This window comes from Pseudidiomarina sp., assembly GCF_048268165.1.
Classification (GTDB): domain Bacteria; phylum Pseudomonadota; class Gammaproteobacteria; order Enterobacterales; family Alteromonadaceae; genus Pseudidiomarina.
In genome coordinates this window covers 229,919-338,885 of sequence record NZ_JBLWWA010000002.1, presented here as the reverse complement: position 1 = coordinate 338,885, position 108,967 = coordinate 229,919, and the positions used below count along the sequence as shown (strand labels likewise).

The 108,967-nt window shown below is 49.0% G+C and carries 107 protein-coding genes and 4 tRNA genes (1 of these 111 only partly in view); 47 read left to right on the top strand and 64 right to left on the bottom strand.

The window, feature by feature from the left end; genetic code table 11:
* The 16 genes from ACN0UY_RS08315 to ACN0UY_RS08240 form a co-directional block, all read right to left on the bottom strand.
* On the bottom strand, nucleotides 1-136 hold a 136-nt coding region (locus ACN0UY_RS08315), incomplete at its 3' end, for a GTP-binding protein (RefSeq protein ID WP_417666218.1).
* A 110-nt stretch (nucleotides 137-246) separates the two neighbouring features.
* A tRNA-Thr gene (locus ACN0UY_RS08310) sits at nucleotides 247-322 on the bottom strand.
* A 15-nt stretch (nucleotides 323-337) separates the two neighbouring features.
* A tRNA-Gly gene (locus tag ACN0UY_RS08305) sits at nucleotides 338-412 on the bottom strand.
* 64 nt (nucleotides 413-476) lie between these two features.
* A tRNA-Tyr gene (locus ACN0UY_RS08300) sits at nucleotides 477-561 on the bottom strand.
* A gap of 17 nt (nucleotides 562-578) precedes the next feature.
* Nucleotides 579-654 (bottom strand) — tRNA-Thr (locus tag ACN0UY_RS08295).
* An 89-nt stretch (nucleotides 655-743) separates the two neighbouring features.
* Nucleotides 744-2,042, bottom strand: coding sequence for an adenylosuccinate synthase (locus ACN0UY_RS08290; protein WP_417666209.1), 1,299 nt, complete (start codon nucleotides 2,040-2,042; stop codon nucleotides 744-746).
* Nucleotides 2,043-2,118: 76 nt separating this feature from the next.
* Entirely contained in the window at nucleotides 2,119-3,285 is a 1,167-nt protein-coding gene (locus tag ACN0UY_RS08285) for a selenocysteine lyase (RefSeq protein WP_417666208.1), read from the bottom strand.
* A 92-nt stretch (nucleotides 3,286-3,377) separates the two neighbouring features.
* A complete protein-coding gene (hflC, locus tag ACN0UY_RS08280; RefSeq protein WP_128352229.1) occupies nucleotides 3,378-4,265 on the bottom strand; it encodes a protease modulator HflC in 888 nt (295 codons plus the stop codon).
* A 3-nt stretch (nucleotides 4,266-4,268) separates the two neighbouring features.
* Complete coding sequence (hflK, locus tag ACN0UY_RS08275; RefSeq protein WP_417666207.1) at nucleotides 4,269-5,465, bottom strand: FtsH protease activity modulator HflK; 1,197 nt, start codon at nucleotides 5,463-5,465, stop codon at nucleotides 4,269-4,271.
* A 54-nt stretch (nucleotides 5,466-5,519) separates the two neighbouring features.
* On the bottom strand, nucleotides 5,520-6,815 hold the full coding sequence (gene hflX / locus ACN0UY_RS08270) for a ribosome rescue GTPase HflX (protein WP_417666206.1): 1,296 nt from the start codon (nucleotides 6,813-6,815) through the stop codon (nucleotides 5,520-5,522).
* 26 nt (nucleotides 6,816-6,841) lie between these two features.
* On the bottom strand, nucleotides 6,842-7,093 hold the full coding sequence (hfq, locus tag ACN0UY_RS08265) for an RNA chaperone Hfq (RefSeq protein ID WP_128352232.1): 252 nt from the start codon (nucleotides 7,091-7,093) through the stop codon (nucleotides 6,842-6,844).
* A 147-nt stretch (nucleotides 7,094-7,240) separates the two neighbouring features.
* A complete protein-coding gene (gene miaA / locus ACN0UY_RS08260) occupies nucleotides 7,241-8,197 on the bottom strand; it encodes a tRNA (adenosine(37)-N6)-dimethylallyltransferase MiaA (protein WP_417666205.1) in 957 nt (318 codons plus the stop codon).
* The gene (gene mutL, locus ACN0UY_RS08255) at nucleotides 8,194-9,858 is read right to left on the bottom strand and encodes a DNA mismatch repair endonuclease MutL (protein ID WP_417666204.1); all 1,665 of its coding nucleotides are present in this window, start codon (nucleotides 9,856-9,858) and stop codon (nucleotides 8,194-8,196) included. Before mutL ends, miaA begins: the two co-directional genes overlap by 4 nt.
* A gap of 13 nt (nucleotides 9,859-9,871) precedes the next feature.
* Entirely contained in the window at nucleotides 9,872-11,185 is a 1,314-nt protein-coding gene (locus ACN0UY_RS08250; protein ID WP_417666203.1) for an N-acetylmuramoyl-L-alanine amidase, read from the bottom strand.
* A complete protein-coding gene (gene tsaE / locus ACN0UY_RS08245) occupies nucleotides 11,185-11,664 on the bottom strand; it encodes a tRNA (adenosine(37)-N6)-threonylcarbamoyltransferase complex ATPase subunit type 1 TsaE (protein WP_417666202.1) in 480 nt (159 codons plus the stop codon). The genes ACN0UY_RS08250 and tsaE overlap by 1 nt, the downstream gene beginning before the upstream one ends.
* Nucleotides 11,665-11,702: 38 nt before the next feature.
* Nucleotides 11,703-13,208, bottom strand: coding sequence for an NAD(P)H-hydrate dehydratase (locus tag ACN0UY_RS08240; RefSeq protein WP_417666201.1), 1,506 nt, complete (start codon nucleotides 13,206-13,208; stop codon nucleotides 11,703-11,705).
* A gap of 68 nt (nucleotides 13,209-13,276) precedes the next feature.
* On the opposite strand from ACN0UY_RS08240, the gene queG reads away from it, so the two are divergent.
* Nucleotides 13,277-14,392 (top strand): tRNA epoxyqueuosine(34) reductase QueG, encoded by a 1,116-nt coding sequence (queG, locus tag ACN0UY_RS08235; protein ID WP_417666200.1) that lies wholly within the window; start codon nucleotides 13,277-13,279, stop codon nucleotides 14,390-14,392.
* A gap of 234 nt (nucleotides 14,393-14,626) precedes the next feature.
* On the opposite strand, the gene ACN0UY_RS08230 is transcribed toward queG, so the two are convergent.
* The 7 genes from ACN0UY_RS08230 to ACN0UY_RS08200 all read right to left on the bottom strand — a co-directional run bounded on the left by ACN0UY_RS08230 (nucleotide 14,627) and on the right by ACN0UY_RS08200 (nucleotide 20,433).
* Entirely contained in the window at nucleotides 14,627-17,305 is a 2,679-nt protein-coding gene (locus tag ACN0UY_RS08230) for a cation-transporting P-type ATPase (RefSeq protein WP_417666199.1), read from the bottom strand.
* Nucleotides 17,306-17,339: 34 nt separating this feature from the next.
* The gene (locus tag ACN0UY_RS08225) at nucleotides 17,340-17,897 is read right to left on the bottom strand and encodes a DUF1415 domain-containing protein (protein ID WP_417666198.1); all 558 of its coding nucleotides are present in this window, start codon (nucleotides 17,895-17,897) and stop codon (nucleotides 17,340-17,342) included.
* Nucleotides 17,894-18,304 (bottom strand): VOC family protein, encoded by a 411-nt coding sequence (locus ACN0UY_RS08220; protein ID WP_417666197.1) that lies wholly within the window; start codon nucleotides 18,302-18,304, stop codon nucleotides 17,894-17,896. The genes ACN0UY_RS08225 and ACN0UY_RS08220 overlap by 4 nt, the downstream gene beginning before the upstream one ends.
* 3 nt (nucleotides 18,305-18,307) lie before the next feature.
* Nucleotides 18,308-18,670 (bottom strand): DUF805 domain-containing protein, encoded by a 363-nt coding sequence (locus tag ACN0UY_RS08215; protein WP_417666196.1) that lies wholly within the window; start codon nucleotides 18,668-18,670, stop codon nucleotides 18,308-18,310.
* A 102-nt stretch (nucleotides 18,671-18,772) separates the two neighbouring features.
* Entirely contained in the window at nucleotides 18,773-19,690 is a 918-nt protein-coding gene (locus tag ACN0UY_RS08210) for a M14 family metallocarboxypeptidase (RefSeq protein ID WP_417666195.1), read from the bottom strand.
* 30 nt (nucleotides 19,691-19,720) lie between these two features.
* On the bottom strand, nucleotides 19,721-20,131 hold the full coding sequence (locus ACN0UY_RS08205) for an MAPEG family protein (RefSeq protein WP_417666194.1): 411 nt from the start codon (nucleotides 20,129-20,131) through the stop codon (nucleotides 19,721-19,723).
* Nucleotides 20,132-20,199: 68 nt separating this feature from the next.
* On the bottom strand, nucleotides 20,200-20,433 hold the full coding sequence (locus ACN0UY_RS08200; protein WP_417666193.1) for a YheV family putative zinc ribbon protein: 234 nt from the start codon (nucleotides 20,431-20,433) through the stop codon (nucleotides 20,200-20,202).
* Nucleotides 20,434-20,501: 68 nt separating this feature from the next.
* Here ACN0UY_RS08200 and ACN0UY_RS08195 point away from each other — a divergent pair, with 68 nt between their 5' ends.
* Together ACN0UY_RS08195 and ACN0UY_RS08190 are read left to right on the top strand one after the other, a co-directional pair.
* On the top strand, nucleotides 20,502-22,400 hold the full coding sequence (locus ACN0UY_RS08195) for an ATP-binding cassette domain-containing protein (protein WP_417666192.1): 1,899 nt from the start codon (nucleotides 20,502-20,504) through the stop codon (nucleotides 22,398-22,400).
* Nucleotides 22,400-22,624 carry a YheU family protein gene (locus ACN0UY_RS08190; protein WP_417666191.1) on the top strand — a complete coding sequence of 75 codons (225 nt, stop codon included), beginning with the start codon at nucleotides 22,400-22,402 and terminating at the stop codon, nucleotides 22,622-22,624. The genes ACN0UY_RS08195 and ACN0UY_RS08190 overlap by 1 nt, the downstream gene beginning before the upstream one ends.
* Here the strand turns inward: ACN0UY_RS08190 and cysQ are convergent.
* Together cysQ and nudE are read right to left on the bottom strand one after the other, a co-directional pair.
* Nucleotides 22,599-23,444 carry a 3'(2'),5'-bisphosphate nucleotidase CysQ gene (cysQ, locus tag ACN0UY_RS08185; RefSeq protein ID WP_417666190.1) on the bottom strand — a complete coding sequence of 282 codons (846 nt, stop codon included), beginning with the start codon at nucleotides 23,442-23,444 and terminating at the stop codon, nucleotides 22,599-22,601. The genes ACN0UY_RS08190 and cysQ overlap by 26 nt on opposite strands.
* On the bottom strand, nucleotides 23,441-23,989 hold the full coding sequence (gene nudE, locus ACN0UY_RS08180; RefSeq protein ID WP_417666189.1) for an ADP compounds hydrolase NudE: 549 nt from the start codon (nucleotides 23,987-23,989) through the stop codon (nucleotides 23,441-23,443). The genes cysQ and nudE overlap by 4 nt, the downstream gene beginning before the upstream one ends.
* Before the next feature lie 87 nt (nucleotides 23,990-24,076).
* On the opposite strand from nudE, the gene sthA reads away from it, so the two are divergent.
* Entirely contained in the window at nucleotides 24,077-25,483 is a 1,407-nt protein-coding gene (gene sthA, locus ACN0UY_RS08175) for a Si-specific NAD(P)(+) transhydrogenase (protein ID WP_417666188.1), read from the top strand.
* On the opposite strand, the gene envZ is transcribed toward sthA, so the two are convergent.
* The 4 genes from envZ to ACN0UY_RS08155 form a co-directional block, all read right to left on the bottom strand.
* Nucleotides 25,480-26,820 carry a two-component system sensor histidine kinase EnvZ gene (envZ, locus tag ACN0UY_RS08170; protein ID WP_417666187.1) on the bottom strand — a complete coding sequence of 447 codons (1,341 nt, stop codon included), beginning with the start codon at nucleotides 26,818-26,820 and terminating at the stop codon, nucleotides 25,480-25,482. The genes sthA and envZ overlap by 4 nt on opposite strands.
* Nucleotide 26,821: 1 nt before the next feature.
* Nucleotides 26,822-27,559 (bottom strand): two-component system response regulator OmpR, encoded by a 738-nt coding sequence (gene ompR / locus ACN0UY_RS08165; protein WP_417666186.1) that lies wholly within the window; start codon nucleotides 27,557-27,559, stop codon nucleotides 26,822-26,824.
* Nucleotides 27,560-27,640: 81 nt separating this feature from the next.
* Entirely contained in the window at nucleotides 27,641-28,615 is a 975-nt protein-coding gene (locus ACN0UY_RS08160) for a diguanylate cyclase (protein WP_417666185.1), read from the bottom strand.
* Complete coding sequence (locus ACN0UY_RS08155; RefSeq protein ID WP_417666184.1) at nucleotides 28,612-29,409, bottom strand: alpha/beta fold hydrolase; 798 nt, start codon at nucleotides 29,407-29,409, stop codon at nucleotides 28,612-28,614. Before ACN0UY_RS08155 ends, ACN0UY_RS08160 begins: the two co-directional genes overlap by 4 nt.
* 152 nt (nucleotides 29,410-29,561) lie before the next feature.
* Here ACN0UY_RS08155 and greB point away from each other — a divergent pair, with 152 nt between their 5' ends.
* Both greB and ACN0UY_RS08145 read left to right on the top strand, forming a co-directional pair.
* Complete coding sequence (greB, locus tag ACN0UY_RS08150; RefSeq protein ID WP_417666183.1) at nucleotides 29,562-30,041, top strand: transcription elongation factor GreB; 480 nt, start codon at nucleotides 29,562-29,564, stop codon at nucleotides 30,039-30,041.
* Nucleotides 30,042-30,125: 84 nt separating this feature from the next.
* Nucleotides 30,126-32,450 (top strand): Tex family protein, encoded by a 2,325-nt coding sequence (locus ACN0UY_RS08145; protein WP_417666182.1) that lies wholly within the window; start codon nucleotides 30,126-30,128, stop codon nucleotides 32,448-32,450.
* Nucleotides 32,451-32,514: 64 nt separating this feature from the next.
* On the opposite strand, the gene ACN0UY_RS08140 is transcribed toward ACN0UY_RS08145, so the two are convergent.
* Nucleotides 32,515-33,693 carry an acyl-CoA desaturase gene (locus ACN0UY_RS08140; protein ID WP_417666181.1) on the bottom strand — a complete coding sequence of 393 codons (1,179 nt, stop codon included), beginning with the start codon at nucleotides 33,691-33,693 and terminating at the stop codon, nucleotides 32,515-32,517.
* Between the two features lie 186 nt (nucleotides 33,694-33,879).
* Between ACN0UY_RS08140 and fabR the strand changes: the two genes are divergently transcribed.
* Nucleotides 33,880-34,500 carry an HTH-type transcriptional repressor FabR gene (gene fabR, locus ACN0UY_RS08135; RefSeq protein WP_417666180.1) on the top strand — a complete coding sequence of 207 codons (621 nt, stop codon included), beginning with the start codon at nucleotides 33,880-33,882 and terminating at the stop codon, nucleotides 34,498-34,500.
* Here the strand turns inward: fabR and ACN0UY_RS08130 are convergent.
* On the bottom strand, nucleotides 34,469-36,247 hold the full coding sequence (locus ACN0UY_RS08130; RefSeq protein WP_417666179.1) for an SLC13 family permease: 1,779 nt from the start codon (nucleotides 36,245-36,247) through the stop codon (nucleotides 34,469-34,471). The genes fabR and ACN0UY_RS08130 overlap by 32 nt on opposite strands.
* A gap of 128 nt (nucleotides 36,248-36,375) precedes the next feature.
* Between ACN0UY_RS08130 and ACN0UY_RS08125 the strand changes: the two genes are divergently transcribed.
* From ACN0UY_RS08125 to ACN0UY_RS08115, 3 genes are all read left to right on the top strand, one after another.
* A complete protein-coding gene (locus tag ACN0UY_RS08125) occupies nucleotides 36,376-38,385 on the top strand; it encodes a prolyl oligopeptidase family serine peptidase (protein ID WP_417666178.1) in 2,010 nt (669 codons plus the stop codon).
* Nucleotides 38,386-38,404: 19 nt separating this feature from the next.
* On the top strand, nucleotides 38,405-39,505 hold the full coding sequence (locus ACN0UY_RS08120; protein WP_417666177.1) for a GGDEF domain-containing protein: 1,101 nt from the start codon (nucleotides 38,405-38,407) through the stop codon (nucleotides 39,503-39,505).
* 116 nt (nucleotides 39,506-39,621) lie between these two features.
* Nucleotides 39,622-41,346 carry a putative bifunctional diguanylate cyclase/phosphodiesterase gene (locus ACN0UY_RS08115; protein ID WP_417666176.1) on the top strand — a complete coding sequence of 575 codons (1,725 nt, stop codon included), beginning with the start codon at nucleotides 39,622-39,624 and terminating at the stop codon, nucleotides 41,344-41,346.
* Between the two features lie 13 nt (nucleotides 41,347-41,359).
* Here ACN0UY_RS08115 and pckA read toward each other — a convergent pair whose 3' ends face one another.
* Nucleotides 41,360-42,961 (bottom strand): phosphoenolpyruvate carboxykinase (ATP), encoded by a 1,602-nt coding sequence (gene pckA, locus ACN0UY_RS08110; RefSeq protein WP_417666175.1) that lies wholly within the window; start codon nucleotides 42,959-42,961, stop codon nucleotides 41,360-41,362.
* 150 nt (nucleotides 42,962-43,111) lie between these two features.
* Between pckA and ACN0UY_RS08105 the strand changes: the two genes are divergently transcribed.
* The gene (locus tag ACN0UY_RS08105; protein WP_417666174.1) at nucleotides 43,112-44,437 is read left to right on the top strand and encodes a sodium-dependent transporter; all 1,326 of its coding nucleotides are present in this window, start codon (nucleotides 43,112-43,114) and stop codon (nucleotides 44,435-44,437) included.
* Nucleotides 44,438-44,445: 8 nt separating this feature from the next.
* Here ACN0UY_RS08105 and coaD read toward each other — a convergent pair whose 3' ends face one another.
* Entirely contained in the window at nucleotides 44,446-44,934 is a 489-nt protein-coding gene (coaD, locus tag ACN0UY_RS08100; RefSeq protein WP_417666173.1) for a pantetheine-phosphate adenylyltransferase, read from the bottom strand.
* A 127-nt stretch (nucleotides 44,935-45,061) separates the two neighbouring features.
* On the opposite strand from coaD, the gene ACN0UY_RS08095 reads away from it, so the two are divergent.
* From ACN0UY_RS08095 to ubiA, 6 genes are read left to right on the top strand one after another with little or no spacing between them, the layout of a single operon-like run.
* Complete coding sequence (locus ACN0UY_RS08095; protein ID WP_128352266.1) at nucleotides 45,062-46,255, top strand: glycine C-acetyltransferase; 1,194 nt, start codon at nucleotides 45,062-45,064, stop codon at nucleotides 46,253-46,255.
* 24 nt (nucleotides 46,256-46,279) lie between these two features.
* Nucleotides 46,280-47,305, top strand: a complete 1,026-nt coding sequence (gene tdh / locus ACN0UY_RS08090) for an L-threonine 3-dehydrogenase (protein WP_128352267.1) — start codon at nucleotides 46,280-46,282, stop codon at nucleotides 47,303-47,305.
* Nucleotides 47,306-47,333: 28 nt separating this feature from the next.
* Nucleotides 47,334-47,657 carry a thiosulfate sulfurtransferase GlpE gene (glpE, locus tag ACN0UY_RS08085; protein ID WP_417666172.1) on the top strand — a complete coding sequence of 108 codons (324 nt, stop codon included), beginning with the start codon at nucleotides 47,334-47,336 and terminating at the stop codon, nucleotides 47,655-47,657.
* A complete protein-coding gene (locus tag ACN0UY_RS08080; RefSeq protein WP_417666171.1) occupies nucleotides 47,658-48,494 on the top strand; it encodes a rhomboid family intramembrane serine protease in 837 nt (278 codons plus the stop codon).
* A gap of 9 nt (nucleotides 48,495-48,503) precedes the next feature.
* On the top strand, nucleotides 48,504-49,109 hold the full coding sequence (locus ACN0UY_RS08075; RefSeq protein WP_417666170.1) for a chorismate--pyruvate lyase family protein: 606 nt from the start codon (nucleotides 48,504-48,506) through the stop codon (nucleotides 49,107-49,109).
* Complete coding sequence (ubiA, locus tag ACN0UY_RS08070) at nucleotides 49,106-49,969, top strand: 4-hydroxybenzoate octaprenyltransferase (RefSeq protein WP_417666169.1); 864 nt, start codon at nucleotides 49,106-49,108, stop codon at nucleotides 49,967-49,969. Before ACN0UY_RS08075 ends, ubiA begins: the two co-directional genes overlap by 4 nt.
* A 12-nt stretch (nucleotides 49,970-49,981) precedes the next feature.
* Here the strand turns inward: ubiA and plsB are convergent, their stop codons facing one another.
* Entirely contained in the window at nucleotides 49,982-52,429 is a 2,448-nt protein-coding gene (gene plsB, locus ACN0UY_RS08065; protein ID WP_417666168.1) for a glycerol-3-phosphate 1-O-acyltransferase PlsB, read from the bottom strand.
* 146 nt (nucleotides 52,430-52,575) lie between these two features.
* On the opposite strand from plsB, the gene lexA reads away from it, so the two are divergent.
* From lexA to ACN0UY_RS08035, 6 genes are all read left to right on the top strand, one after another.
* Nucleotides 52,576-53,196, top strand: a complete 621-nt coding sequence (gene lexA / locus ACN0UY_RS08060; protein ID WP_128352273.1) for a transcriptional repressor LexA — start codon at nucleotides 52,576-52,578, stop codon at nucleotides 53,194-53,196.
* Nucleotides 53,193-53,606 carry an SOS-response cell division inhibitor gene (locus tag ACN0UY_RS08055; RefSeq protein ID WP_417666167.1) on the top strand — a complete coding sequence of 138 codons (414 nt, stop codon included), beginning with the start codon at nucleotides 53,193-53,195 and terminating at the stop codon, nucleotides 53,604-53,606. The genes lexA and ACN0UY_RS08055 overlap by 4 nt, the downstream gene beginning before the upstream one ends.
* Before the next feature lie 303 nt (nucleotides 53,607-53,909).
* Nucleotides 53,910-55,025 (top strand): cytochrome c oxidase subunit II, encoded by a 1,116-nt coding sequence (gene coxB, locus ACN0UY_RS08050; RefSeq protein ID WP_417666217.1) that lies wholly within the window; start codon nucleotides 53,910-53,912, stop codon nucleotides 55,023-55,025.
* A gap of 12 nt (nucleotides 55,026-55,037) precedes the next feature.
* Nucleotides 55,038-56,624: a cytochrome c oxidase subunit I gene (gene ctaD / locus ACN0UY_RS08045; RefSeq protein WP_417666166.1), complete on the top strand. Its 1,587-nt coding sequence runs from the start codon at nucleotides 55,038-55,040 to the stop codon at nucleotides 56,622-56,624.
* 2 nt (nucleotides 56,625-56,626) lie between these two features.
* The gene (locus tag ACN0UY_RS08040; protein WP_128352277.1) at nucleotides 56,627-57,220 is read left to right on the top strand and encodes a cytochrome c oxidase assembly protein; all 594 of its coding nucleotides are present in this window, start codon (nucleotides 56,627-56,629) and stop codon (nucleotides 57,218-57,220) included.
* Nucleotides 57,221-57,231: 11 nt separating this feature from the next.
* Nucleotides 57,232-58,113: a cytochrome c oxidase subunit 3 gene (locus tag ACN0UY_RS08035; RefSeq protein ID WP_417666165.1), complete on the top strand. Its 882-nt coding sequence runs from the start codon at nucleotides 57,232-57,234 to the stop codon at nucleotides 58,111-58,113.
* Nucleotides 58,114-58,153: 40 nt separating this feature from the next.
* On the opposite strand, the gene ACN0UY_RS08030 is transcribed toward ACN0UY_RS08035, so the two are convergent.
* Entirely contained in the window at nucleotides 58,154-58,369 is a 216-nt protein-coding gene (locus tag ACN0UY_RS08030) for a DUF2909 domain-containing protein (RefSeq protein WP_417659437.1), read from the bottom strand.
* A 38-nt stretch (nucleotides 58,370-58,407) separates the two neighbouring features.
* Between ACN0UY_RS08030 and ACN0UY_RS08025 the strand changes: the two genes are divergently transcribed.
* The 5 genes from ACN0UY_RS08025 (at nucleotide 58,408) to ACN0UY_RS08005 (ending at nucleotide 62,293) form a co-directional block, all read left to right on the top strand.
* On the top strand, nucleotides 58,408-59,133 hold the full coding sequence (locus ACN0UY_RS08025; protein ID WP_417666164.1) for an SURF1 family protein: 726 nt from the start codon (nucleotides 58,408-58,410) through the stop codon (nucleotides 59,131-59,133).
* A gap of 2 nt (nucleotides 59,134-59,135) precedes the next feature.
* Complete coding sequence (locus ACN0UY_RS08020; RefSeq protein WP_417666163.1) at nucleotides 59,136-59,678, top strand: hypothetical protein; 543 nt, start codon at nucleotides 59,136-59,138, stop codon at nucleotides 59,676-59,678.
* Nucleotides 59,679-59,682: 4 nt separating this feature from the next.
* A complete protein-coding gene (locus tag ACN0UY_RS08015; RefSeq protein WP_417666162.1) occupies nucleotides 59,683-60,657 on the top strand; it encodes a COX15/CtaA family protein in 975 nt (324 codons plus the stop codon).
* A 68-nt stretch (nucleotides 60,658-60,725) separates the two neighbouring features.
* Nucleotides 60,726-61,649, top strand: a complete 924-nt coding sequence (gene cyoE, locus ACN0UY_RS08010) for a heme o synthase (protein WP_417666216.1) — start codon at nucleotides 60,726-60,728, stop codon at nucleotides 61,647-61,649.
* Nucleotides 61,650-61,669: 20 nt separating this feature from the next.
* Nucleotides 61,670-62,293: an SCO family protein gene (locus ACN0UY_RS08005; RefSeq protein ID WP_417666161.1), complete on the top strand. Its 624-nt coding sequence runs from the start codon at nucleotides 61,670-61,672 to the stop codon at nucleotides 62,291-62,293.
* Between the two features lie 3 nt (nucleotides 62,294-62,296).
* Here the strand turns inward: ACN0UY_RS08005 and ACN0UY_RS08000 are convergent, their stop codons facing one another.
* The gene (locus ACN0UY_RS08000; protein WP_417666160.1) at nucleotides 62,297-63,346 is read right to left on the bottom strand and encodes a polysaccharide deacetylase family protein; all 1,050 of its coding nucleotides are present in this window, start codon (nucleotides 63,344-63,346) and stop codon (nucleotides 62,297-62,299) included.
* Here ACN0UY_RS08000 and ACN0UY_RS07995 point away from each other — a divergent pair.
* Nucleotides 63,336-64,697: an MATE family efflux transporter gene (locus ACN0UY_RS07995; RefSeq protein ID WP_417666159.1), complete on the top strand. Its 1,362-nt coding sequence runs from the start codon at nucleotides 63,336-63,338 to the stop codon at nucleotides 64,695-64,697. The two genes, ACN0UY_RS08000 and ACN0UY_RS07995, sit on opposite strands and share 11 nt — an antisense overlap.
* On the opposite strand, the gene ACN0UY_RS07990 is transcribed toward ACN0UY_RS07995, so the two are convergent.
* Both ACN0UY_RS07990 and nfuA read right to left on the bottom strand, forming a co-directional pair.
* Nucleotides 64,663-66,063 carry a DUF4397 domain-containing protein gene (locus tag ACN0UY_RS07990; RefSeq protein ID WP_417666158.1) on the bottom strand — a complete coding sequence of 467 codons (1,401 nt, stop codon included), beginning with the start codon at nucleotides 66,061-66,063 and terminating at the stop codon, nucleotides 64,663-64,665. The genes ACN0UY_RS07995 and ACN0UY_RS07990 overlap by 35 nt on opposite strands.
* 100 nt (nucleotides 66,064-66,163) lie before the next feature.
* On the bottom strand, nucleotides 66,164-66,742 hold the full coding sequence (gene nfuA / locus ACN0UY_RS07985) for a Fe-S biogenesis protein NfuA (RefSeq protein ID WP_417666157.1): 579 nt from the start codon (nucleotides 66,740-66,742) through the stop codon (nucleotides 66,164-66,166).
* Nucleotides 66,743-66,893: 151 nt separating this feature from the next.
* On the opposite strand from nfuA, the gene ACN0UY_RS07980 reads away from it, so the two are divergent.
* Entirely contained in the window at nucleotides 66,894-69,518 is a 2,625-nt protein-coding gene (locus tag ACN0UY_RS07980; RefSeq protein ID WP_417666156.1) for a M14 family zinc carboxypeptidase, read from the top strand.
* Here the strand turns inward: ACN0UY_RS07980 and ACN0UY_RS07975 are convergent.
* Complete coding sequence (locus ACN0UY_RS07975; RefSeq protein WP_417666155.1) at nucleotides 69,515-70,186, bottom strand: ComF family protein; 672 nt, start codon at nucleotides 70,184-70,186, stop codon at nucleotides 69,515-69,517. The genes ACN0UY_RS07980 and ACN0UY_RS07975 overlap by 4 nt on opposite strands.
* A 34-nt stretch (nucleotides 70,187-70,220) precedes the next feature.
* On the opposite strand from ACN0UY_RS07975, the gene bioH reads away from it, so the two are divergent.
* Nucleotides 70,221-71,003 carry a pimeloyl-ACP methyl ester esterase BioH gene (bioH, locus tag ACN0UY_RS07970; protein WP_417666154.1) on the top strand — a complete coding sequence of 261 codons (783 nt, stop codon included), beginning with the start codon at nucleotides 70,221-70,223 and terminating at the stop codon, nucleotides 71,001-71,003.
* Here the strand turns inward: bioH and mutM are convergent.
* Nucleotides 71,000-71,815: a bifunctional DNA-formamidopyrimidine glycosylase/DNA-(apurinic or apyrimidinic site) lyase gene (gene mutM / locus ACN0UY_RS07965; protein WP_417666153.1), complete on the bottom strand. Its 816-nt coding sequence runs from the start codon at nucleotides 71,813-71,815 to the stop codon at nucleotides 71,000-71,002. The two genes, bioH and mutM, sit on opposite strands and share 4 nt — an antisense overlap.
* Before the next feature lie 44 nt (nucleotides 71,816-71,859).
* Between mutM and ACN0UY_RS07960 the strand changes: the two genes are divergently transcribed.
* Nucleotides 71,860-72,615, top strand: a complete 756-nt coding sequence (locus tag ACN0UY_RS07960; RefSeq protein WP_417666152.1) for a 2OG-Fe(II) oxygenase — start codon at nucleotides 71,860-71,862, stop codon at nucleotides 72,613-72,615.
* 73 nt (nucleotides 72,616-72,688) lie between these two features.
* Here ACN0UY_RS07960 and rpmG read toward each other — a convergent pair whose 3' ends face one another.
* From rpmG to radC, 3 genes are all read right to left on the bottom strand, one after another.
* Nucleotides 72,689-72,844: a 50S ribosomal protein L33 gene (gene rpmG, locus ACN0UY_RS07955; RefSeq protein WP_092857736.1), complete on the bottom strand. Its 156-nt coding sequence runs from the start codon at nucleotides 72,842-72,844 to the stop codon at nucleotides 72,689-72,691.
* A gap of 11 nt (nucleotides 72,845-72,855) precedes the next feature.
* Nucleotides 72,856-73,092 (bottom strand): 50S ribosomal protein L28, encoded by a 237-nt coding sequence (rpmB, locus tag ACN0UY_RS07950; protein WP_128352293.1) that lies wholly within the window; start codon nucleotides 73,090-73,092, stop codon nucleotides 72,856-72,858.
* Between the two features lie 158 nt (nucleotides 73,093-73,250).
* Nucleotides 73,251-73,928, bottom strand: coding sequence for a RadC family protein (radC, locus tag ACN0UY_RS07945; protein ID WP_417666151.1), 678 nt, complete (start codon nucleotides 73,926-73,928; stop codon nucleotides 73,251-73,253).
* Between the two features lie 189 nt (nucleotides 73,929-74,117).
* On the opposite strand from radC, the gene coaBC reads away from it, so the two are divergent.
* Nucleotides 74,118-75,356 (top strand): bifunctional phosphopantothenoylcysteine decarboxylase/phosphopantothenate--cysteine ligase CoaBC, encoded by a 1,239-nt coding sequence (gene coaBC, locus ACN0UY_RS07940; RefSeq protein WP_417666150.1) that lies wholly within the window; start codon nucleotides 74,118-74,120, stop codon nucleotides 75,354-75,356.
* A gap of 29 nt (nucleotides 75,357-75,385) precedes the next feature.
* Nucleotides 75,386-75,970, top strand: a complete 585-nt coding sequence (slmA, locus tag ACN0UY_RS07935; protein ID WP_417666149.1) for a nucleoid occlusion factor SlmA — start codon at nucleotides 75,386-75,388, stop codon at nucleotides 75,968-75,970.
* A gap of 3 nt (nucleotides 75,971-75,973) precedes the next feature.
* On the opposite strand, the gene gpsA is transcribed toward slmA, so the two are convergent.
* Genes gpsA through ACN0UY_RS07920 form a run of 3 tightly spaced genes read right to left on the bottom strand, consistent with a single transcriptional unit; the run spans nucleotide 75,974 to nucleotide 77,948 of the window.
* Nucleotides 75,974-76,975: an NAD(P)H-dependent glycerol-3-phosphate dehydrogenase gene (gpsA, locus tag ACN0UY_RS07930; RefSeq protein ID WP_417666148.1), complete on the bottom strand. Its 1,002-nt coding sequence runs from the start codon at nucleotides 76,973-76,975 to the stop codon at nucleotides 75,974-75,976.
* 14 nt (nucleotides 76,976-76,989) lie between these two features.
* The gene (secB, locus tag ACN0UY_RS07925; RefSeq protein ID WP_417659451.1) at nucleotides 76,990-77,490 is read right to left on the bottom strand and encodes a protein-export chaperone SecB; all 501 of its coding nucleotides are present in this window, start codon (nucleotides 77,488-77,490) and stop codon (nucleotides 76,990-76,992) included.
* Nucleotides 77,491-77,519: 29 nt separating this feature from the next.
* Nucleotides 77,520-77,948, bottom strand: a complete 429-nt coding sequence (locus ACN0UY_RS07920; protein ID WP_128352299.1) for a rhodanese-like domain-containing protein — start codon at nucleotides 77,946-77,948, stop codon at nucleotides 77,520-77,522.
* A gap of 171 nt (nucleotides 77,949-78,119) precedes the next feature.
* Between ACN0UY_RS07920 and gpmI the strand changes: the two genes are divergently transcribed.
* Genes gpmI through ACN0UY_RS07905 form a run of 3 tightly spaced genes read left to right on the top strand, consistent with a single transcriptional unit; the run spans nucleotide 78,120 to nucleotide 81,573 of the window.
* Nucleotides 78,120-79,655, top strand: a complete 1,536-nt coding sequence (gpmI, locus tag ACN0UY_RS07915; RefSeq protein WP_417666147.1) for a 2,3-bisphosphoglycerate-independent phosphoglycerate mutase — start codon at nucleotides 78,120-78,122, stop codon at nucleotides 79,653-79,655.
* On the top strand, nucleotides 79,652-80,785 hold the full coding sequence (locus tag ACN0UY_RS07910) for a murein hydrolase activator EnvC family protein (protein ID WP_417666146.1): 1,134 nt from the start codon (nucleotides 79,652-79,654) through the stop codon (nucleotides 80,783-80,785). Before gpmI ends, ACN0UY_RS07910 begins: the two co-directional genes overlap by 4 nt.
* Before the next feature lie 44 nt (nucleotides 80,786-80,829).
* Entirely contained in the window at nucleotides 80,830-81,573 is a 744-nt protein-coding gene (locus ACN0UY_RS07905) for a divergent polysaccharide deacetylase family protein (protein ID WP_417666145.1), read from the top strand.
* A 39-nt stretch (nucleotides 81,574-81,612) separates the two neighbouring features.
* Here ACN0UY_RS07905 and rpoH read toward each other — a convergent pair whose 3' ends face one another.
* The 4 genes from rpoH to ftsY all read right to left on the bottom strand — a co-directional run bounded on the left by rpoH (nucleotide 81,613) and on the right by ftsY (nucleotide 85,424).
* Nucleotides 81,613-82,479 (bottom strand): RNA polymerase sigma factor RpoH, encoded by an 867-nt coding sequence (gene rpoH, locus ACN0UY_RS07900; RefSeq protein WP_417666144.1) that lies wholly within the window; start codon nucleotides 82,477-82,479, stop codon nucleotides 81,613-81,615.
* A gap of 162 nt (nucleotides 82,480-82,641) precedes the next feature.
* On the bottom strand, nucleotides 82,642-83,622 hold the full coding sequence (gene ftsX / locus ACN0UY_RS07895) for a permease-like cell division protein FtsX (RefSeq protein WP_417666143.1): 981 nt from the start codon (nucleotides 83,620-83,622) through the stop codon (nucleotides 82,642-82,644).
* Nucleotides 83,623-83,625: 3 nt separating this feature from the next.
* The gene (ftsE, locus tag ACN0UY_RS07890; protein WP_128352305.1) at nucleotides 83,626-84,297 is read right to left on the bottom strand and encodes a cell division ATP-binding protein FtsE; all 672 of its coding nucleotides are present in this window, start codon (nucleotides 84,295-84,297) and stop codon (nucleotides 83,626-83,628) included.
* Nucleotides 84,294-85,424 (bottom strand): signal recognition particle-docking protein FtsY, encoded by a 1,131-nt coding sequence (gene ftsY / locus ACN0UY_RS07885; protein WP_417666142.1) that lies wholly within the window; start codon nucleotides 85,422-85,424, stop codon nucleotides 84,294-84,296. Before ftsY ends, ftsE begins: the two co-directional genes overlap by 4 nt.
* A gap of 86 nt (nucleotides 85,425-85,510) precedes the next feature.
* Between ftsY and rsmD the strand changes: the two genes are divergently transcribed.
* Together rsmD and ACN0UY_RS07875 are read left to right on the top strand one after the other, a co-directional pair.
* Nucleotides 85,511-86,137, top strand: coding sequence for a 16S rRNA (guanine(966)-N(2))-methyltransferase RsmD (gene rsmD, locus ACN0UY_RS07880; protein ID WP_417666141.1), 627 nt, complete (start codon nucleotides 85,511-85,513; stop codon nucleotides 86,135-86,137).
* A 23-nt stretch (nucleotides 86,138-86,160) separates the two neighbouring features.
* Nucleotides 86,161-86,454, top strand: coding sequence for a DUF1145 domain-containing protein (locus tag ACN0UY_RS07875; protein WP_417659457.1), 294 nt, complete (start codon nucleotides 86,161-86,163; stop codon nucleotides 86,452-86,454).
* On the opposite strand, the gene ACN0UY_RS07870 is transcribed toward ACN0UY_RS07875, so the two are convergent.
* On the bottom strand, nucleotides 86,451-87,080 hold the full coding sequence (locus ACN0UY_RS07870; RefSeq protein WP_417666140.1) for a YjaG family protein: 630 nt from the start codon (nucleotides 87,078-87,080) through the stop codon (nucleotides 86,451-86,453). The two genes, ACN0UY_RS07875 and ACN0UY_RS07870, sit on opposite strands and share 4 nt — an antisense overlap.
* 130 nt (nucleotides 87,081-87,210) lie before the next feature.
* Here ACN0UY_RS07870 and ACN0UY_RS07865 point away from each other — a divergent pair, with 130 nt between their 5' ends.
* Nucleotides 87,211-88,146, top strand: a complete 936-nt coding sequence (locus ACN0UY_RS07865; protein ID WP_417666139.1) for a threonine ammonia-lyase — start codon at nucleotides 87,211-87,213, stop codon at nucleotides 88,144-88,146.
* A gap of 2 nt (nucleotides 88,147-88,148) precedes the next feature.
* Here the strand turns inward: ACN0UY_RS07865 and ACN0UY_RS07860 are convergent, their stop codons facing one another.
* From ACN0UY_RS07860 to ACN0UY_RS07845, 4 genes are all read right to left on the bottom strand, one after another.
* Nucleotides 88,149-88,574 carry a VOC family protein gene (locus tag ACN0UY_RS07860; RefSeq protein WP_417666138.1) on the bottom strand — a complete coding sequence of 142 codons (426 nt, stop codon included), beginning with the start codon at nucleotides 88,572-88,574 and terminating at the stop codon, nucleotides 88,149-88,151.
* 33 nt (nucleotides 88,575-88,607) lie between these two features.
* Nucleotides 88,608-88,814, bottom strand: a complete 207-nt coding sequence (locus ACN0UY_RS07855) for a hypothetical protein (RefSeq protein WP_417666137.1) — start codon at nucleotides 88,812-88,814, stop codon at nucleotides 88,608-88,610.
* 90 nt (nucleotides 88,815-88,904) lie between these two features.
* Entirely contained in the window at nucleotides 88,905-90,068 is a 1,164-nt protein-coding gene (locus ACN0UY_RS07850) for a cystathionine gamma-synthase (protein WP_417666136.1), read from the bottom strand.
* A gap of 1 nt (nucleotide 90,069) precedes the next feature.
* Nucleotides 90,070-91,041 carry a PLP-dependent cysteine synthase family protein gene (locus tag ACN0UY_RS07845; RefSeq protein ID WP_128352363.1) on the bottom strand — a complete coding sequence of 324 codons (972 nt, stop codon included), beginning with the start codon at nucleotides 91,039-91,041 and terminating at the stop codon, nucleotides 90,070-90,072.
* A gap of 137 nt (nucleotides 91,042-91,178) precedes the next feature.
* Here ACN0UY_RS07845 and ACN0UY_RS07840 point away from each other — a divergent pair, with 137 nt between their 5' ends.
* Both ACN0UY_RS07840 and ltaE read left to right on the top strand, forming a co-directional pair.
* Nucleotides 91,179-91,811 carry a hypothetical protein gene (locus ACN0UY_RS07840; protein WP_417666135.1) on the top strand — a complete coding sequence of 211 codons (633 nt, stop codon included), beginning with the start codon at nucleotides 91,179-91,181 and terminating at the stop codon, nucleotides 91,809-91,811.
* 46 nt (nucleotides 91,812-91,857) lie between these two features.
* Entirely contained in the window at nucleotides 91,858-92,868 is a 1,011-nt protein-coding gene (ltaE, locus tag ACN0UY_RS07835) for a low-specificity L-threonine aldolase (protein ID WP_417666134.1), read from the top strand.
* On the opposite strand, the gene ACN0UY_RS07830 is transcribed toward ltaE, so the two are convergent.
* From ACN0UY_RS07830 to ACN0UY_RS07820, 3 genes are all read right to left on the bottom strand, one after another.
* A complete protein-coding gene (locus ACN0UY_RS07830; RefSeq protein WP_417666133.1) occupies nucleotides 92,854-94,392 on the bottom strand; it encodes a YifB family Mg chelatase-like AAA ATPase in 1,539 nt (512 codons plus the stop codon). The two genes, ltaE and ACN0UY_RS07830, sit on opposite strands and share 15 nt — an antisense overlap.
* Nucleotides 94,393-94,492: 100 nt before the next feature.
* A complete protein-coding gene (locus ACN0UY_RS07825; RefSeq protein WP_417666132.1) occupies nucleotides 94,493-95,788 on the bottom strand; it encodes an NAD(P)/FAD-dependent oxidoreductase in 1,296 nt (431 codons plus the stop codon).
* Nucleotides 95,789-95,808: 20 nt separating this feature from the next.
* The gene (locus tag ACN0UY_RS07820) at nucleotides 95,809-96,549 is read right to left on the bottom strand and encodes a ferredoxin--NADP reductase (protein WP_417666131.1); all 741 of its coding nucleotides are present in this window, start codon (nucleotides 96,547-96,549) and stop codon (nucleotides 95,809-95,811) included.
* Between the two features lie 127 nt (nucleotides 96,550-96,676).
* Here ACN0UY_RS07820 and ACN0UY_RS07815 point away from each other — a divergent pair, with 127 nt between their 5' ends.
* Nucleotides 96,677-97,390, top strand: a complete 714-nt coding sequence (locus ACN0UY_RS07815; protein WP_417666130.1) for a hypothetical protein — start codon at nucleotides 96,677-96,679, stop codon at nucleotides 97,388-97,390.
* Between the two features lie 3 nt (nucleotides 97,391-97,393).
* On the opposite strand, the gene ubiK is transcribed toward ACN0UY_RS07815, so the two are convergent.
* Complete coding sequence (gene ubiK, locus ACN0UY_RS07810) at nucleotides 97,394-97,639, bottom strand: ubiquinone biosynthesis accessory factor UbiK (RefSeq protein WP_339879988.1); 246 nt, start codon at nucleotides 97,637-97,639, stop codon at nucleotides 97,394-97,396.
* Nucleotides 97,640-97,774: 135 nt separating this feature from the next.
* Between ubiK and rep the strand changes: the two genes are divergently transcribed.
* A complete protein-coding gene (gene rep, locus ACN0UY_RS07805) occupies nucleotides 97,775-99,787 on the top strand; it encodes a DNA helicase Rep (protein WP_417666129.1) in 2,013 nt (670 codons plus the stop codon).
* A gap of 7 nt (nucleotides 99,788-99,794) precedes the next feature.
* Here the strand turns inward: rep and ACN0UY_RS07800 are convergent, their stop codons facing one another.
* Together ACN0UY_RS07800 and ACN0UY_RS07795 are read right to left on the bottom strand one after the other, a co-directional pair.
* Nucleotides 99,795-102,395: a diguanylate cyclase domain-containing protein gene (locus ACN0UY_RS07800; RefSeq protein ID WP_417666128.1), complete on the bottom strand. Its 2,601-nt coding sequence runs from the start codon at nucleotides 102,393-102,395 to the stop codon at nucleotides 99,795-99,797.
* Between the two features lie 220 nt (nucleotides 102,396-102,615).
* A complete protein-coding gene (locus ACN0UY_RS07795) occupies nucleotides 102,616-102,963 on the bottom strand; it encodes a c-type cytochrome (RefSeq protein ID WP_417666215.1) in 348 nt (115 codons plus the stop codon).
* Nucleotides 102,964-103,136: 173 nt separating this feature from the next.
* Between ACN0UY_RS07795 and dinB the strand changes: the two genes are divergently transcribed.
* Nucleotides 103,137-104,207, top strand: coding sequence for a DNA polymerase IV (gene dinB, locus ACN0UY_RS07790; RefSeq protein WP_417666127.1), 1,071 nt, complete (start codon nucleotides 103,137-103,139; stop codon nucleotides 104,205-104,207).
* Here dinB and ACN0UY_RS07785 read toward each other — a convergent pair.
* Entirely contained in the window at nucleotides 104,177-105,028 is an 852-nt protein-coding gene (locus ACN0UY_RS07785) for a prephenate dehydratase (protein ID WP_417666126.1), read from the bottom strand. The two genes, dinB and ACN0UY_RS07785, sit on opposite strands and share 31 nt — an antisense overlap.
* A 202-nt stretch (nucleotides 105,029-105,230) precedes the next feature.
* Between ACN0UY_RS07785 and ACN0UY_RS07780 the strand changes: the two genes are divergently transcribed.
* Nucleotides 105,231-106,604: a Na+/H+ antiporter NhaC family protein gene (locus ACN0UY_RS07780; protein ID WP_128352332.1), complete on the top strand. Its 1,374-nt coding sequence runs from the start codon at nucleotides 105,231-105,233 to the stop codon at nucleotides 106,602-106,604.
* A gap of 12 nt (nucleotides 106,605-106,616) precedes the next feature.
* The gene (gene alr / locus ACN0UY_RS07775; RefSeq protein WP_417666125.1) at nucleotides 106,617-107,726 is read left to right on the top strand and encodes an alanine racemase; all 1,110 of its coding nucleotides are present in this window, start codon (nucleotides 106,617-106,619) and stop codon (nucleotides 107,724-107,726) included.
* Here the strand turns inward: alr and ACN0UY_RS07770 are convergent.
* Together ACN0UY_RS07770 and ACN0UY_RS07765 are read right to left on the bottom strand one after the other, a co-directional pair.
* Complete coding sequence (locus ACN0UY_RS07770) at nucleotides 107,723-108,223, bottom strand: TIGR00645 family protein (RefSeq protein WP_417666124.1); 501 nt, start codon at nucleotides 108,221-108,223, stop codon at nucleotides 107,723-107,725. The genes alr and ACN0UY_RS07770 overlap by 4 nt on opposite strands.
* An 83-nt stretch (nucleotides 108,224-108,306) precedes the next feature.
* Nucleotides 108,307-108,967 carry the 3' end of a prolyl oligopeptidase family serine peptidase gene (locus tag ACN0UY_RS07765; protein ID WP_417666123.1) on the bottom strand. The gene runs 1,427 nt beyond the window's last position, so only the last 661 of its 2,088 coding nucleotides appear in the window; its start codon lies beyond the right edge, outside the window; its stop codon occupies nucleotides 108,307-108,309.

Sequence of the window (108,967 nt, the reverse complement as noted above, 5' to 3'; positions counted from 1 at the left end):
CACGTGCTGAACCACCGTAGGTTTTCGCCAATACCGTGGTGATCGCAGCGGTCAGAGTAGTTTTACCGTGGTCAACGTGGCCGATTGTACCTACGTTAACGTGCGGTTTGGAACGTTCAAATTTTTCTTTTGCCATGACAGCCTCTTTTTGGACAACGTACGGTGGTTAAACACCAACAATTGAAAATCATTAACCGACAATTATGCCGAATTTAGCGAGACAAGGGAAGAGTTGGACCGGATAAGTGGTGCTGATAGGCGGATTTGAACCGCCGACCTCACCCTTACCAAGGGTGCGCTCTACCAACTGAGCTATATCAGCACGAATACAGATTATTGGAGCGGGTAGTGGGAATCGAACCCACATCATCAGCTTGGAAGGCTGAGGTAATAGCCATTATACGATACCCGCATGCCTTGAATCGGGCCACCTCAAACCATTCTGGACTCACCGCATTCTACAGATAATGCAAAAATGGTGGAGGGGGCAGGATTCGAACCTGCGAAGGCTGAGCCGTCAGATTTACAGTCTGATCCCTTTGACCGCTCGGGAACCCCTCCATAACCATATTTTGAGTTGGTGCCGGCACCAAGAGTCGAACTCGGGACCTACTGATTACAAGTCAGTTGCTCTACCAACTGAGCTATGCCGGCACCCCGGTTAGGTGGAGCGCATTCTATTGTATCGATTTTGATGATGCAATAGTAAATACCAATTTTTTTAGGTTTCTTGGTCCGTTTGGTTAATTTGCGAACGGATGACGCAAAATAATGGTTTCGCCACGGTCTGGGCCTGTTGAAATAATGTCCACAGGAACGCCAGTTAAAACTTCGATTCGCTTGATATAAGCCATCGCTGCAGTTGGCAAATCTTTATGCTCAGTGATGCCCACTGTGCTGTCTTGCCAACCTGGCATTGACTCATAAATTGGCTCTACTGTTTCGTAGTCTTCAGCGGCCATAGGTGGGTAATTTACCACGTCACCGTTTGGCAGCTTGTAGCCCACACAAATCTTCAGTTCATCTAAACCGTCTAATACATCAAGCTTGGTCAAACAGAAGCCGCTGACAGAGTTGATCTGCACTGCACGACGTGCGGCTACCGCATCAAACCAGCCCGTACGGCGTTTGCGCCCTGTTGTGGCGCCAAACTCATGCCCTTTAACACCTAAGTGTTGGCCAACTTCACATTCCAGTTCAGTTGGGAACGGGCCGCTACCGACACGCGTGGTGTACGCTTTTACGATACCCAGTACATAGTCGATATAACGCGGACCAAAACCCGCGCCAGTAGATACACCACCGGCAGTCGTATTCGACGACGTCACATACGGATAGGTACCATGGTCGATGTCTAACAAGGTGCCTTGAGCGCCCTCAAACATGATGTGCTGACCAGCCTTACGAGCATCATCAAGCAAGGTTGGAATGTCTGCGATCATATCTTTTAACTGGCCGGCAATTTCACGGCAGTAATTCAAAACGTCTTCAACATTTACCGCTTCGACTTTGTAGTAATTCACCAAAGTGAAGTTATGGAATTCGACCACTTCACGCAATTTTTCTTCAAACCGTGCGAAGTTAAATAAGTCACCTACACGTAAGCCTCGGCGCGCTACTTTGTCTTCATACGCTGGACCAATACCGCGCCCTGTAGTACCTATAGCTTTAGCACCCCGAGCAATCTCGCGCGCTTGGTCAAGTGCAATGTGGTAAGGCAAGATCAGTGGGCAGGCTTCGCTAATAAGCAAACGCTCGCGTACTGGAACACCACGCTTTTCTAGCATGGCCATTTCTTCCATTAGCGCTTCTGGAGATAGCACCACGCCATTACCGATAACGCATTTCACGTTGTCACGTAAAATACCTGATGGGATAAGGTGTAATACGGTTTTTTCACCGTCAATCACTAAGGTGTGACCTGCGTTGTGTCCGCCTTGATAGCGAACCACAAGTGACGCTTTATCTGTCAGCAAATCAACGATTTTGCCTTTACCTTCGTCACCCCATTGTGTGCCTAGAATTACTACATTTTTACCCATGATCTCGTTACCAGCGGTTACTGTTGAAAAAACAGGCGGCGATTTTAACAGGTATTTGGCAGCGACGGTAGCCCGATCAGTCGCGACTCAATGCATTTTTTAAGCGTTGGTAGTCCGCCGCATCGTGATAAATTGCAAATCCAAAACGCAATCGTTCCCCTCGATAATCAGTTTCGACACCTGCGGCACGCAAACGGCCCGCCAACTCCTCAACAATTTGAGCGTTTTTAAGTTTAAAGGTAAGAAAGTGACCATGATGGGCAAGATTCTCGGCCAATAAATGCGTTCGATTAATCTGTGGGTGGTTAAGTTCATCCAACACCACAAGAAATTCGGTTTGCAACTGTTGCACATAGCGATGCATGCCAGCTACCGTCAACGCATCTCGCTGCCACCATAGTAAAACACTCTCGAGCCGGTACAGCGCTGAAAAATCCATCGTCGCACCGGCAAAGCGCATGCCGTCGTCAGCGTAGCTTACCGTTCCAGCTTGTGGCTTAGCGAGGTTTGCAAAATCAGCAAACCAGCCCGTGTACTCTGGACGCAGCTGGCAGCCTTTAGGAACCGCCATAAAACAACAGCCCTCTCCAGCCTGAAGGTATTTATAGGCGCCAGCCAAATAAAAAATACGGTTAGCATAAGAACTCAAATCGGTCGGTATTGCGCCGCAACCGTGGTAGCCATCCACAATGATTTGCGTGGCGGCAGGTACTTCGTCAATCCAAGTACTTAAGTCCGGTGCCAATACACCGGAATTGTAAAAAACTTGGCTGGTAAATATTAGGTCAAACGTGCCTTGTTCAATTGCTGCCAACCAGCGCCGCGGGAACGTTTCATAAGGTTCGGTTGGCACGGTTATTAGCTCGACATTTTTACGCTCTTGCAGCCGCTTTATCTGGCGGGCAAAACTATGAAACTCGCTGTCAGTGCTCAACACACGTAGCGGCTGCTTTGGGTCAAAGCTGGTAATCACCCGATACAGTAATTCATGCGTATTACTCGCAAATACAAATTGCTCGGGGTAAGGGTGATTCAGGAGCTTCGATAACAACTGCTGCACCGACGGTACACGTTCGCCGAAAATGATGTCCCACTTGTGATCCACACCACGGGCACTGTCGTCCCAATATTGCAGTTGAGCATCGCGCGTTACATCAGGCCAATAGTGGTGGCTGTGCGGCGCACAGTGCAGCGCATTTGGATGCTCAGCGAGATAGCGGCTGTAATGATTTTTATAAGACATCTGTTTGTTACTCATTGGACTTTTTTAGAAGACTATATACAAAAAACCCGCGGCACAACCGCGGGTTTTTATTAGCAATCAATAACGAGCTTTTAATTGGTTGCTGTTGAGTTCTTCAAATATTTAAAGAAATCACTTTCCGGTTCAAGCACCAGCACATCGTTGCCAGTCGCAAAGCTCTTTTCATAAGCTTGTAAGCTACGAATGAATGAGAAAAACTCGGGGTCTTTGCTGTACGCATCAGCATAAATTCCTGCTGCCGCAGCATCACCTTGACCACGTAGTTCGCGTGACTCACGCTCAGCGTCTGCAAGCATAACCGTTACACGTGCATCAACATCAGCACGAATAAATTCTGCCTGCTCACGACCCTCAGAACGGTGCTCCATGGCAACCGCTTGACGCTCAGCACGCATACGCTGGAATATCGACTGGCTGACTTCGGTTGGCAAGTTGATTTGCATCACCCGCACGTCAATTACTTCGATACCTAATTCTTGGGCACTATCAGCACCGCGAATTAGCGCTTCACGCATTAAGTTGTCACGCTCGCCAGAAACAATTTCTTTGATGGTACGGCTACCGAACTCAGCTCGTAAACCACTGCTAACTCGACGTGTTAACAATGCTTCTGCTTGAGCTTGGTTACCACCATTGGTCGACAAATAGTACGTTGCAAAATCAGAGATTCGCCATTTCACATACGTATCAACGATTAAGTCTTTCTTCTCGCTGGTTACGAAACGGTCCGGATTCCCATCAAGCGTTTTAAAACGTGCGTCAAGGCGCTTAACATCTTCGATAAACGGTAATTTGAAGTGCAAACCCGGTGTATAAACAGTCGCTTCACCGGTGTCCGCATCACGCAATACTTTACCAAACTGAACCACGATGGCGCGTTGGCCTTCTTTTACAACAAAAATTGAAGAGAAGCCGAGCACCACAGCGACGATAACTAATACTGCTATAAAGTTTTTCATCGTTTACCCCCGGCCATCGTTAAAGCGATCGCTAGTGCGAACGCTAGTGTCATTGGTATTACTGCGCGACGAGTTACCATTTGGAATATTACTTGAGCTCTGCGTCGGACGTGAATTAGTACTCGACGCTTCGCTGCGCACAGGTTCTACCGAACCGCGCTGCTTCTCAAGAATTTTGTCCAGCGGCAAATACATCATGTTGTTGCTGCCTTCTACATCCACCATAATTTTAGCGGTGTTGCTGTAGAGTTTTTCTAATGTCTCAATGTATAACCGTTCACGCGTCACAACTGGTGCTGCTTCATATTGCGGCAACAGCTCCTTAAAACGGGCTACCTCACCTTGAGCTTTTAACACAACTTGTTCACGATAAGCCTGCGCTTCCTGCAGAACACGGCGAACCTGTCCACGAGCCAGCGGTTCAACTTGTCGTGCATAGGCTTCAGCTTCACGAATGAAACGTTGCTCATCTTCTTGCGCCGAAATAGCGTCATCAAAAGCGTCTTTAACGGCTTCTGGTGGGCGTGCTGGCAACAAGTTAATATCCACAACTTGAATACCTAATTGGTAAGGTGCAATAACATTTTCCAATAGCTCAAGCGTGTTTTGACGGACATTCTCACGGCCCACGGTTAACACCTCATCCATGGTCGTGTGGCCAACAACGTAGCGCAATGCGCTATCGGTTGCTTGCGCTAAACTACGATCTGCGTTTTCTACCGCGAACAAGTAGTCGCGCGGATTCACGATACGATACTGAACGTCAAGCTCTACGTGCACCACGTTTTCGTCTTGGGTCAACATAAAACCTTCAGACTGGAACTGTTGTACGTTGCTCACGTCGACAGTTTCGACAGAATCGACAAAAAATGGACGCCAATGCAGGCCAGACTCGACCAAATTGTGGTATTGACCAAAACGCAATACAACGCCTCGTTCGGCTTCTTTAACCGTATAGAAACCGGCAATAAACCAGATAACTACGATTAAAATCGCGATAACGCCAAAACCACGTGATGGGAACCCACCACTGCTCTTGTTGCCGTCACCGCCTTTGCCTTTGTTTCCGCCAAGACCTAACTTGCCAAGCAAGTTACGAATCGCTTCATCGAGATCGGGCGGGCCTTGATCGCGGCCGCCTTGATTTTTCCATGGATCACGGTCATTGTTATTGCCGTTTCCCGGTTGATTCCAGGCCATTGATTACTCCAACTCTGGGTGGTTTATAAATACATTATTGTTAATTTGTTACAGCTATTCTACAAATCCTTGCAACGCATCGCCATACTCTTTGGCGACATGTTTGCTTAATCGTTGCCAGTCAACAGCTGACATTCTAACTTTCAATGCAAGCTGCCCGTCTTCACGGGTTTCTTCTGCTGTAACACTCTTCATGGCGTAAAGCTTACCACGTAACTTACCCATTGAGGGTGGAATTCGTAAGGATACGTCAACCATCTGTGGGCGCAAGCGTTGCACTAACGCTTGTTGTAACAAATCTATTCCGGCTCCTGACTGTGCTGACAGCCATACTCGAATCGGCATCCCTTGGTCATCGGTATCTATACGCGCAAGCCCGTCATCCAGTTTATCAATCTTATTACAGATAAGCAGTTGCGGTACTTCGTCGGCGCCAATTTCATGCAGTACTTCCTGCACTTGATGCATGTTTTCTGCTTGACGCTCATCGGCCACATCAATGACATGAAGCAATAAATCTGCCTCTTGCGTTTCCTGCAACGTGGCTTTAAATGCTGCAACAAGCTCATGTGGTAAGTGCCGAATAAAGCCAACGGTGTCAGCCAAAATAATTGAGCCTACATCAGCAAGCTCCAGCTTCCGCAGAGTTGGATCAAGTGTCGCAAATAGCTGATCGGCAGCGTACACATGGGACTCAGTAATTTTGTTAAACAAGGTTGATTTACCCGCGTTGGTATAACCAACCAATGATACTGTTGGAATTTCAGCACGCTGCCGCGCGCGGCGCCCTTGTTCGCGCTGCTTTTGCACTTTTTCCAAGCGCCCAAGAATGTTTTTGATACGGCCACGAATAAGGCGTCGGTCAGTTTCAAGCTGGGTTTCACCGGGGCCTCGTAAACCGATACCACCCTTTTGGCGCTCCAAGTGGGTCCAACCACGCACTAATCGCGTCGAAATATGCCGCAACTGAGCCAACTCTACTTGCAACTTACCCTCATGGGTACGTGCACGCTGTGCAAAAATATCAAGAATCAAACCGGTACGGTCAAGCACACGGCATTGGCATAACTTTTCTAAGTTACGTTCCTGCGTTGGGCTTAAGCTGTGATTAAAAATGACAATATTGGCGTCTAGCAGTTTAACGTGATCAGCAATTTCTTCTGCTTTGCCTGAGCCAACAAAATATCGGGAACTTGGGGTGCTACGCGATGCTGTCACCACACCAAGGGTTTCCACCCCGGCGGATGACACAAGAAGTTTTAACTCAGAGAGATCTTCACGATCGATTTCGGCTGGGAAATCAACGTGGACCAGGATAGCACGCTCACCACTTTCAAACCTATCAAACAAGCTATCACTGCTCCTTCATCATAGTATTAGTCAATCGCCTCTTCGCTATTCTCTGCTACTGGCAGATAATTTTGCGGAATACGCGCTGGAACAACAGTTGAGATGGCATGCTTATAGACCATCTGGCTTACTGTATTTTTAAGTAAGATAACAAACTGATCGAACGATTCGATCTGGCCTTGCAGTTTAATTCCATTTACCAAGTAAATTGACACCGGAACGCGCTCACGACGCAGCGCATTCAAAAACGGATCCTGTAATGTTTGCCCCTTAGCCATACTCTGTTTCCTTTTTTTGTTATTGTTCGTGTCTGGCGGCAACATACTCAACCGCTTTTACCAGTCACTTTAACTATAGTTTAAATGCCACCATTTGGCAGCTTTGTCTAATTTATTTCAGCTTATACTGAATATAAGGTGAATCTTTTAGTTTTCAAGGCTGCCCTGCGCAAATAACTGCGGGGGTTGTGCGCAAAGCTCTAAGGCCTGTTCCAGCAAATTCGGTGACTCACTTTCTAGCCACTGCACACCAGGCCACTTGCGCAACCAAGTAAGCTGACGCTTGGCCAACTGCCGCGTTGCAAAAATACCGCGGTCAATAAACTCCTCGTAATCATAGTCGCCATCTAGGTATTGCCATGCCTGACGGTAACCAACACAGCGTATAGCTGGTAAATCGACATGTAAATCAGACCGTTGTCTTAGTTGTTCGACCTCATGAAGAAGACCTTGTTCAACCATTTGACGAAATCTTAACGCAATACGTTGGTGCAAGGTGGCACGATCACGTGGGGCAACTGCTATTTGAATTAAGGGGTAAGGCAATGCACCGTGACGTGCAGCCGTTAAATCCGTTAATGTCTTACCAGAAATACGATATACCTCGAGCGCTCGCATTACCCGTTGAGGGTCATTCGGATGAATTCGCGCTGCGCTCACCGGATCAATTGCAGCGAGCTCAGCGTGCAATTTGCTGCTACCGCCTTCTTCTAGCTCGCGGCCGATTTGCTGACGAATACTTTCATCGGCTTCAGGCAACTGCGACATCCCTTCTAACAAAGCTTTAAAGTACAACATAGTTCCACCCACCAACAACGGAATACGACCTTGTGCAATGATTGCATCGATTTCGCGCCGCGCATCGGCGGCAAACTGGGCGGCGGAATAACTCTCGGCAGGATCACAAATATCGATTAGCCGATGCGGAGCCTGCGCTAACTCTTCGGCGGTTGGCTTGGCTGTACCAATATCCATCCCCCGATATATCAGCGCCGAATCGACTGAAATAATGTCACAAGGGAGCTGCTGTGTGAGCGCGATCGCCAAGCCAGTTTTGCCGGCAGCGGTGGGACCGTACAAGCAAATAACGAAGGGTTCATTCATCGCAGTGGCTCCGGCATAGCTGGCAAAGTAATAGCGGTAAGCCATTGCGGATTTGAATGCAGTTGTTCTTGCCAGCAGCGCAGCCAATGTTCGGCTTGCGTCAGTGAATAGTCGGTTTGAACCTGATGAATCGCCAACCAACTAAATACATCTTGATTGCTCTGCAGTCGTTCAACCAATGCCGCAATGCTCGTTGCGATGTCGGTTTGACGTAAAACTGACGGCACATCAAGTATCGTCACCGCGCGCTTAGACTGCTCATAACGCACACCCAATCGCGCAAGTTGTTTAGTATCTACTTCGACCAATGAGCGCAACAGCGCGGCATCAGTCAATTTCACGGGTATTAGCAATGGTTGTCCAGCTAACCCGACGTGTGCCTGCTGCTCCAGTTGCTGCCGCAAATAGGCATGTTGCACCCGCTGCAAATCAAGCAGTGCTAACGGTTCTGACTCAATGAGAGCGAAGCGCTGGGCCACCACCTGCAGCACGGAGTGCGGTAACGATGATTTTGGATTCGGCGTTGCTGGCGCCGTGGGTGCCGTTCGCGTTGGAAATATATCACGATGTTGTGGTTGCAGCTCCCTAACTTGCTGGGTCAATGCTTCGCTGCTGGCTGTGTAGCCGTGCTGCGTTTGTTCAGCTTCGGCTGCTGAAGTAGCGGGCGCTGAGCTTAGCGCTTGGCGCGCACAGTGCAATACAAAATCGTGAATTTGCCGGGCCTGATGAAAGCGCACTTCGTGTTTTGCCGGATGCACATTTACGTCAACATCTTCTGCCGGTAACTCTAAGTACAACACAAAGCTTGGCGTTCGCTCATCGTTTAATGTGTCGCCATAGGCTTGACGCACAGCGTGCCCCAATAAACGATCGCGCATCATTCGCCCGTTCACGTAAAAATACTGAACATCGGCTTGATGGCGGCAGGCATGAGCAGGCGCTATCCAGCCCCACAAGCGCACGGGGCCCGTTTGTTCGTCGAAGCCTAGTGCCGAATCGGTAAAGCTGTTACCGCACACCTGTGCAACACGTTTTATGGCGTGTTCCGGGTCTTGCACTGCGTTGTATTGGCGTACAATTTTGTCATTGTGCGTTAAGCTAAAACGCACGCCAAAGCGCGCCAGCGCAATCCGCCGCAATACCTCATCAATGTGAGCAAACTCGGTTTTGTCGGTGCGCAAAAATTTGCGCCGCGCGGGTGTATTAAAGAACAAGTCCTGCACATCAACGGTTGTACCCTCGGGGTGGCTCGCCGGTGCAAGTTCTGCTTGCATATCGCGCCCTTCAACCCACGCTTGCCATGCTTGCTCTTGGCTTACCGTTTTTGAAGTCAGCGTTAAACGAGACACTGAGCTAATGCTGGCTAAAGCTTCCCCCCGAAATCCGAGGCTTTGAATCGCCTCCAAATCACTTAACGAAGCAATTTTACTGGTGGCATGACGACTAAGCGCCAGCCCAAGTTCTTCCTTAACAATACCGCCACCGTTATCGCGCACACGAATACGGCGTCGCCCGCCTTGCTCAATATCGACGCTAATTTGCGAAGCACCGGCATCAAGACAATTTTCAACCAGCTCTTTGACAACAGATGCGGGGCGTTCAATCACTTCCCCTGCTGCTATCTGGTTGGCCAGACTTATTGGCAGCAACTGAATCGGCATGTGTAAACCTAACTTAAGATGATGGAATTTCGAGCTTTTGCCCAACATACAAAACGTTGCTAGACAAATCATTGCGCTCTTTTAGTGCTTTTATCGATGTATTATAGCGTTGCGCAATCACTGACAGCGATTCACCTGAACGAACCACATGGGTGCTGTTACGATTGGTCGCAAACAAAGTACCATCGGGTGGACGGCGTTGGAAATAATTGCGAATGCCCTGATAAATTGCACGCGCGAGTTGCTGTTGATGCTTGTTGCTAAGCAGCTGCTTTTCTTCTTGATGGTTGGAGATGAATCCAGTTTCAACCAACATAGACGGTACGTTACCTGAAGTTAACACCGCCAAACTAGCATGCTGCGGTTCTGTTTTATGCATGTGCGCTACTCGTTTCATTTCCGCAATCACTTCACGCGCCATTTCATAACCGGTGCTCATAGCGTGGCCCATGGTCATATCAATCAACGCTTTGTTGAGGTAACCGTAGGTGTCATCTTCTTCAATGCGCATGTCGACACCACCGAGCACATCCGACAGGCGTTCTTTGTCCTCGAGCAAGCGACCCATTTCGTTATTCGCCCGCCGTGTTGATAGCACCCATACTGAGGCTCCGCGTGGCTGTGGACTGGTAAAAGCATCTGCATGCACCGACACGAGCAAGTCAGCTTTTATTTCTTCTGCTTTGCGCGTACGCGCTTTTAAGCCAACGTAGTAGTCATCGGAGCGAATCAAATAAGCTTGCATGGCGCTATCGCGGTTAATTATATCTGCCAAAGCCTTCGATATTTTCAGTACCACATGCTTTTCGTAGGTCCCACTTGGCCCTATCGAACCGGGGTCATCGCCACCATGACCAGCATCTATCGCAATCGTGACTTTACGCTCCTCAAGCTGGTCAGCGCGCAAAGGTTCATTTTTGCGTGCAATTGAACGCCCGGGCAAATCGATGACCAACCGCTCTCCATAGCGATCATTAGCCGCTAACGGGAATACATTGGCATCAATTTTATCTGACAGCTCAATAACAATTCGAGTGGACTGTTTATTTTTTGGCGTGCTGGTACGAATTTTTTTTATCAGCAACGAGTCGTTCTGCACCTTGTTTAGGTCAAGGCCTAGCTGGGTACCATCAAAATCGATGACGAGTCGGTATGGCGTAGCTTGATAGAGTGTGAAATAACTAAATTCCGGGCTGTCACTAAGGTCAAATACCACACGTGTGTTGTCCGGTGCTGGCCACACCCGAACGTTCACAATCTCATTGGCATGAGCCGCGCCACTGAAGAGCACGCACATGAACACCACTGCAGCATAGATATTTCGCATTACATTGTATCGAGCAATACTCGACCCCGTTCTGTTCGCGCATTTAAAGTGATTGATCGCGCTGTACCCGCATAATCAATCGTTATAATTATATCTGGCTGTGGAAGATACCCTTCACCGCGTTGGGGCCACTCCGCTAAAATAATTCTATGGGATCCAAGGTAATCACGGATACCCATAAATTCAAGCTCTTCTGGGTCGGCCAAGCGATACAAATCAAAATGGTTGATTTGCCAAGGTGCCAAGTCATAGCTTTCTACCAGCGTGTAGGTCGGGCTTTTTACGTGCCCCTGATGCCCTAACGCTTGAATAAAGCCACGGCTAAACGTTGTTTTACCCGCACCCAACTCACCTAATAAATACACCGTCAATGCACTATTGCATAGCTTTTTTTCTTGAGCTGACACCGCTTGCGCTAAGCGCTTTGATAACGCCAGTAATGCCGCTTCATTTTCCAAATAAAGAGTCTGACTTTGCATCAATTATCCACTGTAAAAATCTTAGCTGCCACCGTTGGTTACCCGGGCTGTTGGGTCGGGTTTACAAGCGCGCGCAACTGCATCAATAAATCGCTTGCTAGTGTACCACGTTCTCCGTTTTGCGCAGCATTCTCACCCGCGACAGCATGCAACCACGCACTCACTGACAATACGTATTCAGCATCAACATGCTGTGCAATCATTGCCCCGACAACGCCACTTAGCACATCGCCGCTGCCCCCCGTCGCTAATGCTGGGCTGCCGCGACGACATACCCAGCGCATGTCACTGCCGTAATTTTGAATTAATGTGCCTGAACCTTTGAGTAACACATGTGCATGAAAGTTCTGACAAAGTTGTGTAAGGGCCTGCATCCGGTCTGATTCAACATGTTTTGCGCTACTTTGAAGCAAACGCCCAGCTTCGCCGGGGTGCGGTGTAAAATACCACGTGGCTCCTTCGGGTTTACTGATAGGTTGCTCTGCAAAAATATTGAGCGCGTCGGCATCCCAAACTACCGGGCCCTCCCAAGTCGCCACCTGCTTAACCAGCTGTTGCGCCCATGCCGTTTGGCCAAGCCCTGGCCCAATGACGACCACCGAAGCAAGCTTCAACAAACGACTTAGATCATCATCAACATGATGCACCATGAGCTCTGGCTGGCTAACGGCCACCGCGAATTGGGATGACGCATGGGTCGCCACCGAGACCTTGCCGGCCCCACATCGCAGTGCTGCGCGCCCGGCTAAGGTTGCTGCGCCACTCATCCCAGGAGCACCACCGACAATCAACACATGACCGAACATGCCTTTGTGCGATGAAGGATCTCGAGTTGGTAAGCACTCACGTACTACATTTTGACTTATCGCTCTTAACGCAGGCTTCGCTTGAAAGAATGTGCCAGCGACACCTAAATCCGCAAGTTCAACGGTTCCGCAGAAACTGGCGGCCTGACCGGTAACCAACCCAACTTTAATTGCAACCATCGTTACGGTTTTGTTCGCTCGCACTGCTATTGGCTTAGGGCAACCCGTATCACTGTCTAATCCAGTAGGCACATCAACGCTAAGCACCCAACAGCCACGGCTTTTATGATTTAACAACGCAACCACACGTTGGTAAGTGGCATCTAAATCGCGGGAAAGGCCATTTCCAAGCATGGCGTCTACCACAATATCGACCCCCTCAAAATGCTGACTTTGTAAATCTTGGAGCGCCATCGACGAGCCGCCATGATCATGCCATGCTTGCGCGGCGGCCTTAGCTAAGTCGGAGCTCGGTTCCGCAGCCGCTATAGACACCCGATAGCCAGCTTGCTGGGCAAGTCGTGCTAGTACCCAGCCGTCGCCGCCATTATTGCCAGGGCCACAAAGTATCAGCAGCTGCGCGCCAGTAGACTGCTGTTGCTTGATCGCTTGCAAGCATGCCTGCGCTGCGCGCTGCATTAACTGCGCCATACTTACGTCATGTGCCGCAGCGGCATTTGCCTCGCCGCTGCGAACTTGTTCGGTGGTGTAAATCATCGCACTGAAATCTCGAAGCATCGGTGCATCCTTGTATGTTTTTTGCTATGTTAGCGCTGCTCTCTATCCTAGAGGATAAATCGAATTGTATGGATTATCATCAACTCGCTGAAGATATTAAACGTTGGGGTACCGAACTTGGCTTTCAAAAAGTCGGTATTACCGATGTTGATTTAAGCACTGAACGCGAACATTTGCAGCGTTGGCTTGACCAAGGCATGCATGGCGATATGGAATGGATGGCGCGTCATGGTGACTTGCGTACTCGCCCCGATCAACTGCACCCGGGCGCTGTGCGCGCTATATCCGTGCGCATGAATTATTTACCGGCCGAAGCCGGTTTTGCTAAAACGCTTAAAAACCCTCGCCTTGGCTACATCAGCCGTTACGCTCTCGGCCGCGACTACCATAAACTGATGCGAAAACGCCTCAAACAGCTGGGCGATAAAATTCAATCAGCTTGTGCCGAGTTGGATTTCAGGCCGTTTGTTGATTCCGCACCAATTATGGAAAAACCTCTGGCCATAAAGGCTGGGCTTGGTTGGCGTGGCAAACACACTTTGGTGCTCGACGAAGGCAGTGGTTCGTGGTTTTTCCTTGGCGAGCTGCTGGTTAATTTACCGCTACCTATGGACAGTGAAGTTCAGGAAAAATGCGGTACCTGCAGCGCTTGTATCACTATTTGCCCCACCCAAGCCATTGTTGAGCCTTACGTGCTTGATGCCAGACGTTGCATTTCCTACTTAACGATTGAATTGCGTGACAGCATTCCGGAACAGTATCGACCACTGATGGGCAATCGCATTTATGGTTGTGATGACTGCCAACTCATCTGCCCTTGGAATCGTTATGCCCAGTTAACGGATGAAGACGACTTTGCGCCACGCAAAGATTTACACGCACCGGAATTACTAGAATTATGGCAATGGGATGAAGAACAGTTTCTGAAGCGTACCGAGGGCTCACCCATTCGGCGCATTGGCTATGAATGCTGGCAACGTAACTTGGCCGTTGCCTTCGGTAATGCGCCAACAGATACCGATATTATTGCAGCGTTAGAGCAACGTTATCCGAGCAGCACACCGATGGTACAAGAACATATCGACTGGGCATTAACACGCCAGCGGTCAGGCGCTGTTAAAGTTGAAAAGCAGGTGATTCGACTTGTGCGCGCGGTCGAGAAGGGGCTAAAGCGTGATGCGTAGCACCTTTGTTTGATTGTTGAACGGCAGGAAGTTCCTTCACAAAACTTTCTTGCTCCTGCGGGCTGCAGGCAACCAAAACCACCATAGTACTCATAATTAAACCCAATAAAAACTTGTACATGATGCCGCTCTCCCACAGTCAACGTTACGGCAGCTATGGTAGCGAGCTGCATGACGCCGCTCAACAAGTTAAATGAAAGGATTTCGTAAAAGCACTATAAAAGGTGCAGGAGATTACAAGCGCCAATTAAATAAACGGATTCGTACCTGCTTTTCTGCCTCAACAACCAGCAACAATGCAACACCTATCGCAAGTACCAGTAACCCGTCGCGCCAACCGATTGCCGCTGTGCCCAATAACTGTTGGAACGCGGGGACATACGTCACAGCCGTTTGTGCCAATAAAATCAATACAATTGCAGTCCATAGCGGGCGAGTACCGCGCAGTGAGCGCAGTGTCAGCGATGTGCCGTAGATGTTGCGGATAAAGAACAGATGAAATATTTCTAATATTACCGCGGTATTTAGGGCCAAGCTGCGCGCCAACTCAAGTGTGTAACCTTGCCCTAATGCATATTGGAAAATACCAAATATACCCACCATAAAGAGCACTGAAACCAGCACAATGTGCCAAACCAACGAGGCACGTAATAGCGGTTCGGTGCGCTGCCGCGGCGGCCGTTGCATGCTGTAAGCTTCAGTTGGTTCAAATGCAAGCGTCAACCCCAACGTGATGGCAGTGACGAGGTTAACCCACAATAACTGAACTGGCGTTATAGGTAATGCCATACTCATGAGTAAAGCAACTATGATGGTCATGGACTCGCCCACGCTAGTAGGAATGTCCCAACTGATGACTTTTTTCAAATTGTCATAGACCGTGCGGCCCTGACGAACTGCTGCAACAATGGATGCAAAGTTATCATCCGTTAACACCACGTCAGCTGCTTGTTTGGCCGCCTCGCTGCCGCGAATACCCATGACTATGCCCACATCAGCCCGTTTTAAAGCGGGCGCGTCATTCACGCCATCTCCTGTCATGGCAACGATATGCTGTTGCGCTTGCAGCGCTTTCACTAACCGCAGTTTGTGCGCGGGGCTGGTACGGGCAAACACATCGGTTGTCGCCAATGCCGCATTAAATTGCTGGTCGCTTAATTTATCCAACTCCGCTCCAGTGAGCACTTTATCTGTATTGATAATGCCAACTTGCTGCGCAATTGCTCGGGCTGTACCTGGGTGGTCGCCCGTGATCATTTTCACTCCAATTCCAGCTTGCTGGCATTCTTTTACGGCAACAATTGCCTCAGCGCGTGGCGGATCAACAATGCCGACCAAGCCTAACAGCACTAAATTTTCAAGGTGATTTGACGAGTCCAGCAATACAGTGTCTGGCTCCACACTTAGCTGGGCAAGGGCCAAAACCCGCAGACCTTGTTGCGCCATACGTTCAGCTTGTTGTTGCCAATAGTTTAGGTTCAAAGGTTGGATATCATGGAGCGTTTGCTGCTGTGAGCACATCGATAACACTTGTTCAGGCGCCCCTTTTACATGAACGAAACTCTGCCTATCTTGGCTGTTATTCAGGGTCGCCATGTAACGACATTCAGCATCGAACGGGCGCAAGTCGTCCCGTCGCCAATGCTTCCGTCCGTGTTCAACTGAGCTGCCAATTTTTTCAGCCAACACCACCAACGCCCCCTCCATTGGATCGCCGCTTACGGCCCAGTCATCCTCCTGTTGCTGCAATTCTGCGTCATTACACAACAACGCAACCCGCCCAAGGTGCTGTAACACCGAATGGCTTTCAATTGCATTGACGTCGCTGATTTCACCTGCCGGATTATACCCCTCACCCGTAACCTCAAACTGTTCATCGGCAGTCACAACTGCTGTCACCACCATTTCATTTCGGGTAAGCGTTCCGGTTTTATCGGTACAGATGACTGAAACTGCGCCTAACGTTTCGATACTTGGCAAATGACGAACGATGGCATTGCGCCGCGCCATGGCTTGCACCCCAACCGCTAGCGTAATCGTCATAACTGCCGGCAGCCCTTCGGGAATAGCTGCTACAGCTAAACTCACCATCACCATGAATAATTCGGCGAACGGCAGCAGCTGCAATAGGCTCGCATAAATGAGTAGCAACAATGCCAACGCCAATATGATCAGAGTCAACCATTTGGAAAACCGCGCGGTTTGCACCACCAACGGGGTAGTCAGCCGCGTCACTTCCGTCAGCATGACACCAATTTCGCCAAACTCCGTTGCTGTTCCTGTCGCCACCACAACGCCTTGCGCTTGTCCGGTGGTTACCCAAGTGCCCAAATAAGCCATGCTAGCGCGGCTACCCAACGGGGTGTTCACCGCAACTGGCGCAGTTTGCTTGCTCACAGCCGCAGACTCACCGGTAAGCACCGCCTCCTGTACTTGCAGGTTGTGACAGGTAATCAACCGCACATCTGCCGGAATTCTTGCACCGGGTTCAAGCAAGACAATGTCGCCAACAACCAAATGTTCAGCAGGCACTTCAATGCGATTACCGCTGCGTAAAACAACAGCTGTCGGCGCCAACATATGTTGCAAGCTCGCTAGTGCTGACTCGGCTTTACCTTCTTGCACATAGCCAATGATTGCATTAATTAGTACCACAGCGAAAATAACCACAGCATCCACATAGTGCTGTAGCATCAAAGTGATAACCGTTGCGCCTAAAAGTACGTAAATAAGAACGTTATGGAATTGCCGAATAAATCGTTTAAGTGCTGAAGGTGACGGTGGTTCAGGAAGTGCATTTGGCCCATTGTTAACGAGACGAATTGCCGCCTCGGCTTCGCTTAAGCCTGTTTTAGATGCGTTAACAGCACGCAAGGTTGCGGCTGCGTCTTCAGCGTGCCAATTGGAACGCATGAGGCCTCCAAAAAACGTGGTTTTGCGCTAACCGTTAGTCCTTTAGCGCTTTAATGTCGGCTAATATTTTCTCAAAAAAGGCCGCACCTTTTTTTGTTGCGAACTCAACATTTCGTTCGGGAATACGTTCCGGTTTCGCATAACTCGCTAACGCTGCGGTTACCCCGTCCTCACGCAGCAAATGCAACATTGGGTAAGGCGATCGGTTGGTATAATTTGCCGCATCATTCGCATCACAGCCGGCAAACTGATAGTGCGGATGAAAAGTCGCGAGTTGATAAACTCCCGTATAACCCTCCAGTTCGAGTAAACGTTCCGCGTAATCAACAAGTTCTAGGTAGTCGTTAAAATCGTCAACGCCCGAAGGTAATATGAGTATAGCGGTAGCGATATTTTGGTTGTCATCAAGCTTTTTGCAAAGGTTTAACAAGCTTTGCAATTGTTCTGCGGAAGCATCGCTTGGCTCAACCTGGTAATCAATGGTTTGCCGCTCTACTTCTTGCCGTGCAAATGGGCACAGATTAAATCCAACGATGACTTGTTCTACCCACGCTGCTGTTTGCGCAATTAATTTCTCAGAGTTTTGATTCATAGTTTCGGGTTGTAAACCACTTCCCATAAATGTTGTTCGGGGTCCATAAAGTAACCGGCATAACCGCCCCAATCGGTTGCTTTCGCGGGTTTAATCCACTGTGCACCTGCTGCCTGAGCTTCTTTCAGTACAGCATCAACTTCAGCTTCAGAATTCACATTATGGGCGAGCAATACATGAGTTGGCGAGGCTGGAGTTGCTGGTAACCCAGCGTCCTTTGCCAGACTGTCACGCGGCCACAATGCGAACATCAGGCCACCGTCTAGCTTGAAAAAAGCGGCAGCACCATGTTCATATTCTTCGCCAATTATTCCTTCTGTCGCCCAACCGAGCCCGTCGCGGTAAAACGCGACGGCTCGCTCCAAATTACTTACTGTCAGTGTAATAAAGGAGATATGGGGCCGCATGAATTAGCCTTTAGGGTTCGGGCCAAAGCGGTTCTCGCCTGGTGTGCCGTCTAACACAAAAAATACTAACAGTACGATGCCACCAATCAGCGGAATAAGGCTAATTAGCAACCACCAACCTGACCGATCGGTATCATGCAACCGCCGAACACCAACTGCAATTGATGGAATTAAAACAGCTAAACCGTAGATAACACTTAGTAAACCTATACCCGCTTCTGGATCACCGAGACCCAAAAAGCCATCGATAAATCCTAAAACTAAAGAGATGATGACGTTGAATAATATGAAGAACCAATATTCGGAGCGGCGCGCACGACCACTAAACACAGCATATTTCTTGAGTACGGTAATATACCAATTCATGTTATTTTCCTTTTTATAATGCCCTTTTATTATCGGCCTGTCGCATCGCTGGGCTCGATGCGACAGTACTGCATTCCGTTTGCAAAAATAACCTAAATACTCTTACTTATGCTTGCGCAGATACTCAATTGCGCCTGTTACTGCGGCGACTTGTGCATCAATACATTCTGCTGGCGAAGCGTTTTCGCTATCGGGATAAACCTCGGTTGTGCTGACATAAGGCGCATCGGTTAACCCCATACATAAACCCAGCTGTTTACCGGCGTAATGAATAACGCCTTCTTGCTCAATGGGTGCTCCAATCAATTTGCCATCTTCATCTGCTGGCGCAATATGGGTAACTTTACGCACTGAATCAATAATCGCTTTTTGGAAATCAGGCGTTGGTTTTTCAGAGTTCCCAACGGTATAAAATCCGTCTGGAATATTCCAATTGGTGTTCACTGTGCCGTCGCGCGCAGCTAAGGCAGGTCTAAATTCAGAGTTATCCGTATCGGTTGTTTCATGCAAATCAATGTGCATTAGAAACTCTAAGTTGTGCCGCGCAAGATAGTCCATAATAGCTGCGCATTCACCCGCAGGGCTGTTTTGCTTAAACGAACGATTCGGATCGATAGCGAATGGATTCCAGCGATTAATGGTTTCGTAACCCCAAGGACTGATGCACGGTGCAACGAGAATATTAAACCACTGGCTGTAATGCTCCGCCTGTTGTTTAACGAACGCCAATGCGCCATGTACGCCTGAGGTTTCGTAACCGTGAACGCCACCAGTGACCAGAATATTCGGTTTAGTGCTGTCCCATTGACGGGTTTTAACTAAAAACAACGGGAACGTATTGTTGGAATAATCCAAGGCACCGTATTGCTCAACATCAAAACGATCGTGCAATGTATTAATTTGGCTGACAACATCTTCAAAGTAAGAACGCTTCACTTCTTGTGCGGCAAGCCACTGCTGCTTTTCTTCCGCTCCCCAAGGTTTTCCTGGAGTTCCAATTGGATACTGCTGGTTTGTCATGCATTTACCTTTTACGTCACACTTAATTTATTAAGCCACTAAATCCATGGCGATTTGCACCAACACAACAATGTTGGCGATTACACCAATTATGAAAAAATAGCTGCGCGGGCTCGGATTGCGCTCGGTCGCTATGCCGTAATACAACAACATGTGGACAATTCGTGCGAAGGCAAACGCCCATACCGAGATGGCAAACCATTGTGAATCAACGCCAACGAAAATCGCTAAAAATGCTGCCGCAATAAAAAACGGAACGTTCTCGAGACTGTTATGGAAGGTGCGGTGTGCACGAAAAACGAACGAATTGTGACCGAGAGTTTCATCAATCTTTCCGGGGACGGCACCTGCTTGTTTTGCTTTTGCGCCACTGGCAATAATCCATTGCACCATCACCGTGGTCAAAATAACCCACAAACCGCCGTAAACTAAATGACTCATAACTCGCCCTTGCACTGAATGAAGTTAACCTAACAGTAGCGGGTTAGTGGGTAAGGTGCAATATCCCGTTACTCGGGTTTGAAAATCCCGATAAGACCTTCTTGATTTACCGTGCCAGATGGTTTTTCGGCATCAGCTTTGGGTGCCGCAGGAGGCTTGGCGCCGCGCTCCGAAAACTCATGCCCACATTGCACACAACTCACCTGCTCTTGCTCACCTTGAATGGTTAACATGAGGGTGTCTTGCGCATGACACGCTGGGCATTCTGCGCCAGCGATAAAACGTTTACGAGCTTGAGTCATATTCACCTCTGTTGCTATCAGGTATAATTGTCGCAGAAACTTAGCAGAACACCAAGTCAGGGCTTTCTATGATAAACATTCGCGCGATGTCGTTAATGCGCGGCGGCAAGTTGTTGCTCGAAAATGCAGATATTACCATTTTCCCAGGCCATCATGTGGGCTTGGTTGGCCGTAATGGCACTGGTAAGTCGTCATTGTTTGCATTACTTCGCCATGAATTAACTGTAGAGCAAGGCGATTGTGAGGTGCCACGGGGCTGGCGTATTGCTAGTGTAAAACAAGAAACGCCTGCGCTTGAACGCTCGGCACTTGAGTATGTGCTTGACGGTGACGAGGAGCTAAGAAGCCTTGAAGCGCAATTGGCACAGGCCGAACAAAGCAATGATGGCCATGCCATTGGTGCCTTGCATGACAAACTCGCCACCATCGGTGGCTATGATGCACCTTCGCGCGCCGCAGCACTGCTAAATGGTCTTGGTTTTCAGCCAGAACAAATCTACCACCCCGTTAAAGCGTTTTCCGGGGGATGGCGCATGCGCTTAAACCTGGCGCAGGCTTTGATTGCTCGCGCTGATCTGTTGCTGCTGGATGAGCCCACTAACCATTTGGACGTCGATGCAATTTTCTGGTTGGAAGACTGGCTCCAACGCTTTCCCGGAACCTTGATGGTTATTTCGCATGATCGGGACTTTCTCGATGCCGTTGCCCAGCAAATTATTCTCATTGAGCATCAAACCGCGACCACCTATAACGGTAATTACAGCAGCTTTGAGCGCCAGCAAGCCGAACATTTAGCCCAGCAAGAAGCGCAGTTCGAAAAAGAACAGGCTCAGCGCAAGCATTTACAGACTTATATTGACCGTTTTCGCTATAAAGCCAGCAAAGCTAAACAAGCACAAAGCCGAATTAAAGCATTAGAACGGCTGCAGGCAAGTGCGCCGCTGCGCGCAGCGAGTGGATTTAATTTTAGTTTTCGTGCGCCCGAGCAGCTGCCGAACCCGCTGTTAACGCTTGAGAAAGTGCAAGCGGGTTATGGCGATACGGTTATTTTAAAAGGCATCAAATTCAACTTAGTTCCCGGCAGCCGTATCGGCTTGTTGGGCCGAAACGGCGCTGGTAAATCCACCTTGGTTAAATTATTAGCGGGAGAACTCAAGGCGCAAGCCGGGGTGGTGGAACTCAACCCAGGCGTTAAACTTGGCTATTTTGCCCAGCACCAGTTGGAAATGCTCGATATCAATGCCTCGCCACTTATGCATGTTCAACGCCTTGACCCAACCGCAACAGAACAAGCATTGCGCGATTTTATTGGTGGTTTTGGCTTTTCGGGTGACGCTGCAACCGCGAAAGTTGCCCCTATGTCGGGCGGCGAAAAGGCACGCTTAGTATTGGCTTTAATTGTTTATCAAAAACCCAATCTATTGCTGTTGGACGAACCGACCAACCATTTGGATAGCACCATGCGCGAAGCGCTGGTTTATGCGCTACAAGACTTTACCGGTGCAATGGTTATTGTGTCGCATGATCGCCATTTACTGCGCACCACTGTGGACGAGTTTTATTTGGTGGCAAATCAGCATGTCGAGCCCTTTGCTGGTGACCTAGACGCTTATCACGACTGGTTGAAGCAGCACACCCAAGCTGCCGCAATAGCTGACAACGCCAGCAGCGGGAAAGCCGATCGCAAAGCCGAAAAACGCCAAGCCGCCGAACAACGCCAAGCGTTGAAGCCGCTAAAAGACAGGGTGCTTAAAGCAGAAAAGACCATGGCTCAGCTTGAGCAAAAATTGGCGGACTTGAACACGAAACTTGCCGACAACGGACTTTACGAAGAAGCGCGCAAAAACGAACTGACCGATTTGCTCAAACAACAGGCCTCCACACAAAGTCTGTTAAATGCTGCGGAAGAAGACTGGATGGCCGCGGAAGAAGCGCTGCAAGAAGTACAGAACGAGGCAAGTAACTAATGGAGATTCCGTGGCAACAAGTGAACCCAGAAACGTTAACCGGCATTATTGAAGCTTTTGTTCTGCGCGAAGGTACCGATTACGGTGACCACGAAAAATCGTTGGAACAAAAAGTGGATGATGTTCGTGCACAATTAGAGCGCGGTGAGGCGGTATTAGTCTGGTCTGAATTGCACGAAACGGTGAATATACTCCCAGCTAATCACCGCTTCGATGGTGAATGAAAACACTCTGCCACGGCACCGCTGGGTCACCTAAAATAATAAAATTTGGGTTGCCTAAATCAGCTTCTTGGTTGTAGGTAAGTGGCTTAAAGTTCTCATCGACAATACGCCCACCAGCTTCTCCTACAATAACTTCTGCGGCGGCTGTATCCCATTCCCCTGTTGGCCCTACACGCAAAAAACAGTCCGCCTTGCCTTCGGCGATCATGCACGCTTTGAGCGAGCAGCTGCCGGCAGGTAGCATGGCTAACTCGCGATCTCCGGTCATGCGTTGCAACACCCGCTCACGCGGCTGACGACGGCTAATCGCCATATGAATCACGTCTTGGTCAGGGTCAGCAAGTCGCCGTATGTGAATTCGCTGCTTGCCATGCACATCTTCTCGATACGCACCCTGCCCACTTTGAGCAGTATAGAGCACATCGCCGGCTGGCCAATAAATGACGCCCAGCACGGGCTGGTTGTGCTCTACCAACGCAATAATAACTCCAAAGTCTCCACTACGGGCGATAAACTCCTGCGTGCCATCAATAGGGTCAATAATCCAATAGCGTGGCCATTTCTTGCGCTCCTCAAAAGTCAGGTGGGTGCCTTCTTCTGACAAAATGGGAATATCTGGCGTGAGTGCAGCAAGGCCATCGACAATCAGACGGTTGGCGGCGAAATCGGCACTGGTAACGGGTGAGTCATCGGCTTTTTCGTAAGTTTCATAGGCTTGTTCTTCGTAGAGTTCAAGAATTAAATCGCCCGCTTTCAGCGCCACTTCCGCGGCCCCTGCTAACCATTGTTGCAACTGCTCAACGGAACTGTTTTCATTCATTTCTGCAATTCCCTTAAAGTCATCAGAAGCGCGGCAATACTGCGCGCTTCGGTAAAGTCTTCTTGCTCAAGCAGCGCATCCGCTTTACTAATCAACCAGGGTACCGGCTCGAGCGGCTCTGGCTCATCTCCTGGTAGACTTTCAGGGTACAAATCACGCGCGATAAAAATATGCATAGTAGCTGAAAAAAATTGCGGTGCCATGGTGACACTTTTCAGCGGTATTAATTGCCTCGCGCCATAACCAATTTCTTCTTTTAGCTCACGGTTGGCGGCTTGTTCAGGTGTTTCACCGGGGTCAATCAAGCCTTTGGGGAAGCCAAGTTGGTAATTATGCAGGCCGGCCGCATACTCGCGGACTAGCATTAGTGTGTCGTTATCAACAAACGGAACAATCATCACCGCGCCACGGCCACTGCTGGCCATGCGTTCAAATTGCCGCTCGACACCGTTGCTAAAACGAAGATCGATCGCCTCAATACGCAACAACCTACTGGTTGCTACAATTTGTCGCGTCAAAATTTCTGGAATGGGTTTGTGCGCCATGACGATTCCATTAAACTGGCTGAATACATCATCTTTCCGTTACTATAACGGCAAAGAAGCAAGCGGTACAACCAGAAGGAGCAGTTGATGAGCCCAACAGACCTGCAATTTGACGCAGTTGTTATTGGAAGTGGCCCCGGCGGCGAAGGCGCAGCAATGCAATTAGCTAAAAACGGACGCAAAGTTGCGATGGTTGAAAAACACAGTTCCATTGGTGGTGGTTGCACCCATTGGGGCACCATTCCGTCGAAAGCTTTGCGCCACTCTGTTAGTCGTCTCATTGAATACAACGCCAACCCATTATTTGCAGCGGAGCGCATTCAGCGCGGCTTAACCTTTGCCGAAATACTCCGCCATGCACAAGGCGTCATTCGCAAACAAGTTGGGTTGCGCAGCAGCTTTTATGAACGTAATGGTGTTGAGGTGATTCATGGCACCGCTGAGTTCGAAACAGCGAATCGTTTGAAAATCACGCAAGCTGACGGCACCACAGAATACATCACAACGAAACAGGTGGTGATTGCGACCGGCTCGCGCCCCTACCATCCACCTGACGTTGATTTTAGTCATGAGCGAATTTATGACTCGGATACCGTACTGAACTTAACCCATGAACCGCGCAGTATCATTATTTACGGTGCCGGTGTGGTTGGTTGTGAATATGCCAGTATATTTCGCGGCCTTGGCGTAAAGGTCGACTTGATTAATACCCGTAACCGATTGCTGAGCTTTTTGGATGCTGAGATTTCTGACGCCTTGAGTTATCACCTGCGCAATAGTGGTGTGGTGATTCGCCATAACGAAGAATACGAACGCATTGAAGGCCACGAAGATGGCGTGACCTTGTATACGCAATCAGGTAAACGTATTGATGCCGATTGCTTGCTTTTTGCTAACGGTCGCTCTGGTAATATTGAAGAACTCAAGGTGGATAATGTCGGTTTAAAACCAAACCATCGCGGTCAGCTTGAAGTGAATAAACATTATCAAACCAAAATCGACTCAATTTATGCCGTTGGCGATATTATTGGTTACCCGTCTTTGGCAAGCGCGGCCTATGATCAAGGTCGTATTTGTGCAACCGCGATGTTATTTGATGAGTGTGATCAACGGTTGATAAGCGATATCCCAACTGGGATTTATACCATTCCAGAAATCAGCTCCGTGGGTAAAACCGAAGAAGAACTGACTGAACAAAAAGTGCCATATGAAGTGGGTCGTGCGCAATTTAAACATTTAGCGCGCGCTCAAATTTCAAATATGGCAGTAGGTAACCTGAAAATTTTGTTTCATCGCGAAACCAAAGAGGTGTTGGGCATCCATTGTTTTGGTGAGCGCGCCTCTGAAATTATTCACATCGGCCAAGCCATCATGGAACAAAAAGGTGAAGGCAATACCATTGAATATTTCGTAAATACCACGTTTAACTACCCGACTATGGCTGAAGCCTATCGAGTAGCCGCATTGAATGGTCTGAATCGAGTGCGCGGTTAACGCGCACTTTCGGCATTTACCTCAAGCGGCAGTTCGACACGCACACACAAACCGCCGAGCCGCTGGCTACTGCCAAACAGCACGCGACCGTGGTGCCGTTCCACAATGCGTTTCACAATCGCTAAACCAAGGCCAGACCCCTTGGTAGAACGCGCTTTATCGCCTTGCGTAAACGGTTGCAATACGTGCTCAATTTGATTGGCCGGAATACCCGGACCATCGTCACAAACCTTAAACCAAGCCATTTTCCGTTGCTGGTCATAGCCCGTTTCAACAAGTACTCTTTCATGCCCATAACGCTCGGCATTTTCCAGCAAATTAATCAAAACGCGCTTGATTGAAATTTCCCGTACCGGCACGTCCGGCATCTCGTTATAGATGACTTCTATTTTGGAATGCCACGAATCTGGAACATGGGCAACCACATCTTCAACCAAGTAATTGAGGTTTTGTTGATCATTGTCAGCAGAAGTGTCGCTGCGAATGTAATCAATAAATTGATCGATAATGGCGTTCATATCGTCAATATCGCTGATGATACCTTCGGCCAAATAATCTTCATTCGGTGGCATCATCTCGGTCGCCAAGCGAATACGTGTCAGTGGTGTACGCAGGTCATGCGAAACCCCAGCCATCAACAGCGCCCGATCTTGCTCGAGTTGCTTGACCCCTTGACTCATCTGATTAAAAGCTCGCGTTACAGCAATCACCTCGCTGGAACCGCGTTCCGGCAGCTGGTCCGGATAGTCGCCTTTACCAATCTGCTTGGCGGCGGCCTCGAGCGCTTTCAGTGGTCGGTTTTGCCAATTGGTGAAAACCATACCGCCGAAAACGCTGAGTGCGCCAATGAGTACTAAGTAAAACAGCAAAGGTGAGAACCGGGCTTCGTCAAAGCTATCCAGCTCTATCACCAACCAATAGCCGGGCAGATTTTCCGTACGCAACCACACCTTATAGACAGTGCCTTGCGAAATGCGCACTTCGGTGTTGGCTTGCAAGAGATCAGATAGTTGCGCCGAGAGGAAGTTGTAGGTGGTGGTATCGGCCAGCCCTTGCTTAACTGCATCATTAATACTGACACCACGGATTCCTGTTGCTTCAGTGTAGCTTGTTACCAGCGTTTGTTGCTGTTCCGCGGTCAACTCAACCTGATCAATCCATTGGTCAAGTGCCAAAATACCCTGCACCTGTCGCGCGACCACACTACTAATTTGTTGCATGCTTGGTTTCACCACATACAAACCAATCATGATGTAGGAGACAATTTGATTGATCAGTAACAACGCGGCAATTAACGCGACCGTACGAGCAAATGCCGAACGCGGAAATAAGTGCATATTAGTTTGGTTTACCTGCTGCCTGTTTACCGTCTGGAACAAACACGTATCCCAGCCCCCAAACCGTTTGGATATAGCGCGGGTTGGCTGGGTCGGTCTCAAGCATACGGCGCAAACGCGAAACTTGCACATCAATGCTGCGTTCTAAAGCACTGTAGTCACGGCCGCGTGCTTGGTTCATCAGTTTGTCACGCGACATGGGTTGACGCGGGTGAGTCACCAAAGCTTTCAATACCGCAAATTCGCCGCTGGTGAGCGGCATGGGTTGATCACCACGAAACATTTCCCGCGTGCCTAAATTAAGATGAAACTCCCCAAAGGAAATTTCTTGATCTTCCGCACTCGGTGCGCCAGGAATCTCTTTGCCGCGACGACGCAACACTGCGCGGATTCGCGCCAGCAACTCACGTGGATTGAACGGTTTGGCCAAGTAATCGTCGGCACCAAGCTCAAGACCAATGATGCGGTCTACTTCATCGCCCTTCGCGGTGAGCATAACAATTGGAATGTCATTGTTTTGCTGACGCAAGCGCCGACAAATCGACAAGCCGTCTTCGCCCGGTAACATCAAATCGAGCACGAGTAGATGAAAGTTTTCACGTTCAAGCAAACGATTCATCTGCTCGCCTTCGCCTGCAGAGCGCACGTAAAAGCCCTGTTCTTGCAAATAGCGATCAAGCAAACTGCGCAACCGCGCGTCATCATCTACAACGAGAATTTTAAAGGTTTCTTGGCTCATAGTTTTATGCTCAGTGAAGCTAACTTTTGCACTATATGCGATGCAAACTCGTTTGCCAACAAAGGCTTGTAACGAAAGGTTTCAGGCTTGCACAATGCAGTTGCGACCATTGTGTTTAGCTTGATATAACGCGCGATCTACGCAGCTCAAAATACGCTCTCGATCATCATCTTCTTTAAGCATGGTTACCCCGATACTCACGGTTACTTGTCCGTGTTTAAAGGTATGCGCTTGCACGCTGTGACGAATTCTCTCCGCCGTGGTAAATGCGCCTTCACTATTAACATTTGGCACAATAACGGCAAACTCTTCGCCACCCACTCGTGCGACCGTGTCAATGTCACGAGTCAGGTCGCGCAATAATTTCCCTATACACCCCAGCACCTCATCGCCCGTGCTGTGCCCATGACCATCATTGATTTGTTTAAAATGATCCACATCAAGCAGGAGTAAGCCCGCGGTACTTGCGTCGCGTTTAACCAACGCCAAATGATTTTCCAGTGCGGCTTCAAAACTTCGGCGGTTATCTAATTGGGTCATTTCATCTGTGGTGGCAAGTCGCTGCAGTTGTTCGTTCAGTGCAAGTAGCTGTTCTTGTTTCGCTTCTAAATCTACTTGTGCTAATTCCAGAGCATCGGTGGCCTCGCGCTCCGCGGCGAACGCTTGCTCTGCTTCTATACGGGCGCTGAGCAGTTGGTCTTCAAAAATGAATCGCCGCTGAATTGGCATCATAGCGAACAAGTAGAGTAACTTGCCATCCCTTTCAACCGCAGTGGCGTTCATCAGCACAGGTACTTCGTTGCCTTTTTTATCGCGCAGCCGCAAATACATTTCGTCGACATTGCCATGGTGTTGCAATAAGGGGAAAACGTGTGTCAGAAAGAATAACTTGCCCGACCGGGAAAATAGCAAGTTAATGCTTTGCTCAATCAATTCGTTGCGCTGATACCCAAGCAAATTCAGTAGCATGTCGTTAATTTCAACAACATGATTATTGTCGTGAATGGCAATTAGCCCAACCGGTGCGTGACTGATCCAATGCTCAGAATTGATCATAAATTTGCCAGTATCTCCTGACTAACATTTTCCGGGGCGCTCAGGTGTGGGTAATGTCCGATAGCATCAAGCCGCACCAAGGTTACGTGTGGAATTTGTTGCGCCATAAAGTTAATCACCTCAAGCGGTACAATAACATCAACGTCGCAGTACAGTAAGGTGATGGGGACAGGTATCTGGCTGAGTTTGTCACGGTTGTCCGACAAAAACACCGCCTCGGCAAATTTACGCGAAATAACCGGATCGGCATTCGCAAAACTTTTTCGTAATTCATCAGCGAGTTCAGGACGGTGGCTGTTTTTCATCACTATTGGCGCAAGATAACCTGCCCATTCAAAATGATTGCGCTCCATCATGGACAATAATTCGATAATATCTTCGCGCTCAAAGCCGCCTTCGTAGTCACCGTCATTTAGGTAGCGCGGCGAGGGCCCAATTGCGATGATTTTCCCAAATAAATCAGGTCGCTTAATTGACGCGAGCATGGCCATCATGCCGCCAACAGAATGCCCAACAAAGTCGATAGCACCGCAATTAAGGGCCTCAATGACTTCGATGAGATCATCAACATAGCCATTAAGATCACTGTATTTCTTCAGTGTATAAGCACGAAAGTCTGAACGTCCGCACCCCACATGGTCGAAGGTTATCGGCGCGATAGTTGCGGGCATGAAAGAAATGACCGGCTCCCAAATTAATTGGTCACACCCAAAGCCATGCCCAAATAGCACCGGACGGCCCTGCTTGCGGTGCTCTATAATATGATTCCGTCGGCGTATATCGACTTTCGGCATGGTTTACTCCGCAGCTGCAATTGATCGAAAATAGGATCTTTGCACCTGCATTTCCAGTCTTTTCTTGCCACAATAGCGTTTGAACGTCACTCTGGTTCGATATTTTCTTTAGTGATAGTGCTTAACTAAGTCAATGAGCAGCAACATAACCTATGAAAACAAATCTAATTAGCCGTACGGGTTATCTTAAACTTCAGCAAGAATTGGACCATTTATGGCGGGTAGAGCGGCGCGAGACCACCGAAAAAGTAACCTGGGCAGCCAGCCTTGGCGACAGAAGCGAAAATGCAGACTACAAATACAACAAACAGAAATTGCGGCAGATTGATCGTCGTATTCGCTTCTTGCGCAAGCGCCTTGAGCAGCTAAAAATTGTCGACTATTCCCCGCAGCAAGAAGGCAAAGTGTTCTTCGGTGCCAGTGTTGTCATTGAAGACGAGCATGGTGAACAGCGCAGCTTTACGATAGCGGGGCCAGATGAAATCTATCAACGCGACGATGTTATTTCGATTGATGCCCCCATGGCACGTGCCGCACTTGGCAAGCAAGTTGACGATGAATTTGTGGTGCAAACACCCAACGGCCCCAAGCTGTGGTTTGTGAACCAAATAACCTACCACTTTACGCGATAACAACACCTAAACGCACACAAGCCAGAATCAGCCTGATATACTTGGGCACATTTTTTGGTTCACAAGGACAACATGAGAGAAGCTATGAGCTCGATTACTCAGCAAATCGCGAACGAATTAGCGGTCAGTTCGCAGCAAGTACAAGCTGCTATCGCGCTACTTGACGACGGTGCTACGGTGCCTTTTATTGCCCGCTACAGAAAAGAGGCAACGGGCGGTTTAGATGACACGCAACTGCGTAATTTAGCGCAGCGCTTAACTTACTTGCGTGAACTGGATGACCGGCGCGCAGTGATTTTGGCAAGCATCCGTGAACAAGGTAAGCTGACGGCTGAACTCGAGCAGTCGATTTTATCAACCGAGTCAAAAACCGAGTTAGAAGATTTATACCTCCCGTTTAAACCGAAGCGTCGCACTAAGGGGCAAATTGCTATTGAAGCAGGTATCGAGCCTCTTGCCGATGCTTTATTTGCTGACCCGAGCTTGACTCCTGAAGCAGAAGCGCAACAGTTCGTTAATGCCGATGCCGGCTTTGCTGATGAAAAAGCCGTGCTTGATGGTGCCCGTTTTATACTAATGGAACGTTTCGCTGAAGATGCTGCGTTGCTGAAAAAAGTGCGTGACTATTTATGGAATAACGCTGAAATCACCAGCACACTAGCACCCGGCAAAGAAGTTGAAGGCGCAAAATACCGCGACTATTTTGAATTTCATGAAGCCATTAAAAAAATACCTTCGCACCGCGCATTGGCATTATTTCGCGGCCGTAATGAAGGCATATTACAGCTCAAACTAAACGCTGATCCGCAGCAAGAAGACCCCAAAGCACGTAGCCATGGCGAGCATTTGATTGCGGTGCATATTGGCTGGCGTGATCAAGGTCGCGCCGGCGATGCTTGGTTACAACAAACGGTTCAGTGGACATGGCGCATAAAAATACTGCTGCATATGGAAACCGAATTATTTGGCGCAGTTCGCGAACGCGCCGAGACTGATGCCATTCAAATTTTTGCCAACAACTTAAAAGATTTATTGATGGCTGCACCTGCCGGCGACAAGGTAACCATGGGGTTAGATCCAGGCGTTCGTACTGGTATCAAGGTTGCTGTGGTAGACTCAACCGGTAAAGTACTTGGCACCAATACGGTATTTCCATTCCAGCCCCAAAACCAAGTCGATAAAGCCATGCGTACCTTGGCTGGTATGTGCAAGCAACACAAAGTTAAACTCATTTCGATTGGTAATGGCACGCATTCGCGCGAGACAGATAAGCTGGTTGGCGAAATGCTAAAAGCCAACCCAGAAATAAAAGCTGCAAAAGTGATCGTTAACGAAGCGGGTGCATCGGTTTATTCTGCGTCTGAACTTGCAGCCCAAGAATTTCCAGATTTGGATGTGTCGCTTCGTGGCGCGGTATCGATTGCTCGTCGGTTACAAGACCCACTGGCTGAGCTGGTGAAAATAGAGCCCAAATCAATTGGGGTCGGCCAGTATCAACACGATGTTAGCCAAGCGCAACTCGCACAAAGCCTAGATGCTGTCGTGGAAGATTGTGTGAATGCAGTCGGTGTGGATATTAATACTGCTTCAGTAGCTTTGCTGGCACGCGTTGCGGGTTTAACCAAAACGCTCGCGCAGAACATCGTTACGCATCGGGATAGTCACGGTCGGTTTACCGCACGCAAACAGCTACTTAAAGTTGCCCGCATGGGGCCTAAATCATTCGAACAAGCTGCTGGCTTCTTGCGCATCATGAACGGTGATCAACCGCTTGACGCTTCTGCGGTTCACCCCGAGGCCTACCCGGTTGTTGAGCGCATTGCTACGGCTAATGCGCGCAAAGTGAACGACATAATTGGCGATTCCAGTTTCTTGAAGAATTTAAACGCCGCTGATTATACCGATGACACCTTTGGGCTTCCAACCATACAGGACATCTTGCGCGAGCTTGATAAACCAGGTCGCGACCCCCGCCCTGAGTTTAAAACCGCCAGTTTTAAAGACGGCGTCGACGACATCAAAGATTTGAAGTCTGGTATGACCCTTGAAGGCGTTGTTAGCAATGTCGCTGCCTTTGGTGCTTTTGTGGATATTGGTGTTCACCAAGACGGCTTAGTGCACGTATCAGCGTTGGCTGATAAGTTTGTTAGTGATCCACGCGAAATTGTTAAGGCTGGCGATATTGTTAAGGTTAAAGTGCTTGAAGTTGACGTGCCACGTAAACGTATCAGCTTAACCATGCGCTTGAATGATGAGCCAACGGCGCAATCACCCGCTGCGGCGAACACAAAAACTTCAGGTAAGCCACAACAACCTAACTCAGTGAAACCAAAGGGCAAACCGGCGGCACCAGCGAACTCAGCTATGGGGTCAGCCTTTGCTGATGCGTTTGCCAAAGCAAAGAAATAGCGCCCATAAAAAAACCGACCGTAGCATTGTTACTGCGGTCGGCTTTTCAATTCTTATTCATCAATTAAGCGCTTTGTGTACCTTGAATATTACCTTGAACCGCTCGTTGCAATAGCTGGTGGAACTCTCGTTTGTGCGCAACGAATGCCTCACGCATTGAATCCGCTTTGGCCTGCAGCTCTGACAAGGTGGGCACATGCACGCTGTCTACCAATGCTTTCGTTTTAATGTCCAACAGTTGCTTGCGTACCTGATAATACTCGCGCAATTTGGCCACCATAACGTCAAATTCATCATGCAGTTTCGCCATGGTTGTTTCACACGAAACTTCTGCTTTCGCAGTGGCTTTCTTAAACTGCATTTCTAAGCGCGCTTTTTCAACTTGGTAACCGTTTGTGCGTTTTAAGTTACGCGTTAAGCCAACCCACGAACAGGCACGAATCAACCACTTGGTTGGGTCGAAGTGCCACCAACGAATTCCATTGCGATAATCCGCTGAAAAAATGTGGTGGTAATTGTGATACCCCTCACCAAAGGTCAAAAATGCCAATACACCATTGTCGCGGGCCGTGTTGCGATCAGTATAAGTTTGCTTACCCCAAATGTGCGCCAGCGAGTTAATAAAGAATGTTGTGTGATGATTTATCACTAGGCGAGCAAAGCCTACTAAAATGATTGCACCCCATACATCACCAAGCATCAAACCCAGCGCCACAGGCCAACCAAAGGTGGTTAGTAACGTGAGGGTTAAATAATTACGATGCTGCCACATCACAATTGGGTCTTTTTGAATGTCTTTCACGTTGTCGTAGTTGGTGTACCGCGACGCTTGATATTCACGCAGCATCCAACCGATGTGCGAATACCAAAACCCTCGTTTCGCTGAATACGGGTCTTTGTCGTTGTCGTCAACATGCTTATGGTGTTCGCGGTGATCAGACGACCAATGCAATGCACTGTTCTGCACCGCAAGCGCGCCACCTAAAGCGAATAATATACGCAACGACCAATGTGCATCATAAGTACGATGCGCCCATAACCGATGGTAACCGGCGGTAATTGAAATACCAGCGAAGCCAATCGTCGCAATTAAGCCAACAATGAGCCCCGTGGAAAAACCTTGGGTGAAGCCGTACCAAGGTACGCCGATAGCAGCAACCAAAAAAGTAATGGCAAAAACACTTAGGTTAAGCCAAAGAATCGGGGGCTTTTCAGCGGCAGCTGAATTTTGATGTGACGACATAAATATAAACCAACTTAACTACGTAAAAGAAATACACATTCATTTCAGTGAACACGTGTTCGCTCAATTTACCTACACCAATCGCTCAACGCAAGCATTATCGCTCAAAAAACGATGAATTGCGTGAACACACGTTCACTGACATAATCAGCTTTGACGACATTTAGAGTAGAGAGTTCCATCACTATGGCAGGCGTTCGAGCAGCCCAAAAAGAGAAAACCCGCCGCGCACTTATTCAAGCGGCCATGAACCAGTTAAGTGCGGAACATGGATATGCCAGCTTAAGCTTACGAGAAGTCACCCGCGAAGCCGGTATTGCGCCGACGTCTTTCTACCGCCATTTTCAAAACATGGAAGAACTCGGCTTAACATTGGTCGACGAAGGTGGGTTAACCTTACGCCAACTTTTGCGCCAGTCTCGCCAGCAAATTGCAAAAGGTGGCTCAATCATTCGTGCTTCAATAACCACCTTTATGGAATTCGTCACCAACAACACCGCTATTTTTCGCCTGCTGTTGCAAGAAAAGTCTGGGAATTCACGAGAATTTCGACTGGCTGTGACGCGCGAAGTAGAACATTTCACGGCGGAGTTGGTTGATTATTTGGTTGATGAACAAAAATTTGAACGTTATCTTGCTGAGCTGCAAGCCGACGCGATTGTTCGTATCGTTTTTAGCGCAGGTGCCGATGCACTCGATGCCGATGCAAAAGAACGGCATCGGCTTGCTGAACAAACAATTGCGCAGTTGCGCATTGTAGCGCTTGGAGCAGAGGCTACCCGTGCAGCGGCCAAAACCAAAGAATAAGAGGTACTGTTGCAGCGGTTAGAACCAAAGTCAGCGGCAGCCCTAACTTCCAGTAATCACCAAAAGCATACCCGCCGGGGCCCATCACCAAGATATTCGACTGGTGTCCAATTGGCGTAATAAATGGCAACGCAGCGCCGATCGCAACCGCCATCAAGAATGGGTCTGGCGCGACTCCCAAGCTTGCTGCCATATTCAATCCAATTGGTGCCATGAGTACGGCTGCTGCAGCGTTATTTACAATATTTGACAAACTAATTGTCACCACCAGTAGAATTGTCATTGCAACCGCAGCCGGGGCATCGCTACTCACAAGCAACGCCCATTCAGCCAATGTATGTGCCGCCCCGCTTCGTTCTAAAGCGCCACCGAGGGGTATAGTTGCACCGAGTAGCACAATAATTGGCCAGTCGACGTTCTCGTAAAGTTCGCGTAACGGAATAATATTCGTTAGAACCATAGCGCCCGCTGCGGCGGTAAACGCAACCGGTACCGACAATAACCCCAATGCACTCGCTAAAATTGCAACTGCAAAAATTGCTAACGGTGTAAACAGCTTTTTCACACCGCCAATACGCATGCTTCGCTGCGCTAGCGGGAAGCATCCAAAGCGACGAAATACGTCGGTAAGAATTTCAGCATCTCCTTGCAGCAGCAATACGTCGCCCGGTTTAAAGCGAATATTAGCTAGATTAGGCTTTACTGGTTGCCCCTGCCGCGCAACTGCGAGTACATTCACGCCAAAACGGTGGCGCAGGCGTAAATCGGCTGCAGAGCGACCAATGAGCCGGGAATCAGGGCCCACAACGCCTTCCACCACTTGCACTTCGGCAGAAATTAAAAATCGATCGGCGAGCTCTTCGTCAGCATTGAGCTCCAAGCCGGTCGCATCAATAATTTGCTGCAACGTTTCAGTATCGGCCTCTACAATAAGCACATCTTCAGCCTTGATACGATAATAACGTGGCGGCGCCGTGGTCACTGCCTTTCCGTGTTTGACCGCAACAATGGCAAAGTTGTCTTTGATTTTGCTTTCGAGTTCAAACAAGGTTTGCCCGACACAATTTGCTTCTTGTGGAACCCACAATTCGGTTATATACGAACTCATATCGTAAGGTGAATTGGCTGCATCGCGGCTATTGGTACTCGGCACTAGCCAGCGACTGGTTACCCACATAAATACCAAACCAATTGCAGCTAAACTTAAGCCTACAGGGGTAAAGTCAAAAATACCGAAGCTACTACCCAACGCGTCTCGACGAATGTCCGCAATGATAATATTTGGCGGCGTACCGATCATGGTGATGGTACCGCCTAATAGTGAACCAAAGGCCATAGGCATCAGCACTTTGGAAGCATGTCCAAGTCCACTTCGAGATAATTGCAGCGCAACTGGAATCATAATGGCCATGGTTCCCGTGTTGCTTATAAAAGCGGAGCATATGGTGGTGATGGTGGTTAAGGCGATCATTTGAATCCACGCCTTATCACCAACTCGCTTCATTAATGAAGCAAGCGCGTCGACCACCCCGGATCGCCACATGGCGTGGCTGATAACCAACACTGCCGCAACCGTAATAACGGCTGCATTGCCAAACCCAGAAAAAACATCTTGGGCAGGAACCAACCCCAACGCGGCTGCAATTAATAACGCCAGCATTGCGACAATGTCATAGCGCCACTTGTCCCAGACAAATAGCACCAGCGCTCCAATTAAAATTGCGCCTATTAATAGTTGGTCTAGCATGGGTTACTCAAAGCTTAAAATGTTGTTAACAGATTGGCGTTATTTCGTGGGAAGTCAATAATTTTACTGGTAGTATTAGTAAAATTATGTGAATAAATCTTGAACAACAAAGCAACGAGGAGTGCATTATGCTTCGCAGCATTGGCATCATTATAGTCGCGGCGGTATTAACCGTGCCCGGTTTTGCGCGTGATATCACGTTGCAAGAAACGGTAACCGTAAAATCAATTAATAGTGCGGCTCTTGCCGCCGACGGCCAGTTGGCAGCATTTACCCGCGTGGTTCCACGTACCCCCTATAAAGATGAAGACGGTGGTGCCTACATTGAGCTTCACACCGTTCACGGCGATGGGACCAGCGTGCCGTTTATTACCGGTAAAGAATCGGTACGTTCAGTAAGTTTTAACGGACAAACCATTTATTTTTTAGCTAAACGCGATGACGCTAAGCACACCAGCCTATACAAAATGGCAACCACCGGTGGCGAAGCACAGCTCGCTTTTAGTCATGAAGCCGCCATTAGTAGCTACGCGGTGAGTAATAACGGACGCTATATTGCTTTTCGCGCCCGCTCTAAAGCCGATGAAACCAAGAGTAAACTCGCTAAAAAAGGCTTCAAAGCAGAAATTTATGAAGAACAAAACGAGTTTACACACCTTTGGCTTTATGACACGCAAGCCGATGACGCGAAGCCGGTTCAGTTAACGGCTGACAAGCAGGTGTTGTCCGTTGCGTTTCGCCCAGAGAACGACCAGTTGCTAGTTCGTGTAGCGCCAACACCCTTGGTTGACGACAATTACATGAGCACACAGTACCAACTGCTAGATTATGACGGCAAACAAGTCAGTGCCTTTGAATCAGTTGGTAAGCTCGGCAAAGCTGCATTTTCACCTGATGGCCGCTATTTGGCAGTGATTGGTGCTGCGGATTATAACGACCCAGCCTCTGGCCGGTTGTACGTGTATGACACCAGCAAAAATAATGAGAAAACCAACGTATTGCCTGATTATCAAGGCCATGTGCAAGACATCGCTTGGCGCCGCAATGATGAGCTTATTTGGTTAGGTCATCGTGGCACGCAAAGTGAAGTGCAAGCGTTGACTATGCAGTGGTTTGAAAGCCGCATACTCATGGAGCCAAGTAAACTGGTTGCGGTCGACATTGAAGTTACACCCGGTAAAAGCGATGTCCTGGTGCGGGCGCACAGCAGTGCCCATCCAACAGAGTTATTTCGCATAAGTGGACAAACCATTACGCGCCTAACCAATTCCAACCCATGGTTAGACGATGTCACTATGCCCCGCCAAGAAACCATCAGCTATAAGGCCCGTGACGGCCTAGAGCTGGAGGGTGTAGTGGTTTACCCTACGAATTATACCGAAGGTACGCGTTACCCTCTTATCATGGTGGTGCACGGCGGACCAGAGGCCCATTACAGCAATGGTTGGCTTGATCGCTATGGCAGCCCGGTAAAATACGCTGCGCAACAAGGTTATGCGCTGTTTTTCCCGAATTACCGTGGCAGCACGGGTCGCGGTGTCGAGTTTTCCAAGCTTGGCCAAAATGACTACGCAGGGAAGGAATTTGACGACCTTGTTGATGGCAAAAATCACTTGGTAGAAATAGGTCTTGTCGACGAAACCAAAGTCGGCATCACCGGTGGCTCTTACGGCGGCTTTGCTTCAGCTTGGGGCGCAACTGCACTAACCGAACATTTCGCAGCAAGTGTTATGTTCGTTGGTATCAGTGACAACATTTCAAAATTCGGTACCACCGATATTGCCAAAGAAATGCACGCGGTTCATGCACGCAGCTATCCGTGGGAGAAATGGCAATGGTACCTTGAGCGCAGCCCCATTTATCATGCTGAAAAAGCCCGTACACCTATTTTGATCATGCACGGCAAAGAAGACACACGTGTGCACCCCAGCCAGTCGATGGAGCTATATCGTTATTTGAAAACGCACGGTAAGGTTCCGGTGCGCTTGGTTTTATACCCAGGCGAAGGGCACGGTAACCGCCGCGTTGCTGCACAACTGGACTACTCGATGCGTCTAATGCGTTGGATGCAGCACTTTTTGGTTGAAGGCAACAAAGAAGCTCCAGCGCATGAGTTACCTCACGCAGAGCAGCTTTAATTCAACAAGGTAACCTCGCATGAGCTGGCAAACTTTGCGTACGTTAGTTCATAAAGGGTGGTGGGTTATCCACCACCCTTTCGAACGTCAAGACCCACGCTACTGGCGTGTACAATTAATGCAAAGCTTGCTGTTTATTTTGCAAGTCTACTCGGGTGCCTTTGTGGTGCTCAATCTCACATTATTTGGCTATTTCGACATAGCGATAGCCAACTTATGCGTATTCGTGGCGATTTTAAGCATACAAATCGATTTACGTAAAAACCTTAATTTAGAGCGCAGCGCCATACTACTTACCGGTACAATTGTCGTGTTTATGGCTGTTTACTTAGCTATTGCACAAGGCAGAAACTATTCGTTTATCTGGTTAAGTTTAATACCAACAATTTCGTTTTTCTTATTAGGTATTCGCCGGGGGCTATACATTAGTGCGTGCTCTTTAACTGCAGCCATAGTCTTTATTGTCGTTTTTTCCCCAGACTGGCCCAGTTACGAACTTAATATGCCGAGCTACTTTAACATTGCGCTTTCGCTGTTCGCCTTGCTGACTATTAGCCGTCACTATGAAAAGTCTCGTACCGAAGCCTTCGCATTTTTAGCAAAGCGTAATCAGGAGCTGGAAATTTTAGCGGTTACCGATCCGCTCACCCAACTGTTCAATCGTTCACACCTTGATGCAATGTTGGAAATTGAGATTCGCCGCGCAAAACGTGACAGTTTCGATTTATCTGTATTGATTATTGATGCCGACCAATTCAAAACGCTTAATGACAGTTACGGACACCTAGTTGGTGATGAGGTACTCGTTGAGCTGAGTGGTTTACTGCAAAACAGCACGCGTGCAACTGACGTGCTGGGGCGTTGGGGCGGCGAGGAATTCCTTATTATTGCTCCTAAAACCGATCAAGACGGTGCCGTGGAATTAGCAGAAAAAATACGTGTGGCCGTTGGTCGGCACCGTTTTACTCATGACGATTTGCATTTAACCCTAAGTATCGGCTCGGCAACACTCTCTCCTAACGACACACCAGTATCAATTATACAACGGGCCGATGAAGGCCTTTATCAAGCCAAACACGATGGACGCAACTGCACACGCCTTGGAAAATCAACGGCCTAACTCGCAGATACTTGTTGTTACATTACCTTTACATTAGTATATTCCAGTGCGCTTAGTTCATAAGGCTCGTTTGTGAACTTTTTAGTCAGGTAATCCTCTTTTTTATAGGCAACCGCATGGATGTAGACGTAAAACGATTCACGGAATCTCAACCACTTGAGTACAGTCAAGGCTACTTGCTTGAACGCGCCGTTCAGTCAAGCATCAACAGTATTGTGATTATTGATGCACTGGTTAGCGGGCGTCCCTTAGTTTATGCCAATGCCGCTTTTTACCGCACCACAGGCTATCATCCGACGGAAGTTCTCGGTCGAAGTCTTCATTTTTTGCAGGGACCTGAATCTGACCAGGCAGCAATAAATTCTGTAATTCATGCGCTGGAGCACCATCAAGAGTTAAAAACGTCAATACTCAATTACCGCAAGGACGGCAGCAGCTACTGGAATGAGGTGCATATCTCTCCTGTTCTTGATGCGGCCAATAAAGTGACTCACTTTATTGGCGTGCTGCTAGACATTAGTGACAAACGAGCCATTGAAGAACAGCTAATATATAATCAAACGCATGACCCGTTGACTGGCTGCCTAAATCGAAGCCACCTTGAAGAGCGGGTTACGCATGATTTGATACTCGCAAAGCGACAGCGCCAAATGCTTGCGTTGTACTATATTGATCTGGATAAATTCAAAGCCATCAACGATGCTTTTGGTATCAACTGCGGCGACAACTTACTGAAGCAAGTCGCTTCACGTATCCGTGAACTGCTTGATCCGGGTGACACCTTAGCTCGGGTTAATGCCGACGAGTTTGTATTGCTGGTACCTGAAGTGGATGATGCCGATGAGGGGCACCGCATTGCACAGCGGCTTCAGTCTGTATTTGTACAGCCATTTGAACTCGGTGAGTTCTCAATTACAGTTACTGCGAGTATCGGTATTGCGGCTTACGAACCGCAGCACAACGTCAAACCTCTCCCGGCCGCAGCATCGCTGATTCAAAACGCAGACATGGCTATGTACCAAGCTAAATTAGCAGGACGCAATACGGTGCATTGGTTCTCGCAACAGATATCTTCACAACTCAGCGAGAAATTGTTACTGCGCCAGCAACTGCATGATGCGCTATTCCAAGAGCAACTTGAGCTCTACTATCAACCCATTCTTTGTTCTGACAAACAATCGGTGTGCGCGCTTGAGTGTTTGTTGCGCTGGCACCACCCTGAACGAGGTATGGTTTCGCCAGCTGAATTCATTCCACTTGCTGAGGAATCAGGACAGATTGTGCCTATCGGTAACTGGGTTCTTGAGCAAGCCTGTCGTGACATCATGAGGATAAACGAAGGCCGCGAAATACCACTGTCGGTTGCGGTTAACATTTCGGCCGTGCAGTTTACTCAAGTAACTTTTCTGCAAACCGTTCGCGACATTATGACCCGCACGGGAATAAATCCCGAATGCCTTGAGTTAGAAATAACCGAAAGCGTATTAATGGCCGACGAAGAGCGCGCTATTGATACGATTCATACACTCGATAGTATGGGAGTGCGTGTGTCTCTAGATGACTTTGGAACAGGGTATTCCAGCCTTGCATACTTACGTTTTCTGCCTGTACATAAAATTAAAATCGACAGAAGTTTTGTGCGCGAAATTGCTCACAATAAACGCGACAATGCAATTCTTTCAGGCATCGTATCAATGGCGCACAAGTTGAATTTAATTGTGGTTGCCGAGGGTGTTGAAGACGAGATACAAGCGCAGCTACTGCGCGAGTCAAACTGTGATTTGCTACAAGGGTTCTTATATGCAAAACCCCAGCCGCTCGCGCGGCTGGTTCTTAATTAACGTTTAGCGTTGATTACAGCTGAGGGCCAGCAGCAACCAAAGATTTGCCTTCTTCGTTGTCGGTGAACTTTTCGAAGTTCGCGACGAAGCGATTAGCAAGATCTTGTGCTTTCACATCCCAATCACCCGCGTCTGCATAGGTGTTGCGTGGGTCCAAAATATGTTGTTCCTGAACGCCTGCAAGTGCCGTTGGCATAGCGAGATTAAAGTATGGCAACTGGACAAATTCAGCATCTTCAATGCTGCCGTCCAGGATAGAGTCAATAATGGCTCGGGTTGCCTGAATAGAAATACGCTTGCCCGTACCGTTCCAGCCGGTGTTAACCAAATACGCTTCAGCGCCAGCTGCTTCCATACGCTTCACTAAAACCTCAGCGTACTGGGTTGGGTGCAGAGTCAAAAATGCCGCACCAAAACAGCTTGAGAAGGTTGGCGTTGGCTCAGTGATACCACGCTCTGTGCCAGCAAGTTTTGCGGTGAAGCCTGACAGGAAATAATACTCAGTTTGCTCTTTCGTTAACTTGGAAACTGGCGGTAAAACACCAAAAGCGTCCGCTGTTAAAAAGATAACCTTTTGAGCGTGGCCCGCTTTAGAGACTGGCTTCACAATGTTGTCGATATGATAAATCGGGTATGAAACACGGGTGTTTTCAGTTTTCGAGCCATCATCAAAATCTACGCTGCCATCTGCACGTACGGTGACGTTTTCAAGCAACGCATCGCGACGAATCGCATTGTAAATATCAGGCTCTGCTTCAGCTGACAAATTAATTGTCTTCGCGTAGCAACCGCCTTCGAAATTGAATACGCCGTCGTCATCCCAACCGTGCTCGTCATCACCAATGAGTTGGCGTTTTGGATCGGTTGAGAGCGTGGTTTTACCCGTGCCTGACAAACCAAAGAAAATTGCCACATCACCGTCTTTACCTACATTGGCAGAGCAGTGCATGGATGCAATGCCTTGCAATGGCAGGTAGTAGTTCATGATCGAGAACATGCCCTTCTTCATTTCGCCGCCGTACCAGGTACCACCAATTAACTGAATGCGTTCAGTTAAGTTGAAAGCGACAAAGTTTTCAGAATTCAGGCCGTGCTCTTGCCATTTATGGTTGATGCATTTTGCACCATTCATCACCACAAAATCTGGTGTAAAGTTTTCCAGCTCTTCTGCAGAAGGACGGATAAACATGTTTTTCACGAAGTGGGCTTGCCATGCAACTTCGGTAATAAAGCGAACTGCTAAACGTGTATCTTCGTTCGCACCGCAATATGTATCCACAACAAACAAACGTTTGCCGGATAACTGACCGGTAACAGTTTCCTTTAAATCAGCCCAGATTTCCGGGGTAATCGCTTTGTTATCATTTTTGCCCTGATCAGCCCACCACAGCGTGTCTTTCGTGGTGTCGTCACGCACAATGTATTTGTCTTTTGGCGAACGACCGGTAAATATACCTGTATCCACTGCAACAGCACCTTGGTCAGTCACAACGCCTTTTTCATAGCCTTGCAAATCAGTGCGTGTTTCTTCTTCAAACAATTGTTCGTAAGAAGGATTGTGGACAACTTCAGTGACGTCTGTGATGCCGTAATGGCCTAGATCCAGATCAGTCATGTAACGGACTCCTGCGGGTCTGGTTTGAGCATAAAATTTGAAAAGTAAACTTGGGGCGCGATTCTAACTTGAAATCGTCAAAAATAATAGTCTTACGTACCCGTTAGAGGCTAGAATGGCGGCTTTTACCGCAAAAATAATGGCTTAATTATGCGCGATAGTTTTCATACACGACTCGGTTTTATTCTCGCTGCGGCAGGTTCTGCAATTGGGCTAGGCAATATTTGGGGGTTCCCAACTCAAGTTGCAAACCACGGCGGTGCAGCGTTTTTGCTCGTGTATTTAGTGGTGATTGTGGTACTGGCTGTTCCCGCTCTGTACACCGAATTAAGTATCGGCCATGCCGCACAGGCAAACCCGGTTAAAGCCCTTACCGTGCTGAGTCAAACCAGTCGGCCCATCACTGCCGCAAGCGGAAAAACCATTGGTTACCTCAATGTTATTGGCGCGGTGTTAATGCTTAGCTTTTACCACTTAGTTGCCGCTTGGATGGTGGCTGAAGGCTTAACATCACTGCTTACTGCGCTTAATTTAACAGCACTAACCCACTGGACAGACACGCCATCAATCCTACGCGACATCATCCTATTGTTGGTATTTGTCGCCTTTACCTTCGGAATTGTGATTAATGGCGTACAAAATGGTATCGAACGCTGGGCACGCAGACTAATGCCGCTACTGGTTGTTTTGTTGCTTGGGCTCATTGCTTTTATTGGTACCTTGCCGGGTGCAAGCGATGGTTTTCGCGCTTATCTGGTTCCGGATTTTAGCAGCATGTGGAGCGCTGATCTGATCGTATCAGCCATGGGACAAGCATTTTTCTCGCTCTCTATCGGCTTGGGCGGCATGATGATTTATGGCAGCTATTTAAGCAAAGGTACGCGCTTAGGCCGACTCACGTGGAGTGTTGCGGCACTCGATACCTTGGTCGCTTTTCTGGCCGGTCTACTTATCATTCCCGCACTTTATGTGGCAATGGCGCAAGGTCTGTCCGTTACCGAAGGTGAACAACTAATTGGCGAGGGCCGCCTGATTTTCCAAGTACTACCTGACTTATTCGAGCAGCTCGGAGCCGCCGGCGCTTGGCTTGGGTTTGGTTTCTTTGCCCTGCTCAGTATCGCAGCATTAACATCAACCATTGCCACAGCCGAAGTTCCTATTGCCTATGCCATTGAAACGCACCAAGTATCGCGCCGCAAGGCAGCAGGTATCATTGCAGGCTGTATCAGTTTGATTGGTTGTGCATTAGTGATTTGGTTTGAACCGCTATTTACTTGGGTTGTTACCTATGTGACTCAATTTCAGTTGCCCCTGTCAGGGTTGTTCTACTTTATCGTGCTGGGTTGGTTTTGGCAGCGCAGTAATCGTGTGCGAGAACTGGCCAGCACGCAGTGGCGCTATCGCCTACTATTTTGGCACTTACGCTTGGTGTGCCCACTGCTGTTGGCTTGGGTTTTCGTTGACGTCGCGCTATGAGCTTCCGCTCATTCGCGCGACTTGATCTTGGCCTCTAACGCAGCGGCAACCCGCGTGTCGGTAAATTGGCGAACGTCTCCGTGGTGAATGGCAACTTCTTTGACCAGCGTGGATGAGATAAACGAATTTTCCTCTGCGGGCGTTAAAAATACGCTCTCCAGCACCGGGTATAAACGTCGATTCATATTGGCGAGTTGAAATTCGTATTCAAAATCCGAGACTGCCCGCAAACCGCGTATAAGCACCGTTGCCCCTTGCTCCTTGGCAAAGTCCACCAGCAAACCGCTGAAGCCAACCACCGTGACGTTGGGTAGGTCTGCCGTAACTTGGCGCACCAACTCAACGCGCTCATCCAACGTAAACATTGGCTTTTTGCTGGGGCTATTCGCGACACCAACTACAATTTCACTAAATAGATTGGCAGCACGCTCAATTAAGTCGGCGTGTCCGTTGGTAATCGGGTCAAAAGTGCCCGGATAAATAGCGCGTTTATGCATGAAATTTCTCCAGCCGTAGAAATGAGGATGCGCAGCCCCCCGCTGATCAGGTAAACTATGCAGTATCTTAACGGCTTAAGTGCATGAGCTTAAGTCTACCCGTAGGGTCCGAAGCACGGAGAATTACATGAAGCAAGATTTTTATCAACAACTTGAAACGCAGCTAGACGAGCTTAAACACGAAGGTTTGTACAAAAATGAGCGCATCATTTTAGGCGACCAAGATGCGGAAATTGAAGTCGGTGACGGTGAATCAGTACTTAACTTCTGTGCCAACAACTACCTCGGTTTGGCGAACAGTCCTGAACTTATCAAGGCAGCGAAGCAAGGGCTTGATGAGCATGGCTTCGGCACTGCATCGGTGCGCTTTATTTGTGGTACACAAAATATTCATAAAACGCTTGAAGCAAAATTAAGTGCGTTTTTAGGCACTGAAGATACTATTTTATATTCATCATGTTTTGACGCAAACGGCGGCCTTTTTGAAACATTAATGGGTCCGGAAGACGCGATTATCAGTGATGAACTGAACCATGCCTCAATTATTGACGGCATTCGTTTAAGTAAAGCCAAGCGTTATCGTTACAAAAACAACGACATGGCAGACCTTGAAGCGCAACTCAAACAAGCAAAACTTGACGGTGCGCGCAATATTCTGATTGCCACAGACGGTGTTTTCTCAATGGACGGCGTTATCGCCAACCTGAATGGGGTTTGCGACTTAGCTGACGAATACGGTGCGTTAGTCATGATGGATGATTGTCATGCCACTGGATTTTTAGGCGAAAACGGGAAAGGTACCCACGAATACTGCAATGTATTGGGCCGCGTAGATATTATTACCGGCACATTAGGCAAAGCGTTAGGCGGCGCATCAGGCGGCTATACCTCAGGTAAAAAGCCGGTGATTGACTGGTTACGCCAGCGTTCACGTCCTTATTTATTCTCAAACTCAGTAGCACCAGCAATCGTTCAGGCTTCTATTCGCGTATTAGAAATGCTGGAAAATGGTCACGAGTTACGCAAAAAATTGTGGGACAACGCCAACCATTTCCGCACTGAAATGACCAAAGCTGGCTTTACCCTGAGTGGCGCAGACCATGCCATTATCCCGGTGATGATTGGTGATGCACGCTTGGCGTCAGAAATGGCGGAGCGGATGCTCAAAGAAGGCATCTATGTGGTCGGCTTTTCGTTTCCTGTGGTACCACGCGGTAAAGCGCGGATACGCACACAAATGTCAGCTGCGCACACACGCGAACAACTCGACCGGGCAATTGATGCGTTTACTCGCATTGGTAAAGACCTTGGAATTATTTAACGTCGTCTCTGAAGGTAACGAATCATGAAAGCACTCGCGAAATTACATGCAGAACCCGGTATTTGGATGACCGACGTTGAGAAACCTGAATACGGTTACAACGATCTGCTCATCCGCATTAAAAAAACCGCGATTTGCGGCACCGATGTGCACATCTACAAGTGGGATGAGTGGTCACAAAAAACCATCCCTGTGCCCATGGTGGTTGGCCATGAATACGTGGGTGTTGTTGAAGCCATGGGCGAAGGCGTTCGTGGTTTTGAACAAGGTGACCGCGTTTCCGGCGAAGGCCACATTACCTGTGGTCACTGCCGTAACTGCCGTGCTGGCCGGCGGCACTTGTGTCGAAACACCGTTGGCGTTGGCGTTAACCGCCCAGGTGCTTTTGCTGAATATTTGGTGATTCCTGCGGACAACGCATTTAAATTGCCCGACGACATCAGTGATGATTTAGCGGCTATTTTTGACCCGTTTGGTAATGCCGTGCACACCGCGTTAGCCTTTGATTTAGTGGGCGAAGACGTACTGATCACCGGTGCTGGCCCTATCGGTATTATGGCCGCAGCGGTTGCCCGTCATGTTGGCGCGCGCCATGTGGTGATAACCGATGTAAACCAATACCGCTTAGATCTAGCCAAGAAAATGGGCGCAACACGCGCTGTTGACGTCAGCAAAGAAAACTTGAAAGACGTGATGAATGAGCTTGGCATGAAAGAAGGCTTCGACGTGGGCCTTGAAATGTCTGGTGTGCCTTCAGCTTTTGCACAAATGCTGGAGACTATGAATCACGGTGGCAAAATCGCTATGTTGGGTATTCCCCCACAAAGTGTCGCAATTGACTGGAACCAAGTTATCTTTAAGGGACTCGTTATTAAAGGCATATACGGTCGGGAAATGTTCGAAACCTGGTACAAAATGGCAAGCTTGTTGCAATCAGGACTCGATTTAACCCCAATTTTGACGCACAGTATGCCTGTAGATGATTTTCAAAAAGGCTTTGATATTATGACTTCAGGTCAATCCGGCAAAGTGGTGTTGGACTGGAGCTAATACAGCTCGACGAGTAAGGACACAAAGAATGGCTGATTTTAAGCGCATTAATGCAACGACCGCGCACAGCGTGTGGCAACAAGGCAACGCGCGTTTTGTCGACATTCGTGACCAGCGTTCATTTGAAGCGGGCCATATTCCTGGTTCGCTGCGCTTAACCGATGCGAACGTGCAAGAGTTTTTGGCTGATCTTGACGACAACGCTGAAGTGGTGGTTGTTTGTTACCATGGCAACAGCAGTCAGGGTGCCGCCGAGTACTTAGCCCATCAAGGGGTAGACCCTGTAAGCAGTTTAGATGGCGGAATGACAGCCTGGGCGCAGTCGTTTCCCGATGCGGTGGAGCGCGGCTAAATGCAAAAATTACTGACCACCCGCGATGCGGATATGATGGCAAGCCTTTATCGCTACTTGCAGCAGAACGGGGTTCCCGTCACGGTCAGTGAACACGGTAATCAGTTGGAGTTGTGGCTAACAGTTTCCAGCTACCATGCCCATGCAAAAGCGCTTATCCAAACCTTCAAAGAGAACCCACAGCTGGCTGAGTTAACGGTGCAGGAAAACGCACAACACGAAGCCGATACAGTGGCGCCGCCGGTCAGTTTTTTAAGTACGCTACTGCAGCAAGCGGGTTGGTTTACCGCCAGTTACGCCGCGGCAGTAATTATTGTATTTATTGGCTTAATGACGCCATTGGCTGAATCAGTTCTGAGTAGTTTGCTGTTTAATCCGAATAATTTCGAAACCCTACCTTGGACACAGCCGTGGCGATTTATCACGCCTGCCCTGCTGCATTTTAGCGTTTTACATATCGTGTTTAACGTGTTTTGGTGGTGGTATCTGGGCGGGCGGTTTGAACGTTACTATGGCAGCAAATGGCTTATTTTAGCCTTCTTGTTTTGCGCTGTTATGTCGAACACGTCGCAATTTATTGAAAGTGGCCCCTACTTTGGCGGCTTATCCGGTGTCGTGTACGGTTTATTTGGTATTGCTACCGTGGTTGGTTGGAACAATCCAAGGCACCCACTGTTTTTGCCCAAGGGTTTAATCATTTTTATGCTGGCTTGGTTGGTGCTTGGATACACTGGCCTACTGTGGGTAAACATTGCCAATACCGCCCATACTGCAGGCTTAGTTGCCGGCTTACTGGTTGGTGCTGGCATTCGAACGTTAACCAAGTACAGCCGATAGTATTACCTTATGCGCTTTCCTGAATTAGCGAACTTCGACTTTCCTATAGTCAGCCAAGGGCAGCAAGCCGATTGGCGGCTTGCCAATGTTGACAGCCTACCCGACAATTCGATTATTCGGAACTGGTTGCTTGACCCGGATTCACTCACAGCAAAACTCAAACGCCATTGCCAAACATTCAGCGTTGAGGTTCTGGGACAACATCCCGGCGTTATACGTCCCGATGAAGCTCGTTGGTTAGGCAACGTCAGCGAGGCAACCATTCGCGAAGTTATCTTATGTTGTGATGGCCAACCCTGGGTATTTGCGCGTAGTGTATTTCCACAAAGCGCGCTTGACGAACAGGCATTGAAATTGGGCCAATTGGGAAATCAACCGCTGGGGGCACACCTTTTTGCCCAACCTGATTTAACGCGCAGTGACATTGAAATTTCGGCCTTTACACCGCAGTCTCGTATTGGTCAGTTGCATCAGTGTTTGAATTATCCAACGCAAACGCTGTGGGGCCGTCGTAGCTGTTTTACTGCTGCGGGTCAGCGCGTACTGGTTGCTGAAGTGTTTATCGGCGACTCCGTGCCAGCACAACTTACACGCCTAAAGGAACAACAGCTATGATACGAGCAGGTCAATTTATTAGCGCTTGTTGGCGCTTAATGCGTGCTGATCGTCCTATCGGCAGCTTACTGCTTGGTTGGCCGACATTGGTCGCCTTGTTGGTAGCGGGTAACGGCAACCCGCCGCTGCGCACTGTGGTGTTGTTTATGCTCGGGGTTTTTGTGATGCGTTCAGCCGGCTGTGTGATTAACGACTATGCTGATCGCAACATTGACGGGCATGTGGCGCGCACTAAATTACGTCCCTTGGCGACGGGCGAACTGAAGCCTTGGCATGCGCTAGCACTATTTACCCTGTTGTTATTGCTGGCATTTATTATTGTGCTGCAGTTTAACCAAGCGACCATTTTATTAAGCTTCGCGGCCGCGGCTGTTGCCACTTTGTATCCGTTTAGTAAACGCTTCACGCAACTGCCACAGGTCATACTTGGAATAGCATTCAGTTTCGGTATTTTGATGCCCTTTACGGCGCTTGACCAAGGCTTGCCGCTGATTGCTTGGGTGCTTTTTTTCGCGAATATTGCCTGGACTGTGGCGTATGACACGGAGTACGCAATGGCTGATCGCGCGGATGATTTGAAAATTGGGGTGAAGTCCACCGCAATTTTGTTCGCAGGACACGACACCTTCGCCATTGCGGTGCTGCAGTTGGCGACGCTTGCACTGTTGGGTTGGCTTGGGTATTTGTTATTATTTAGCTGGCCCTATTGGGCAGGACTGGGCGTTATTGCGCTATTGTTCTTATGGCAGCACTACCTTATCTGGTACCGCGAACCACAGCGCTGTTTTCAAGCCTTTTTGCACAACAACAACGTAGGCTGGGTACTCACCCTTGCTGTTGCTGCGCATTATTGGTTTTAATAATGGCTTGGCTTAGCTCGCCGCACTCACGAGTTGCTGCACCGACTGCCTAATGGTCTGCAATACGGCCGGTTCCAGTAACAAATCAACAGCGTCGCTTAGTTCACCAACACGATGGTCTGCGACCATGTCACCTGAGTCCGATACGGTAAAGTAGCCTTCCGCTTTCAATGTGCCAATGAGCGTGCTGAGCACTTTCTTGTCAAAAAACTCCGGAGCATTTACGCCGTGAACCGCACTGAGGCGCTCCGCTAACTGCACCGAATTCTGCTCAAGTTCACTACGGGAAATCGGTTGTGCTTTTTGCAGTAACTCCAAAACAATTGCGTAACGCTGTGCCGTTTCACCGGCGCTTCGAGCTAATAAAACGAGCTGTGAATAGGCTTGTGAGTCGCGTTTAGCAACTATAAATTCGCCAGTTTCAAGCTCACTGAGCAAGCCACATTGCACATATTGTTCCAGCAACGCACTAACCCACAGTTTCATATCGGCCTGAGAATGACTGATAAATAATTCACTGCGCAACAACGGATGCAGCTGAGCCAGCAACTGGCTTGCCTGTTCACCGCTAAAGCGTTTATGCCCCAACGCAAAGGCCGCCAACAGCGCTGGCACAATAACCATGTGCATAATATTATTTCGGTAGTAGGTCATCGCTATCGCGTTAGTACCATCAAGGCGAATAAGCTCACCAATACCGTCTGACTCGACGATGAACTTGTCGTGTTTTTTCGCCAGTTGCCATAGTGCGTCGCCATCTTCCTCTGGCACATAAGCGTCTTTGCTGTACGGCACTTCGCCTAAAATCTGGGTGTAGAGGTTTAACTGGCTAACCAATTCTTCGCGTGTCAGCGCATGCTGCTCAGAACTCAAAATAGCTAGGGCTGTTAAATTCACGCTGTTTAATGCCGCTGAGTTATTGATTCGACACATAATTTCATCAGCCAATAAATTAACGGTTGGCGTTAACCATTTGGGCCGCTCCGGCTCTTCTGCACCAGTGGTAATTGCCTCACGCCAGTTAGGCTGTAGTTTCTCAAGTGCTTCGCCTAGGTTAATCGGCTCGCCAAAACTCACATAGCCTTGGCCAAAGTTACGCAAGTGACGCAAACTTCCTATCACCTTCCACACCGATTCTTTTTCTTTTGATTTGCCTTTAAGTTCTTTTAAGTATGTACCGACTTCCATGACATGTTCGTAGCCAAGGTAAACCGGAACCAGTGACATCGGCCGCTGCTGACCGCGCAACATTCCCTGAACGGTCATGGCAATCATACCGGTTTTGGGTGCCAACAAACGGCCCGTGCGGCTACGCCCACCTTCAGTAAAGTATTCCACCGGATAGCCTTTCTGGAATAGCCGGTTAAGGTATTCCCGGAACACCGTTGAGTAGAGTTTGTTGCCGCGAAAGCTGCGACGTATAAAGAATGCACCACCGCGTCGAAATAACGGGCCGGCCGGAAAAAAGTCCAAATTCACACCAGCTGCAATATGCGGTGGAACTAGGCCTTCTTTATAAATGACATAACTCAATAGCAGGTAGTCCATGTGCGAGCGGTGGCAAGGTACGTAAACAATTTCGTGACCTGCCTCAGCCAATTCGCGGATGCGCTCGCCGCCTTCCACATGAATACCGTTATAAATACGACTCCAACACCATGACATGAATCGATCGAGCAAACGAACCAAGGTATCGCTGTAACTCGCGGCAATTTCATGCAGATACTTTTCCGCTACTTTGCGTGCCTGTTGTTGCGTTATTTTCTTGCTGCGCGCTTCATCCGCAATGGCTTGTTGTAACGCTGGGGTGTCGAGCAAGTCTTGAATAACCACTGCACGCTCGGTCATTTTAGGTCCGGCAATTGCGTGCCTTAGCCGCACAAAATGCACCCGTGCAACGCGCGCTAATTTATGCGCAAGATCTTGCGTAGAGCCGCGCTGTTCAGCCATTTCTCGCAATTGCACTGGCAAGCTCGCTCGCAGCAAAATATGCCGTCCGGAGAACATTACCAGCCAAAATTTACGCCAACGACCGGGGTTATCAATATCAGACACCATGGTATGCCCTTGGCGAGGCTCTTGTCCGGGCTTACGCCCCCAAAATAAACCAATGGGCACAACTTTAATGTTCAACTGACTGTCTTTTTGATGCGCTGCAATCAGCTTTTCAAAGTCTGCGATGGCCCGTTGAGCTGAACTGTGATCCGTTTGATCAAGAAACATGACACGAGCGAGCTGCTGACCGTTTATAAACAGTTCATCCGTAGGGTCCGGCAAGCCGGCTTGCTTCAGCGCCCGCTGCGCCACCAACATGTCGGTAGTTGACGTAGAACGCATCACATAGACAACATTGTTGTCACCGACCACTTGCTGGGCGGTGTCATCCAAAATAATTTCGAAACGCGTTAACCAACGTACTGGCCAGTACATAATCGCGCGCCAAAAGCCTCTTAGACTCATCGAATATCCCCACTAATTACAGACGTATAAAGCATACCACTAATGATAAAAATTGTCTGACTGAAAAATTTTTGTACAAAAAAGTTGCGAAACCAAAACACCTGTATATACTCACAGTACCACTGTATAGATAAACAGGTATTCAGATGCGTCCATTAACACCGAGACAGCAAGAAATTTTGACCCTTATTAAAGATAATATCGATGCGACCGGCATGCCGCCTACCCGGGCTGAAATTGCCCAACGCTTAGGATTTAAGTCGGCAAATTCTGCCGAAGAGCATCTCAAAGCGCTCGCTAAAAAAGGTGTGATTGAAATGATGCCGGGCATGTCGCGTGGTCTCCGTTTAATCGGTGTAGACGTCGAAGAGCTGCCAGAAGGCCTTCCATTAATCGGGCGCGTTGCCGCTGGTGAGCCTATTTTGGCGCAGGAGCATATCGAAAGCCACTACCAAGTTGATCAGAATTTATTTAAACCACATGCCGACTTTTTACTTCGCGTAAACGGCATGAGTATGAAAGACATCGGGATTCTTGACGGCGACCTGCTTGCAGTACATAAGACACAAGAAGCACGTAATGGCCAAATAATTGTAGCGCGCGTTGAGGATGACGTAACCGTCAAACGTTTTGAGCGACGCGGCAACATCATTTTATTGCATCCGGAAAACGAAGAGTTTTCCCCCATTCAAGTCGATCTTACCCACCAGTACTTCACCATCGAAGGTTTGGCTGTTGGCGTCATTCGAAATGGAGCATGGTTATGAGAAACGAATTCACAAAACAATTTAACGACCTTGGTTTTGACGTATGGTCAGCCGTTCCAGCGCTGGAAACAACCACGAATAATTTGGACGATATATTGCCGCGGTTGCATGCTTTGTCATTACGGACAAACCAATGGATTACCGTAATTGGCGCGCGTCGTGATCTTATTGAACAGCTGGTCAGTGCGGGTATTAGCCGGTCACGCATTCGTTGGGTTCATGGCCGCAATCAAGATGAACGTGAATGGGCAACGGAGCAAGCTCTGTTAGCCGGAACCAGTAGCCTTGTATTAAGTTGGCTCGGTGAATTATCGCCGCGTATGCAACAACGTTTAAAAATGGCGAGCAAGGTTAGCCAAACGCACAGTTTCGTGTTTAATGATTTACCTTCACTCACCCCACTCCACTAAACCTGCTTGTGAAGGTTGTCAGTTAGGGCTGCAGTTGCAGCCCTTTTTTTATACTTAGATGTAAAAATTCTTCGAATAGGCGGTTTCTTTTTCACCAGAAAATGGTATTTTGAATGCGCATTAACTGCTAACACAATAAACAAAAATAAAATTTGATACATAACAACAAAGGGTTAGTGGGAAAAAGATTTTCATTTGAAAAGCTGTTCCTTTTTCTACTCACCTCGTTGTTCTTCAGGCTCGCACTTCGGTGTATTCGCGGCCAACCCGCGTCGGAAGAATGAGAGGAGATTTCGCGTGAGCATTAGACTCATCACTGCGCTAATAGCAAGTATTCCATTTGCTGCTAGTGCGCAATCGCAGTTGAACCTGACTCAAGGTGTTACCGAGATCAGTCAACGCGTTTACGACCTTCACATGACGATTTTTTATATTTGCTGTGTGATAGGTATTATCGTTTTCGGAATCATGTTTGTTTCCATGATTATCCACCGCAAGTCCAAAGGTCATAAGCCTGCTACGTTTCATGAAAACGTGAAGGTTGAAATACTTTGGACCGTTATCCCGTTCCTGATTTTGGTCGGTATGGCGATTCCAGCAACTAAGACGCTATTTGCCATGGAGGACGCGTCCGAAGCTGAAGTCACTGTTCTTGTTACCGGGTCACAATGGAAATGGCACTACAAGTACTTCGAGCACGACGTTGAGTTCTTTAGTCTGCTGGCCACACGCCAAGACCAAATTAACAACCGCCTCGAGAAAGGTGAAAACTACCTGCTTGAAGTTGACCGTCCATTGGTTATTCCAACTGATACTAAAGTTCGTTTTCTGGTCACATCAGATGATGTTATCCACTCGTGGTGGGTTCCTGATTTCGCCGTGAAAAAGGACGCGAACCCAGGCTTTATCAACGAAGCTTGGACCAAAGTTGATGAGCCAGGTATTTATCGCGGTCAATGTGCGGAGCTGTGTGGTAAAGACCACGGCTTTATGCCGGTCGTTGTTATCGCTAAAGAGCCTGCGGAATATCAAGCATGGATAAGCGAGCAAGAAGCGATTGCAAAACAAGCAGCAGCAGAAGAACAACGTTTGCTGTCTATGTCGATGAGCAAAGACGAGCTCATGGAGCTAGGCGAGCGCGTATATTTGGGTAGCTGTGCTGCATGTCACCAACCTAGCGGTGAAGGCATTCCGGGCGTATTCCCAAGTTTGAAAGGCACCAACATGGTCCTAAACGACAAAATGGGCCATATCAACATCGTTGTTAACGGTAAAGCAGGTACAGCCATGCAAGCATTTAGCAATCAGCTAAGTCTGCGTGAACTGGCGGCTGTTATTACCTATGAGCGTAACGCTTGGGGCAATGACACTGGCGACCTGATTCAGGCCGCTGATGTAAACGAATTTTTGAATCAGTAAGGGAGACCCGATATGAGCACAGTTGCTGGCGAGATGGATCATAACGATCATCACCACCACGCGCCATCGGGTATTACCCGTTGGTTTTTCACGACGAACCACAAGGACATCGGCTCGATGTACCTTTGGTTTAGTTTTATTATGTTTTTGGTTGGCGGTTCAATGGCAATGGTTATTCGTGCCGAGCTATTCCAACCTGGTTTGCAGTTGGTTGAGCCACATTTCTTCAACCAAATGACCACCGTTCACGGCCTCATTATGGTATTCGGTGCAGTTATGCCAGCTTTCACCGGCTTGGCGAACTGGATGGTACCGATGATGATTGGTGCACCAGATATGGCACTGCCGCGGATGAATAACTGGAGCTTCTGGATTCTGCCATTTGCGTTTGCAATCCTGCTGGCTTCATTGTTCATGGAAGGTGGCGGCCCAGCGTTCGGCTGGACCTTCTATGCTCCACTTTCAACCACCTACAGTAGTGATTCCACTGCACTGTTCGTGTTCTCGGTTCACATCATGGGTATTTCGTCGATTATGGGCGCAATTAACGTGATCGTGACCATTATGAACATGCGTGCACCTGGCATGACCTACATGAAGATGCCGCTGTTTGTGTGGACATGGTTTATCACAGCCTTCCTGTTAATCGCTGTAATGCCTGTATTAGCCGGTGCCGTAACCATGGTGCTCACGGATAAATACTTCGGCACCAGCTTCTTTGACGCGGCAGGTGGCGGTGACCCCGTATTGTTCCAGCATATTTTCTGGTTCTTCGGGCACCCCGAAGTGTACATCATGATTTTACCGTCCTTCGGAATCATCTCAGCGATTATTCCAGCGTTTTCCCGTAAACGACTGTTTGGTTATTCGTCGATGGTTTACGCCACGGCGGCCATTGCTGGCTTGAGCTTTATCGTTTGGGCGCACCACATGTTTACCACCGGTATGCCTGTGGCGGCAGAGATATTCTTTATGTATGCCACCATGCTGATTTCGGTGCCAACAGGGGTGAAAGTATTTAACTGGGTAGCCACCATGTGGCGCGGTTCAATTAGTTTTGAAACGCCCATGTTGTTTGCCTTGGCGTTCGTGATTTTGTTCACAATCGGCGGCTTCTCTGGGTTGATGCTTGCGATTACCCCGGTTGATTTCCAGTATCACGACACCTATTTTGTGGTTGCGCACTTCCACTACGTGCTCGTTACAGGTGCCATTTTCTCGATTATGGCAGCTGCGTACTATTGGCTACCGAAATGGACTGGCCACATGTATAACGAAACCTTGGCGAAATGGCACTTCTGGACCTCTTTGATCTCGGTCAACGTGTTGTTCTTCCCAATGCACTTTGCAGGCTTGGCAGGTATGCCACGCCGTATTCCGGACTACTCGTTACAGTTCGCAGATATTAACCAAATTGTTAGTATCGGTGGCTTCGCGTTCGGCTTATCGCAGCTCATCTTCTTGGCGGTTGTGATTAAGTGTGTACGCGGTGGCGAAAAAGCACCGGCGAAGCCATGGGAAGGTGCAGAAGGGTTGGAGTGGACTGTACCGTCACCGGCACCGTACCACACTTTCGAAACACCGCCTGAGGTGAAATAGAAATGACTGATAATAATCCGACTCCTAACCCGCGCCCAGACAACGCGCGGGTCATTCGTCGCCTACTGTTTGTTGTTGTAGGCATGTTTGGTTTCGGGTTCGCATTGGTGCCATTGTACGAAGTGTTTTGCGACATTACCGGGTTTAACGGCCGCACAAAAAATGAACAAGCGGCCGTTAACACACGCCAGGTCGATACTTCGCGCACCATCAATGTACAGTTTATTACCCGGGTCAATACAGGTATGCCGTGGGGGTTCAAGCCGGAAGTAACATCCGTGCGAGTTCATCCAGGCGAAACGAAAGTCGTTAACTTTTTGGCGAATAATCCAACTGGTCAAAACATGGTGGCGCAAACTGTGCCTTCAGTCGCGCCAGGTGAAGCCGGTTTGTATTTGAATAAAACCGAATGTTTTTGCTTTAACCAGCAGCCCCTGGCAGCCGGTGCCAAAACAAAAATGCCAATGCAGTTTTACTTAGACCCGGATATTCCTAAACATATACATACGTTGACTTTGTCATACACGATGTACGATATGACAGCCAATGCTCAACCTGATGTTCTCGCAACCTTTGAAGCAACATCAGCAGACTGAGGATTAGTTTTATGGCACAACAACACGAAAAATATTACGTACCTGCTTCAAGTCCGTGGCCGATAATTGGAGCTATTGCCTTAGGCTTAATCGCTTTTGGTGCAGGCCACACAGTAATCGACATGAAGAACGAAGCCACCGACGGCTGGGGTGTCAATGTACTCCTGGGCGGCATTGCTGTGCTTCTGGTGATGTTATTTGGTTGGTTCCGCGACCAGATAAACGAATCGATGGCCGGCATGTATAGCAATCAATTGGGGCATTCGTACCGTCAGGGTATGAGCTGGTTCATCTTTTCAGAGATCATGTTCTTTGCGGCATTCTTTGGAGCTTTGTTCTACGCCCGTGTTATTGCGGTTGAATGGCTCGGCGGCGCTGGCAACAACGCGATGACCAACGAGGTGTTATGGCCGGCTTTTGAAGCCCATTGGCCGCTCACGCAAACGCCAGGTGGCACAGAGTCTGGTGCAATGGGCTGGATGGGTTTACCGCTTTACAACACAATTATCCTGATTGTTTCAAGCGTTACCTGTCATTTCGCACATGTTGGTTTAGAAAAAAATAACCGTAAACAGCTAACTATTTGGCTGGCTATTACCATTATTTTAGGCTGTACCTTCTTATACCTTCAGGTTGCGGAGTACATTCACGCCTATGAAGAGCTAGGGCTAACGCTCGACTCGGGTATTTACGGGAATACGTTCTACCTGCTTACCGGATTTCACGGTATGCACGTAACACTTGGCACCTTGATGTTAATCATCATGTTCCTGCGTGTTATCAAAGGTCACTTCACCCCAGAAAAGCATTTTGCCTTCCAAGCAACAAGCTGGTATTGGCACTTTGTTGATGTAGTTTGGGTGTGTTTGTTTATCTTCGTTTATATTCTATAAAGCAGTCGCGGCCGTATTGAGGTTCCAGATTACGAGAACATCAATACGGTCGCGGATTTGGTGTCAATACCCCAGATGCCAGTAGTATCACGATCACCACAATGGCTATAGCGGAAAACAACACCCGCTGCCCCAAGTATTTGGTCATGGAAGGTTTGGTCGGGTCGTCGCGGAGCATGGCAAATAATGCTCGGAACAAGTTTACGACCATAAATAACATGAGTAGTACCAATATGATTTTTGCAGTAATAACCATCACAGATTCCTATCGAAATGTTTCGTACGGAGCTCGACATGCGTAAAGGCAAACTCCTTGCTACGCTGCTCACTGTGCTGGCAATTGCAATTTTGGTCAAGCTTGGATTTTGGCAACTTGATCGTGCCAACGAAAAAGAACAACTGTTTGCGGATTACGCCAATCGCTCTACCCCAACACTTTCGTTAAACACGCATCGCGCACCTGCAACCGCGATACCGCGTTTTGCGGAAGTTTCGGTGCAAGGCGAGCTGCTTGAAAATTACCTATTGCTCGACAATCAAATCATGGATGGCCAACCCGGCTACCATGTGATCGGCTTGCTTGAAGCGAATTTAGCCGACGCCAGGCAACATATTATTATGATTAATATGGGCTGGGTACCCTGGGGCGAAACGCGGCAACAACGCCCAGAACTGCAGTTACCCGCTGGAAAAGTAACCATAAACGGTTACTTTTATGAACCCAACATCAGTAAAATCTGGGGTATGGGCGATACCTTGGTGGAAAGCGACCAATGGCCGGTACGCGTGCAACAACTTGATGCCGACGCAATTCGGGCAGCAACACAACTTCCCATTCAACCCTATGTGGTGCTACTCTCAGAATCTGCTGAACTGGGTTGGCCGCGCCAATGGCAACCGCAAGTTATGAAACCAACCAAGCACCGTGCTTACGCATTCCAATGGTTTTCTCTCGCCATCGCCTGCTTGTTGGTTTTCTGGTTTGCCAGCCGTTCCAAAAAAATAAAAACAGAGGAATGACCATGACCACTATCAAAAAATCGCGCGTTACCCTTGTTGGTGTTGTACTCGCGTTTTTAATTCCTGTCATCGGCGCTAAATTAGTGCTGGATCAAAATTGGTACCAAGGTGCAGCAACCAACAAGGGCACCATGATGGTGCCACCGGTTGAACTGCGTCAGCTTAGCAACAGCTTACCGGAAGGGTGGCGCGTCGCGTTACGTGATGACGGCAATTGCGATCAAGCATGCGTGCAAGGCTTGTATGCCATCAATCAGCTTGATATTGCCTTGGGTAAAGAAACCGACCGCGTCAGTCCTATTTTAATTAGCGCCAACGGTACCCAACTCGACTTGAATCAAGTGCCATTGGTTAAGCATGTGCAAGACCTCGCGCTGGCTCAAGCCGTTGCAGATATTCCGGCACATCACTTATTCATTATTGATCCACTCGGTAACGTCGTTCTTTATTATCCAACATATGAAAATGAAGAAGCGATGCGCGCAGAAGCGAAGAATCTACTTTCTGACCTGCGCACTTTGTTAAAGCTTTCTAAGATAGGTTAGTCGCATGCGCACATTCGTTAAATTAACTGTTGTTTTAGCTTTTGTGGTGATTGTTCTAGGTGCATATACGCGCCTAACTGACGCGGGTTTAGGCTGCCCAGATTGGCCGGGCTGCTACGGCGAATTGACCGTGCCAAAAGACTCCAACAAGGCCGCAGCGTTATTCCCTGATGCTCCGTTGGAATCCCAGAAGGCCTGGAATGAAATGATTCACCGCTATGCGGCAGGCACACTGGGCTTGTTCATTTTAGCCCTTACTGTATGGGCGTTTATTCGCAAACGTAAACACCCCGAACAACCGGTATTATTGCCTGTTGCGCTGCTGTGTTTGGTGACCTTCCAGGCGGCCCTGGGTATGTGGACCGTAACCATGAATCTGCAACCCTTAATCGTTATGGGGCACTTACTGGGCGGCTTTACGACGATATCGCTACTGTACTTGTTATCACTTCGGCTCAAGCGCGTACACATGCCGCTTGGCGATGCTAAGATGAGAACGCTGTCGGGCTTTGCGCTGTTTGCTTTACTGGTCGTGATTGGACAAATTGCCTTAGGTGGCTGGGTTGCTGCCAATTATGCGGCAATGGCCTGTACCGACTTGCCATTTTGCGAAGGCAATTGGAGCGAGCGCCTCGACATAGCGGGCGCATTCTCGGTACCTGAAGCAAACACCTATCAATATGGCGCTCACGACTACGCTGAACGCATGACCATGCACGTCGCGCATCGATTTGGCGCATATTTCACCGCTATTGTGGTGGGTTTGTTACTCTGGTTTGGTTTTAGACGCACACAAACCAGCGTAATTCGCAGCAGTTTGAACTGGGTTGCATTATTTTTAGTTATTCAACTGGTGTTAGGCTTCAGCAATGTAATTTTCATGCTGCCGCTTGGCGTTGCAGTGGCGCACAATGCTGTAGGTGCACTTTTGTTACTTAGTTTAGTTGGGTTAAATTACAAGATCGCCCGCAACGCGTGATGACGTATCAACGCGTGAAGTACATAATGACAACGGCGAGGTAAATTCGAATGTCAGAACAAGCTCAAATGTCAGGCGCCGATAAGGCGCTTGCTGAAACCTATAAAAAACATGCCAGCTGGCGTGACTACTTAACCCTGACCAAACCCAATGTGGTGCTCCTGTTATTACTGACCGCATTGGTTGGAATGTGCCTCGCCACGCCTACTTGGGTACCGTGGCAAATCATGGTTCCAGGCCTTATTGGTATTGGTTTAATGTCAGGCTCAGCTGCTGCTGTTAACCATCTGGTTGATCGCCACATTGACGCACGCATGGCTCGTACGCTGCGCCGCCCCTTGCCGTCGGGCGCCTTGTCGCCTAAGCGCGTACTCACCTTTGCTGCTGTTATCGGTGCGTTAGGGTTCGCGGTTTTGGCTATTTGGGTGAATATGCTTACCGCTTGGCTAACGTTTGCCAGCTTGATCGGTTACGCCATGGTTTACACCATGTATTTAAAACGTGCCACCCCACAAAACATTGTGATTGGCGGCTTAGCTGGTGCTGCGCCACCGCTGCTTGGTTGGACCGCTGTAACCAACGAAATCCACCCATTTGCAATTTTGTTGGTCATGATTGTGTTCACCTGGACACCCCCTCATTTCTGGGCGCTTGCCGTTCACCGCGCGAAAGATTATGCAAAAGCCGAGATTCCAATGCTACCGGTAACACATGGCATCGAGTTCACAAAAACCTGTATTTTGCTGTATACGGTGCTGCTCGGTATTATTTGTTTGCTGCCCTACATTGTTGGCATGTCCGGCGTTATCTATTTAGTCGGCTCGAGTATTTCGAGTATTTGGTTTTTAGTTTATGCTTGGAAGCTGAAGTTCGCCCCAACCAAACACACTGCGTTTAATATGTTCAAATTTTCAATCTGGCAGTTATTCGCGCTGTTTATTTTGTTGCTTGCAGATCACTACTTAGTCTCACCCGCATTGGTCGGGTTATAGTCACAGAAGGGAGTTCTACAATGCAAAAGCTACTTGTTAGCATCGTCGCGCTCATTGCTTTGGTATTTGGTGTTGTTATCTACAACAACCTACCAAAGCCGGAGCCGCAAGCGCTGGTGTACGACCCGCCGCGCACCTTGGAGTCATTCACGCTACAAAGCTCGCTTGGCAACGACGTGACCATTAGCAATTTACAGGGGCAGTGGACACTGTTGTTTACCGGCTACACCTTTTGCCCGGACATCTGTCCCACCACCATGGCGAATCTACGTAAAGCCATGCCCGACCTGCAGAAACAAGCTGAGCATCCGGTAAACGTTTGGATGATTTCAGTAGACCCACAGCGCGATACAGTTGAACGGGTGACCGACTACGCGAGCTTTTTTGGTCCTGAATTTGTAGGCGTGCGTGCCGAGCATCCGCAGCTGTATCCGTTCGTAAATGGTTTAGGCTTGATGTACTCAATCCCTGACGAAGGCGCTACTGATTACCTCGTGAACCACAGTGCAGCGATTGTTTTAGTGAATCCTGATGGGCAGCGCCAAGCTATTTTCAAAGCCGAGCACGTGATGGGTGAAATTCCTTCGGTAAACATGACGCAATTGATCACCGACTTCGCAATCATTGCGTCACAATTTGATTAACGATTAGTCCGGCCAGCGTCCGCGTTCATCAGCGCGGATAAACGGGTGCGAATACCAATAAAAACGGCCTGCTTGCGATTTACTCGGCACCGTGCAATTTACCCGTGACCGCCCAATCGGCAACGGCTGCTCAAGTTGAACCGTAAAGGTATTCCCGTCCCACTCAGGTTGCAACACTTGGCCGCCTGCAAAACAGTTCATTTGGCCTGGGTTAAAGTCGTCGGTTGTTGCAACGCTAACCGTGAAGCTCGGGGTGAGTTGCCCTTCAGAAACTAACATTTCCTGTGGTTTATAGTCAGTTATCGGTAAGCCTAAACTCTTCATTTTTGTGCCCAGCGTTTCTAATTTCGCATACTGAGCCGACGCTGGAAATCGCGGAATTGCGGTGGCCGGGCTGTGCGAAGTCCACGGTCCGGAGTGCTGACCAAATGCTATAAAGCCATGCTGTTGCAACAAGGCCTGCAATGCCACATCGTATTCACCGTATGGATAAGCAAGGTGGCGGGGCTGCTCGCCGAGGTTTTCGTCAATCTCGCGCTGGGCATCAAGCACATCAGCAACCACCCGCTCACGCCACTGTTGTTCCGTTTCGTCTTCATAACGCCAGGTCATGTGCCAGTGACTATTGGTATGGTTCGCAATCTGCGCACCATGTTTCTGCAGTTCGCGCAATTGTTCCCAACCCATATATTGGCTCGAGGCTTCTCGCATAAGTTTTGGGTTCACAAAAATGGTGAAGGGATACTGGTATTCTTTGAAAATCGCCAACCCTTCGCGGTAAACATTGCGCCAGCCATCATCGAAGGTTATTGCCGCGGTGTATTCCGGTAACGACTCGCCAGCGTCAAATCGGCGTTGAATTTCACCAACGGATAGTACCGTAAAGTCGTTCTCTTTTAACCACGCGAAGTGCGCCTCGAGCTCTTCGGCTGTCACTGAAGTCACCCGCGGTGTATCATCCCCAATGTGGTGGTATTGCAACACAGCAACACTGCCCGGTGCAGCCCACGACACACAGCTCATTAACCCAAGAACAATAAGCATGAAACGCATAAACAAACTCCCGTTCAATTTTGGCAAGCGCGCTGATCATCGCACTATTTTTGCGATTGCTTTGCCCATGATCATATCAAATATTGCCGCACCTTTATTGGGTTTAGTGGATACCGCAATTATTGGGCATTTACCTCAGTCGATTTATCTCAGTGCTGTCGCGCTTGGTGCCATGATTGTCAGTTTTATTTATCTACTCGCCATCTTCTTACGCATGACAACCACAGCCGAGATCGCGCATGCGTTTGGCGCTAAAAATAATGCCGCGGCGCAGCAAGTGGTGGTGCATGGCATGGTACTGGCGGTAGGCATCGGACTTTTTCTGTTGCTGGTTACACCGTGGATTATTGATTTTTCATGGTGGATCATAAATCCCAGCGCCGACCTGCAGCACTATGCTTCACAATACATTGGTATCAGGCTCTGGGCGGCACCTGCAGCATTGATAAACTTACTGGTACTTGGCACCTTGCTTGGCCGTCAGCAAAGTCGCGCGGCAATGGCCTTGGTGATATTTACCAATGCCGTGAATGTTATTGCTGACGTTGTTTTAATTTTAGGATTAGGGATGAATGTTGCTGGTGCCGCATGGGCATCAGTGCTGGCCGAAGTGTCGACTGCGTTGCTTGGGCTTTGGTTGATTCGTGATGTGTTACCCGCACCCCACCTTTGGCGCATTACACCCAGTTATCTAAAACGCTTTGCGGCAATGAACCGCGATGTGTTTATCCGCTCACTGTTGCTACAGCTTTGCATGGCAACAATGACCGGTTATGCTGCGCGCTTCGGCACCGTCGTGGTGGCTGCCAATGCCGTACTGATGCAGTTTTTATTGCTTATTTCCCTGGGCTTGGACGGCATTGCCTATGCAGTAGAGGCTCTGCTGGGGGCCGCACGCGGGCGAAAAGACACCGCCAAAATTCGCTACTGGATGCGCCTCACCTTGTTCTGGTCGATGCTGTTCGCACTGGTTTATAGCCTGATATTTTTTGTACTCGGCGATTGGATAATTCGCATGCTGACCGATTTACCCGACGTGATTTCAGTTGCGCAGCGTTACTTGCCCTGGTTAATCGTATTACCTCTGCTAGGGCACTGGAGTTACTATTACGACGGCGTATTTATTGGTTTGGGCCTCACACATGCCATGCGCAATACCATGGCGGTAAGTGCCATGGGCGTGTTTCTGCCGGTGTGGTTACTCAGCCAATGGTGGCTTCCAAATGAAAACGCCAACCACGGTTTGTGGTTGGCGTTAAGCTTATTTCTATTGGCCCGTGGTTGCAGCCAATGGGTTTACTTACGTCAGCGCGGGCTTACATTGCTGGTGCAAGATCGTCCATCAGAATAAGTTGTGGCGGTAAGCCGCCGCCAGTAGCGTCTACCGCAACAGCAGTGTAAACGCCAGCGCCTTCTAAGGTCAGTTCAATTGGGCCGATTGCAGCAGTTTGTGTACCTGCCGCCGTAACGGTCACAAAGTAGGTGCCAGGCACCAATGAAACATAACCGGTTGATACTAACGCAGCGGCGTCAAAAGGCACGTCGGCAAATGCTGGCGTTGCGTCGCTAATGTCGCTGGTTGCTGTTACATAAATATCTACTGGACCCGCACTTGGCGATGCATGCACCAATTGCACTTGGGCTTCAGTGGCAATGCGACGCGCATCGTCTTCTACCACAGCAAGGGTCAGCGAGCCGTCACTTAAAGCACCTACAGCATAAACACTAACGCGTTGGCTTTCGGCCAATGTTAAGGCAGCATCATCGATAACCACCGGGTCACCGCCCGCAGCAGCAACATCAACCAAATAGTCATCGCCCGGCAAGTTGATAAAGTCGGTGAATTCCAAAAAGGCCAAATCTGCTACTGCTGGCGTTGCAGCGTTATTGACGGTTATATCTACCGCAGGCGCGTCGGCGCTGGCATGAATAATACGTAACTCACCGCCGGCATCTGCTGAAGCCAAGATTTGCGCACCTTCACCGTCCGCCACTTGCAACATAATTGGCGATGGGCCAGTGCCAGTATTGGTTACTGCCGCAATAACAAGGTCTTCGCCTTCCGCAAACTCAGCAGAACCACTGTCGAATACCACCGCACTCGGATCTCCAGCCGCAGTAACGCGCACTTGATATGCACCAGCAGGTACATCAAGTTGCGCCGTGTAGTCGGTGAATTCTAGTGTGGCCGCGGGTTGTTCTGTCGTTAAGTCTGCGCCTACCGCAGTCAAATAAACATCAACAGCAGGAGCGCTCGGTGCAGCGTGAACAACTTGCAGTCGGAAGTTTCCTGCCGCAATATCACTGACAGGATTTTCAATAATTAACGGGGCTATCGATTCGTCGGCAACAGCACCTACCGCGAAGATTTCATAGCGTGTATCTGCGGCGAAAGCTAAATCAGCTGGCCCAATGACCGTGGCTACGCTCTCGTCTGGCAGAATGCCATCTACTTGAATGCTATAGCTACCTTCATCAAGTTCCAGTACGCCTGAAGAGGCACCAAAAGGGACAGCTTCGAGGGTTGCCGTACCATCTACCAGTACATTCACGTCAGGCGCATCTGCTACGGAATGATGAACGCGTACAAAAGTAGATGCTGGTGTAACCGGGGGTGTCGCGGTATTATTGTCTTCAGTAGAGTTATTACTGCTACCGCAAGCAGAGACGAAAATCGCTGCCGACAGAGCTAAACCAAGTTTAGTGATCCCATTCATAATATGTTCCTCATTGTGTGTATTCGCAAATCACACTACGAAAGAATATTTAGGATGGGATCACTTCCCCGATCTATACAAGGTTAAATTTTACACAGCTTTAATAGTACGAATGTTCGCCAGCTTGGTGCTCCGTAACGTCTCGAACGCCACTTAGCTCACCCGGGAATCGTTGTACAAGTTCTTTTTCAATGCCTTCTTTTAGCGTCACATCTACCATACTGCAGCCATTACAGCCGCCACCGAATTGCAACACGGCAATACCGTCTTCAGTAATGTGGTTCACAGAAACCTTACCGCCGTGGTTAGCCAACTGCGGGTTAATGTCCGCTTGAATAACGTATTCAACACGCTCAATTAGGGGCGCATCGTCAGCCACTTTTCGAGCTTTTGCGTTAGGTGCCTTCAGCGTGAGCTGCGAACCGAGATCTTGCTCTTCAAAGTCAATCGCAGCATCTATCAAGAATGGCGCGCTGCCAGAGTCGACCACCGCATCAAACCCGCTAAATGGCAGTACTTCATCGTCCGGCTCAATCGCGTCGGGCGGACAATATGAAACACCACATTCGGCCGACGGCGTACCCGGGTTCACCACGAACACGCGAATATTTGTGTTATCCGGTTGTTCGGCAAGCAACTTGCGAAAATGTGCTTGCGCACTTTCTGTAATACGAATCATGGGTTAACCACCTCACTGCTATACCTGAGTAATTTAGTAAGGTATATCTTATCGCAAATTTCACGCATTGCATAGTAATCAGCTTGGGCATTGTAGCTAAGTTTGCTAGCGTGGCAGCACTTAGTTTGGCTATGCAACACAGGAAAACGTCATGGTTCGTATTATATCGATTGCCCTATTTTGGTTAATCACTTCAGCAGCGGCGCAAGCCACCACGCTAGAAGACTATTTACCAAAAGATGTGACTTATAATCCAGATATTCCAACACCGAAAGAAGTACTTGGCTACGAAGTCGGTGAATGGCATGTGCGCCCAGAACAGTTAGCGCAGTACATGGAAATTTTGGCGGAAAAGTCTGACCGCTTTACACTAGAGCGTACCGGTTACACGCATGAGCGTCGTCCGTTGTTGCTAGCAACGGTTACCACGCCAGAGAATCATAAAAATATAGATAGCCTGCTCGACCAACATCTTGCGCTTGCTGATCCAAACCGCAAAGGTGACCCTGAGAACGCACCTTTAGTGCTTTATATGGGCTACAGCATTCACGGCGACGAACCGAGCGGCAGTAATTCTGCGCTGTTGTATGCCTATTACTTAGCGGCTGCCGAAGGTGACAAAATTGAACAGGTATTACGTGATTCAATCATCTTACTTGATCCGAGCTATAACCCGGACGGTTTAGCGCGATTTGCCCAGTGGGCGAATCAGCACAAGAGCCAAAACCTTGTTGCCGATACCCAGCATCGCGAACATGTGCAGCCAATGCCACGCGGTCGTGTTAACCATTACTGGTTCGACTTAAACCGTGACTGGTTGTTATTGCAACATCCTGAGTCACGCGCACGCATCGCGAACTTCCAAAAATGGAAGCCGAACGTTTTAACTGACTTCCATGAGATGGGTACTGATAGTACGTTTTTCTTTCAGCCTGGTATTCCATCACGGAAAAACCCGAACACCCCTGAAGAAAACGTTAAGCTAACCCAAACCTTGGCTGAAGGCCATGCTGCGGCATTGGATGAACAAGGCCGTTTGTATTTTACCGAAGAAGCCTTTGATGACTTTTACGTTGGTAAAGGGTCAACCTATCCAGATGTGCAAGGTGCCATCGGCATCTTGTTTGAACAAGCGTCTAGCCGTGGTCACGCGCAAGACTCAATTAACGGTCTGGTTGAATTCCCTTTCACCATTCAAAACCAGTTCACCACATCACTGACCAGTATGTACGGTGCGCACGCTAACAAACGCTGGTTCTTAGACTACCAGCAGCGTTTTTATGACAACGCATTGGCTGCCGCGAAAAAAGCTGGCTTTAAAGGTTATGTGGTGAGTGACCCTACTGACCCTGCGCGTGTTCAAGAGATGCTAAACATTCTTGCCCAACACGGCATTAAGAGTTACGCGTTAGAAGACTCCGTAAAGCTCGATGGCGTTACCTACCCTGCCAACGAAAGCTATTACGTACCGCTTGAGCAAGAGCAGTATGTTTTGATTCGCGCTATCTTTATGGACCAACAGAGCTTCAAGGATAACACCTTCTATGATGTCTCCGCGTGGACATTCCCGCATGCCTTCAACGTTAACTTTGCCAAGTTCGACGGTTGGAGTATCGATACCGCGAGCGAAGCTTGGCAGGCACCACAACCGAAGCAAATCAGCTTCGCTAAAGACGCCTATGCCTATGCGTTCGAATGGCACAATTACTTTTCGCCACGTACGTTAAACCGCCTACTACAAGCTGGCATTCACGTGCGCCAAGCAAATCAGGAGTTCACGGCGAAAACGACGAATGGCGAGTACAAATTTAGCCCTGGCACCGTGGTTGTAACGCGCGCTTATCAAGATCATGATTGGGCCGACGTGCAGGCGAAATTGTCTGAAATTGCCAACGTCAATCAGGTTGACGTGCACGCGATTACCTCAGGCCTTACCCCAAGCGGTATGGACTTAGGCAGCCGCAACTTGTCACCGGTTGAGCCAGTCAATGTCATGATGCTGGTTGGTACTGATGCCAATATGTACGAAGCCGGTGAAGCTTGGTACTACCTTGACCGCCATGTTGGTGTTCCAGTGTCTATGGTCGATACAGACCGTTTGAACTCAGCTGATTTGTCACGATATACGCACATTATTATGGTTGATGGCCGGTATTCAAAACTGAATAAACACAGTGCCGAACACCTGCGCAATTGGGTTAACCAAGGCGGCGTAATTATTGGTCAGCAAGGCGGCTCAAAGTGGCTGAGCAAAAACGATATTTTGGGCGCCAAGTTTGTTGAAGACGAAACGTTCCGTGAAGCCTTCGAGAAAGAAGAACTCACGTATGGCGACATGGATGATTTTTACGGTCAACGTCGTTTAGCTGGCGCAATTTTCGAGTTACAGCTGGATACCTCGCATCCGCTAACCTTCGGCTACCCGCGCGCAACGCTGCCAGTATTTAAAGACAGCGTGAATGCTATGGTAGTACCCGAGCAGCCGTTCGTAACTGTTGCGACCTACAGCGAAAAAGAACCGTTGCTTGCCGGCTTTACTGCCGCAGCGAACCGCGAAGTATTGGCCGACAAAGCGGCAATTATTGCGCATCGCCAAGGTCGTGGGCGGGTTATCGCGTTTACCGACGACATGAACTTCCGCGCGTTTTTCTGGGGCAGTGCCAAGCTTCTTAGTAATGCGATTTTCTTAGCGCAAGAAGTTCGTCCAACAATGAGCGATGAAGAAAACGTGGAAGCCGCAGCTGCCGAAGCAGCTGAGGCCGCTCACGCACATTAATCGCTAATCACCGGTTGGTGCGGCTCGGCATACGCCAGCGTCCACGCATCAACCGCTCGTGCCCCACGGCGCAACAAGGCATCTGCAGCAGCAGATATTGATGCGCCCGTGGTCAGCACATCATCAATAATCGCTAACTTCAAACCACTAACATCACGGCTGCAATGCATGCTGCGGTGCATATTTTGCCAGCGCTGCCCTGCTGCCGCATGGTGTTGCGCCCCGTCGTCATCCCGAATACGACGCAATAAGCCAGTCGCTACCGGCAGTTGTACCAACTCAGCCACCTGATGGGTTAACAAACCAGCTTGGTTATAACCACGCTGGCACCAGCGTTTATAGGTCATCGGCATTGCCACCAACATATCTGGCCAAGCGTCATCACGCTCGCGGTAGCAGTGGTGCACTTGCGCCGCCAAAAATGGCGCCAGGATACCAGCCAGTTCTGGGCAACGTTGAAATTTAAAGCGGTGGATAAGGTGTTGTATGTCGGCTTGCCAGCGGAACGCCGCAAACCAATAGCGCCCTTGTGCCCGATCGGGACGTTGACAGCGCCAGCGCAAACACGAAGGTGGTAACCGCGGTAAATCATGTAAACACACGTGGCAGAGCCCACTTGATTCAGCGATTCGTAATGATTGATCACATAGCCAGCAATACCCTAACATAGACGCATCCTTTCGCAGTGATAGAGAATCTAAAATGGTAGCTTCGGTTTGGCGTGCCGTCAGGGGCACAGGGACGGATATTGTTGTACTCCATGGCTGGGGCTTGAATGCTAATATCTGGACCCCAGTCATTACGCCATTAGCGCAACTTGGTACCTTGCACCGACTAGATTTGCCGGGCTATGGCGAGTCGCCGTGGCCGGATAATCACCCACTTGACTTCAATAGCCTGTGTGAATTCACTCTGGCAGCCTTACCTGAGCGCTGCCACTTGATTGGCTGGTCGTTAGGTGGGTTGGTCGCAACTGAGTTGGCACTGCGCCACCCTGAGCGCTTTCATAGCCTAACAACGGTTGCGTCATCGCCATTTTTTCCCGCGCAAGCAGACTGGCCTGGCATTGAACCACATGTACTCAACACCTTTGCCAAGCAGCTCAGCAAAGACTTTAAGCGCACGGTTGAACGGTTTTTGGCGCTACAGTCGCTGGGCTCGCCGCACGCGCGCGACGACGTAAAACAGATTAAAGAATGGTTGTTTGCCAAGCCGATGGCTTCCGTTGAGGTATTGGATGCAGGGTTGGATATGCTGGCTACGGTTGACTTGCGGGAACGTTTAGCGGGGCTTGAAGTGCCGCTGTTACGCATTTACGGGAAGTTGGATGCACTCGTGCCAACAACAGTCGCCGAGAAAGTCAGCGCGATTTTGCCGTCAAGCATCGCGCACATCGCACCCAAATGCAGTCATGCTCCCTTTATCAGCGACCCGCAAGGCTTTATCGCAGCCATCACACCCTTTTTGCGCCAGCACATGCCTTAGCGTTGGCAACTGGGGCAATAGACCGTGCTACGTTGCCCCAGCCGTATTTCTTTCAAACGCCCTGAGCATTGCATGCACAACTTGCCGCCACGGCCGTAAACCATCAGCTCTTGTTTAAAATAGCCCGGCTGACCGTCCGCTTGGGTGAAGTCTTGCAAGGTGGTGCCGCCTTGCTCAATCGCTTTGGCGAGCGTGGCCTTAATAATGGGCACCAATTGCTCATACCGGCGCTGACTTATCTTCCCAGCCGCACGTTTTGGATGAATACCGGCCTTGAACAGCGCTTCATTGGCATAGATGTTACCCACCCCAACCACCACATGGTTATCCATAATAAAGGTCTTAATGGCTTGCTGACGCCCTCGTGACGCTTTGAACAAATAGGCTTCGTTAAACGCATCGGTTAGCGGTTCCGGTCCCAGCGCGCGCAATAGCGGATGGTTCTCGCTTGGGTGCTCTTTCGAAAACAACCAGCAGCCAAATCGGCGCGGATCGTTAAAACGCAAGCACTTACCTGATTCAAGCACCAAATCGATATGGTCATGTTTTACGGTAGGTGTGTTGGCTGGAACCACGCGCAGTGCGCCTGACATACCAAGGTGAATAATCAAATGCCCCGCCGAAGTATGCACAATTAAATATTTGGCGCGCCGTTCCACCTTGGTAATTAACGCGCCAACAACGCTATCAATCTCTTCAGGCACAGGCCAACGCAAGCGCCGGTCACGCACAATAATTTGGGCTATTTTTTGCTGCTGCAGGTGCGGTGCTATACCACGGCAACTGACTTCTACTTCTGGTAACTCAGGCATAAAATTTCACTCATTGGTTACGGCTTGCGTGAACGAATAATTGTATGAAAATTAGTGCACGCACACTACTTGTGTTTCACTGTAGCCTCATCTATATTCGCGCCACTTCGCACGAATTTGGCTTTTGGGGTGAAATACAGGCAATGCAGACAGCTCCATCGACGCTTGATCATACAGTTTTTAAAACCTCGGCGATCGACTTTGCGCAACTCGCTGAACGCGGCTATGTGGTCGTTTCAAACTTTCTCGCACCGCACTACTGCCAACTGCTCTTCAACTATGCCCAAAACTTGGCGGCCACCGACTGGCAACAGGCGGGAATTGGGCGTGCTGATCAATACACCACGAATACGGCGGTGCGCCAAGATAAGATCCGTTGGTTGCAGCGAGATTTTGCGCCTGAGCGTGCCTACCTTGATATGATGGACGGCTTGCGAGTACAAGTGAATCGCGAATTGTTTATGGGGCTATTCGATTATGAATGCCATCTTGCCCACTATCCGCCCGGCGCTTTTTATCGGAAGCACCTCGATGCCTTTAAAGGGCGCAGCAATCGCATTCTTACCACAGTATTTTATTTAAACCCACACTGGCAGGAAGCCGACGGCGGTCAACTTGTCATGTACGACGAGCGCGGGCGGGTGTTAGAAACTATTTTACCGGAAGCTGGCAAGCTGGTTATTTTTCTTAGCGATGTATTCATGCATGAAGTGCTGGCAGGTAATCGCGATCGGTTTAGCATTACCGGATGGTACCGTCATAACACCAGTATTAACGGCGTGATTGATCCTACGCGCTAACTATTTGAAATAATTCAGTGCTACAGATACAAAAAAACCCAGCCAGGCTGGGTTTTTTGTGCTCAGAAGAAGCTTACTTAATTTTAGCTTCTTTGAAAACCACGTGCTTACGAACCACTGGATCGTATTTTTTGATTTCCATTTTTTCTGGCATGTTGCGCTTGTTCTTATCGGTAGTGTAGAAGTAACCAGTACCGGCAGAAGAAACTAGACGAATCTTATCACGCATGGTTCAGCTCCTTACACTTTTTCGCCACGAGCGCGCAAATCTGCGAGCACCGCGTCGATACCATTTTTATCAACAATACGCATACCTTTAGTAGAGATACGCAACTTAACCCAACGCTTTTCTGATTCTACCCAGAAGCGGTGAGATTGCAGGTTCGGCAGGAAACGACGCTTGGTCGCATTGCGCGCGTGTGAACGGTTGTTTCCGCTAACCGGACGCTTTCCTGTAACTTGACATACTTGTGACATCGTTTATTTACTCCAAAATTGCTTCAAGCTCGCCTGTCGCCCATCGCGGCCTTGCCTTGAATCCGAGGGCGCATTTTATACAGCAAATTGGCCCGGCAATCAAGTGATCGCTGATATTTTTTGATCATTATGATCCTGTAAACGGCGGCGCTACTTTACTACAAGAGCCCCCGTTCGGCAAATGAAACTGGTGTTCCCGAGCCAATAACGAAATGGTCCAACAGAGCAACGTCGATCATACCTAGGGCCCGTTTTAAGCGCTCTGTTACACGCTGATCTGCCTGACTGGGTTCAGCCACGCCAGAGGGGTGATTATGCGCTAAAATCACCGCCGCTGCATTATGTTGCATCACTAATTTTATTATTTCTCGCGGATATACCGGCGCGGCGTTGATTGTTCCTTGAAATAACTCAACATATTTTAATAGTCGGTGTTGGCTATCAAGCAACAGCACCACAAAAATTTCGCGTTGCTGATGCCGTAACTGCGCCGTCAGATAGTCGCGCACCATGGCCGGTTGTGTGAAACCATCATCACGACGTAATTGCCACGCCAAATAGCGGCGCGAAATTTCCATGACCACTTGCAACTGCATCACCCGCGCTGGCCCAAGCCCAGGTTGCTCCAACAAAGTTTCTGCATTGGCAGCCAACATGCCACCTAAACCATCAAATGCACCCAGTAAGTCACGCGCATAGGCCACCACGTCTTTGCCGCGAATGCCGGTACCGAGTAAAATAGCGAGCAGTTCAGCATCGGTTAATGTTGCCACCCCAAGCTCTGCCATTTTTTCGCGGGGCCGTTCGGTTACGGGCCAGTCTTTTACACTTGTCATGATCGCTCCTTGATCCTTGCTGTTGCTCATTAAGAATGAAAATTTAGCATACGGCGGCGCAGCACCACTTAAATTGCGCTGTCGCCTCTGCTTAAGAGCGGCAATAACGCACCCCTGTATAAAATTTCTATATCGCGAAAATCGGGTCTTCGTGGTATTGTAAAAATAGTTAAAAGGTAAGGACTTACTATGAGTACAAGCCCCAAGAAGCCATTAGGCGGCCGACGCATCGTGCTCGGCATAACCGGTGGTATTGCTGCCTATAAAATGCCCGATTTGGTGCGCCGGCTGAAAGACTACGGTGCCGATGTTCGCTGCGTAATAACACAAGGCGGTCAGGCGTTTATTACCCCGCTAACACTGCAGGCAGTTTCTGGCAATCCGGTTCACCATGATTTGCTTGACCCAGCTGCAGAAGCGGCGATGGGCCACATTGAGTTGGCTAAATGGGCTGACTTTGTGCTCATTGCCCCCGCGTCTGCCAATACCATTGCGCAACTTGCCCACGGGCATGCCGCTGATTTGCTAACAACCCTTTGCCTTGCAACATCAGCCCCGGTAGCCGTTGCACCAGCAATGAATCAACAAATGTGGGCACACACAGCGGTACAGGCGAACTGCGCATTACTGCAAAGTCGTGGTGTAACCGTTATAACTCCAGCGAGCGGCGCGCAAGCGTGCGGCGACGTTGGTGCGGGCCGCTTACCAGAACCGCTTGAATTACGCGAAGCTGTCACCGAATTATTAACGGCAACCTCGAACGAGCTAGCAGGTAAACACCTTGTTATTACCGCTGGCCCCACGCGGGAAGCCATTGACCCTGTGCGTTATTTAAGTAACCACAGCTCGGGCCGCATGGGATTTGCCCTGGCAACAGCAGCACAACGTATGGGCGCGCACGTCACCTTAGTGGCCGGCCCCTGCCAATTGCCAACACCCGCGGGCGTAACTCGTATAGACGTGGTGAGCGCGGAGCAAATGAATGCTGCCGTGATGGGCGTTATTGCCGAGGCCGATATTTTTATTGGCTGTGCCGCCGTGGCCGATTATCGTCCTACGCATGTTGCCGATAATAAAATCAAAAAAGATAATGACGCCATGCATATTGCGTTGGTTAAAAACCCCGACATACTCGCCAACGTTGCAGCGCTTGCCAAAGCGCCGTTTACTATTGGCTTTGCCGCCGAGACCAACGATGTTGCACACTATGCGCAAGGCAAGTTACAGCGCAAAAAGCTCAACATGATTGCAGCCAACGACGTCAGCGATACCAGCATTGGCTTTAATAGCGAAGACAACGCGATGCTCCTATTTTGGCGTGACACAAACAACACCTTGCAACAGCAAGCACTCGCGCGCGCCAGCAAATCAGCCATCGCCCAACAGATCCTGCAACAAGCAGCAAAGCTTCTATCGAATAACCAATAACGATTAACGACCAACAGAAGGAGTTTTGCGTGGCCGCGAAACAAGACCGTAAACAAGAAATTTTAGCTGCCTTAGCAACCATGCTAGAAACCAGTCCGGGACAACGCATTACTACGGCGCGTTTAGCCACTGAAGTTGGGGTGTCAGAAGCAGCACTTTATCGTCACTTCGCATCGAAGGCGAAGATGTTTGAAGGGCTTATCGACTTTACCGAAGATGCCATTCTGTCACGCATCAACCAAATTTTGGACAATGAAAAAGACACCGTAATCCGCTGTGAAATGATTGTACGTTTAATACTGACATTCGTTGAGCGCAACCCAGGCATTACCCGCATTTTAACGGGCGACGCCTTGCTTGGTGAGCACGAGCGCCTGCGTGCACGTGTACAGGGGATTTTTGAGAAAGTTGAAGCGAACTTAAAACAGGTATTACGCGAGCGTCGCTTGCGTGAACAGGTTCGTGGCGTCCTTGACGAAGGCATGCTCGCTAACCTCGTGATGGCCTATGCCGATGGCAAGGTCACGCAGTTTGTGCGTTCTGAGTTTAAACGGGCACCCACTGAACATTTTGATGAGCAATGGCAAACCATCGCTCAGCAGTTATTGAGTTAACAGTTATTCCGATGTGCGGGCGCGGCTCAACAAGTTAATCGCAGCTTGTTGAGGCGTGGTGTCACCGTAGAGTACGTCGTAGAGTTGTTCGCAGATGGGCATTTCTACGCCGTGCCGTTTTGCTAACGCAACCACTTCACGGGTATTTCGATAGCCCTCAACCGCTTGACCAATTTCTTTCATGGCTTGCTCAACGCTTTTCCCCTGCCCCAATGCCAAACCAAACCGTCGATTACGGGATTGATTATCGGTACAGGTTAATATCAGATCACCTAAACCTGCCATGCCGGTGAAGGTTTCAGGTTTTGCACCAAGCTTTAAGCCCAGCCGCGTAAGTTCCGCTAAGCCGCGTGTGATCAAGGCCGTTCTGGCATTCGCACCGAAGCCGATGCCATCGGCCATTCCTGCACCAATTGCGATCACGTTTTTAACTGCACCACCAAGTTGCACACCAATGAAGTCGTCGTTGGTATACACCCGGAAACTGCGGTCGCAATGCAACAACTCAGACAGTTCGTCAACAAACTGTGGGTCTGTTGATGACATAGAGATTGCAGTTGGTAGGCCTTTTGCCATTTCCATGGCGAAGGTTGGCCCTGACAACACAGCCAATGCGTGTGAGTCACCTAAAATTTCTTGAGCAACTTCAAACAATAGTCGCCCTGTTTCGGGTTCTAACCCTTTGGTTGCCCATGCAACCCGCGCGTCTTCGCGCAAATGCGGCCGCATGTCTTTTAGCACTTGGGCAAACGCACTACTGGGTACTACCACCACAATATTATGGCTATCAGCTACTGCTTCAGCCAAATCAGCAGTGACATGCAAAGTATCAGGAAGTTGAATGCCTGGTAGGTAGCGCGCATTTTCACGTGAGGTAGCCATTGCTTCGACTTGCTCAGCATCGCGGCCCCACAAACAGGTATGCGTACCCTTACGGGCAAAACAAAGCGCTAGGGCGGTTCCATAAGAACCGGCACCCAGCACTGTTACTTGCGAATTACGCATTGATGGCGCTTAGATTACGCGTCAGCTTGCTCAGCAGCTTGTTGTTGCTGGTGCTGCTGTACGTGTTGTGCGAACACCGCGTCAAAGTTAACTGGCGCTAAGTTCAATTGCGGGAATGTTGCGCGGCTTACTAAGCTAGACAAACACTCGCGAGCATATGGGAACAAAATGTTCGGGCAGAATGCGCCAAGTAATTGGGCACGTTGACCTTCTTCAATTGCGTCAGTAATTGTGAAAATACCTGCTTGATGAACTTCACCAATAAAGGCTACCGTTTCGCCAACTTTATTTGTTGCAGTTACTTTCAAAACCACTTCGTAAACACCGTCTTCAATCTTGGTGTTTTTAACGTTTAGGTCAAGGCTAAGCTCTGGTTTCCACTCTTGGCGGAAAATATCTGGAGCATTTGGCGCTTCAAACGAAACGTCTTTGGTATAAATGCGTTGAATCTGGAAAGCTTGCTGTTGTTGCGCATCGTTTTGAGCGGCGCCGTTTACTTGCTGTTCGTCAGCCATTTTTTACGTCCTATTGCTAAAAGTTATACTTATTTTTTAACCAGTGGGAAACTGGCGCCCTGCCAGGCTGAGATTCCACCTCGAAGTACGGCAACGTTCTCAAAACCAGCTTTACTGAGCGCAGCTGCTGCTGAACGCGCAGTCATGCCTGTTGCACATACAACAACGATGGGGGCAGATTTGTATTTCTCAAGAGCCTGCACCTCATTTTTTCGAATCTTATCGGCAGTTACATGAATAGCATCTTGAATGTGGCCTTTACGGTACTCGTCCGTTGAACGAATATCAACAAACACACCGTCGTTACGGTTAGTCAGTAGGGTCGCTTGTTGCGGCTCTAATAGCTTAACCTTAGAAGTTACGCCTTTCAGGTAGCTTACGATAATCGCAATCAAAAGGATGACCCACAACAGGCTCATAAAGTAATGGTCCATCGCGAAAGCGAGAAGTTGATCCATGGGGTTGCCTACTCCAGTTGAAAAAAACAAGCCACAGAGTATACCGACTGAAACCTGTGTTGCCAGTAAAATTTTGCCAGAAGCACCAAGTTAGAAAGGATGCGTTGCGCGTCAAAATCGCATAAAATAAGGTCAATTTTCTGAATTTACTGAAAAACCACTGAGGATGTTATGGCAAAGCCACATACACCATTGGCTCTTTTAATTTTAGATGGCTGGGGCCACCGTGAAGCCACCGCTGATAATGCAATTGCTGCGGCGAACACACCAACCATGGACAAACTATGGGCAACCTACCCACACACCTTGGTGGACGGCTCAGGTATGGCCGTTGGCTTACCTGACGGGCAAATGGGTAACTCTGAAGTGGGTCACGTGAATTTAGGGGCTGGCCGCGTCGTTTATCAAGACTTTACCCGTATCAGCAAATCCATTGCCGATGGCGACTTTTTCGAAAACGCCGAGCTTACAGCTGGCGTTGATGCCGCTGTAGCCAAACAAAAAGCCATTCATATTATGGGTTTGTTATCACCAGGCGGCGTACACAGCCATGAAGATCACCTCATTGCCATGGTAAATTTAGCGGCGCAACGCGGCGCCAAGAAAATTTATTTGCACGGGTTTCTGGATGGTCGCGACACCCCGCCGCGCTCTGCAGCACCGACTATTGAGCGCTTTGAAAAGCTCTTTAGCCAACTTGGTGTTGGCCGCTTTGCCACTGTTTGTGGGCGTTACTTTGCAATGGACCGTGACAAACGCTGGGACCGCGTTGCACAAACATGGAATGCCATGATTCATAGCAAAGCAAGCTATCACGCTGACAACGCAGCAGTTGCCCTGACCGCCGCTTACGAACGTGATGAAAGCGATGAATTTGTGAAGCCAACACTGATAGCTGATGCCGCGCCCATTCAGGACGGCGATAGCGTATTTTTCATGAACTTCCGCGCCGACCGCGCTCGCGAGCTAAGCCACGCATTCTTAGACCGTGACTTTGATGGATTCGAACGCGGCAAGGTACCGCAGTTGTCAGCCTTCGTGATGCTCACAGAATACGCAGCTGACCTAAAGGGCCCTATCGCGTTTCCACCGGAAAGCCTGACCAACGTGTTGGGTGAGTGGTTGGCGAAAAACAACTATACGCAACTGCGCATCTCAGAAACTGAAAAATATGCCCATGTAACCTTCTTTTTTAGTGGCGGGCGCGAACAAGAATTTGACGGCGAAAAACGCGTTTTGATTCCATCACCGAATGTGGCTACGTACGATCTGCAACCGGAAATGAGCTCTGAGCAACTCACCGACGCGCTCGTTGAAGCAATTCATAACCGCGAGTTTGACGTGATTGTGTGTAATTACCCGAATGGGGACATGGTTGGCCACACCGGCAATTTTGCTGCCGCTGTGAAAGCCGTAGAGGCGGTTGATAGCTCAATTGCTCGCGTTATTGAAGCCTTGCAAGAGGTAGGCGGCGAATGTTTGATTACGGCCGACCACGGCAATGCTGAACAAATGCAAGACCACAGTACCGGCCAGTCACACACAGCACACACCAGTGAATTGGTACCTTTCATCTATGTAGGGCGTGACGCGAATGCCCGCGACGGAGGCACGTTGTCAGACGTCGCACCAACCATGCTGCATTTGCTCGGCCTTGAGCAACCCGCTGAAATGACCGGCAAACCCATTGTGACGCTGAAATCGTGAAGCACTGGCTGCTTGTTCTCATCTGTTTGATGCTGGCTCCAGTTGCCTGGAGCCAGCAACCGAGTGCCGATGAACAGGCAGCAACGGAAGCACAGTTGGAGCAAATCGCCGCTGAATTAAAACGTCGCGAAGCCGCTATTGGCCAACGCGCTGAACAGCTAAGCTTGACTGAACGGGAACTAAAACAGCTTGAACAGCAGATGGCTACGGTTGCCAGCGAGTTGAATACAACAACCAATCAACTTGCTGATATCCGCGCACGCATTACTGATTTACAAAGCCAAGAACAACAACTTGAAAGCGATTTACAACAGCAACTGCATTTACTGGAACAGCAGTTGGATATGGCTTACCGCATGGGCAAACACGATTACCTTAAGCTTATATTGAAGCAACAAGACCCCGCCAAATTTGAGCGTCTACTGGGCTACTATGGGTATTTTAATCGTGCGCGTATTTCAGAACTTGCAACCATTCACGCAACCCAACAGCAACTTGAGCAGGTGCGTACAGACGTACTTGACCAACAACAACAACTTGAACAGCGATTGCAACAACAACGTCAACAACAGGGTGTGTTAAAAGCGCAACAAACCGAACAACAACAGCTGGTTAAACGCTTGCGTCGGGAGCAATCTGCTGATCAACAACGCATTAGTGAACTCAAGCGCGACCAAGAATCTCTTGAGCAAGTTCTTGCTGCTATTCAAGCGGCGATGCGTGATGAGCCTCGGCTTGAAGGGCTGGCCGCACTAAAGGGCAAAATGAACTGGCCTGCTTCAGGCCGCGTACAACGGGTATTTGGCCAACAACGCAGCGGTGGTGTTATTTGGAAAGGCGTTGTTATTAAAGCTGAGCCTGGCGAACCGGTAAAAGCAATTGCCGATGGCCGTGTGCTCTTTGCCAACTGGTTGCGGGGTTACGGCCTCATCATTGTGCTTGATCATGGTGACGGCTACATGAGTCTTTACGGGCACAACCAAACAGTTTTACCTGCAGTTGGTGACGTAGTGCGCGCGAATGAGACCATCGCATTAGTTGGTCAGAGTGGTGGTCGTGAAGATCCTGCTGTATATTTTGAAGTTCGTGTCAAAGGTGATGCGGTGAACCCTGTCAATTGGTGTCGTTAATGCGTGTCTGCTTAAAGGTAGTTACTAGTCTAATACTCGGCCTCATGGTTTTTTCTGCACAGTCAGAAGAAGGCCCTTTGCCGCGCATTGCAATTGTTATCGATGACCTTGGGAATAGCCGTTTCCAGCAAGAGTTTGCCAAGTTACCGGGCGCACTGACGTTAGCCATGTTGCCACACACGCCTTATGCCGAGCGCATTGCCCGTAATGCGCAAGAAAGAGGGAAAGAAGTCATTATTCACATGCCCATGCAACCAGGAAGCAATGCTGACGCTGGCATTGGTATGCTCACCACGGATGAAGATAAAGCGCAGTTTATAATGCTGATGGAACAAGCCTTTGTGCAGTTGCCGCAGGCCGTGGGCATGAACAATCATATGGGTAGTCAGCTGACCGCCCTTATTGAACCCATGCAATGGGTTATGGAGCAACTTGCGCTGCGTAACTTTTATTTTCTGGATAGCCGCACAACGGCGGCCACCCAAGCTGAAAATGTTGCCCGCGAATTTGGTATTCCTGTTGCGCGGCGGCATGTGTTTTTAGACAACGACCCGCACGCCGATGAAATAGCGCTGCGCTGGCGTGATCTTATTCGCCACGCGCACAAACACGGTGAAGCCATCGCTATTGCTCACCCGCACCGCTCTACGCTGGAGTTTTTAAAAAACGTGCTACCCGACTTGGCAAATCAATACGGTGTTGAACTTGTCGTTGCTTCCGCACTTGCAGAAACGCGCACCGCCCAGCCAATTCAACTTACTGAGCATAAAAAAACGCCGGCGAATTAGGCCGGCGTTTTTTTATTCGAATTTATTCGAAGTCGGTATTTAAGACATCGCCATACGAAGTTTCTTCATGGCATTGGCTTCAAGTTGACGCACACGCTCAGCAGATACCTGATATTTATCGGCAAGTTCTTGCAGCGTGGTTTTGTTGTCATCGTCTAACCACCGCGCGCGCACGATATCTTGGCTACGCTCATCAAGGGTGTTAATCGCCGACAACAAACGTTTTTGGGTATGCGATTCCCACTGCTCGTTTTCAACTTCTTCAGCTAAGTCTGAACGTTTATCTTCTAAATACTGAGCTGGAGAATAGGTGCCACCGTCTTTGGCGTCATCGTCATCTGAACTGAGTTCAAATGCTTGGTCGTGGGCACTCATACGAGCTTCCATTTCCATCACTTCCTTTGTGCTTACGCCCAAAGTTTCAGCAACAGTGCTCACTTCTTCATGCGTAAACCAACCCAAGCGCTTTTTCATTTTGCGCAAGTTAAAGAACAACTTACGTTGCGCCTTGGTTGTCGCAATTTTGACCATGCGCCAGTTTTTCAGCACATACTCGTGAATTTCAGCTTTGATCCAATGCACCGCGAATGAAACCAATCGTACACCCACGGATGGGTCGAAACGACGGACCGCTTTCATCAGACCAATATTTCCTTCTTGAATCAAATCAGCTTGAGGCAGGCCATAACCTGAGTAGCCGCGGGCAACATGCACAACAAAACGCAGGTGCGACATAATGAGCTGACGAGCAGACTCTAGGTCGTCCTGTTCTTGTAAACGCGTAGCCAGTTCGCGCTCTTCCTCAGCCGACAGCATAGGAATGCGATTTACTGTTGAAATATACGCTTCTAGGCTGCCACCCGACTGCGGGACAGCTAACGCCATACTGGTAATCTCAGAGTTCATGCAACAACATCCTCTCTTACTGGTGTCTACACAACATTATCCAGACACTCATCAGACCTTTTTTCGGTCTGGAAGTTCCCTCATTCTAGCAAAACTGGCGCTGCTGACAATGACTGCTTTGGGATGATTTTTTTGTCTCACTATTACCCATATGGGGATAGTTTATTGTGGTTCAATAGTGCGTACATGTTTTCTTACTGCAATGTACGAACCCAATAATCCCAAACCAATCGCTAACAACCATAACACCAGCATTTCATTAAAAGTCAGCCCTACCAAGGAAAATTGACTCTCATACAATTCACTAATATCGGTCACTGCGCCAGAAATCCATAAAATCATTACGGCTGTCGCCAACCAAGCGATCAACCCACCAACAAAACCATACCACACTCCGGTGTATAAAAACGGGCGTTGAATGTAACCATCCGTTGCGCCAACCAATTTCATCACCATGATTTCGTCGCGCTTACTGTTAATATTGAGCCGAATGGTGTTACCAACAATTAAAACCACCGCAATACACAACAATGCAGCCAATGCTAACAACCCGTCACGTACCAAGTTTAAGAGCGCTTCAAGCCGCTGCAGCCAGTCTAAGTCAAGCCGAACTTGCTCAACTTCGCGTTCATTGCGCATTTGCTGTGCCAGTTGCTGGGCTTGCGCTGTACCGCGTTTATTGGCTACCGGGGTAACTAACAAAACGTCGGGGAGCGGGTTATTACTCAGGGCATCTAAGGCCTCGCCAAAACCTGATTCCTGACGAAATTCTTGCAAAGCTTCGTTTTTGTCTATCCAGCGAACACGTTCAATGTCATTCGACAAACTAAGTCGTTTATGAAACGTAGATACTTCTTGCTGGCTTAAATTTTTACTCAAAAATAGGGTTATTTCTGAAGCGTGCTGCCAATCGGCACCAATGGCTTCGGTGTTTTTAACTACAACATACAAGGTTGCCGGTAAAGTCAGGCTCAAACCAAGCACGGCCATCGTCATCAAACTTGCCATTGGATAACGGGCCAGCTCGCCTAAGCTTGCCACAGCTTGTTGCACATTATGCACCCAGAACATGACAAAACGGCGAAAGCCCGAAATTTTTACCTGTTTGGCGCCTTGCTGACGTGAGCGGAACAGTAAACTCATGGTTTAACTCTCCTGCAAGCCATCGTTGATCATCCGTCCGTCACGCAGAGTTAGCGTGCGATAGCGCAGCCGCGCAATCAAACCCAAGTCGTGGGTTGCAATCAGTACCGACACGCCCACTCGATTAAATTCTTCAAACAAGCGAATAATTTCCATCGACAACTTCGGATCTAAATTACCGGTAGGTTCGTCGGCCAACAATAACGGCGGCTTATTCACCACCGCGCGGGCAATGCCAACGCGTTGTTGTTCGCCCCCAGAAAGCATCATCGGGTAATGGCGCAATTTGTCGCCTAACCCTACTTTTTCTAGCGAAGCTTGCACACGCTTGCGCGCTTCTTGCATGCTATACCCTTCAATTAGCAGGGGCAGCGCTACATTATCGAGAACGGTTTTGTCCATTAACAGGCGGTGATCTTGAAAAATCATACCAATGTCACGGCGGGCATAAGGAATCTGGCGTGCGTTGATGCGCTTCAAGTCGTGGCCGTTAATTAACACGCGCCCAGCCGTTGGCCGTTCCATCATGCTTATTAGTTTAAGCAGGGTACTTTTACCCGCGCCGGAGTGGCCGGTTAGAAAAGCCATTTCGCCGCGCTCAAGGTGAAAACTCACATTGTTGAGTGCTTGAAATCCGCCTGGGTACGTTTTACTAACCTGCTCAAATTTAATCATGACGATTGCGTCTCGTTAAGTTCGCGTTGGAACAAGGCATCAACAAACTCACGTGCCGCAAACGGCCTTAAGTCATCAATGCCCTCACCCACACCAATATAGCGGATTGGAATGTTAAATTGATCAGCAATGGCAAAAATAACACCGCCTTTTGCAGTGCCATCCAGTTTGGTCAGGGTAATGCCACTTACACCAACGGCTTCAGTGAATAATTTCGCCTGACTAATCGCATTCTGTCCGGTGCCAGCATCCAGGGTCAGCATAACCTCGTGGGGTGCGGACTCATCAAGTTTGCGCATAACGCGCACAACTTTTTTCAACTCGTCCATTAAATGCGCTTTGTTTTGCAAGCGCCCGGCCGTATCCGCAATCAATACATCAACACCGCGCGCACGCGCTGCTTCAACGGCGTCATAAATAACCGATGCGCTGTCTGCACCTGTATGCTGGGCAACAACTGGAATATCATTGCGCTGCCCCCACACTTGCAATTGTTCCACCGCTGCGGCACGAAAGGTATCGCCTGCGGCCAGCATCACTGACTTTCCTTCACGTTTAAATTGCTGAGCCAGTTTACCGATGGTGGTGGTTTTACCCACACCATTCACACCCACCATAAGAATAACGAATGGGCCTTTCTGGTCACGCGGAATTGCAAGCGGTTGCGCAACGGGCACTAAAATTTCGGTCATGTTTTCTTGCAATAGCTGATACAGCGCGCTGGCATCGTGCAGTTGCTTACGGCTGGCTTGTTCGGTCAAGCGTTCAACTATTTTTAATGTGGTCGGTACACCAATGTCTGCTGTTAGTAACTGCGTTTCCAGCTCTTCAAACAGCTCATCATCTATTTTTTTATCTTTGAATATACCCCACAGGCCGTCACCTATTGCAGAAGAGGTTTTGCGCAGGCCCGAGGTCAAACGGTTCCATAAATTTGCTTTCGGCTTAACTTCCGCAGCCTTAGACTCAGCAGTTACCTGTGCACAAATTTCTGCAGCATCCGGCGCGGCAACTTCCGCCATAGAGGGTTCTTCTGGCAATGGGTGAGCCGAGTCGGTTTCAGCCTGCTGTTCGGTGTCATTGGACTTGTTTTTACGAAATAGAGAAAAGAAAGATCCTTTGGCCATGCCTGCTTTACCTTTGGAAGTTCGCTGCTGCTCGGTTTACAATGCGCACAGTTTAACACGTCAAATAAAAGAAGGCTTACTTTAGCATGCCGCGAAGCTCGTACAAGCAGAAAAGCAAGGCTGCCAGTTCACGCACCCCTAGCGTTAATAAAGGGCGCGGTGAATTACGAATCATTGGTGGCCAATTGCGCGGCCGCAAACTGGCTATCGCCGATGTGCCTGGGCTGCGCCCCACAACTGACCGAGTGCGTGAAACCGTGTTTAATTGGTTGCAGTTTGAGCTTGCTCAGCAGCGTTGCCTTGATTTGTTTGCTGGTAGTGGTGCACTTGCCTTTGAAGCACTTTCGCGTGGCGCCAGCGAAGTGATTTTGATAGAGCAAGATAGCCAGGCCGCACGGCTATTGGCCCATCATGCACAAATACTATCTGCTGCGGTTACCGGACAGGCGCTGGTGCAATGCACTGACACCTTAGCTTTTTTGCAACAGCGGCCAAGCTCACCCTTTCAGGTGGTATTTATTGACCCGCCCTTCGGAATAGGCCTCGTCGACCGCAGTATAGAGCTACTTGAGCAAAACAATTGGTTGGCTGCTGGCAGCTGGGTATACATTGAAAGCGAGCGGGATTTAACACCCACCGTGCCCAGTCATTGGCACTTGCACCGTGAAAAGCACGCTGGGCAAGTTACCTTCCGTTTATATACGGTTTCATAGTTTAACAATTTGAGGTGATGCACATGGGAACAGCCGTTTGGCTTGGCCGATTCGTTTTCGCAATTATTTGGGGCGTTATGCTGGCCAATTTGGTGGCGCCATTTCCAGATAAGTTATTCGCTTTCTTTCTATTCTTAATGGTGCTGTTGATTGCGCTGCACTTGATTCAGCTGCTGATGTTCGCAACCGTTTATAAAGACCACATGCAGTGGCGTCGTGGCGACTATTGGCAGATTGTGCTGTTCGGTGTGATTGGTTGGCTTGCTATCGTGCGCGCGCAACCGGCACGCACACAACAGCAGACACCAAAAACTTAGTCTTCTGAGACGTTTTCGTCTGACATATTCACGCCGATGTTGGACACACCTTCATCGGTAACCATTGCGCGCACTTGGCTCACCAATTCTTTGGTGGGTTTGTCCGTGGCTGCGGCAACGGTTTCAAGATAATTAAGTATCGCTTGCTGCACTTCTATTTCGTATTGCACCAGCGCATGTTCGCGCAATAGTTTACGGCGTTCTTGAGCATCAAGCTCAGCACCTTCAGTGAGCTCGAGAAACTTAGCAACTCCGGCTTGAGAAACCTTAGCAACACTCACCAAGTCGGCGCTGTTTTGGTCAAGCAAGCCCTGCAATAAAGTACTTATTGCCGTGCAGGCATCCATAGCGGGATACACGCCCAGCATGTCGTGCCCGTGTTCGCTTGGGGTTACGTCATCGACCTTTTCTTGCCAGCGCGCGAAATTAACTTTCACGCTTTTTTCCTGCCATACCCAGTCCCAGCAAGCATTGAGTGCGCCGTGCAGTGGCTTTGGATCACCGAAACCAGTAACATGGTGAAATAGCTCATAATTAGGCACCATGCGCTGGCACAGGTACAAGGCCATCACGGTTTGGTAGGCCATGGGCAGAGCACGAATGCGATCGAACGTGTTTAAAACCATAATAACCCCAAGTTCGTTATTAGATAACAGATATTAGATATTAGATATTAGATATTAGTGGTTAGCATCGAGGTTTTTAACGAATATCCAATAACTAATATCGAATTTGCTTTGAGGTAGTATACGCTTTATGACTTCGCAACTCGACTATTCTCACATTGTGACAGCCGCTGAGCGCCTTGCACCTTTGGTGCGACGCACCACGGTGCTTGTCAGCTTAAAGCTTAACGAGGCACTGAACGCGCAAGTTTGGCTCAAATGTGAGCACTTGCAGCACACTGGTGCATTTAAGTTTCGTGGCGCATGCAATGCCCTGTTGCAGCTCACTGATGAAGAACGTACGCGCGGCGTGTACACAGTGTCTTCTGGTAATCACGGTGCCGCGCTTGCTGCTGCCGGTAAACAGTTAGGTATTAAGGTTCGGGTTGGCGTGGCAGCAAATGCCTCTGCCGTAAAGCGTGCCAATATGGCCAAGTATGATGCTGAGCTGATCACCATCGAGCCCGGCATGGCAGCCCGCGAAGCTTTTGTTGCTGCACAACAGTCAACCGGCAGAAGCTTTGTGCCACCTTACAACCACCCACACATTTGGCAGGGTCAAGGCACTGCGGCGCACGAACTTTTAAACGAACAACGTGATCTTGATTGTATCATCGCGCCATTAGGTGGCGGTGGGCTGCTGAGTGGCACCGCCATTTCGGCAAAAGCCAACGGCGTTAAACGGGTTTATGGTGTAGAACCGGAGCTGGCAGCCGATGGCCATGCGTCGTTCCAAACCGGTGTGCTGCAACCTGCTATGCCACCGATGAGTATTTGCGATGGTTTACTGACCAGTGTTGGTGACAAAACGTTTCCGATTATTCGAGCATTAGTGAATGATGTGTTGGTGGTTTCTGACAGCGAAGCTTTGGCTGCGCAAAAGTTGGTTTTTGAATTGACTGAGCAGTGGATTGAGCCTTCATCAGCAACCGTGATTGCCGCGATAAAACGCTATCCAGAATTATTTGCGAAGCAACGTATTGGGGTAATCATTAGCGGCGGCAACATTGCGCCACCAGCCGCTTAAAGCTATTTTGCGAACAACTGGCCAAGATCATGAAAGGCTTTGAATTCAAGCGCATTGCCACTGAAGTCATAAAAGAACATGGTGGCTTGTTCGCCAGGTTGGCCTTTAAAACGAATGTGCGGCTCAATCACAAACTCTATACCCGCGGCTTGAACGCGTTCCGCTAGCTGGTGCCAGTCGTTCATGGTTAATACCACGCCGAAGTGCGGTACCGGCACGTCGTGACCATCCACCGGATTCCGATGCGCAACCCCTGCGCGTTCAGGTGCTAAATGCGTCACAAATTGGTGACCAAAGAAATTCCAATCTACCCATTGTGCGCTGCTGCGCCCTTCTGATAAACCGAGAATATCACCATAGAACTCACGAGCCTTGCCAATGTCATGCACTGGCACGGCCAAATGAAAGGGTTGTAAAGTGGTTTGCATAAACGGCTTCGCAAATTCCTAATCAGATAATGTTTATTTAACGGGTACCATGGGTGCTGACTTGCGCCACAGGCGCATTCCAACCGTAACCATTAATATCATCCAGTTAAGCGGTGGCACCAGACCACACGCTAATACGGCAAGCATATTCCACAATGGTTGGCGCTGATACTGCCCGACCAACACATAGAACAACAACGCCGCCAATAACCCTTGTAATAGAAAAAGGCTTATAGGCATATTATGTTCCCTGTACTTTTGTTTTTGTTGTGGGAATTAGCCTACCGTATCTTCATGAAATTGTAAAAGAGTGTTAATGCGCCTGAAATATCAGGCGCTTAGAGCACGATCTAAGTCCGTAATCAGGTCATCAATGTCTTCGATACCTACCGAAATACGCACAAAGTTATCCAAAATACCCAACTTTTCGCGATTTTCTTTAGGAATGGACGCGTGTGTCATAATCGCTGGATGTTCAATCAAGCTTTCCACCCCACCCAGACTTTCTGCCAACGCAAAAATTTCAACGGCTTCTAAGAAACGGCGCGCTTTTTCAAGATCACCCTTCAACAAAATTGAAATCATGCCACCAAATCCGCTCATCTGCTTTTTGGCAAGTTCGTGCTGCGGATGGCTTGGTAAGCCTGGGTAAATAACTTTTTCTACTTGCGGATGTTGTTCCAGCCACTGGGCTAACTGCAACGCCGCTTCGTTGTGGTGCTTCATACGTAACGCCAGTGTTTTAACGCCCCGTAACGCCAAATAACTGTCAAATGGCCCTGCTACTGCGCCCACCGAGTTTTGCAGAAAGAGCATTTTTTCGACCAGCTCATCATTATCACCAACAACCGCGATGCCGCCGACCATATCTGAATGGCCGTTCAAGTATTTGGTGGCCGAGTGCATGACAATGTCAGCACCAAGCTCTAACGGACGCTGGTTAAATGGCGTGGCAAAGGTGTTATCAACCACCACAATAATATTATGTTTCTTCGCAATTGCCGCAACTGCTGCGATATCAACCAACTTCAACATTGGGTTGCTTGGTGTTTCAATCCATACCATACGGGTTTTCGGTGTGATAGCAGCTTCAACAGCTGCGAGATCAGTTAAATCCACGTACGAAAACTCAAGCCCTGCGGAACGGCCACGCACCTTATCGAATAACCGGAACGTGCCGCCATAAAGATCATCCATGGCAACCACATGATCACCACTGTCGAGTAATTCCATGATCGTCGACGTTGCAGCCATGCCCGAAGCAAACGCCAAACCTTGCTGGCCACCTTCTAAATTTGCTACCGCGCGTTCCCAAGCAAATCGGGTTGGATTGTGTGAGCGCGAATATTCAAAGCCTTTATGCACGCCTGGGCTTTCCTGAATATAGGTTGAACTGGTGAAAATTGGCGGCATAACAGCGCCAGTTGCCGGTTCAGGTGACTGGCCGCCATGAATGGCGCGTGTTGCGAATTTCATATTTTTTGCATCTGCCATGTTACTTCTCCAGCAAGTTTTGAGCGGCCATCCACTCATCGTTATAAAGTTTTGAAAGGTAGCGATTGCCGGTGTCGCACGCGAGTGTTACAACCCGCTTCGGCTCAGTTTGCTCGCGGCAATAACGCAATGCAGCGGCGATCAGGGTGCCACTTGATGAACCGACCATAACGCCCTCGTTCACCAATAATTCACGGGCGGTATTGAAGGCTTCTTTGTCGCTTATTGCATAAGCTTTGTTGGCAAGTTTGATTTCACAAATATCTGGCACAAAGTCTTCACCGATGCCCTCAACCAACCAGCTGCCCGCTTCGACTGTTTCGTTGCGGTTAATCATCGGCTCGAGTATTGAGCCGTCAGGGTCAGCCAGCACCAAATCAATGTTGGCATTGTGTTCGCGCAAATAACGACCGATACCGGTGAGCGTGCCGCCCGAACCGACACCACAAACAAAGGCATCTAAGTTGCCTTCCATTTGCTGCCAAATCTCTGGCCCTGTACTGGTGTAATGCGCTTCAACGTTGGCCGGGTTGGTAAACTGGTTGACGTAAAAGTAACCATTTTCTTCCGCCAAACGCGCAGCCATATCCTGATAGTATTCCGGATGCCCCTTTTGCACGTCAGAGCGCGTACGCACTACGTCTGCACCCATCGCTTTAAGGTTATTCACTTTTTCGGCGGACATTTTATCCGGCATGACAATTTTCAACGGGTAGCCCTTGCTGCCCGCAACTAAAGCAAGGCCCAAACCGGTGTTGCCAGCCGTTGCTTCAATAATGGTCATGCCCGGCTTTAACGCACCTGACTTTTCGGCCGCTTCAATCATACTCACTGCAATGCGGTCTTTAATGGAACCACCTGGATTCATCAGCTCAAGCTTCAAGTACAGCTCGCAGGGGCCGGTGTCGGTGTTGGTAACTTTAACCATCGGTGTGTTGCCGATCATTTCCAGAACATTTTGGTAAACATGCATGATTATCGCGTCCGTTTCTTTAAATTCGTTAAAATTTGCGCTCAATGGTCAGCATTATCGCACGATGCCCTGTTTTATAGCAAAGAGACCTGTGGCAAAGTAACTACACATTTTCGAATATCAAATAACAGGAAAGCATGATGATACGCACTCCTTTTGCAATTGGTTCAACGGGTATGGCCACACTAGCAATGAGCACATTGTTACTGGCGGCATGTGCACCAGCAGAGCAAACACCTGCAACGCAGGACTATGTTGCTGAGCAAACGGCGTTCATGGATGCTTTTCGCCCTTACTGCGGGCAAGCTTTCGCTGCTACGATTGTCGAAGATAACCAACCCAGCGCGGCTTGGGATTATCCATTAGTTGTGCACGTGCGTGATTGCGAAGACAACGTGGTGCGAATGCCTTTGCATGTGGGTGATGACCGTTCACGCACTTGGGTGTTGACGCAGCATGGCGGTTATATCGATTTTCAACACATTCATTTGCATGAAGACGGCAGCGCAGACGCCGTTTCGCCTTATGGCGGACAAACACTTGCCGCTGGCAGCGCAACCATGCAGGCATTCCCTGTTGACGAAGCAAGCAAAAAGCTATTCGTAGAAAATGGCCTTGATGTGTCTATCACCAACACCTGGACCATAAGCTTTGTTGACGATCAAACCATGAGCTATAAACTCTCGCGCCCGGGCCGTATATTTGAGGTGCATGTGAACTTGAGTCAGCCCATTGATGTTCCGCCACCAGCCTGGGGCTATCAGCAATAGCTTGGTAAACGTTTAAACATGAATTTGAACCTAGGAACCCTTTTGTATGATCGATTTACGCAGTGACACGGTAACCCGGCCGACGGCCGCAATGCGAGCCGCCATGGCTGCTGCACCGGTTGGCGATGATGTGTTTGGTGACGACCCCACAATTAATGCGTTGCAACAGCGCATGGCTGCATTGGCCGGAAAAGAAGCGGCGCTTATTGCCAGCAGTGGCACGCAAACCAATTTATTAGCACTACTCAGTCACTGTCAGCGGGGCGAAGAATATTTGGTTGGTCAGGAGTACCACACCTACCGCTACGAAGCAGGCGGGGCAGCAGTGCTTGGCGGTATTGTGCCGCAACCGTTTGAGGCCGAAGCTGACGGTACGTTAAATTTGACGGCCGTAGAAAAGCGGATTAAACCGGATGACCCACATTTTCCAATCACCCGTTTGCTGTCGCTTGAAAATACGCATACAGGCCGCGTCATTCCGCACGACTATATGCTTAAAGCGCGTCGCTTATGTGACAAGCACGGGCTAAAATTGCACCTTGATGGCGCACGTGTATTTAACGCCTGTGTTGCAACGCAACAGCCTTTAGCTGAACTGGCGGCGCCCTTTGATAGCGTGTCTATTTGCTTTTCAAAAGGTTTGGGCACACCCATAGGGTCGGTTCTGGTTGGCTCAAAGAAATTTATTGAGCGCGCGCACCGCTGGCGCAAAATGCTTGGGGGCGGCATGCGTCAAGCGGGTATTATCGCAGCGGCAATGGACTATGCCTTGGACCATCATATTGAGCGTTTAGCTGATGACCACAAGCATGCCCAGTTACTGCATGACGGTTTGAGCCAACTTGACGGTATTCGCGTTGAACCTGCGCAAACCAATATGGTTTACGTGAACTTCGACTCGCTAGAACAAGCACTAAAAGTGAGTGATTACTTACTTGAGCATAACGTAATAACTGCACGCTCAGCGCGGATGCGCCTTGTCACCCATCTTGATGTGCAGTCGGATGACATTGACCACATTGTCTCGCTGTTTAAACAAGCCCTACAACGTATTTAATTGATGCAGCAACCGGTCCAGCGCTCGAAAACTGAGCGCTTCGGCCAAATGTTGACGTGAAATCGTATCCACTTCCGCCAAATCTGCAATGGTTCGTGCCAAACGTAACAACCGGTGATAAGCGCGGTGTGAAAGTTTAAACTGCTCAATAGCTGCGACCAAAAAACTGTGGTCGGCATCTTCTAATTTGCAGAACTCTGCCAATTGAGAGGGCTTTAATTCGCTGTTTAAGCAGCCCTGCCGCTCGAGTTGTGTTGTCCGTGCTTCATCAACCCACCCCCGCCAGGTTGGTGTTAAGGGCTCTTGCTGCTGGTGTTGTTGCCTCAGTACATCCGGTTGGCGCGGCACCTCCACTTGCATGTCGATACGATCTAACAACGGCCCAGAAAGCTTGCCAAGGTATTTGGTAATTTGGTCGGGCGTTGCCCGTGCGCTGGCTAAGTTGCCATCAAAATGTCCGCATGGCGACGGATTCAAAGCGCATACCAGTTGAAACTGCGCTGGATACGTTACTTGATGACCAGCGCGGCTAATGGTCACTACGCCTGATTCCAGCGGCTCGCGCAAGGAATCCAGCACATGACGGGCAAATTCCGGCAGCTCATCAAGGAATAACAGCGATCGGTGCGCAAGTGATATCTCGCCCGGTTGCGGCGGCGAGCCACCGCCAACCAGAGCTGCCGCTGAACAGGAATGGTGCGGCGCTCGCAAAACCCGTTGTTGCCAATGGGTGCTGCGCAAGGTGCCACTAACCGAACGAATTGCTGCTACCGCAAGTCCATCACGCTCATCCAGTTGCGGTAACAGCCCGAGCAAGCGCTGCGCGAGCATCGTTTTCCCGGTGCCCGGCGGCCCCACAAATAATAAATGGTGCCCACCGGTTGCAGCCAACAGCAAGGCGCGTTTTGCCTGCTCTTGCCCGATAACGTCAGCGACATCGCCACAAGAAAGGTTCGGCTCTTGTTTCGGTTGTGCTTGAATGTAAGGTAATTTAGAGGGGCTGGTTAGGTGCTCGAAAACATCGCGCAAACTAATGGCTGCAACACATTGCTGCACGCTGAGAACCGCAGCTTCTTCAGCATTGTCGAGCGGAATAACCGCTTCACGCCCTTCGTCGCGACAGCTCAGCACGGCCGGAAGTATCCCCATCACTTCACGCAAGTCGCCGTTAAGTGTCAGTTCACCATAGAATTCACGCCCAGCCACTGAGCGCTCTGAAATTTGACCATCAGCAACTAAGATTCCTATCGCGATAGCTAAGTCATACCGAGCTCCGTACTTGGGTAAATCCGCCGGTGCTAAGTTCACCGTGATTTTTGTCGCTTTGGGAAAACTATACCCGCTAGCCAGAATTGCAGAACGCACCCGATCACGTGCTTCACGCACCCCTGCTTGCGGCAACCCAACCACAGCAAACCCCGGTAATCCGCCTGCCAAACAAACTTCTACCGTCACTAACGGCGCATCAATGCCTTGCGTGGCGCGTGTAAACACACGCGCTATTGAAACAGCTTTACCTGCCATCACTGCCCTCCCTGGCTCTACTAGCCAAACTATAGCAGGTCGGTGATGTTGATGGGGTCGCCTAAATTCGTATATTGGTGTAGGCGCGCTCTTCTTTAAATCAATGCAGTTTAAGGCGCGGGCGTAAGCGTCGGTTAATGCCCTGCGCCAGCATATACAAAAAGGTTTTGAAATAACCGTGCAAGGCCACTTGGTGCATACGGTACAAGGATTTGTACATAAACCGCGCCATCATGCCTTCAATCATCATGGAGCCGCGGGTTAAATTCCCCATCAGGCTGCCCACGGCCGTGTAGTTTGACAAGGACACAAGCGAGCCGTGATCTTTGTAAGTAAAGCGTTTCAGCGACTGACCTTTCAAACTGCGCACAATATTTTCATAAACACAGTCGGCCATTTGATGTGCAGCCTGCGCGCGAGGCGGAACCCTGCTGCCGTTTGCTTGCGTAAATGCTGCGCAATCACCTAACGCAAAAACATTTGCGTCGCGGGTGGTTTGCAGAACATCCGTCACCACCAATTGATTACCGCGATTCGTTTCTAATCCAGCAAAGTTTGCTAGAAAGTCAGGTGCACGCACTCCGGCGGCCCAAACTTTGATGGATGCCTCAATAAAATCACCAGAGCGCGTCACAAAACCTTCTTTGCTAACACTTTCAACTGCAGTATTAACGCAAATTTTAACACCGAGTTTAGCCAGCTCGCGACTTGCGGCAGCGGCGATTCGCTCGCTTAACGCTGGCAAGATACGTTCGCCAGCTTCTATTAATACTATTTCAAGCTGCGTTAACTCGAAGTCGTCAAAGCCATAACTACGTATTAATTCCGCCGACTTATGAAGCTCTGCTGCCAGCTCAACACCGGTTGCGCCCGCGCCAACAATACCAACACGAAGTGGTCGCGGATAACGCTCAGCCTGCAACGCCAAAAAGGTGTTCATGAGGGTGTGGTGAAATTTCTTAGCTTGCTTCACGCTATCTAAAAAATAGCAGTGTTCTGCGGCACCGGCGGTACCAAAATCATTCGTCACCGAGCCGATGGCTAACACTAAGTGATTATACTCAAGGGTTCGCGCCGCGACGATTTCATGACCCGCATCATCACAAATGGGGGCTAAGGTAAGCGTTTGTGAATCGCGGTCAACCTGAGTTAGTTCGCCGGGTTGAAACCGAAACCCTGCCGCGGCTGCCTGCACACGATAGTCAACACCATCCATATCTGCATCGAGCGCACCCGCAGCAACTTCATGAAGAAGTGGCTTCCAAATATGGGTTAAATTTCTGTCAACGAGTGTGACTTTTACGGTTCTGCTTGAGCCGTATTTGCGCCCTAGTTTGCTGGCTAATTCCAAGCCACCGGCACCGCCACCAACTACGACAATATGGTGTTCTGACATGCGTTCATCCTTTCGTAGTATTACCAATAATGTTCCACGGTGACATTGCCGGGTTTGCGGCGTAGGTTTTTCGGTAAGCCCATGTCATTCAGCAATACTTTGGCATCACGAATCATTTCCGGATTGCCGCACAACATAACCTGTGCCCGCTCGTCGAGCACATCCCCAACGGCGCGCTGTAACTCGCCAGACTTAATTAGGGCAGGAATACGACCACGCAATGCGCCCGCGTGGTCTTCGCGGCTCACAACCGGTTGATAAGTCAGTTGGCCAGGGTGCGCTTTAACCCACTCGAGGATTTTTGCGCTGTAGGCAAGGTCTGCAGCGAATCGTACGGCATGAATCAGGTGTATCCGTTTAAAGCGCTGCCAAGGAATATCCGTACTTAACATCGACAGGTAAGGGCCAATGCCGGTACCCGTTGAAATGAGCCACAGGCTGTCGCCGTCGGGCACTTCGTTGAGGGTAAAAAAGCCACTGGGGGGTTGCGAAACTTCTATCGATTGCCCGGCGCGTAAGTCATGCAACATGGGTGAAAACAAGCCGTCGTGAACCCGATTCACGAGAAAGTCTAACACCCCGTCATCGGGCCCATTCACCAACGAATAAGCGCGTTGTATGCGCCCGCCGTCATGCTGAAGGCCAAGTCGAACAAATTGCCCTGCAATGAATTCAAACGGTTGGGTGCGCACGCGCACACTGAATAGCTCCTGATTCCAAGCATAATTCTCGATTACTTCACCCGTTATCCATTGCGCCATTTACATTCTCCTTGCACCATCAGTGATGTGTTCATAGTACGGGCTGTGTGTGATTATTTCTAGTTATGCAGCTGCATTTACCGCAAAGCAAGTGTTACACTCGGTGTACATTTTGAGGAGCTTGTTTGTGTCAAAAAATTTTAGCCCACGCCGACCAACTCTAGCCGTGCTTATGGGTTTTGTTGCGCTGTTTACGTTAACTGGCTGCGACAAAACAGCACCGCAAGGCATTGAAACGGTATCTGAAAGCGCGGTAGCACCGCTGAGCGATGCGCGCGTCTGCAACTTTGCCCAACGCTTAGCCGCATTACCACAGCAGCCGGTTGATACGGCAGAATTGCGTTATTTGAATGAGCAGTGGCGTGAGTTAAACCGAACGGACGATGCATTTAGTATTGCCGAGGCGGCAGCCAGCCGCGCTATTTTGTCGGTTCTGAATATTGAGCTTGCCCATGAGTCTGCACAACTAATTGAGCAAGCTATTGAAATTACTGCTGAAACTTATGAACAAATTGAAGGGCTGCGACGTTATGCAAGTGACCCCGACAATATGAAGGTACCGGATTCAATTACGCGCACTTTGGTGAACCGCTTAAATGACTGCTGCCTCAATCAACTGAACGGCAATGCCACCGCACTAGTCCGTGAAGAAAAGTACTCACCGCTGTATAACATTGGCAGTATCGCTTATTTTATTAATCGCGATGTGAATCAGATTTTGCGTAACGAACTTGAGATCGACAGTTATCGGGCCAGTTTGGCGGCCGCAAAAGCGGCACTGCCGGCACCACAAAACGTTTCAACAGCAGCAACGTGGGCGCAATGTAAACCCGACGCTTAGTGCTTAACTGTCTTGATCACGCTTCATTGCTGCGACTTCTTGCTCGAGTTGATCAACACGTTGGCGTAAGCGCAACAAGAGCTGATGTTGCACATCGAGTTCTTCGCGACTTACCACATCAAGCTTACCAAGCTGTTGCTGCAAAACAGTTTTGATGCGTTGCTCAAGATTGCCAGCGAAGTCTTTGACACCCGCTGGAATGCTGTCATTAATTTGACGGGCAATGTCTTCAATTTTTTTGGCGTCCATTTTTACATCCATCACTGATTTTAAGATAAGTTTTAATTACCTTTTAGCTTAGCAGGACTTTACGGTAAAATCTGCGGCCAAGTTTAGGTGCTCCATTTTATTTAAACGCTTCATTGCGAAAGGTCATTCAATTTCATGTTACTCAATCCGCGCCAACAAGAAGCTGTAAAAGCAATTGAAGGGCCAGTGCTTGTGCTGGCCGGCGCTGGCAGTGGTAAAACACGTGTCATTACCGAAAAGATTGCCCACCTGATTCAGCGCTGCGGTTACCCAGCGCGACATATCGCTGCAGTAACCTTTACCAATAAAGCGGCGCGCGAAATGAAGGAACGGGTTGGGCAAACGCTTGGCCGTCAATATACGCGCGGCCTTACGGTATCAACCTTTCACACCCTTGGGTTGACGATTATTCGTAAAGAAGTCACGAAATTGAACATGAAGCCGGGCTTTTCGTTATTTGACGACCAAGATTCCTTTGCGTTGTTGAAAGCGCTGACCGAACCCGAACTTGATGGCGACAAGACCCTATTAAAGCTACTGCAAAGCCAAATCAGTAATTGGAAGAATGCCATGCTCAGCCCAGAGCAAGCACTTGCTCAAGCGCAACAGCCAGACGACCAAATGTTTGCTGAATTTTATCGGCGCTATCAGCAAAATATGAAAGCCTGCAATGCGATAGACTTTGATGATTTGATTCTATTGCCAACCTTGTTGCTGAAAACGGACGAGCAGTCGCGAACGCGCTGGCAAAACAAGTTTCATTATCTGCTGGTTGATGAATACCAAGACACCAACACCAGCCAATATGAGTTAGTGCGGTTGCTGGTGGGTGAACGGGCTAATTTCACTGTGGTGGGTGACGACGACCAATCGATTTATTCGTGGCGGGGCGCCCAGCCACAGAATTTGGCGTTGCTGCAAAAAGACTTTCCGAAACTGAAAGTGATCAAGCTTGAACAAAATTACCGCTCGCACGGCCGCATTCTGAAGGCCGCCAATATTTTGATTGAAAACAATCCGCACGTGTTCGATAAGAAGCTATTTTCGGAAATGGAATACGGCGTACCGCTGCGCGTAATCTATGGCCGTAATGAAGAACACGAAGCTGAACGTGTGATTGCGGAAATTGTGCGCCGTCGCTTTTTAGAACGCACCCCGTACCACCAGTTTGCGCTGCTCTATCGTGGCAATCACCAAGCTCGTGTGTTCGAAAAGGCGCTGATCAGCAACCGTATTCCTTACCGCATGACCGGTGGACAAAGCTTTTTTGCGCGCGCAGAAATTAAAGACATTATGGCGTATTTGCGGTTATTGGTTAATCCAAGCGATGACACAGCTTTTATTCGTATCATCAACACCCCCAAACGCGGCATCGGCCCACACACGGTAGAGCGCGTTGGTGATCTTGCCCATGAGTTGCACGTTGGCTTGTATGAAGCGGCTGACCACCAAGCTTTAAAAACACGCTTGGGCGCACGTGAATACCAATCCGTGCAGTACTTTGTCGACTTTATGAAGCGCGCGGCACGCCGCTGCGACCATGGCGCCGATGCGGCTTCAGCTTTATTCGACTTACTAAAACTGATTGGCTACGAAGAATGGCTGTATGAAAGCAGCCCCAGTGTGAGTGCGGCCGAAATGCGTTGGAAAAACGTCAACGAATTGATGCGCTGGATAACCGAAATGCTCAAAGGTGACGACGATGCTGAACCGCTCACGCTTGAACAAGCCGTTGCCAAGTTGTGTTTGCGTGACATGCTGTCGCGCAATGAAGAAGAAGAGCAAGGCGATCAAGTGCAGCTCATGACCTTGCACGCGTCTAAAGGGCTGGAATTTCCACATGTGTTTATGGTGGGCATGGAAGAAGGCTTACTGCCGCACCAGTCAAGCATTGATGAAGGCATGGTTGAAGAAGAACGCCGCTTGGCATACGTCGGTATTACTCGCGCGCAACAGTCGCTAATATTCACAATGGCGCGAGAACGGCGCCAATATGGTGACGTTATACGACCCGAACCCAGCCGTTTTCTGTATGAGTTACCGCAAGACGATCTCGAGTGGGAAGAGCAAGCTGCGGCCAATGAAGCAGCCCGCGAAAACGCCCGCGCAAGTGGCTTGGAACTGCTACGTAAAGCAATGGAAGATTAAGAAGAGGTTACGCTGTTCCGGCCGACTGCATGTGCGCCGGTTGTGCCTGCAATAGTGACTTTACCTGCTCGGGTTCTCCAAACAGAACGCCCTGCCCGACATTGACCCCGTTATGTACCAACGCTTTTTGTTGATCCAGCGTATCAATGCCCGCCGCTGAAATTTCGATGCCAAGATCACGGCATAAATGCACAACATTTCGCACCATGGTTTGCGCGCGCTGGCTGGTAGCAATATCGGCTACAAAGCGCGGGTCTAATTTCACATGTGTGAACGGGTAGTTGAGTATATATTGCAGGGCACCGGCACTGCGGCCAAATTCATTCAGTGCCAGGCCCACACCAAAATCAGCGAACTGGCGCAAGCAGCTCAGTTGGCGCTTGGAGTTGTCGTTGAGCTCGGTTTCACTGAATTCAAGAATCAGGCGCTCTGGTGCAACGCCTGATTTGGTAATAATTTCCTGCAATGCTTTCACAGCGGCCAACTTAAACAAATGCTTGGCAGAAATGGCCACATACACCGGCAGTTCATTTTCATCGTTGGCGAGCAGCTCGCAGCAACGAGTCAGCATCCACTGATCAAGTGCCATGGTCATGCCAGTTTTTTCAGCAATAGCTAAAAACCGATCTGCTGGCAATAAAGTATCGTCACGTTGCCAGCGCAATAACAACTCTTGCGCAATGGGTTTGTTTTTGCCCAGTTCATGCACATCGAATTTTTGCAGAATAAAGTCTTGGTCAAATTGCGCATGTCGTAGTTCGGTTTCGCGGTTTAATGAAGCGACCAAGTCTTTGTGAATACTTTCATCGAACACCACATAGCGGCCACGGCCCATACTTTTGGCTTGATACATGGCAGCATCAGCATCACGTAACAGGCGCTCAGCTGAATCATTGCGTGATTTGCACTCTGCGATACCGACACTGGCGCCGGAGTAATGTTCACTTTCACCGAACACAAACGGCTGCTTCATTTGTTCAATAATGCGTGATGCAATATCGCAGGCGTCATCAACATGACGAATCATGTCGAGTAAAATAACAAATTCATCACCGCCCAACCGCGCTATGGTGTCGTTATCGCGAATGCATTCGCCTATACGACGGCTGGCTTCTAACAAAAACTCATCGCCCGCTGAATGCCCAAGGGTGTCGTTGATGTCTTTGAAACGATCGAGATCAACAAACAACACGGCAAAATTATGGTGCGGATAACGGCGTTTATGTTTTAGGGTTTGTTGCAGGCGCTCAGTAAACATTGAGCGGTTCGGTAACCCGGTAAGCGCATCATGGTGTGCGTCATAGAATAATTTTTCTTCAACCTTTTTACGGCGTTCAATTTCACTAACCAGCTCTTCCGTACGCTCGGCAACTTTGCGCTCAAGGTAGGCGTTAACGCGTCGTACTTCGTCCGCGTTGCGGCGGCGCTCAATTGCAACGGCGACGTGCTGGGAAACGAAGTTGAGCAATTCCAGGTCATCTTGTTTGTAAGTGGTTTCTTGACTGTACGTTTGTACGGACAACACACCGATGACTTCATCGTCAACCAGCAGTGGTGAACCGAGCCACTGCGTTGGCTGAGTGCCATAATAACTCGTAGCACCTTCCACTTCGCCAGATTCAATCAGCCCACCGTAGGTGTAGCGATCAATGAATACGGGCTTTTTATGGCGAATAACGTACTCTGTCATACCGCGCGCAATCGGCCTTTTTTTCTGCAAATTGTTATCGAAAGCGTCAACGTAATATGGGAATTCCAAGAACTTTTTGTCGTCATCTAATAGTGCGACAAAGAAGTTATCATTATTAATGAGCTGCCCAATGTGACGATGCAATTGCTGATAGAAACTCTCCATTGAGTCTGAAGTATTGGTAACTTCAGAAATAGCAAATAACACCGAGCTAACTTGTTGCGCTCGCTCACGTTCAGCAATTTCTACCTTCAAGTCATCGTTAATAAGCCGTAATTTTGCGGTTTGATGTTCAATTTCGGCCTGCATGAGCTCGCGTTGACGAACACGTTCCAAAGCGTTAACAATATGCTGTGAAACGAACATAAACAGTTCTTTATCCGCTTCGCTGTAGCGCACATCTTCGGTGTAACTCTGAACAACCATGGCCCCAATGACGCGGTTATCAGAATGTAACGGCACCCCAAGCCAATCAACCGGCGCCGCACCTAAGTCACGAATCTCACCCCTTTTTTTCAGCCGCTCAAATACTTGGGCGTCATAAAGAAAGGGTTTTCCGGTGCGCATTACGTACCCAGTTAGTCCTTTACCCAATAACTCAGCTGGGATGGATTCAAGCGAAGGAATGTCGTCATATTCATCGACAAAATAAACAAACTTCACCATATCTTCCGTTTGGTCGTACAAACAAATGAAGAAGTTTTTCGCCACCATTAAATCGCCAATGATGTTATGTACCGATTGATAAAATTGCTGCATATCGGTTACAGACGACGCTAGTTCAGAGATTTTGAACAATGCTTTTTGGATGACTTCAGACTGGCGATATTTAAGGGCGAGTTTTTGCAGACGTGCAACTGCCTTGCGCAGGCGCGCAATTTCTTTTTGCTTTTTAACGAGCTCATTAGGCTGATGCATTATTGTGAATGTGTTCGCGCTTTTATTATTAAAAAATATGTTCGCGTACTTTTAGAACAGCTTGTTTAGTACAAGACAATGTAAACTTTTAGTAAACTCAACGCCAGAGTATAGCTTTCATAAAAGATTTAGAAAAGCGTTTTGCTTAAATTACGCGCACAAAAAAACCGCCGAAGCGGTTTTTTCAATATAAAGCTTATGAATAGTAACGAAAAATTCGTTAAATTTCGGCAACCATATAGTCAATTGCAGCTTGAATTTCTTCTTCGCTACAGTCATTACATGTGCCTTTAGGTGGCATTGCGTTATAACCTTCTACAGCATGCTTCAATACAGTATCCATACCCTGTGCTAAACGAGGCTCCCAATCGGCCGCATCATTTATTTTTGGCGCACCCAACACACCCGAAGTGTGGCACGCAGCACAAAACTTGTTGTACACCGCATCACCCGTTCGGGCGCTAGCACTTTCACCGCCACTTTGCGCGGCATTCGCGCCAGCAACACGTACTTGTGCGATTGGTGCGATACGTTCTTTTATGTCGTCGTTGCTTTGTTGTGGCAGCATTGCGGCGCTTGCGCTACCAACAGACAATGCTAATGCAGCAACCCATATACGGCTAGATTTTACTACTTTCAGTACGTTCACAGTGGACTCCTGTATAAGCTGTTGAGCTTGCTTGCTCAGTTAGTTGTTGCGATTATAGCCAGATTCCGTCCAAGGTTAAACACTTCTGTGCTATGTCTGATATTACGCGAAAAATAGCCCTTTTAGATCTCGATGCTTTTTTTGCCAGCGCCGAGGTTTTACGCGATCCTGCCCTGCGCGAGCGTCCCTTTGCTGTGGGCGGTGGTGGTGAACGCGGGGTTGTCGCAACCGCAAATTATCTTGCCCGGCAATACGGTGTGCGCAGCGCAATGAGCGGCGCACATGCACGCCGACTGTGTCCCGAGCTTCATTTTGTCACGCCTGATCACGGCTATTATCGCGACATTTCAAAAAAAGTGCTCAGCATCTTACAAGAAACCACGCCTTTGGTTGAACCAGCTTCCATTGATGAATTTTATTTGGACTTAAGCGACAACACGAAGTACCACGGCAGTGCCAGCGTAACCATGGAAAGCATTCGGCATGCACTTCGAGCATTTGGGTTAACCGCTTCCGCAGGCATTTCGAATCAAAAAATGGTGGCAAAAATAGCCAGCGAAGAAAACAAACCCGACGGCCAATTTGTAGTGCCACCAGAGCGCGTCTTAGATTATTTGGCCCAGTTAAAGCTTAAGCGCATTCCGGGCGTTGGCCCGAAAAGTTTAGAACGGCTCAATTATGCGGGGTTCTTTTTAGGCCGCGACATTCAACACGCTTCAATTGAGCGCTTACAAGAGTTGCTGGGGGACAAATCCGGTTGGCTACTCTATCAGCGCTGCCAAGGTATCGACCCCCGCCCAATCGTAACTGAGCGAGTGCGAAAAAGTGTTGGCGTGGAAGAAACGTTGCCCAGTGACTTCAGTCAACTACGCCAAGTTGAGCAATTTGTTGATGAAGTTTTACTACCTCAATTACTACGCAGAATGCGCGTTACGCGCTGGCAACAAACTCATATTAAGAGCCAAACTGTTAAGTTGAAGTTCAGCGATTTTCAGCAAACCACTGTATCGCGAACTACCCAAACGGCATCACCAAGTTTGTTTTATCATTTAGTTCGTGAAGCCTGGGACCGCAGGAACCATCGCGGCATTCGGCTTATCGGCATTAGCGTGGCGCTGCCTGACCCCGATGATCAGTTGCAGCTTGAATTAGAACTTGAGTAGGTATAACTGCCAAGCTCAATCACGCGATTACGTAATTTAATTGCACTTAATGCGGCCTGTACTTGGCTATGCTGTAAGTGACCTTCAAATTCGATAAAGAAATGATATTGTCCAAATTTTTGGCCCGTTGGACGTGAAACCAAAGACAACAAGTTGACTTGATGCACTGCAAACGCCTGCAAATGCTCAAGGAGCAGGCCGGGATGATCCGCATCGTCGACGATAACAACTGCAGATTTGTATGCGGTTGCATGGTTTGGAAGTGCGAGCGGTTGCGCTGCTTGTAACGCCACGAACCGCGTCACGTTATGGGCGACATCCGTCACATCGTGCACAACCTTCGCATAACGCTGCGAACCCGTGTTTTCATTGGTGAGCAAATGCTCAGGTATAAGCGCAGCGGCGGGTTCATTACTCGCCAACAATAACGCCAGTGCCTCGGTATTGCTTGCGGTTGTCACTACATCTGACGCATGACCGGCTAACCATTCACTGCATTGACCTTGTGCCACAAATTGCGCGAATAGTCGCTGCGGCTCAGGGTGGTTCATGACAACCGAAAAACGCACCGGAATAGCAACTTCTGCAATAATCTGCAACGGCCGACGCACAAACCTATCCACCACCGGTGCGACAATTCCTTCTACAATGTTCTCAATGGGCACCACAGCAATCTCAGCGCCCTGATCAAGCGCATCAATGGTACGGCGAAGCGTTGGATAAAAGAGAATATCGCTGCTTTGAAAGCGTTTTGAAAAATCGCGCGCAGCAAGTTCAGAAAATGTGCCGGCCGGGCCGAGTGTGGCAATTCTATTGGTCACTGCGTGCTTCTCTTTCTTTAATTAGCGTCAGGATTTCCTACAACCTACAGCGTTTTTTATAATGACGCCAGCACCAGAAATAAATACCACTTAACGGCAAAAACTGATGGCTTAAGGCGCATGTGAGCTGCAATAGCGTTAGGGAATTTTCTTGCTTAATGCCATAATTAAAACCAAACAATAACAACAAAAGGCCATTTTTATGGGTTGGATGTCTGTGTTACCGCCACTCGTTGCCATTTTGGTGGTTTTCTGGCGTAAAGAAGTCATTGTTGCATTGCTGCTTGCCATTGTTACCTCCGAGTTATTGCATACCTGGCAAGGTGGCGAGCCCCTCATTTATACCTTTGTGGCGACAATAGAGCGCATCATTGCGGTGTTTGGTTCGGCCAGTAACACACGTATTTTGGTATTTAGCTTAATGGTTGGCGCACTGTTGGCCTATATCCGTGAGTCCGGAGGCGTTGCAGCTACTGTTGAAGCACTGTTGTCGCGTGGGCTTGGTAAAACCAAGCGCAGCGCCAGCTTAATGACGGTATTCACCGGCATTTTCGTATTTATCGAATCGAATTTAAGTGTGCTCACCGCGGGTATTTTGTCGCGCGGACTGTTTGAGAAGCTCGGCATGAGCCGCGCTCGGCTGGCTTACCTTATTGATAGCACCAGCGCCCCTATTTGCATTTTAATTTTGCTTAATGGTTGGGGCGCCTATGTACTCGGCATGATTGAGCAGCAAGGCCTGCCGGGTTCATCCGTAAGTACCTTGTGGGCGACGATACCTTTTAATTTTTACGCGCTTGTTACATTAAGTATCGTGTTTTACACGGCCTTTTCGGGCAAAGTATTTGGGCCCATGCGCGCCGTTGAAGAAAAGCCGCAGCCGCATCAAGACATTCCAGAACATGTACCCAGTAACAGCAAAGCCCGCTACATGCTGGTTCCCCTAAGTGTCATGGTGTTTGGCATGGTGGCCTTTATGTTTGGCACCGGCGGCGGTGATATCACCCAAGGTGATGGTTCAAAGTCGGTGCTGTATGCCACGGCTTTAGCCTGTGTTGTTGCCTACATTATGCTGCTAATTAGTCGGCGCAAAAGCCACCAGCAATTGGTTGATATTGGCTTTAAGGGCATGAGTGAGTTGCTACCGTTGGTGAGTATCGTATTATTGTCATTAGCACTTGGCAGCAGCTTACGCGAGCTTGGCACTGGGGTATTCTTGGCAAACTTAGTTGGTGACTTTTTGCCGCTATTTATGATTGCACCCATGTTATTCTTGGCAGGCGCGCTCATTTCATTTACGACCGGTACCTCATGGGGCACATTTGCGATATTGATCCCTATTGCGGCGCCAATGATTATTGCGCTGGACTTACCGGCGCCATTGCTGCTTGCTGCGGTACTTGGCGGCGGCGTATTTGGGGACCATTGTTCACCAATATCTGACACCACCGCGGTATCTGCGCTGGCATCAGGTTGTGACTTACTGGAACATGTGCGTACGCAGTTACCCTACGCCCTAACGGCCGGCGGAATTACCTTGGTGCTCTATATAGTCACCAGCCTCATTATGATTTAAGGAACGGATTTTATGGCTAATGGTGTGCACTTTCGCCCAACCCGCGCTGAAATTAATCGCGACGCTTTAAGCCACAATGCAAAAATAGCACGTCAGCTAGCTGGCAAGTCGCATCTGCTCGGCGTGATTAAAGCGGACGGCTACGGGCACGGCGTATTAACTGTTGCCGAGGCTATCAGTGCGCATGTTGACGCCTTTGCTGTCGCATTTATTGATGAAGCTATTACCATCCGCAATGCTGGCTTCCAGCAGCCTATTGTGCTGCTTGAAGGTTGCTTTAGTGAGGCCGAATTGCCTGTTTGTGCCCACTACAATTTTCAACCGGTCGTGCACCAACAGCAACAACTTGATGCGATTTTAACGGCGCGCATGGTGCGCCCATTATCGGTTTGGTTGAAAATCGATACGGGCATGCACCGCCTTGGTTGGTCAAAAGCTCAGGTGCAATCGGTATACAATGACCTCAAAGCATCGGCGCAAGTTGGCAGTGTAACCATGATGTCGCACTTCGCTAATGCCGAAAATCAAACTCATCCATTAAATAACCACCAATTGGCGTTGTTTGAAGAAGTTTGTGCGCAAACAGAGTCCAAGCTCGATAGCAGCTTGGCCACATCGGCGGCACTGGTTAGCTCTGCAATCGACATGACGCAGAATGACGGCCACTGGATACGCACTGGTATTTTGCTCTACGGTGACAATCCGGTTGGCAACTCAAAGCCATTGCCCGAACCATTGATTGCTGCAATGCGCTTGGTTGCGCCGGTTCTTGCGCTGCGCGAAGTCAAGGCCGGTGAATCGGTGGGCTACGGTGGTACATGGACCGCAGAGCGGCCAAGCCTTATTGCAACAGTTGCTATCGGCTACGCCGACGGCTATCCGCGCCACGCGCGCAATGGCACCCCGGTGATGGTCAATGGCCAAGAAGCGCCACTCGCTGGCACGGTGTCGATGGACATGATCACCGTGGATGTAACGGACCTCGATGCGGTTGAAATTGGCGATGAGGTTGAGCTTTGGGGACCCAACTTAAGTGTTGCACGGGTTGCCGAGCACGCCGAAACCATTAGCTATGATTTGCTAACCAGCATTACTGCGCGCGTACCACGGGTTAGCACTTAGTCGTCTTTGGATTTGCGCGTCACTTTGTCTAAATAACCCATAGCGAACGCTGACCCAACAAAGGTGAGATGCATAATCACGTACCACTTAATTCGGGACTCATCCAAATTTTGGGCATTCATGAATACTTTCAGTAAATGAATTGAGGATATTGCTACGATTGAAGCGGCGACTTTATTCTTTAATCCGCCCGAATCAATTTTACCTAACCAAGCAAGTTTTTCGGTGTCGTTATTAATATTTAATGTAGACACGAAGTTTTCATAACCACTCAACATGACCATAACCAACAGGCCACCCACTAACGCGATGTCGATGAGCGTTAAGGTTAAAAGAATTAAATCGACTTCTTTAATTGATAAGATTTCAGGAAAGACATGATAAATTTCTTGGAAAAACTTAATCCCCAGCAACAACACAGCCAAACTCAAACCCAGATAGATAGGCGCAAGCAACCAGCGTAAGCTGTACATCAAATTTTCTAGAATTCTTTCCATGGTTAAAACCTACCGTTAGAAACACACTAAAGTTGCGGCATGATATCAATAATTATCTTGCCGCAACCAGTGTTTCTTAGTTCTTAATTGCTATTGGCCTCTTTATGGTAAAGCTTGAACCACGCCAAGGTGTGCTCAATTTTTGCAATCATATTCGAGGGCCGTGCCGTTACACCATGCGATGCATCAGGTACGCGTACCATAGCTGTATCCACTTTTTGCAGTTGCAGCGCTTGATAAAATTGCTCAATTTCAGACATTGGCACGCGGCGGTCGTTTTCACCGCTAAATAACATCACCGGCGTCTTCACATTACCCGCCATCGACAGTGGCGAACGTTTCCAGTAGTGCTCATAGTCTTCCCACGGCTTCGCCGGAAACTGGTTATGAATTTGCCCTAGATAGCTATCGGCTGTGAGTGTTTTGCTAATCCAGTTAATCACCGGGTTCGTTGCTGCTGCCGCGTTGAAGCGATCCGTTAAACCGACCGCATAAGCCGTGGCGATGCCCCCTGCTGAACCGCCTGCGATAAACAAGTTGTTCTCATCAACCATGCCTTTATCAATCAACACATCGATACCCGCCATGTGGTCGGCATGATCGCGCTCTGATGAATAAAAACCATCAAGTTTCAAAGCATGCTCAGAACCGTACGACGTACTGCCGCGGTAGTTGTTGTAAAACACGATATAACCCTCAGCTGCATAGCGCTGTTGCTCTGCGGCAAACATTGGGCCATAAGCT

Bases quoted from the DNA above. Each gene is read 5' to 3' on its own strand.
- mutM (WP_417666153.1), bottom strand. From the start codon at position 71,815: ATGCCTGAGTTACCAGAAGTAGAAGTCAGTTGCCGTGGTATAGCACCG.
- ACN0UY_RS08120 (WP_417666177.1), top strand. From the start codon at position 38,405: ATGAGCTGGCAAACTTTGCGTACGTTAGTTCATAAAGGGTGGTGGGTT.
- miaA (WP_417666205.1), bottom strand. From the start codon at position 8,197: ATGAATGAACCCTTCGTTATTTGCTTGTACGGTCCCACCGCTGCCGGC.
- ACN0UY_RS08205 (WP_417666194.1), bottom strand. From the start codon at position 20,131: ATGAGTCATTTAGTTTACGGCGGTTTGTGGGTTATTTTGACCACGGTG.
- gpmI (WP_417666147.1), top strand. From the start codon at position 78,120: ATGGCAAAGCCACATACACCATTGGCTCTTTTAATTTTAGATGGCTGG.
- ftsE (WP_128352305.1), bottom strand. From the start codon at position 84,297: ATGATTAAATTTGAGCAGGTTAGTAAAACGTACCCAGGCGGATTTCAA.
- mutL (WP_417666204.1), bottom strand. From the start codon at position 9,858: ATGCCGATTCAGTTGCTGCCAATAAGTCTGGCCAACCAGATAGCAGCA.
- ACN0UY_RS07980 (WP_417666156.1), top strand. From the start codon at position 66,894: ATGGTTCGTATTATATCGATTGCCCTATTTTGGTTAATCACTTCAGCA.
- sthA (WP_417666188.1), top strand. From the start codon at position 24,077: ATGAGCCCAACAGACCTGCAATTTGACGCAGTTGTTATTGGAAGTGGC.
- ACN0UY_RS08200 (WP_417666193.1), bottom strand. From the start codon at position 20,433: ATGACTCAAGCTCGTAAACGTTTTATCGCTGGCGCAGAATGCCCAGCG.
- ACN0UY_RS07990 (WP_417666158.1), bottom strand. From the start codon at position 66,063: ATGAATGGGATCACTAAACTTGGTTTAGCTCTGTCGGCAGCGATTTTC.
- ACN0UY_RS08225 (WP_417666198.1), bottom strand. From the start codon at position 17,897: ATGAATCAAAACTCTGAGAAATTAATTGCGCAAACAGCAGCGTGGGTA.
- lexA (WP_128352273.1), top strand. From the start codon at position 52,576: ATGCGTCCATTAACACCGAGACAGCAAGAAATTTTGACCCTTATTAAA.
- ACN0UY_RS07825 (WP_417666132.1), bottom strand. From the start codon at position 95,788: ATGTCAGAACACCATATTGTCGTAGTTGGTGGCGGTGCCGGTGGCTTG.
- ACN0UY_RS07770 (WP_417666124.1), bottom strand. From the start codon at position 108,223: ATGGAAAGAATTCTAGAAAATTTGATGTACAGCTTACGCTGGTTGCTT.
- ubiK (WP_339879988.1), bottom strand. From the start codon at position 97,639: ATGGACGCCAAAAAAATTGAAGACATTGCCCGTCAAATTAATGACAGC.
- ACN0UY_RS08140 (WP_417666181.1), bottom strand. From the start codon at position 33,693: ATGTCGTCACATCAAAATTCAGCTGCCGCTGAAAAGCCCCCGATTCTT.
- ACN0UY_RS08155 (WP_417666184.1), bottom strand. From the start codon at position 29,409: ATGCCGAAAGTCGATATACGCCGACGGAATCATATTATAGAGCACCGC.
- ACN0UY_RS08190 (WP_417666191.1), top strand. From the start codon at position 22,400: ATGGAGATTCCGTGGCAACAAGTGAACCCAGAAACGTTAACCGGCATT.
- bioH (WP_417666154.1), top strand. From the start codon at position 70,221: ATGGTAGCTTCGGTTTGGCGTGCCGTCAGGGGCACAGGGACGGATATT.
- ACN0UY_RS08220 (WP_417666197.1), bottom strand. From the start codon at position 18,304: ATGCGGCCCCATATCTCCTTTATTACACTGACAGTAAGTAATTTGGAG.
- hflK (WP_417666207.1), bottom strand. From the start codon at position 5,465: ATGGCCTGGAATCAACCGGGAAACGGCAATAACAATGACCGTGATCCA.
- ACN0UY_RS07975 (WP_417666155.1), bottom strand. From the start codon at position 70,186: ATGTTAGGGTATTGCTGGCTATGTGATCAATCATTACGAATCGCTGAA.
- nudE (WP_417666189.1), bottom strand. From the start codon at position 23,989: ATGGCGCACAAACCCATTCCAGAAATTTTGACGCGACAAATTGTAGCA.
- hfq (WP_128352232.1), bottom strand. From the start codon at position 7,093: ATGGCTAAGGGGCAAACATTACAGGATCCGTTTTTGAATGCGCTGCGT.
- ACN0UY_RS08285 (WP_417666208.1), bottom strand. From the start codon at position 3,285: ATGTCTTATAAAAATCATTACAGCCGCTATCTCGCTGAGCATCCAAAT.
- ACN0UY_RS07795 (WP_417666215.1), bottom strand. From the start codon at position 102,963: ATGCTGCCACAACAAAGCAACGACGACATAAAAGAACGTATCGCACCA.
- ACN0UY_RS07905 (WP_417666145.1), top strand. From the start codon at position 80,830: ATGGTTTTTTCTGCACAGTCAGAAGAAGGCCCTTTGCCGCGCATTGCA.
- ACN0UY_RS08290 (WP_417666209.1), bottom strand. From the start codon at position 2,042: ATGGGTAAAAATGTAGTAATTCTAGGCACACAATGGGGTGACGAAGGT.
- ubiA (WP_417666169.1), top strand. From the start codon at position 49,106: ATGATACGAGCAGGTCAATTTATTAGCGCTTGTTGGCGCTTAATGCGT.
- envZ (WP_417666187.1), bottom strand. From the start codon at position 26,820: ATGCACTTATTTCCGCGTTCGGCATTTGCTCGTACGGTCGCGTTAATT.
- ACN0UY_RS07860 (WP_417666138.1), bottom strand. From the start codon at position 88,574: ATGCAAACCACTTTACAACCCTTTCATTTGGCCGTGCCAGTGCATGAC.
- ACN0UY_RS08115 (WP_417666176.1), top strand. From the start codon at position 39,622: ATGGATGTAGACGTAAAACGATTCACGGAATCTCAACCACTTGAGTAC.
- ACN0UY_RS08195 (WP_417666192.1), top strand. From the start codon at position 20,502: ATGATAAACATTCGCGCGATGTCGTTAATGCGCGGCGGCAAGTTGTTG.
- ACN0UY_RS08250 (WP_417666203.1), bottom strand. From the start codon at position 11,185: ATGCGAAATATCTATGCTGCAGTGGTGTTCATGTGCGTGCTCTTCAGT.
- tsaE (WP_417666202.1), bottom strand. From the start codon at position 11,664: ATGCAAAGTCAGACTCTTTATTTGGAAAATGAAGCGGCATTACTGGCG.
- tdh (WP_128352267.1), top strand. From the start codon at position 46,280: ATGAAAGCACTCGCGAAATTACATGCAGAACCCGGTATTTGGATGACC.
- ACN0UY_RS08075 (WP_417666170.1), top strand. From the start codon at position 48,504: ATGCGCTTTCCTGAATTAGCGAACTTCGACTTTCCTATAGTCAGCCAA.
- ACN0UY_RS07780 (WP_128352332.1), top strand. From the start codon at position 105,231: ATGGGTTGGATGTCTGTGTTACCGCCACTCGTTGCCATTTTGGTGGTT.
- greB (WP_417666183.1), top strand. From the start codon at position 29,562: ATGAAAACAAATCTAATTAGCCGTACGGGTTATCTTAAACTTCAGCAA.
- ACN0UY_RS08145 (WP_417666182.1), top strand. From the start codon at position 30,126: ATGAGCTCGATTACTCAGCAAATCGCGAACGAATTAGCGGTCAGTTCG.
- radC (WP_417666151.1), bottom strand. From the start codon at position 73,928: ATGACAAGTGTAAAAGACTGGCCCGTAACCGAACGGCCCCGCGAAAAA.
- ACN0UY_RS07830 (WP_417666133.1), bottom strand. From the start codon at position 94,392: ATGGCAGGTAAAGCTGTTTCAATAGCGCGTGTGTTTACACGCGCCACG.
- ACN0UY_RS08160 (WP_417666185.1), bottom strand. From the start codon at position 28,615: ATGATCAATTCTGAGCATTGGATCAGTCACGCACCGGTTGGGCTAATT.
- alr (WP_417666125.1), top strand. From the start codon at position 106,617: ATGGCTAATGGTGTGCACTTTCGCCCAACCCGCGCTGAAATTAATCGC.
- ctaD (WP_417666166.1), top strand. From the start codon at position 55,038: ATGAGCACAGTTGCTGGCGAGATGGATCATAACGATCATCACCACCAC.
- ACN0UY_RS08005 (WP_417666161.1), top strand. From the start codon at position 61,670: ATGCAAAAGCTACTTGTTAGCATCGTCGCGCTCATTGCTTTGGTATTT.
- coaD (WP_417666173.1), bottom strand. From the start codon at position 44,934: ATGCATAAACGCGCTATTTATCCGGGCACTTTTGACCCGATTACCAAC.
- ACN0UY_RS08215 (WP_417666196.1), bottom strand. From the start codon at position 18,670: ATGAATTGGTATATTACCGTACTCAAGAAATATGCTGTGTTTAGTGGT.
- ACN0UY_RS07995 (WP_417666159.1), top strand. From the start codon at position 63,336: ATGAAACGCATAAACAAACTCCCGTTCAATTTTGGCAAGCGCGCTGAT.
- ACN0UY_RS07840 (WP_417666135.1), top strand. From the start codon at position 91,179: ATGATGATACGCACTCCTTTTGCAATTGGTTCAACGGGTATGGCCACA.
- ompR (WP_417666186.1), bottom strand. From the start codon at position 27,559: ATGAGCCAAGAAACCTTTAAAATTCTCGTTGTAGATGATGACGCGCGG.
- ACN0UY_RS07865 (WP_417666139.1), top strand. From the start codon at position 87,211: ATGACTTCGCAACTCGACTATTCTCACATTGTGACAGCCGCTGAGCGC.
- ACN0UY_RS08080 (WP_417666171.1), top strand. From the start codon at position 47,658: ATGCAAAAATTACTGACCACCCGCGATGCGGATATGATGGCAAGCCTT.
- ACN0UY_RS07850 (WP_417666136.1), bottom strand. From the start codon at position 90,068: ATGGCAGATGCAAAAAATATGAAATTCGCAACACGCGCCATTCATGGC.
- ACN0UY_RS08125 (WP_417666178.1), top strand. From the start codon at position 36,376: ATGCTTCGCAGCATTGGCATCATTATAGTCGCGGCGGTATTAACCGTG.
- ACN0UY_RS07845 (WP_128352363.1), bottom strand. From the start codon at position 91,041: ATGCATGTTTACCAAAATGTTCTGGAAATGATCGGCAACACACCGATG.
- ACN0UY_RS08025 (WP_417666164.1), top strand. From the start codon at position 58,408: ATGCGTAAAGGCAAACTCCTTGCTACGCTGCTCACTGTGCTGGCAATT.
- rpmB (WP_128352293.1), bottom strand. From the start codon at position 73,092: ATGTCACAAGTATGTCAAGTTACAGGAAAGCGTCCGGTTAGCGGAAAC.
- dinB (WP_417666127.1), top strand. From the start codon at position 103,137: ATGTCTGATATTACGCGAAAAATAGCCCTTTTAGATCTCGATGCTTTT.
- ltaE (WP_417666134.1), top strand. From the start codon at position 91,858: ATGATCGATTTACGCAGTGACACGGTAACCCGGCCGACGGCCGCAATG.
- nfuA (WP_417666157.1), bottom strand. From the start codon at position 66,742: ATGATTCGTATTACAGAAAGTGCGCAAGCACATTTTCGCAAGTTGCTT.
- rsmD (WP_417666141.1), top strand. From the start codon at position 85,511: ATGCCGCGAAGCTCGTACAAGCAGAAAAGCAAGGCTGCCAGTTCACGC.
- coaBC (WP_417666150.1), top strand. From the start codon at position 74,118: ATGAGTACAAGCCCCAAGAAGCCATTAGGCGGCCGACGCATCGTGCTC.
- hflC (WP_128352229.1), bottom strand. From the start codon at position 4,265: ATGAAAAACTTTATAGCAGTATTAGTTATCGTCGCTGTGGTGCTCGGC.
- ACN0UY_RS08055 (WP_417666167.1), top strand. From the start codon at position 53,193: ATGAGAAACGAATTCACAAAACAATTTAACGACCTTGGTTTTGACGTA.
- fabR (WP_417666180.1), top strand. From the start codon at position 33,880: ATGGCAGGCGTTCGAGCAGCCCAAAAAGAGAAAACCCGCCGCGCACTT.
- cyoE (WP_417666216.1), top strand. From the start codon at position 60,726: ATGTCAGGCGCCGATAAGGCGCTTGCTGAAACCTATAAAAAACATGCC.
- ACN0UY_RS07875 (WP_417659457.1), top strand. From the start codon at position 86,161: ATGGGAACAGCCGTTTGGCTTGGCCGATTCGTTTTCGCAATTATTTGG.
- ACN0UY_RS07855 (WP_417666137.1), bottom strand. From the start codon at position 88,814: ATGCCTATAAGCCTTTTTCTATTACAAGGGTTATTGGCGGCGTTGTTG.
- ACN0UY_RS08105 (WP_417666174.1), top strand. From the start codon at position 43,112: ATGCGCGATAGTTTTCATACACGACTCGGTTTTATTCTCGCTGCGGCA.
- plsB (WP_417666168.1), bottom strand. From the start codon at position 52,429: ATGAGTCTAAGAGGCTTTTGGCGCGCGATTATGTACTGGCCAGTACGT.
- cysQ (WP_417666190.1), bottom strand. From the start codon at position 23,444: ATGAATGAAAACAGTTCCGTTGAGCAGTTGCAACAATGGTTAGCAGGG.
- ftsX (WP_417666143.1), bottom strand. From the start codon at position 83,622: ATGAGTTTACTGTTCCGCTCACGTCAGCAAGGCGCCAAACAGGTAAAA.
- ACN0UY_RS08230 (WP_417666199.1), bottom strand. From the start codon at position 17,305: ATGCGTTCCAATTGGCACGCTGAAGACGCAGCCGCAACCTTGCGTGCT.
- ACN0UY_RS08240 (WP_417666201.1), bottom strand. From the start codon at position 13,208: ATGCTTCGAGATTTCAGTGCGATGATTTACACCACCGAACAAGTTCGC.
- rep (WP_417666129.1), top strand. From the start codon at position 97,775: ATGTTACTCAATCCGCGCCAACAAGAAGCTGTAAAAGCAATTGAAGGG.
- glpE (WP_417666172.1), top strand. From the start codon at position 47,334: ATGGCTGATTTTAAGCGCATTAATGCAACGACCGCGCACAGCGTGTGG.
- ftsY (WP_417666142.1), bottom strand. From the start codon at position 85,424: ATGGCCAAAGGATCTTTCTTTTCTCTATTTCGTAAAAACAAGTCCAAT.
- ACN0UY_RS08210 (WP_417666195.1), bottom strand. From the start codon at position 19,690: ATGACAAACCAGCAGTATCCAATTGGAACTCCAGGAAAACCTTGGGGA.
- gpsA (WP_417666148.1), bottom strand. From the start codon at position 76,975: ATGCGTAATTCGCAAGTAACAGTGCTGGGTGCCGGTTCTTATGGAACC.
- ACN0UY_RS08000 (WP_417666160.1), bottom strand. From the start codon at position 63,346: ATGCGTTTCATGCTTATTGTTCTTGGGTTAATGAGCTGTGTGTCGTGG.
- rpoH (WP_417666144.1), bottom strand. From the start codon at position 82,479: ATGAACTCTGAGATTACCAGTATGGCGTTAGCTGTCCCGCAGTCGGGT.
- ACN0UY_RS07920 (WP_128352299.1), bottom strand. From the start codon at position 77,948: ATGGATCAACTTCTCGCTTTCGCGATGGACCATTACTTTATGAGCCTG.
- ACN0UY_RS07960 (WP_417666152.1), top strand. From the start codon at position 71,860: ATGAAAATTAGTGCACGCACACTACTTGTGTTTCACTGTAGCCTCATC.
- ACN0UY_RS08020 (WP_417666163.1), top strand. From the start codon at position 59,136: ATGACCACTATCAAAAAATCGCGCGTTACCCTTGTTGGTGTTGTACTC.
- queG (WP_417666200.1), top strand. From the start codon at position 13,277: ATGGATTATCATCAACTCGCTGAAGATATTAAACGTTGGGGTACCGAA.
- ACN0UY_RS08015 (WP_417666162.1), top strand. From the start codon at position 59,683: ATGCGCACATTCGTTAAATTAACTGTTGTTTTAGCTTTTGTGGTGATT.
- ACN0UY_RS08035 (WP_417666165.1), top strand. From the start codon at position 57,232: ATGGCACAACAACACGAAAAATATTACGTACCTGCTTCAAGTCCGTGG.
- ACN0UY_RS08095 (WP_128352266.1), top strand. From the start codon at position 45,062: ATGAAGCAAGATTTTTATCAACAACTTGAAACGCAGCTAGACGAGCTT.
- ACN0UY_RS08130 (WP_417666179.1), bottom strand. From the start codon at position 36,247: ATGCTAGACCAACTATTAATAGGCGCAATTTTAATTGGAGCGCTGGTG.
- ACN0UY_RS08030 (WP_417659437.1), bottom strand. From the start codon at position 58,369: ATGGTTATTACTGCAAAAATCATATTGGTACTACTCATGTTATTTATG.
- secB (WP_417659451.1), bottom strand. From the start codon at position 77,490: ATGGCTGACGAACAGCAAGTAAACGGCGCCGCTCAAAACGATGCGCAA.
- ACN0UY_RS07800 (WP_417666128.1), bottom strand. From the start codon at position 102,395: ATGCATCAGCCTAATGAGCTCGTTAAAAAGCAAAAAGAAATTGCGCGC.
- ACN0UY_RS07870 (WP_417666140.1), bottom strand. From the start codon at position 87,080: ATGGTTTTAAACACGTTCGATCGCATTCGTGCTCTGCCCATGGCCTAC.
- ACN0UY_RS08040 (WP_128352277.1), top strand. From the start codon at position 56,627: ATGACTGATAATAATCCGACTCCTAACCCGCGCCCAGACAACGCGCGG.
- pckA (WP_417666175.1), bottom strand. From the start codon at position 42,961: ATGACTGATCTGGATCTAGGCCATTACGGCATCACAGACGTCACTGAA.
- rpmG (WP_092857736.1), bottom strand. From the start codon at position 72,844: ATGCGTGATAAGATTCGTCTAGTTTCTTCTGCCGGTACTGGTTACTTC.
- ACN0UY_RS07820 (WP_417666131.1), bottom strand. From the start codon at position 96,549: ATGGCGCAATGGATAACGGGTGAAGTAATCGAGAATTATGCTTGGAAT.